This window comes from Pseudomonas sp. USHLN015 (assembly GCF_037153275.1).
Lineage (GTDB): Bacteria > Pseudomonadota > Gammaproteobacteria > Pseudomonadales > Pseudomonadaceae > Metapseudomonas > Metapseudomonas tohonis.
Map to the genome: position 1 here is coordinate 168009 of NZ_JBBCKP010000004.1, position 111834 is coordinate 279842.

Annotated in this window: 111 protein-coding genes and 2 pseudogenes (2 of these 113 running past the window's edge); 87 read left to right on the forward strand and 26 right to left on the reverse strand. The window is 64.7% G+C overall.

The window, feature by feature from the left end:
- The 3 genes from eutC to eat all read right to left on the reverse strand — a co-directional run.
- Window positions 1-133, reverse strand: partial view of an ethanolamine ammonia-lyase subunit EutC gene (gene eutC / locus WFQ67_RS09700; RefSeq protein WP_213628977.1) — the start only. Its footprint begins 623 nt before the window's first position; 133 of the gene's 756 nt are visible here — the first part of the coding sequence; its start codon is at window positions 131-133; the stop codon falls past the left edge of the window.
- Entirely contained in the window at window positions 133-1524 is a 1392-nt protein-coding gene (locus tag WFQ67_RS09705) for an ethanolamine ammonia-lyase subunit EutB (RefSeq protein WP_213628978.1), read from the reverse strand. Before WFQ67_RS09705 ends, eutC begins: the two co-directional genes overlap by 1 nt.
- 81 nt (window positions 1525-1605) lie before the next feature.
- Window positions 1606-2976 carry an ethanolamine permease gene (gene eat / locus WFQ67_RS09710; RefSeq protein WP_173173915.1) on the reverse strand — a complete coding sequence of 457 codons (1371 nt, stop codon included), beginning with the start codon at window positions 2974-2976 and terminating at the stop codon, window positions 1606-1608.
- 487 nt (window positions 2977-3463) lie between these two features.
- Here eat and WFQ67_RS09715 point away from each other — a divergent pair, with 487 nt between their 5' ends.
- The 7 genes from WFQ67_RS09715 (at window position 3464) to glsB (ending at window position 12585) form a co-directional block, all read left to right on the forward strand.
- Window positions 3464-3553, forward strand: a complete 90-nt coding sequence (locus WFQ67_RS09715) for a K(+)-transporting ATPase subunit F (protein ID WP_021220384.1) — start codon at window positions 3464-3466, stop codon at window positions 3551-3553.
- A gap of 8 nt (window positions 3554-3561) precedes the next feature.
- Entirely contained in the window at window positions 3562-5259 is a 1698-nt protein-coding gene (gene kdpA, locus WFQ67_RS09720) for a potassium-transporting ATPase subunit KdpA (RefSeq protein WP_337056693.1), read from the forward strand.
- A gap of 11 nt (window positions 5260-5270) precedes the next feature.
- Window positions 5271-7328 carry a potassium-transporting ATPase subunit KdpB gene (gene kdpB, locus WFQ67_RS09725; protein ID WP_337056694.1) on the forward strand — a complete coding sequence of 686 codons (2058 nt, stop codon included), beginning with the start codon at window positions 5271-5273 and terminating at the stop codon, window positions 7326-7328.
- A gap of 49 nt (window positions 7329-7377) precedes the next feature.
- A complete protein-coding gene (gene kdpC, locus WFQ67_RS09730; RefSeq protein ID WP_213628982.1) occupies window positions 7378-7929 on the forward strand; it encodes a potassium-transporting ATPase subunit KdpC in 552 nt (183 codons plus the stop codon).
- Window positions 7926-10592, forward strand: a complete 2667-nt coding sequence (locus tag WFQ67_RS09735) for a sensor histidine kinase (RefSeq protein ID WP_213628983.1) — start codon at window positions 7926-7928, stop codon at window positions 10590-10592. The genes kdpC and WFQ67_RS09735 overlap by 4 nt, the downstream gene beginning before the upstream one ends.
- Before the next feature lie 123 nt (window positions 10593-10715).
- Entirely contained in the window at window positions 10716-11408 is a 693-nt protein-coding gene (locus tag WFQ67_RS09740; protein ID WP_213628984.1) for a response regulator, read from the forward strand.
- A gap of 268 nt (window positions 11409-11676) precedes the next feature.
- A complete protein-coding gene (glsB, locus tag WFQ67_RS09745) occupies window positions 11677-12585 on the forward strand; it encodes a glutaminase B (protein WP_213628985.1) in 909 nt (302 codons plus the stop codon).
- A 1-nt stretch (window position 12586) separates the two neighbouring features.
- Here the strand turns inward: glsB and WFQ67_RS09750 are convergent, their stop codons facing one another.
- A complete protein-coding gene (locus WFQ67_RS09750) occupies window positions 12587-13609 on the reverse strand; it encodes a patatin-like phospholipase family protein (protein ID WP_337056695.1) in 1023 nt (340 codons plus the stop codon).
- Window positions 13610-13810: 201 nt separating this feature from the next.
- On the opposite strand from WFQ67_RS09750, the gene WFQ67_RS09755 reads away from it, so the two are divergent.
- From WFQ67_RS09755 to WFQ67_RS09795, 10 genes and pseudogenes are all read left to right on the forward strand, one after another.
- A complete protein-coding gene (locus WFQ67_RS09755; protein ID WP_111261393.1) occupies window positions 13811-14089 on the forward strand; it encodes a hypothetical protein in 279 nt (92 codons plus the stop codon).
- Window positions 14090-14311: 222 nt separating this feature from the next.
- Window positions 14312-15745 (forward strand): MFS transporter, encoded by a 1434-nt coding sequence (locus WFQ67_RS09760; protein WP_337056696.1) that lies wholly within the window; start codon window positions 14312-14314, stop codon window positions 15743-15745.
- Between the two features lie 115 nt (window positions 15746-15860).
- Window positions 15861-16469, forward strand: coding sequence for a flavin reductase family protein (locus tag WFQ67_RS09765; RefSeq protein ID WP_173173931.1), 609 nt, complete (start codon window positions 15861-15863; stop codon window positions 16467-16469).
- A gap of 1090 nt (window positions 16470-17559) precedes the next feature.
- Window positions 17560-17790: pseudogene (locus WFQ67_RS30360) on the forward strand (HAMP domain-containing protein); the annotation flags it as partial.
- A gap of 345 nt (window positions 17791-18135) precedes the next feature.
- Window positions 18136-18645, forward strand: a pseudogene (locus WFQ67_RS30365) (methyl-accepting chemotaxis protein); the annotation flags it as partial.
- Window positions 18646-18862: 217 nt separating this feature from the next.
- The gene (locus tag WFQ67_RS09775) at window positions 18863-19780 is read left to right on the forward strand and encodes an AAA family ATPase (protein WP_337056699.1); all 918 of its coding nucleotides are present in this window, start codon (window positions 18863-18865) and stop codon (window positions 19778-19780) included.
- Window positions 19780-20739, forward strand: a complete 960-nt coding sequence (locus WFQ67_RS09780) for a DUF58 domain-containing protein (protein WP_442969582.1) — start codon at window positions 19780-19782, stop codon at window positions 20737-20739. Before WFQ67_RS09775 ends, WFQ67_RS09780 begins: the two co-directional genes overlap by 1 nt.
- Window positions 20736-22730: a transglutaminase TgpA family protein gene (locus tag WFQ67_RS09785; RefSeq protein ID WP_337056700.1), complete on the forward strand. Its 1995-nt coding sequence runs from the start codon at window positions 20736-20738 to the stop codon at window positions 22728-22730. The genes WFQ67_RS09780 and WFQ67_RS09785 overlap by 4 nt, the downstream gene beginning before the upstream one ends.
- Window positions 22731-22765: 35 nt before the next feature.
- The gene (locus WFQ67_RS09790; protein WP_337056701.1) at window positions 22766-23527 is read left to right on the forward strand and encodes a CHAD domain-containing protein; all 762 of its coding nucleotides are present in this window, start codon (window positions 22766-22768) and stop codon (window positions 23525-23527) included.
- A gap of 336 nt (window positions 23528-23863) precedes the next feature.
- The gene (locus WFQ67_RS09795; protein ID WP_213628992.1) at window positions 23864-24661 is read left to right on the forward strand and encodes an acyl-CoA thioesterase; all 798 of its coding nucleotides are present in this window, start codon (window positions 23864-23866) and stop codon (window positions 24659-24661) included.
- A 4-nt stretch (window positions 24662-24665) separates the two neighbouring features.
- Here the strand turns inward: WFQ67_RS09795 and WFQ67_RS09800 are convergent, their stop codons facing one another.
- The 5 genes from WFQ67_RS09800 to WFQ67_RS09820 form a co-directional block, all read right to left on the reverse strand.
- The gene (locus WFQ67_RS09800; RefSeq protein WP_337056702.1) at window positions 24666-26240 is read right to left on the reverse strand and encodes a GGDEF domain-containing protein; all 1575 of its coding nucleotides are present in this window, start codon (window positions 26238-26240) and stop codon (window positions 24666-24668) included.
- A gap of 5 nt (window positions 26241-26245) precedes the next feature.
- The gene (locus WFQ67_RS09805; protein ID WP_337056703.1) at window positions 26246-26746 is read right to left on the reverse strand and encodes an oxidoreductase; all 501 of its coding nucleotides are present in this window, start codon (window positions 26744-26746) and stop codon (window positions 26246-26248) included.
- 99 nt (window positions 26747-26845) lie between these two features.
- Window positions 26846-27202, reverse strand: coding sequence for an Mpo1-like protein (locus WFQ67_RS09810; protein WP_213628995.1), 357 nt, complete (start codon window positions 27200-27202; stop codon window positions 26846-26848).
- A gap of 90 nt (window positions 27203-27292) precedes the next feature.
- The gene (locus WFQ67_RS09815) at window positions 27293-28774 is read right to left on the reverse strand and encodes a methyl-accepting chemotaxis protein (protein ID WP_213628996.1); all 1482 of its coding nucleotides are present in this window, start codon (window positions 28772-28774) and stop codon (window positions 27293-27295) included.
- Between the two features lie 104 nt (window positions 28775-28878).
- The gene (locus WFQ67_RS09820; RefSeq protein WP_337056704.1) at window positions 28879-29685 is read right to left on the reverse strand and encodes a TatD family hydrolase; all 807 of its coding nucleotides are present in this window, start codon (window positions 29683-29685) and stop codon (window positions 28879-28881) included.
- Between the two features lie 230 nt (window positions 29686-29915).
- Here WFQ67_RS09820 and WFQ67_RS09825 point away from each other — a divergent pair, with 230 nt between their 5' ends.
- Both WFQ67_RS09825 and WFQ67_RS09830 read left to right on the forward strand, forming a co-directional pair.
- Window positions 29916-31337, forward strand: a complete 1422-nt coding sequence (locus tag WFQ67_RS09825) for a transglycosylase SLT domain-containing protein (protein WP_213628998.1) — start codon at window positions 29916-29918, stop codon at window positions 31335-31337.
- A gap of 110 nt (window positions 31338-31447) precedes the next feature.
- Complete coding sequence (locus tag WFQ67_RS09830; protein ID WP_173173957.1) at window positions 31448-31882, forward strand: DoxX family protein; 435 nt, start codon at window positions 31448-31450, stop codon at window positions 31880-31882.
- A gap of 47 nt (window positions 31883-31929) precedes the next feature.
- Here WFQ67_RS09830 and WFQ67_RS09835 read toward each other — a convergent pair whose 3' ends face one another.
- The 3 genes from WFQ67_RS09835 to thpR form a co-directional block, all read right to left on the reverse strand.
- A complete protein-coding gene (locus WFQ67_RS09835; protein WP_337056705.1) occupies window positions 31930-32961 on the reverse strand; it encodes a lipase secretion chaperone in 1032 nt (343 codons plus the stop codon).
- Window positions 32962-33009: 48 nt separating this feature from the next.
- Complete coding sequence (locus tag WFQ67_RS09840; RefSeq protein ID WP_173173961.1) at window positions 33010-33942, reverse strand: triacylglycerol lipase; 933 nt, start codon at window positions 33940-33942, stop codon at window positions 33010-33012.
- A gap of 197 nt (window positions 33943-34139) precedes the next feature.
- Complete coding sequence (gene thpR, locus WFQ67_RS09845; RefSeq protein WP_213629001.1) at window positions 34140-34685, reverse strand: RNA 2',3'-cyclic phosphodiesterase; 546 nt, start codon at window positions 34683-34685, stop codon at window positions 34140-34142.
- 203 nt (window positions 34686-34888) lie between these two features.
- Between thpR and WFQ67_RS09850 the strand changes: the two genes are divergently transcribed.
- Window positions 34889-35197, forward strand: coding sequence for a class I SAM-dependent methyltransferase (locus WFQ67_RS09850; RefSeq protein ID WP_111261412.1), 309 nt, complete (start codon window positions 34889-34891; stop codon window positions 35195-35197).
- 6 nt (window positions 35198-35203) lie between these two features.
- On the opposite strand, the gene greB is transcribed toward WFQ67_RS09850, so the two are convergent.
- The 3 genes from greB to WFQ67_RS09865 form a co-directional block, all read right to left on the reverse strand.
- Window positions 35204-35701 (reverse strand): transcription elongation factor GreB, encoded by a 498-nt coding sequence (gene greB, locus WFQ67_RS09855; RefSeq protein ID WP_337056707.1) that lies wholly within the window; start codon window positions 35699-35701, stop codon window positions 35204-35206.
- A gap of 84 nt (window positions 35702-35785) precedes the next feature.
- A complete protein-coding gene (locus tag WFQ67_RS09860; protein WP_337056886.1) occupies window positions 35786-38290 on the reverse strand; it encodes an ABC transporter permease in 2505 nt (834 codons plus the stop codon).
- Window positions 38287-38970, reverse strand: coding sequence for an ABC transporter ATP-binding protein (locus WFQ67_RS09865; RefSeq protein WP_213629002.1), 684 nt, complete (start codon window positions 38968-38970; stop codon window positions 38287-38289). The genes WFQ67_RS09860 and WFQ67_RS09865 overlap by 4 nt, the downstream gene beginning before the upstream one ends.
- A 10-nt stretch (window positions 38971-38980) precedes the next feature.
- Here WFQ67_RS09865 and WFQ67_RS09870 point away from each other — a divergent pair, with 10 nt between their 5' ends.
- From WFQ67_RS09870 to WFQ67_RS09880, 3 genes are all read left to right on the forward strand, one after another.
- Window positions 38981-39586, forward strand: coding sequence for an arylesterase (locus WFQ67_RS09870; RefSeq protein ID WP_337056708.1), 606 nt, complete (start codon window positions 38981-38983; stop codon window positions 39584-39586).
- 68 nt (window positions 39587-39654) lie between these two features.
- Window positions 39655-39936 (forward strand): hypothetical protein, encoded by a 282-nt coding sequence (locus tag WFQ67_RS09875; protein ID WP_173173968.1) that lies wholly within the window; start codon window positions 39655-39657, stop codon window positions 39934-39936.
- Between the two features lie 74 nt (window positions 39937-40010).
- Window positions 40011-40979 carry a L,D-transpeptidase family protein gene (locus WFQ67_RS09880; RefSeq protein ID WP_337056709.1) on the forward strand — a complete coding sequence of 323 codons (969 nt, stop codon included), beginning with the start codon at window positions 40011-40013 and terminating at the stop codon, window positions 40977-40979.
- Window positions 40980-41118: 139 nt separating this feature from the next.
- Here WFQ67_RS09880 and oprI read toward each other — a convergent pair whose 3' ends face one another.
- On the reverse strand, window positions 41119-41370 hold the full coding sequence (gene oprI / locus WFQ67_RS09885) for an outer membrane lipoprotei OprI (RefSeq protein ID WP_003448337.1): 252 nt from the start codon (window positions 41368-41370) through the stop codon (window positions 41119-41121).
- 464 nt (window positions 41371-41834) lie between these two features.
- Here oprI and WFQ67_RS09890 point away from each other — a divergent pair, with 464 nt between their 5' ends.
- Together WFQ67_RS09890 and WFQ67_RS09895 are read left to right on the forward strand one after the other, a co-directional pair.
- The gene (locus tag WFQ67_RS09890) at window positions 41835-43106 is read left to right on the forward strand and encodes a hypothetical protein (RefSeq protein WP_173174054.1); all 1272 of its coding nucleotides are present in this window, start codon (window positions 41835-41837) and stop codon (window positions 43104-43106) included.
- A gap of 19 nt (window positions 43107-43125) precedes the next feature.
- The gene (locus WFQ67_RS09895) at window positions 43126-43404 is read left to right on the forward strand and encodes a GNAT family N-acetyltransferase (protein WP_337056711.1); all 279 of its coding nucleotides are present in this window, start codon (window positions 43126-43128) and stop codon (window positions 43402-43404) included.
- 58 nt (window positions 43405-43462) lie between these two features.
- Here the strand turns inward: WFQ67_RS09895 and WFQ67_RS09900 are convergent, their stop codons facing one another.
- Window positions 43463-44539, reverse strand: coding sequence for a 3-deoxy-7-phosphoheptulonate synthase (locus WFQ67_RS09900; protein ID WP_111261420.1), 1077 nt, complete (start codon window positions 44537-44539; stop codon window positions 43463-43465).
- Between the two features lie 161 nt (window positions 44540-44700).
- On the reverse strand, window positions 44701-45120 hold the full coding sequence (locus WFQ67_RS09905) for a PilZ domain-containing protein (protein ID WP_111261421.1): 420 nt from the start codon (window positions 45118-45120) through the stop codon (window positions 44701-44703).
- Between the two features lie 5 nt (window positions 45121-45125).
- Here WFQ67_RS09905 and WFQ67_RS09910 point away from each other — a divergent pair, with 5 nt between their 5' ends.
- From WFQ67_RS09910 to cysB, 5 genes are all read left to right on the forward strand, one after another.
- Window positions 45126-45506, forward strand: a complete 381-nt coding sequence (locus WFQ67_RS09910) for a thioredoxin (protein WP_111261422.1) — start codon at window positions 45126-45128, stop codon at window positions 45504-45506.
- A complete protein-coding gene (locus tag WFQ67_RS09915) occupies window positions 45506-46462 on the forward strand; it encodes a putative 2-dehydropantoate 2-reductase (RefSeq protein WP_337056714.1) in 957 nt (318 codons plus the stop codon). The genes WFQ67_RS09910 and WFQ67_RS09915 overlap by 1 nt, the downstream gene beginning before the upstream one ends.
- Before the next feature lie 10 nt (window positions 46463-46472).
- Window positions 46473-47384 carry a 5'-nucleotidase gene (locus tag WFQ67_RS09920; RefSeq protein ID WP_337056715.1) on the forward strand — a complete coding sequence of 304 codons (912 nt, stop codon included), beginning with the start codon at window positions 46473-46475 and terminating at the stop codon, window positions 47382-47384.
- Between the two features lie 39 nt (window positions 47385-47423).
- Window positions 47424-47924: a universal stress protein gene (locus WFQ67_RS09925; RefSeq protein WP_173173978.1), complete on the forward strand. Its 501-nt coding sequence runs from the start codon at window positions 47424-47426 to the stop codon at window positions 47922-47924.
- A 122-nt stretch (window positions 47925-48046) separates the two neighbouring features.
- A complete protein-coding gene (gene cysB / locus WFQ67_RS09930; RefSeq protein ID WP_173173980.1) occupies window positions 48047-49021 on the forward strand; it encodes an HTH-type transcriptional regulator CysB in 975 nt (324 codons plus the stop codon).
- 43 nt (window positions 49022-49064) lie between these two features.
- On the opposite strand, the gene WFQ67_RS09935 is transcribed toward cysB, so the two are convergent.
- On the reverse strand, window positions 49065-49340 hold the full coding sequence (locus WFQ67_RS09935; RefSeq protein ID WP_213629009.1) for a hypothetical protein: 276 nt from the start codon (window positions 49338-49340) through the stop codon (window positions 49065-49067).
- Window positions 49341-49344: 4 nt separating this feature from the next.
- The gene (locus WFQ67_RS09940) at window positions 49345-50079 is read right to left on the reverse strand and encodes a phosphoadenylyl-sulfate reductase (protein WP_173173984.1); all 735 of its coding nucleotides are present in this window, start codon (window positions 50077-50079) and stop codon (window positions 49345-49347) included.
- A 189-nt stretch (window positions 50080-50268) separates the two neighbouring features.
- Here WFQ67_RS09940 and thrH point away from each other — a divergent pair, with 189 nt between their 5' ends.
- Entirely contained in the window at window positions 50269-50886 is a 618-nt protein-coding gene (thrH, locus tag WFQ67_RS09945) for a bifunctional phosphoserine phosphatase/homoserine phosphotransferase ThrH (protein ID WP_111261429.1), read from the forward strand.
- 75 nt (window positions 50887-50961) lie between these two features.
- Here thrH and pabB read toward each other — a convergent pair whose 3' ends face one another.
- Window positions 50962-52308, reverse strand: coding sequence for an aminodeoxychorismate synthase component I (pabB, locus tag WFQ67_RS09950; protein WP_337056717.1), 1347 nt, complete (start codon window positions 52306-52308; stop codon window positions 50962-50964).
- A gap of 163 nt (window positions 52309-52471) precedes the next feature.
- Between pabB and WFQ67_RS09955 the strand changes: the two genes are divergently transcribed.
- From WFQ67_RS09955 to WFQ67_RS09985, 7 genes are all read left to right on the forward strand, one after another.
- Window positions 52472-55186 carry a LuxR C-terminal-related transcriptional regulator gene (locus tag WFQ67_RS09955; RefSeq protein WP_244863004.1) on the forward strand — a complete coding sequence of 905 codons (2715 nt, stop codon included), beginning with the start codon at window positions 52472-52474 and terminating at the stop codon, window positions 55184-55186.
- On the forward strand, window positions 55183-57891 hold the full coding sequence (locus tag WFQ67_RS09960) for a helix-turn-helix transcriptional regulator (RefSeq protein WP_213629012.1): 2709 nt from the start codon (window positions 55183-55185) through the stop codon (window positions 57889-57891). Before WFQ67_RS09955 ends, WFQ67_RS09960 begins: the two co-directional genes overlap by 4 nt.
- A 240-nt stretch (window positions 57892-58131) precedes the next feature.
- Window positions 58132-58578 (forward strand): DUF6160 family protein, encoded by a 447-nt coding sequence (locus WFQ67_RS09965; RefSeq protein ID WP_173173994.1) that lies wholly within the window; start codon window positions 58132-58134, stop codon window positions 58576-58578.
- Between the two features lie 86 nt (window positions 58579-58664).
- On the forward strand, window positions 58665-59426 hold the full coding sequence (locus WFQ67_RS09970; RefSeq protein WP_111261434.1) for a C39 family peptidase: 762 nt from the start codon (window positions 58665-58667) through the stop codon (window positions 59424-59426).
- 42 nt (window positions 59427-59468) lie between these two features.
- On the forward strand, window positions 59469-60473 hold the full coding sequence (locus WFQ67_RS09975; RefSeq protein WP_173173996.1) for a transporter: 1005 nt from the start codon (window positions 59469-59471) through the stop codon (window positions 60471-60473).
- A 16-nt stretch (window positions 60474-60489) separates the two neighbouring features.
- The gene (locus WFQ67_RS09980) at window positions 60490-62082 is read left to right on the forward strand and encodes an outer membrane protein transport protein (RefSeq protein WP_213629013.1); all 1593 of its coding nucleotides are present in this window, start codon (window positions 60490-60492) and stop codon (window positions 62080-62082) included.
- Complete coding sequence (locus WFQ67_RS09985; protein ID WP_213629014.1) at window positions 62082-63248, forward strand: MalM family protein; 1167 nt, start codon at window positions 62082-62084, stop codon at window positions 63246-63248. Before WFQ67_RS09980 ends, WFQ67_RS09985 begins: the two co-directional genes overlap by 1 nt.
- A gap of 248 nt (window positions 63249-63496) precedes the next feature.
- Here WFQ67_RS09985 and WFQ67_RS09990 read toward each other — a convergent pair whose 3' ends face one another.
- The 3 genes from WFQ67_RS09990 to rloA are packed head-to-tail and all read right to left on the reverse strand — an operon-like array spanning window position 63497 to window position 66555.
- The gene (locus tag WFQ67_RS09990) at window positions 63497-64483 is read right to left on the reverse strand and encodes an alpha-L-glutamate ligase-like protein (protein ID WP_043243282.1); all 987 of its coding nucleotides are present in this window, start codon (window positions 64481-64483) and stop codon (window positions 63497-63499) included.
- A 3-nt stretch (window positions 64484-64486) separates the two neighbouring features.
- Complete coding sequence (gene rloB / locus WFQ67_RS09995; protein ID WP_111261437.1) at window positions 64487-66013, reverse strand: osmotic stress tolerance membrane protein RloB; 1527 nt, start codon at window positions 66011-66013, stop codon at window positions 64487-64489.
- A 5-nt stretch (window positions 66014-66018) separates the two neighbouring features.
- Window positions 66019-66555, reverse strand: a complete 537-nt coding sequence (rloA, locus tag WFQ67_RS10000; RefSeq protein WP_337056718.1) for a retropepsin-like aspartic peptidase RloA — start codon at window positions 66553-66555, stop codon at window positions 66019-66021.
- 296 nt (window positions 66556-66851) lie between these two features.
- Between rloA and WFQ67_RS10005 the strand changes: the two genes are divergently transcribed.
- From WFQ67_RS10005 to prpF, 5 genes are all read left to right on the forward strand, one after another.
- Window positions 66852-67574 (forward strand): GntR family transcriptional regulator, encoded by a 723-nt coding sequence (locus WFQ67_RS10005; protein ID WP_213629016.1) that lies wholly within the window; start codon window positions 66852-66854, stop codon window positions 67572-67574.
- Window positions 67571-68458: a methylisocitrate lyase gene (gene prpB / locus WFQ67_RS10010; protein ID WP_337056719.1), complete on the forward strand. Its 888-nt coding sequence runs from the start codon at window positions 67571-67573 to the stop codon at window positions 68456-68458. The genes WFQ67_RS10005 and prpB overlap by 4 nt, the downstream gene beginning before the upstream one ends.
- A gap of 129 nt (window positions 68459-68587) precedes the next feature.
- Complete coding sequence (prpC, locus tag WFQ67_RS10015; RefSeq protein ID WP_074968784.1) at window positions 68588-69748, forward strand: bifunctional 2-methylcitrate synthase/citrate synthase; 1161 nt, start codon at window positions 68588-68590, stop codon at window positions 69746-69748.
- Window positions 69749-69762: 14 nt separating this feature from the next.
- Window positions 69763-72372, forward strand: a complete 2610-nt coding sequence (gene acnD, locus WFQ67_RS10020) for a Fe/S-dependent 2-methylisocitrate dehydratase AcnD (RefSeq protein ID WP_337056887.1) — start codon at window positions 69763-69765, stop codon at window positions 72370-72372.
- Between the two features lie 97 nt (window positions 72373-72469).
- Window positions 72470-73648 (forward strand): 2-methylaconitate cis-trans isomerase PrpF, encoded by a 1179-nt coding sequence (gene prpF, locus WFQ67_RS10025; protein WP_337056721.1) that lies wholly within the window; start codon window positions 72470-72472, stop codon window positions 73646-73648.
- 105 nt (window positions 73649-73753) lie between these two features.
- On the opposite strand, the gene ppsR is transcribed toward prpF, so the two are convergent.
- Window positions 73754-74572 carry a posphoenolpyruvate synthetase regulatory kinase/phosphorylase PpsR gene (gene ppsR, locus WFQ67_RS10030; RefSeq protein ID WP_111261444.1) on the reverse strand — a complete coding sequence of 273 codons (819 nt, stop codon included), beginning with the start codon at window positions 74570-74572 and terminating at the stop codon, window positions 73754-73756.
- Window positions 74573-75858: 1286 nt separating this feature from the next.
- Between ppsR and WFQ67_RS10035 the strand changes: the two genes are divergently transcribed.
- The 6 genes from WFQ67_RS10035 (at window position 75859) to WFQ67_RS10060 (ending at window position 79275) form a co-directional block, all read left to right on the forward strand.
- Window positions 75859-76110 carry a hypothetical protein gene (locus tag WFQ67_RS10035; protein ID WP_337056723.1) on the forward strand — a complete coding sequence of 84 codons (252 nt, stop codon included), beginning with the start codon at window positions 75859-75861 and terminating at the stop codon, window positions 76108-76110.
- Between the two features lie 429 nt (window positions 76111-76539).
- The gene (locus tag WFQ67_RS10040) at window positions 76540-76728 is read left to right on the forward strand and encodes a hypothetical protein (RefSeq protein WP_337056724.1); all 189 of its coding nucleotides are present in this window, start codon (window positions 76540-76542) and stop codon (window positions 76726-76728) included.
- Between the two features lie 274 nt (window positions 76729-77002).
- A complete protein-coding gene (locus tag WFQ67_RS10045; protein ID WP_337056725.1) occupies window positions 77003-77128 on the forward strand; it encodes a hypothetical protein in 126 nt (41 codons plus the stop codon).
- Window positions 77129-77530: 402 nt separating this feature from the next.
- Complete coding sequence (locus WFQ67_RS10050; RefSeq protein WP_337056726.1) at window positions 77531-77797, forward strand: hypothetical protein; 267 nt, start codon at window positions 77531-77533, stop codon at window positions 77795-77797.
- 260 nt (window positions 77798-78057) lie between these two features.
- The gene (locus tag WFQ67_RS10055; RefSeq protein WP_337056727.1) at window positions 78058-78522 is read left to right on the forward strand and encodes a hypothetical protein; all 465 of its coding nucleotides are present in this window, start codon (window positions 78058-78060) and stop codon (window positions 78520-78522) included.
- A 9-nt stretch (window positions 78523-78531) separates the two neighbouring features.
- On the forward strand, window positions 78532-79275 hold the full coding sequence (locus tag WFQ67_RS10060) for a hypothetical protein (protein ID WP_337056728.1): 744 nt from the start codon (window positions 78532-78534) through the stop codon (window positions 79273-79275).
- Between the two features lie 5 nt (window positions 79276-79280).
- On the opposite strand, the gene WFQ67_RS10065 is transcribed toward WFQ67_RS10060, so the two are convergent.
- Window positions 79281-79439, reverse strand: coding sequence for a hypothetical protein (locus tag WFQ67_RS10065; protein ID WP_337056729.1), 159 nt, complete (start codon window positions 79437-79439; stop codon window positions 79281-79283).
- A gap of 47 nt (window positions 79440-79486) precedes the next feature.
- Between WFQ67_RS10065 and WFQ67_RS10070 the strand changes: the two genes are divergently transcribed.
- The 38 genes from WFQ67_RS10070 to WFQ67_RS10255 all read left to right on the forward strand — a co-directional run.
- The gene (locus WFQ67_RS10070; RefSeq protein ID WP_337056730.1) at window positions 79487-79726 is read left to right on the forward strand and encodes a hypothetical protein; all 240 of its coding nucleotides are present in this window, start codon (window positions 79487-79489) and stop codon (window positions 79724-79726) included.
- A 106-nt stretch (window positions 79727-79832) separates the two neighbouring features.
- On the forward strand, window positions 79833-82505 hold the full coding sequence (locus tag WFQ67_RS10075; RefSeq protein ID WP_337056731.1) for a DNA-directed RNA polymerase: 2673 nt from the start codon (window positions 79833-79835) through the stop codon (window positions 82503-82505).
- Between the two features lie 12 nt (window positions 82506-82517).
- Window positions 82518-82697: a hypothetical protein gene (locus WFQ67_RS10080; RefSeq protein ID WP_337056732.1), complete on the forward strand. Its 180-nt coding sequence runs from the start codon at window positions 82518-82520 to the stop codon at window positions 82695-82697.
- A gap of 9 nt (window positions 82698-82706) precedes the next feature.
- Window positions 82707-82835, forward strand: a complete 129-nt coding sequence (locus WFQ67_RS10085) for a hypothetical protein (protein ID WP_337056733.1) — start codon at window positions 82707-82709, stop codon at window positions 82833-82835.
- Entirely contained in the window at window positions 82832-83176 is a 345-nt protein-coding gene (locus tag WFQ67_RS10090; protein WP_337056734.1) for a hypothetical protein, read from the forward strand. The genes WFQ67_RS10085 and WFQ67_RS10090 overlap by 4 nt, the downstream gene beginning before the upstream one ends.
- Window positions 83176-84177 carry an ATP-dependent DNA ligase gene (locus WFQ67_RS10095; protein WP_337056735.1) on the forward strand — a complete coding sequence of 334 codons (1002 nt, stop codon included), beginning with the start codon at window positions 83176-83178 and terminating at the stop codon, window positions 84175-84177. The genes WFQ67_RS10090 and WFQ67_RS10095 overlap by 1 nt, the downstream gene beginning before the upstream one ends.
- 620 nt (window positions 84178-84797) lie before the next feature.
- Window positions 84798-85067, forward strand: coding sequence for a hypothetical protein (locus WFQ67_RS10100; RefSeq protein WP_337056736.1), 270 nt, complete (start codon window positions 84798-84800; stop codon window positions 85065-85067).
- Window positions 85060-85263: a hypothetical protein gene (locus WFQ67_RS10105; protein WP_337056738.1), complete on the forward strand. Its 204-nt coding sequence runs from the start codon at window positions 85060-85062 to the stop codon at window positions 85261-85263. The genes WFQ67_RS10100 and WFQ67_RS10105 overlap by 8 nt, the downstream gene beginning before the upstream one ends.
- The gene (locus WFQ67_RS10110; protein ID WP_337056739.1) at window positions 85256-85909 is read left to right on the forward strand and encodes a hypothetical protein; all 654 of its coding nucleotides are present in this window, start codon (window positions 85256-85258) and stop codon (window positions 85907-85909) included. Before WFQ67_RS10105 ends, WFQ67_RS10110 begins: the two co-directional genes overlap by 8 nt.
- Entirely contained in the window at window positions 85906-86073 is a 168-nt protein-coding gene (locus WFQ67_RS10115; RefSeq protein WP_337056740.1) for a host cell RNA polymerase inhibitor, read from the forward strand. Before WFQ67_RS10110 ends, WFQ67_RS10115 begins: the two co-directional genes overlap by 4 nt.
- Window positions 86070-86222 (forward strand): hypothetical protein, encoded by a 153-nt coding sequence (locus WFQ67_RS10120; RefSeq protein ID WP_337056741.1) that lies wholly within the window; start codon window positions 86070-86072, stop codon window positions 86220-86222. Before WFQ67_RS10115 ends, WFQ67_RS10120 begins: the two co-directional genes overlap by 4 nt.
- Window positions 86222-86356 (forward strand): hypothetical protein, encoded by a 135-nt coding sequence (locus WFQ67_RS10125; protein ID WP_337056743.1) that lies wholly within the window; start codon window positions 86222-86224, stop codon window positions 86354-86356. Before WFQ67_RS10120 ends, WFQ67_RS10125 begins: the two co-directional genes overlap by 1 nt.
- On the forward strand, window positions 86356-86733 hold the full coding sequence (locus tag WFQ67_RS10130) for a hypothetical protein (protein WP_337056744.1): 378 nt from the start codon (window positions 86356-86358) through the stop codon (window positions 86731-86733). The genes WFQ67_RS10125 and WFQ67_RS10130 overlap by 1 nt, the downstream gene beginning before the upstream one ends.
- A gap of 125 nt (window positions 86734-86858) precedes the next feature.
- On the forward strand, window positions 86859-87548 hold the full coding sequence (locus WFQ67_RS10135; RefSeq protein ID WP_337056746.1) for a single-stranded DNA-binding protein: 690 nt from the start codon (window positions 86859-86861) through the stop codon (window positions 87546-87548).
- The gene (locus WFQ67_RS10140) at window positions 87548-88015 is read left to right on the forward strand and encodes an endodeoxyribonuclease (protein WP_337056747.1); all 468 of its coding nucleotides are present in this window, start codon (window positions 87548-87550) and stop codon (window positions 88013-88015) included. Before WFQ67_RS10135 ends, WFQ67_RS10140 begins: the two co-directional genes overlap by 1 nt.
- On the forward strand, window positions 88015-88437 hold the full coding sequence (locus tag WFQ67_RS10145) for a peptidoglycan recognition protein family protein (RefSeq protein WP_337056748.1): 423 nt from the start codon (window positions 88015-88017) through the stop codon (window positions 88435-88437). Before WFQ67_RS10140 ends, WFQ67_RS10145 begins: the two co-directional genes overlap by 1 nt.
- Before the next feature lie 77 nt (window positions 88438-88514).
- Complete coding sequence (locus tag WFQ67_RS10150) at window positions 88515-89072, forward strand: hypothetical protein (protein ID WP_337056749.1); 558 nt, start codon at window positions 88515-88517, stop codon at window positions 89070-89072.
- Window positions 89059-90732: a DnaB-like helicase C-terminal domain-containing protein gene (locus tag WFQ67_RS10155; RefSeq protein ID WP_337056750.1), complete on the forward strand. Its 1674-nt coding sequence runs from the start codon at window positions 89059-89061 to the stop codon at window positions 90730-90732. Before WFQ67_RS10150 ends, WFQ67_RS10155 begins: the two co-directional genes overlap by 14 nt.
- Window positions 90733-90751: 19 nt before the next feature.
- The gene (locus WFQ67_RS10160; RefSeq protein ID WP_337056751.1) at window positions 90752-90949 is read left to right on the forward strand and encodes a hypothetical protein; all 198 of its coding nucleotides are present in this window, start codon (window positions 90752-90754) and stop codon (window positions 90947-90949) included.
- Window positions 90950-91010: 61 nt separating this feature from the next.
- Complete coding sequence (locus WFQ67_RS10165; RefSeq protein WP_337056752.1) at window positions 91011-93095, forward strand: DNA polymerase; 2085 nt, start codon at window positions 91011-91013, stop codon at window positions 93093-93095.
- Window positions 93096-93104: 9 nt separating this feature from the next.
- Complete coding sequence (locus WFQ67_RS10170; protein WP_337056753.1) at window positions 93105-93401, forward strand: hypothetical protein; 297 nt, start codon at window positions 93105-93107, stop codon at window positions 93399-93401.
- Window positions 93394-93603, forward strand: coding sequence for a hypothetical protein (locus tag WFQ67_RS10175; protein ID WP_337056755.1), 210 nt, complete (start codon window positions 93394-93396; stop codon window positions 93601-93603). The genes WFQ67_RS10170 and WFQ67_RS10175 overlap by 8 nt, the downstream gene beginning before the upstream one ends.
- Window positions 93600-93884 (forward strand): hypothetical protein, encoded by a 285-nt coding sequence (locus WFQ67_RS10180; protein ID WP_337056756.1) that lies wholly within the window; start codon window positions 93600-93602, stop codon window positions 93882-93884. The genes WFQ67_RS10175 and WFQ67_RS10180 overlap by 4 nt, the downstream gene beginning before the upstream one ends.
- Window positions 93868-94800 carry a hypothetical protein gene (locus WFQ67_RS10185; protein ID WP_337056757.1) on the forward strand — a complete coding sequence of 311 codons (933 nt, stop codon included), beginning with the start codon at window positions 93868-93870 and terminating at the stop codon, window positions 94798-94800. Before WFQ67_RS10180 ends, WFQ67_RS10185 begins: the two co-directional genes overlap by 17 nt.
- Window positions 94801-94894: 94 nt before the next feature.
- Window positions 94895-95152 (forward strand): phage protein, encoded by a 258-nt coding sequence (locus WFQ67_RS10190; protein ID WP_337056758.1) that lies wholly within the window; start codon window positions 94895-94897, stop codon window positions 95150-95152.
- 9 nt (window positions 95153-95161) lie between these two features.
- Window positions 95162-95455, forward strand: coding sequence for a putative phage head protein (locus WFQ67_RS10195; RefSeq protein WP_337056759.1), 294 nt, complete (start codon window positions 95162-95164; stop codon window positions 95453-95455).
- Between the two features lie 21 nt (window positions 95456-95476).
- Entirely contained in the window at window positions 95477-95740 is a 264-nt protein-coding gene (locus tag WFQ67_RS10200) for a hypothetical protein (protein WP_337056760.1), read from the forward strand.
- An 11-nt stretch (window positions 95741-95751) separates the two neighbouring features.
- A complete protein-coding gene (locus tag WFQ67_RS10205) occupies window positions 95752-97356 on the forward strand; it encodes a portal protein (RefSeq protein ID WP_337056761.1) in 1605 nt (534 codons plus the stop codon).
- A gap of 94 nt (window positions 97357-97450) precedes the next feature.
- Window positions 97451-98305 (forward strand): capsid assembly protein, encoded by an 855-nt coding sequence (locus WFQ67_RS10210; protein WP_337056762.1) that lies wholly within the window; start codon window positions 97451-97453, stop codon window positions 98303-98305.
- 101 nt (window positions 98306-98406) lie between these two features.
- Entirely contained in the window at window positions 98407-99432 is a 1026-nt protein-coding gene (locus WFQ67_RS10215) for a hypothetical protein (RefSeq protein WP_337056763.1), read from the forward strand.
- A 74-nt stretch (window positions 99433-99506) separates the two neighbouring features.
- The gene (locus WFQ67_RS10220; protein ID WP_337056764.1) at window positions 99507-100100 is read left to right on the forward strand and encodes a hypothetical protein; all 594 of its coding nucleotides are present in this window, start codon (window positions 99507-99509) and stop codon (window positions 100098-100100) included.
- 8 nt (window positions 100101-100108) lie between these two features.
- Window positions 100109-102475, forward strand: a complete 2367-nt coding sequence (locus WFQ67_RS10225; RefSeq protein ID WP_337056765.1) for a phage nozzle protein — start codon at window positions 100109-100111, stop codon at window positions 102473-102475.
- A gap of 51 nt (window positions 102476-102526) precedes the next feature.
- Window positions 102527-102973: a phage protein Gp13 family protein gene (locus WFQ67_RS10230; RefSeq protein ID WP_337056766.1), complete on the forward strand. Its 447-nt coding sequence runs from the start codon at window positions 102527-102529 to the stop codon at window positions 102971-102973.
- A gap of 9 nt (window positions 102974-102982) precedes the next feature.
- The gene (locus WFQ67_RS10235) at window positions 102983-103534 is read left to right on the forward strand and encodes a virion core protein, T7 gp14 family (RefSeq protein WP_337056768.1); all 552 of its coding nucleotides are present in this window, start codon (window positions 102983-102985) and stop codon (window positions 103532-103534) included.
- Entirely contained in the window at window positions 103531-105798 is a 2268-nt protein-coding gene (locus WFQ67_RS10240) for a hypothetical protein (protein WP_337056769.1), read from the forward strand. The genes WFQ67_RS10235 and WFQ67_RS10240 overlap by 4 nt, the downstream gene beginning before the upstream one ends.
- A 15-nt stretch (window positions 105799-105813) precedes the next feature.
- The gene (locus WFQ67_RS10245; protein ID WP_337056770.1) at window positions 105814-109899 is read left to right on the forward strand and encodes a transglycosylase SLT domain-containing protein; all 4086 of its coding nucleotides are present in this window, start codon (window positions 105814-105816) and stop codon (window positions 109897-109899) included.
- A 36-nt stretch (window positions 109900-109935) separates the two neighbouring features.
- Window positions 109936-110316, forward strand: coding sequence for a hypothetical protein (locus WFQ67_RS10250; RefSeq protein WP_337056771.1), 381 nt, complete (start codon window positions 109936-109938; stop codon window positions 110314-110316).
- 96 nt (window positions 110317-110412) lie between these two features.
- Window positions 110413-111834, forward strand: partial view of a phage tail fiber domain-containing protein gene (locus tag WFQ67_RS10255; RefSeq protein ID WP_337056773.1) — the 5' portion only. Its footprint extends 132 nt past the window's final position; the window shows 1422 of its 1554 coding nt (coding positions 1-1422); the start codon lies at window positions 110413-110415; the stop codon falls past the right edge of the window.

The window sequence follows — 111834 nt, forward strand, 5'->3', positions numbered from 1 at the left end:
GGGCCTGGGCGTGGGCCAGGCCGAAGCGCAGCACCTCGGCGGTGGGCAGGCTGGAGCCGACGCGACCGAGCGCGATGCGTGCGGAGGTGTGGGCGCGGAGTTCGTCCCAGGGGTTGTGTTGCACCAGTTTCATCAGGCGGCTCCCAATCGTGGCAGGTCCTTGAGCAGGGCGTGGCCCTTGCCGATGTCGCGCAGGCGCCCGGAGGGCTCGGTGATGGCCATGCGCAGCAGCCACTCCTCGTACTCCGGCGCGCGCTTCAGGCCCAGCACGGAACGCAGGTAGAGGGCGTCGTGGAAGGAGGTGCTCTGGTAGTTGAGCATGATGTCGTCGGCACCGGGGATGCCCATGATGAAGGTGATGCCCGCTGCCCCCAGCAGGGTCAGCAGGGTGTCCATGTCGTCCTGGTCGGCTTCGGCGTGGTTGGTGTAGCAGACGTCGCAGCCCATCGGTACGCCGAGGAGCTTGGCGCAGAAGTGGTCCTCCAGCCCGGCGCGGATGATCTGCTTGCCGTCGTAGAGGTATTCCGGGCCGATGAAGCCGACCACGGTGTTGGTCAGCAGCGGGCGGAACTCCCGGGCCACGGCATAGGCGCGCACTTCGCAGGTCTGCTGGTCGACGCCGTGGTGGCCGCCGGCGGAGAGCGCGCTGCCCTGGCCGGTCTCGAAGTACATGACGTTGTCGCCCAGGCTGCCGCGCCCCAGCGAAAGCGCCGCTTCGTGGGCTTCCCTGAGGATGGCCAGGGACACGCCGAAGCTCGAATTGGTCTTCTCGGTGCCGGCGATGGACTGGAACACCAGGTCGATGGGCGCGCCGGCCTCGATGGCCTGGATCTGCGTGGTGACGTGGGTGAGCACGCAGCTCTGCATGGGAATGGCGAAGTGCTCGCGCACCTCGTCCATCATCTGCCACAGGCGCATCAGCGTCGGCAGCGAATCACTGGCCGGGTTGATGCCCACCACCGCATCCCCCGAGCCGTAGAGCAGGCCGTCGAGCATGCTCGCGGCGATGCCGCGCACGTCGTCCGTGGGGTGGTTGGGTTGCAGGCGCACTGAGAGGTGGCCCGGCAGGCCGATGGTGTTGCGGAAGCGGGTGACCACGCGGCATTTCTTCGCCACCAGGATCAGGTCCTGGTTGCGCATCAGCTTGCTCACCGCAGCGGCCATCTCCGGGGTGATGCCCCAGCGCACGGCCTCCAGGGTGGCGGAGTCGGTGCTGTCGAGCAGCAGCCAGTCGCGCAGGTCGCCCACGGTCAGGTGGCTGATGGGGGCGAAGGCGGCGCGGTCGTGGCGGTCGATGATCAGCCGGGTGACCTCGTCCTCCTCGTAGGGGATCAGCGCCTCGTCGAGGAAGCGCTTGAGCGGCACCTCGGCCAGGGCCAGCTTGGCGGCCATGCGTTCTTCATAGGTGGCGGCGGCGACCCCCGCCAGGTAGTCGCCCGAGCGGGCGGGGCTGGCCTTGGCCAGCAGGGTCTTGAGATCGGCGAAGCGGTAGACCTGGGCGCCGACTGTGGTCTGGTAAGGCATCACGGCCTCCGGCGGTTGCAACGGGGCAGAAAAGACGAGGCCCGGCGGACCGGGCCTCGCGGGTTCAGCATAGAGGCTTTGTCAGGCGGCATCACCTGTCAGCAGCGCATCGGCCGGCGCGTTGGCGCGGTGGTGGGCGGTGAACTGGAACCAGACGAAACCGACCGCCATGAAGCCGAGGAAGATCAGGCCGATGGTGGTGTTGAACCAGGCCATGGCCACCAGGCAGACCACTGCCAGCACCAGGGCGATGGCCGGGACGACGGGGTAGCCGGGCGCGCGGAAGGTACGCTCCAGGTTCGGCTCGCTTTTGCGCAGCTTGAACAGGCTGAGCATGCTCATGATGTACATCACGATGGCGCCGAACACGCTCATGGTGATCATCGCGGCGGTCAGGCTCATGCCCTGCAGGTTGATCAGGCCGTCGCTGTAGATCGCCGCGATGCCCACCAGGCCACCGGCGATGATGGCGCGGTGTGGGGTCTGGAAGCGCGACAGTTTGGCCAGGCCACGGGGCAGGTAGCCGGCGCGGGCGAGGGCGAAGAACTGGCGGGAGTAGCCGAGGATGATGCCGTGGAAGCTCGCCACCAGGCCGAACAGGCCGATCCACACCAGCATGTGCAGCCAGCCGGAGTTCTCGCCGACCACGGCCTTCATGGCCTGGGGCAGCGGGTCGTTGATGTTCGACAGCTGGGTCCAGTCGCCCACGCCGCCGGCGAAGATCATCACGCCCATGGCCAGGCTCACCAGGGTGAGGATGCCGGCGATATAGGCCTTGGGAATGGTGCGTTTCGGGTCCTTGGCTTCCTCGGCGGCCATGGCCGCGCCCTCGATGGCGAGGAAGAACCAGATGGCGAAGGGAATGGCGGCGAAGATGCCGGAGATGGCCGCGCCACCGAATTCATTGCTGCCGGCCCAGCCATTGAGCACGAAATTGCTGAAGCTGAAGCCCGGTGCCACCACGCCCATGAACACCAGCAGCTCGGCCACCGCGAGCACGGTGACCACCAGCTCGAAGGTGGCGGCGATGCTGACGCCGAGGATGTTCAGGGTCATGAACACGAAATACGCCCCCACCGCCGCGTGCTTGGGATCGAGCCCCGGGAACTGCACGTTGAGGTAGGCGCCGATGGCCATGGCGATGGCCGGCGGGGCGAAGACGAACTCGATCAGGGTGGCGAGGCCGGCCACCAGCCCGCCTTTCTCGCCGAAGGCGCGACGGCTGTAGGCGAAGGGGCCGCCGGCGTGGGGGATGGCGGTGGTCAGCTCGGTGAAGCTGAAGATGAAGCAGGTGTACATGGCCGCGACGATCAGCGCGGTCACCAGGAACCCGAGGGTGCCCGCCACGCCCCAGCCGTAGCTCCAGCCGAAGTATTCGCCGGAAATCACCAGGCCGACGGCGATGCCCCAGAGGTGCAGGGTGCCGAGGGTCGGCTTGAGTTGCAGGGTCATAAAGCCTCCATGGATGGAATGAACGCAGACGAGGCTGTGTTTGCAGTGCCCATGCCAGGTCCCCGAATGGCGTCGCAAAGACCCGTGAAACGTCGTTTGCGGGATGCTTCGCCACCTGATCGCCGCCGTTCGTGACTCGCAATGGTGCGCAGGAGGGATGTAACCAATCGTTTCGGTGCACTGGTCTAGGCCAGTGTGACGGTTGTGTGAACGGCAGATGGCGGACCCGACCCTGTCGGGGCGAATTCATTCGCCCGCTCTTTGTGGGAGCGAATTCATTCGCGATGCTGTTCCTGCCCGTCCGTAGGATGGGTAGAGCTCTGCGAAACCCATCAACGCAGCCATGACAGGTCCCCGGCAAGCCCAGGAAAAGCACGTTCTTTACGCTTTCTTTATGCCCCGCCCCGGGTCCCCGTCTCGTCCCTTTACGGCCCTGATGCCGAGAATTCCTCCAAAGCGGCGCAGTCCGCATATCGGAGCGACAGTCATGAGCATTCTCGACGGGTTGTCCCTGGCGATGGCCACGGGGCTTTTCATCTACTTGCTGGTTGCGCTGCTGCGCGCCGAACGCAGCTAGGGGGCGTCATGCAAGTACAGGACTACGGGCTGATTCTGGCCTTCTTCGTGCTGGTGCTGGTGCCAGCGCCCTTCCTCGGCCGTTTCATCCATCGCGCGATGGAGGGTGAGCGCACCTTCCTCACGCCGCTCTTCGCCCCCGTCGAGCGCCTCTGCTACCGCATCGCCGGGGTCGACCCGCACAGCGAGCAGGACTGGAAGACCTACACCCTCGCGCTGCTGCTGTTCAACGCCGCCGGCCTGGCGCTGCTGTTCGCCATCCTCATGCTGCAGGGCATGCTGCCGCTCAATCCGCAGAAGCTGCCGGGCCTGGAGTGGACCCTGGCGTTCAACACTGCCGTGAGCTTCGTCAGCAACACCAACTGGCAGGCCTACAGCGGCGAGGCGAGCCTGAGCTATTTCAGCCAGATGGTCGGCCTGGGCGTGCAGAACTTCGTCAGCGCCGCCGTCGGCCTTTGCGTGCTGGTGGCCCTGGCGCGCGGCATCAGCCGTCGCAGCAGCGACAAGCTCGGCAACTTCTGGGTCGACCTGACCCGCGGCACGCTCTACGCGCTGCTGCCGCTGTGCCTGCTGCTGGCGCTGTTCCTGGTCTGGCAGGGCGTGCCGCAGACCTTGCTCGACTATGTCAGCGTCCACACCCTGGCCGGCACCGACCAGGTGGTCCCGCTCGGCCCGGCGGCCAGCCAGATCGCCATCAAGCAGCTCGGCACCAACGGTGGCGGCTTCTTCGGCGTCAACTCCGCGCACCCGTTCGAGAACCCCAGCGCGTGGAGCAACCTGCTGGAAGTGGCGTCGATCATCCTGATCCCCGCCGCCCTGGTGTTCACCTTCGGCCACTACGTCAAGGACCTGCGCCAGAGCCGCGCGCTGCTGGCGACCATGCTGATCCTCTTCGTCATCGGCCTGGGCGTGACCCTGTACAGCGAGTACCAGCCCAATCCGGCCCTGGCCGCGCTGCCCATCGAGCAGTCCGGTTCCCTGGAGGGCAAGGAGAGCCGCCTCGGCATCACCGCCTCGGCACTCTGGGCGGTGACCACCACGGCCGCGTCCAACGGCTCGGTGAACTCGATGCACGACAGCTTCAGCGCCATCGGCGGGATGATCCCGATGTTCAACATGATGCTTGGCGAGGTGATCTTCGGCGGCGTCGGCGCGGGCCTCTACGGCATGCTGCTGTTCGTGCTGATCGCGGTGTTCCTCGCCGGCCTCATGATCGGCCGCACTCCTGAATACCTCGGCAAGAAGCTGGAGGCCCGCGAGGTGCGCCTGCTGGTGGCGACCCTGCTGGTGATGCCGGTGGGCGTGCTGGTGTTCTGCGCCCTGGCGGTGAGCCTGCCGGGCCCGGCGGCCTCCATCACCAACCCCGGCGCCCACGGTTTCAGCCAGGCGCTGTATGCCTACACCTCGGGCACCGCCAACAACGGCTCGGCCTTCGCCGGCTTCGGCGCCAACACGCCGTTCCACAACATCATGATCGGCCTGGCCATGCTCCTCGGTCGCTTCGGCTACATCCTCCCGGTACTGGCCATCGCCGGCAGCCTGGCGGCCAAGCAGCGCGCGCCGGTGGGTGGCAACAGCTTCCCCACCCACGGCCCGCTGTTCGTCACCCTGCTGACCCTGACCATCCTCCTGGTCGGTGGCCTGACCTTCCTCCCGGCATTGGCCCTGGGGCCGATTGCCGAACACCTCGCGCTGATCGGCCTTTAAGGGAGACCCGCATGAACGCCCCTATCCAGGCGCCGAAGAATGGCGCCAAGCAGCAACAACCCCGTACCGCCATCGCCGCGCTGTGGAAGCCGGCGCTGGTGCAGGCCTTCGCCAAGCTCGACCCGCGCCAGCTCAAGCGCTCGCCGGTGATGCTGGTGGTGGAGCTGACCGCCGTGGTGACCACGGTGCTGTGCTTGATCCCCAACCCGGCGGTGTCCACCGGCCTCGCCGTGCAGATCGCCCTGTGGCTGTGGTTCACCGTGCTCTTCGCCAACTTCGCCGAGGCCCTCGCCGAAGGCCGTGGCAAGGCCCGCGCCGACAGCCTCAAGGCCGGCAGCCAGGGCCTCAGCGCCCGCCGTCGCACTGCCTCCGGGCAGTTCGAGACGGTGGCCGCCAGCAGCCTGCGCCGCGGTGACCTGGTACGCGTCGAGGCCGGCGAGCTGATTCCCGGCGACGGCGAGGTGGTCGAAGGCATCGCTGCCGTCAACGAGGCCGCCATCACCGGCGAATCCGCACCCGTGATCCGCGAGTCCGGCGGCGACCGCTCGGCGGTCACCGGCAATACCCGCGTGGTCTCCGACTGGCTGCTGGTGAAGATCACCGCCAACCCGGGCGAGTCGACCCTGGACCGGATGATCGCCCTGGTGGAGGGTGCCAAGCGCCAGAAGACCCCCAACGAGGTGGCGCTGGACGTCCTGCTGATCGGCCTGACGCTGATCTTCCTGCTGGTGGTCGCCACCCTGCAGCCCTTCGCCCGCTTCGCCGGTGGCGACCTGCCGCTGGTGTACCTGGTGGCGCTGCTGGTGACCCTGATCCCCACCACCATCGGCGGTCTGCTCTCGGCCATCGGCATCGCCGGCATGGACCGCCTGGTGCGCCTCAACGTCATCGCCAAGTCCGGCCGCGCCGTGGAGGCGGCGGGCGACGTGCACGTGCTGCTGCTGGACAAGACCGGCACCATCACCTTTGGCAACCGCCGTTGCAGCGCACTGGTCAAGGCCCCGGGCGTGAGCGGCAAGGAGCTGTCCGACGCCGCGCTGCTGGCATCGCTGGCCGACGACACGCCGGAGGGCAAGTCCATCGTCGACTACCTGCGTGCCCTCAGCGCCATGGTCGAGCCGGCCCGCGATGAGGTCACCGCCATCGCCTTCAGTGCCGAGACACGCCTCTCCGGGGTGGACTGGAACGGCCACAGCTACCGCAAGGGTGCGGTGGACGCGGTGCTGGCCTGGGTCGGCATGAGCCGCGCCGAGATGCCCGAGCAGCTGTCCCGCGAGGTCGACAAGATCGCCCAGAGCGGCGGCACCCCGCTGCTGGTGGCCGCCGATGGCAGGCTGCTGGGTGGCATCCACCTCAAGGACGTGGTCAAGCCCGGCATCCGCGAGCGCTTCGCCGAGCTGCGGCAGATGGGCATCCGCACCGTGATGGTCACCGGCGACAACCCGCTGACCGCTGCCGCCATCGCCGCCGAGGCGGGGGTGGACGACGTGATCGCCGAGGCCACGCCGGAGAAGAAGCTGGCGCGCATCCGCCAGGAGCAGGGCGAGGGCAAGATGGTCGCCATGTGCGGCGACGGCGCCAACGATGCGCCGGCGCTGGCCCAGGCCGACGTCGGCCTGGCGATGAACGACGGCACCCAGGCCGCCCGCGAGGCCGCCAACCTGGTGGACCTGGACTCCGACCCGACCAAGCTGCTGGACGTGGTGCAGGTGGGCAAGGAGCTGCTGGTGACCCGGGGTGCGCTGACCACCTTCTCGGTGGCCAACGACGTGGCCAAGTACTTCGCCATCCTCCCGGCCCTGTTCGCCGGCATCTACCCGCAGCTGGGCGTGCTCAACCTGATGCAGCTGCACAGCCCGCAGAGCGCCATCCTCTCGGCCATCGTGTTCAACGCGCTGATCATCATCGCGCTGATCCCCCTGGCCCTGCGCGGGGTGCGCGTGCAAGCCGCCGACGCCGCCAGCCTGCTGCGTCGCAACCTGCTGATCTACGGCCTGGGCGGGCTGGTGGCGCCCTTCATCGGCATCAAGCTGATCGACATCCTGCTCACCGCCCTGCACCTGGTCTGATGCCTTTCCCCCTCTCCACGGAGAGGGGACTTAATCCGAGGAACTGAATATGCTTACGCAACTCCGTCCCGCCCTGAGCCTGCTGGCCCTGATGACCCTGATAACCGGCGTCGCCTACCCGCTGTCCGTCACCGCCGTCGCGCAACTGGCCTTCCCGGCGCAGGCCAACGGCAGCCTGGTGCGCGACGCCAAGGGCGATGCACGCGGCAGCCTGCTGCTGGCGCAGCAGGTGGAGGGGGCCCAGTGGTTCCAGCCCCGCCCCTCGGCCGGTGGCTATGCCACGGTCGCCAGCGGTGCCAGCAACCTGGCCCCTAGCAACCCGGCGCTGGTCGAGCGCATCGCCAAGGACGCTACCGAGCTGGGCGCGCTGGGGCAGGGCCCGGTGCCCATGGCCCTGGTCACCACCTCCGGCAGCGGCCTCGACCCACACCTGCCGCTGGCCGCCGCGCGCTACCAGATCCCGCGGATCGCCGAGGCGCGGGGCATTCCCGCCGCGACCCTGGAGCGCCTGGTGGAACAGCAGGCCGAGCGCCCGCTGATCGGGCCGGCGGTGGTCAACGTATTCGCCCTCAACCTGCGACTGAACGAGATGCCTGAATGAGTGATGCCGGCCGTGCCGATGCGTTGTTGGCCGACCTGCCGCGCGAAGGGCGCGGCCGGCTGAAGGTCTTCCTCGGTGCCGCGCCGGGCGTGGGCAAGACCTTCGCCATGCTGCAGGCGGCCCAGGCGCAGTTGCGCCAGGGCGTCGACCTGCGTGTCGGCGTGGTCGAGACCCACGGCCGCGCCGAGACCGAGGCGATGCTCGCCGGGCTGCCCCAGCAGCCGCTGCGGCGCCTCGAATACCGGGGCGTGCCGCTGACCGAGATGGACCTGGACGGCATCCTCGCCGCGCCGCCGAAGCTGGTGCTGGTGGACGAACTGGCCCACAGCAACGCCCCCGGCAGCCGCCACGCCAAGCGCTGGCAGGACGTGCAGGAACTGCTCGCGGCCGGCATCGACGTCTACACCACGGTCAACGTCCAGCACCTGGAAGCGCTCAACGACCAGGTGCTCGACATCACCGGCGTGCAGGTGCGCGAGACCCTGCCGGACTGGGTGCTGCAGGAGTCCGACGAGATCCTCCTCATCGACCTGCCGCCGCGTGAGCTGCTGGAGCGCCTGCGCGAGGGCAAGGTCTACGTGCCCGAGCAGGCCCGCGCGGCCATCGACGCCTTCTTCTCCCAGACCAACCTCACTGCCCTGCGCGAACTGGCCATGCAGACCGCCGCCGCGCGGGTCGATGCCGATCTCAACCGCCGCTATCGCCTGCAGGGCCAGGAGGCGCCGACGGTGCGTGGCCGCCTGCTGGTGGGCGTGGACGGCAGCGAGCAGGCCGAGCGCCTGGTGCGCCACGCCTGCCGCGTGGCCGAGCGCCGCCACCTGCCCTGGAGCCTGGTGCACGTGGACACCGGCGGCACGCAAAGCGAAGAGGCCCGCACGCGCCTGCAGGCGGCCCAGCAACTGGCCGAACGCCTGGGGGGCGAAGTGGTGACCCTGCGCGCCGAAGGCGTGGCCAGCACCCTGATCGAACACGCCAACGAGCGCCGTGCCAGCCTCCTGCTGGTGGGCCGCAGCCGGCAGCGCCTGCGCCGTCGCTGGCTCGGGCGTGGGGTGGCGGAGCGCCTGCTGCGCCAGGCCGAGGGACTGGAGATCAGCGTGCTGGACACCGACGCCGACGCGCGCCCCGCCAGTGCCCGGTCGCGCCACCCGGTGCCCCTGGGCGACTACGGCCTGGCCCTCGGCGCCGCGCTGGCCGCCAGCGCCCTGGCCTGGGGCGCCTACCAGGTGCTGGCGCTGCCGAACATCTCCCTGGTGTTCCTCGCCGCCGTGCTGCTGGTGGCGGTGCGCAGCAGCCTGGGTCCGGCGCTGCTCTGCGCCGGTGTGTCGTTCCTGGCCTACGACTTCCTGTTCATCCCACCGACCTTCTCCCTGACCATCGCCCGCCAGGAAGACGTGCTGACCCTGCTGTTCTTCCTGCTGATGGCCGGGCTCACCGGCAACCTGGCCTCGCGCCAGCGCCGCCAGCTGCAGGCCCTGCGCGCCACCCAGACGGAAACCACCGCGCTGCTCGACCTCTCCCGCAAGCTCACCGCCGCCACCGACCGCCAGGCCGTGCTCAGCGTCGCGGCCCAGCAGTTCATCCCCTGGACCGACGTCGAGGTGTGCCTGCTGGCGCGCAGCCGTGATGGCGTGTGGAAGGTCGAGGCCGGCGTGCAGCGCCTGCTGGCGGACCAGGAGCGCGCGGCGGCGGAGTGGTCCTGGCAGCACGACCAGGTGGCCGGGCTCGGCACCGGCACCCTGCCCAGCGGCCGCTGGTGGTGGTTGCCGCTGTCCGGCGAGGAGGGGCCGCTGGCGTTGCTCGGGGTCAGCCCGCGTGACGGTGCGCCGCTGCCCGCCGAGCGCCGCCGATTGCTGTCGGCGCTCGGCCAGCCCCTGGCCCAGGCGCTGGCGCGCGCGCAGTTGGCCGAAGACCTGGAGGCCGCACGCCTGCATGGCGAGACCGAACAGCTGCGCAGCGCGCTGCTGGCCTCCGTTTCCCACGACCTGCGCACGCCGCTGACCGCCATGCGCGGCTCCATCGACAGCCTGCTGGCGCTCGGCGAGGCGATCCCCCTGGAGGACCGCCGCGAGCTGCTGGAAGGCACCCGCGATGAGGCCGAGCGCCTCGACCGCTACATCCAGAACCTGCTGGACATGACCCGCCTCGGCCACGGCGGCCTCAAGCTGGCCCGCGACTGGGTGGCGCCGGTGGACATCGTCGCCAGCGCCCTGCAGCGCCTGCGCCCGGTGCTGGCGCCGCTGAAGGTGGAGACCGTGCTGCCCGCCGAGCTGCCGCTGCTCTACGTGCACGCCGCATTGATCGAGCAGGCGCTGGTCAACGTGCTGGAGAACGCCGCGCGCTTCTCGCCGAGCCAGGGCCGCCTGCGCGTGGCGGTGACGGCCGACTCCGAGGAGCTGCGCTTCGCCGTCAGCGACCAGGGGCCCGGCATCCCGGCCGCCGAGCGGGAGAAGATCTTCGACATGTTCTACACCGCTGCCCGTGGCGACCGGGGCGGGCAGGGCACCGGGCTGGGCCTGGCCATCTGCCAGGGCATGGTCGGCGCCCACGGTGGCCGCGTGACGGTGGGCGAGGGGCTGGACGGCAAGGGCACCACGCTCACCCTGCACCTGCCGCTGCATCCGCAGCCGGTGCTGGAGGAGGAGGCGGGTGATGGCCCGCTGTAGGAGCGGATTCATTCGCCATGCGGGCCGCAGGACCGCCGCGTGCGACCCGGTGCGGCGTTGCCGCCCTGGGCGAATGAATTCGCCCCAACACGATTCGGTAGCCAACGGATTTCGAAGGACAAGATGACGACCAACCAACCAACCCTCCTGGTGATCGACGACGAGGCGCAGATCCGCAAGTTCCTGCGCATCAGCCTCACCGCCCAGGGCTACAAGGTGCTGGAAGCCGCCAACGGCACCGAAGGCCTGGCCCAGGCGGCCCTGGCGCGGCCGGACCTGGTGGTGCTCGACCTGGGCTTGCCGGACATGGACGGCAAGACGGTACTGGCGGAGCTGCGCGAGTGGTCGGCGGTGCCGGTGCTGGTGCTTTCCGTGCGCGCCAGCGAAGGCGAGAAGGTGCTGGCCCTGGACGGCGGCGCCAACGACTACGTGACCAAGCCCTTCAGCGTGCAGGAGTTCCTCGCCCGCGTACGGGTGCTGCTGCGCCAGGCCGGTGGTGGCGAGCAGCAGGAGGCGGTGGTCGAAAGCGGCCCGCTGAGTGTCGACTTCGCCTACCGCCGGGTGACCCTCGATGGCGCCGAGGTGGCGCTGACCCGCAAGGAATACGCTGTGCTCGCCCAGCTGGCGCGGCACCTGGGGCGGGTGGTGACCCAGCAGCAGTTGCTCAAGGACATCTGGGGCCCGACCCATGTCGAGGACACCCACTACCTGCGGGTGGTGGTCGGCCACCTGCGGCTGAAGCTCGGCGACGACCCGACCGAGCCGCGCTTCATCGTCACCGAGGCCGGGGTCGGCTACCGCCTGCGCGAGGGCTAGCCGTACGACTTCCTCGTAGGTCGGCGAGTGCGCTGTAGGGGCGACTTCAGTCGCCAAGCGGCGCGGCGCGCCGCCTCTTCCGTGGGAGCGAATTCATTCGCGATTGGTCGGCACTGCGGTGTCGCTCTGCGCTGGCGCCCACCCGGCGAATTGTCGTCCCGTGCCCGCTTTTTGCGCGTGGTACTTCCCCCGCTGTGTTGCGCGACCCGAATCCGTCGTCTAGCGCTTAATCCAGGCGCCTGGCGCCATTCGTTGCCGGAAGGAAGACATGCAACAACTGCTCGACGAGATCCTCGATGAAGTCCGCCCGCTGATCGGGCAGGGCAAGGTGGCCAGCTACATCCCGGCATTGGCCGGGGTGACGGCGAACCAGCTGGGCATTGCGGTGTACAGCAATGAGGGCCAGCTCTATTGCGCCGGTGACGGGCGCACGCCGTTTTCCATCCAGAGTATTTCCAAGGTCTTCAGCCTGGTGCAGGCGATCCAGCATTCGGGCGAGGATATCTGGCAGCGCCTGGGCCACGAGCCGTCGGGACAGCCGTTCAATTCCCTGGTGCAGCTGGAGTTCGAGCGCGGCGTGCCGCGCAACCCCTTCATCAACGCCGGGGCCTTGGTGATCTGCGACATCAACCAGTCGCGTTTCGCCGCACCGGCGCTGTCGATGCGTGATTTCGTGCGGCGCCTGAGCGCCAACCGCGACGTGGTGGCGGACGAGGTGGTGGCGCGCTCGGAGTACCAGCACCGCGCGCGCAATGCGGCGGCGGCCTACCTGATGCAGTCGTTCGGCAACTTCCACAACGATGTCGAGGCCGTGCTGCGCAGTTACTTCCACCACTGCGCGTTGCGCATGAGCTGCGCGGACCTGGCCCTGGCCTTCAGCTTCCTGGCCAACGAGGGGGTGAGCCCGCACAGCGGCGAGGCGGTGCTGAGCGGTCGGCAGACCAAGCAGGTCAACGCGCTGATGGCCACCAGCGGCCTGTACGACGAGGCCGGCAACTTCGCCTACCGGGTCGGGCTGCCCGGCAAGAGCGGGGTGGGGGGCGGCATAGTCGCGGTGGTGCCGGGGCGCTTCACCGTCTGCGTGTGGTCGCCGGAGCTCAATGCGTCCGGCAACTCGGTGGCGGGCATGGCGGCGCTGGAGAAGCTCTCCGAGCGCATCGACTGGTCGATCTTCTGACTCAGTCCTGTTCGTACTTCTCCAGGGTGTCGCGGGCGATCTGGCGGCCCAGCTGGATCAGCTCCGGCGCCTTGTAGAACTCGAAGAAGCGGCACACGCGCTTGGGCACGTTGATCAGGACGTCCGGCGGGTAGCCGGCGATCTTGTACTGCGCCAGCGACGTCTGCATCACCTCGAAGCTCTGGTTCACCAGGTCCAGCAGCGAGGCCGGGCCGACGCTGGCGACCACCTGCGAGCCGCTGGCCGAGCTCGGCGCGCCTTCCTTCTGCGGGGCCGCGGCCGGCTGCTGGGCGCCGGGTGCAGCAGCGTCCTCGACCCAGGGATTGGCGATGGGCGCGGTGGCGCCTTCGAGCAGCAGTTCCTCGTCGACGCCGCGCTTGCGGAAGGGCAGGCGCTCGCCGAGGGAGCTCATCATCTGGTCGATGCGGCCCTTGAAGGCCGGCGGTCGTTCGATCACCGGCAGCTGGTACTGCTTCTGGTTGGTGGAGTTGAGGTTGACGGCGATGATCAGGTCGCAGTGGCTGGAGACCACCGGCACGATGGGCAGCGGGTTGAGCAGGCCGCCGTCCACCAGCATGCGCGAGCCCTGCATCACCGGGGTGAACAGGCTGGGGATGGCCGCCGAGGCGCGCATGGCCTGGTGCAGGCAGCCTTCCTGGAACCAGATTTCCTGCTGGTTGGTGAGGTCGGTGGCGACGGCGGTGTAGGGGATGGCCAGGTCTTCGATATCGATGTCGCCGACGATCTCGCGGATGCGCCCGAACACCTTCTCGCCCCGGATGGCGCCCAGGCGGAAGCTGACGTCGAGCAGGCGCAGCACATCGAGGTAGTCCAGGCTCTCGGTCCACTCGCGGTATTCGTCCAGCTTGCCGGCGGCATAGATGCCCCCGACCACCGCGCCCATGGAGCAGCCGGCGATGCAGGCGATCTCGTAGCCCCGCGCCTCGATTTCCTGGATCACGCCGATATGGGCATAACCCCGGGCCCCGCCGGAGCCGAGGACCAGTGCGACACGCTTGCTCATGACTTCACCTTTTCCTACACAAGGGGCAGACGATACCTGTGGGGAAGGGCGAGGCCAAGTGAATGGGCGTCTCCTTGTGGCGGGAATGCTACGGTCCCTTGAAAAGCTGGCCTGGAGGGCGCTGGGCGGAATTTTTCCTGTTCCGTACCGTCTCAACCACCATTAGACTCATGGCCATTTCACATCCCGAGGAGAACCCCCATGAAAGCCTGGATCAGCCTGCCCTTGATCGTGCTGGTGCTCGCCGGTTGCGCTGGCAAGACGGCCTACCGCGACAGCTGCGGGTCCCAGCTCGACGCGGCCTGGAGAGAACTCGACCTGGCCAAGGCCGAAGGCTTCGCCGGCACCGTCAGCTACTCCAAGGCGCTGGGCCTGCTCACCGCGGCCAAGACCGAGCAGCAGTTCGAACGCTTCGAGGGCTGCACCGCCAAGGCCGACAAGGCGCGTTTCTACATCCGCGAGTCCCGCGCCGGGCGCTGAGGCGCCGGAGTGGCAAGGGCCGGGGCATGCCCCGGCTTTTTTGTGGGCGCGTACTGGCCTGAGGACGCGGGGACGCAGTGGAACGTGCCTCGCCTCAGTGCCCGCCGGCATCGCGCATAGCCCTTTCCTATCCGTATTATCAAAGAAATATCTTGTTTAATCTGCCGTCTCGCTCCTAATATCCAAGTAATTACTTGTGTAAATGACCTGGAGAGACGCCTGATGGACACCACTGCCTCCCTCGATTCCCAGCCCACCGCCAGTTGGGGCGAACTGCTCAGCGGGCGCAACGGCCTGATGGCGGTGGCGCTCACCGGCGGTGTCGCCCTGCACGCGATCAACGTGCACATCGTCACCACGGTGCTGCCGTCGGTGGTGCGCGAGATCGGCGGGCTGGATTGGTACGCGTGGAATACCACCCTGTTCGTGGTGGCCTCCATCGTCGGTGCCGCGCTGGCATCGCGCCTGCTCGCCGTCGGCGGGCCGCGTGGCGCGTGCCTGGCGGCGCTGGTGTTGTTCGCCCTGGGCTCGGTGGGGTGCGCGACGGCGCAGACGATGCCCTGGATGCTCGCCGCGCGGGCGGTGCAGGGATTGGGCGGTGGCCTGCTGGCGGCCCTGAGCTATGCGCTGATCCGCGTGGTGTTCGCAGCGCCGCTGTGGCCGCGCGCGGTGGCGCTGGTGTCCGGCATGTGGGGCGTGGCGACGCTCTGTGGCCCGGCCGTGGGGGGCTTGTTCGCCGAGGCCGGGCACTGGCGCTGGGCCTTCTGGTCGCTGCTGCCGGTGGCCCTGTTCCAGGCCCTGCTGGTAATGGCCCAGTTGCGCCCGCGCACCGATGACGCCGAGGCGGACGCGCTGCCGGGCATCCCGGTGCTGCAGATCGGCCTGCTGGCCGCCTCGGTCCTGGCGGTGGCGGCGGGCAGCCTGTCGCCGCAGCTGCCCCTGCAAGCCCTCGGCGTGGCCGTGGGGCTGGCCCTCGGGGCGCTGGCGCTGGGCTGGGATCGTCGCGCGACCGTGCGCCTGCTGCCGTCCGGTGGCGCTTCGCTGGGCAGCGCGCTGGGCGCCGTCTATGCCTGCGTGGCCTTGCTGCTGGCGGGGACCACCACCGAGATCTTCGTGCCCTATTTCCTCCAGGTGCTGCACGGCCAGACGCCGCTGCTGGCGGGCTACTTGACGGCGGCCATGGCCGGTGGCTGGAGCCTGGGGTCGCTGCTGTCGTCCGGACGCCACGGCGCGGGGGCGGTGCGCCTGCTGCGCGGCGGGCCGGTGCTGTGCGTGGTCGGGCTGCTGGCCCTGGCAGTGCTGATTCCGCTGGCGGGGGAGCTGGCTTATGCGCTGCGTACCCTGCTGGTGGGCGTTGCACTGGCGGCGGTGGGCGCGGGCGTGGGCATCGGCTGGCCGCACCTGCTGACCCGGGTGCTGGAGCTGGCGCCGCGTGGCGAGGAGAGTGCGGCATCCACCGCGATCACCACGGTGCAGCTCTACGGCATGGCCATCGGCGCGGCGCTCGCCGGCCTGGTGGCCAACGCCTCCGGGCTCAGCGTGCCGGGGGGCGTGGCCGGCGCCCAGTCGGCGGCGGCCTGGCTGTTCGCAGGCTTCGCCCTGGCACCGCTGCTGGCCGCAGTGCTGGTCCGGCGCGTGGTCGGGCGGGCGGATTAGCAGGCTGCGTCGTCTCCATGTTTCAGCGGCCTGTTAGACGATCGCCGACTTTCCACGCGGGGGAGGGCGCGGGGCATAATCCACCCATCCCCCTCTCGCTTCCCCGGAGCCCCCGATGCAGCTCGATTTCACCACCCTCAGCCCGCTGGACGCCTATCGCTGGCTGGCGTCCACCGTCACTCCACGCCCCATCGCCTGGGTTTCCAGCCAGGCCGCCGACGGCACCCTGAACCTCGCCCCCTTCAGTTTCTTCCAGGTGATCAGCGACGCGCCGCCGACGCTGATGGTGAACGTCAACAACCGCGCCGACGGCAGCCTCAAGGACACCCTGCGCAACGTGCAGGAAACCGGTGAGCTGGTGATCCAGCTGGTGTCCCATGCGCTCGCCGATGCGATGAACGCCAGCTCCGCGCAGCTGCCGAGCGAGGTCAGCGAGTTCGAGGCCTGTGGCATCGCCAGCGAGCCTTCCGTGCGCGTGGCCCCGCCCCGGGTCAAGGGCGCGCCGGTGGCCTTCGAGTGCCGGCTGGTGGAGGTGCAGCCCTACCCGCGCGAGAACCCCAACTGCCACCTGATCTTCGCCGAGGTGCTGCTGGCCCATATCGACGATGCGGTGCTCAACGAGCAGGGACGCGCCGACCCGCACCGGCTGGACCTGGTGGGCCGCCTGGGCGGCAGCGCCTATGTGCGTACCCGGGACACCTTCAACCTGGTGCGCCCGAGCTGAACGGGCACCGTCTTCGGGCGCTGGGGTGATGATTCTGGCGCCGATTCCCTGGCGTTCGCTCTGAAAGCGACCTCGACTTAGCTAAAACCTCCAATCGGCCGCCCCCTGGCAGGGTTATGGCTTGTCGCCAGCATGGTCTCGCTCCTAAGTTCACGCTGTTGTCCCGGCAGCCTGTGAGGCGAGGCCGGCCATCCGGCGAGGAGGAGTCCCCATGGCATCGGTTCTGCAACGTGGTATCGCCAGCCTCGGTACGGCGAAGAAGCTGACCCTGGGGTTCGGCGTGGTGCTGCTGCTCACGGCGGTCGTGGCCGCCACGGGCTTCTCCGCGCTGCGCAGCGTGGCCGACGGCGCCGCCCTGCTGGAGCGCACCAACGCGCTGGGGGGCGAGGTGCTGCGCATCCGCCTGATCGAGAAGGACTACGCGCTTACCGGCGATGCCAAGCAGGCCGAGGCGCTGCGCCAGGCGACCCAGGCGTTGCAGGAGCACGGCCAGGCATTGGGAGCCGACCTCGGTGGCGCCAGCCAGCAGACGCTTGGGCAGGTGGAGCAGGCGGTGACCACCTACCGCGCGGCCTTCGACCGCTATGTGGAGCTCACCGACAACATGCGCCTGTCCCTGGAGGCGGCCAACTGGCTGGTGGTCAGTGCCTCCAACAGCCTCGACGTGCTGCAGTCGGGCCTCAACGAGGACGGTGTCGACCTGCTGAAGAGTTCCCAGGGCGCGGAAGGCGCCGAGATGGTCGCCCAGGGCGGCGAGATCAGCCGTGTCTACCAGTCCCTGCTGCTGGCGTTGAACCAGGCCCGCGTGCGCCTGGAGCAGAGCCGCAGCAGCGGCGATATCGACGAGAGCGCCATCCAGGAGGCGCTGGACGCGCAGAAGCTCGCGGGCGAGCTGCGCGAGAGCATGAAGGACCCGGGCTACGCCGCAGTGCTCACCGAGGTGATCGGCAATATCGATTCGTTCAACGACCGACTCAAGGAATACACCGGCCACCTGCGCCAGCAGAAGGTGGAGTACCAGGCGCTGGTAGGCGCCGCAGAGGTGATAGTCGGCGCCGTCGACCAGGCCTACGGGCAGCAGAAGGAGGCGATGCTCGCCCAGCAGCGCGCGAGCTCCCTGCTGATCCTCTCGGCCAGCGCCCTGGCGCTGCTCATCGGCCTGGCGGCCACGGTGCTGATCGCGCTGCTGATCGTGCGGCCGTTGCAGCGGGTGATCGCGGTGGCGCGGCAGATATCCGCGGGCGATCTCAGCGTCGAGATCGAGGTTGACCGCAGCGACGAGGTGGGCCAGTTGCTGGAGGCCATGCGCGGCATGTCGGCCAACCTGCGCGACATGGTCGGGCGCTTGCAGGGCGGGGTGGCGCAGATTTCCTCCTCGGCCCAGGCGCTGTCCTCGGTCACCGAGCAGACCCGCGTCGGCGTCAACGGCCAGAAGCTGGAGACCGACCAGGTGGCCACCGCCATGAGCCAGATGACCGCCACGGTGCATGAGGTGGCGCGCAACGCCGAAGCGGCCGCCGCCTCGACGCAGAGCGCGGACAGCAAGGTCAGCAGCGGCAGCGAGGTGGTGCGCCAGACCCTGGGGCGGATCAACCAGCTGGCGACGGCCATGCAGGCGGCGACCCAGAGCATCGAGCAACTGAGCCATGAGACCCAGAGCATCGGCTCGGTGCTGGACGTGATCAAGAGCGTGGCCGAGCAGACCAACCTGCTGGCCCTCAACGCCGCCATCGAGGCGGCACGTGCCGGCGAGCAGGGGCGCGGCTTCGCCGTGGTGGCCGACGAGGTGCGCGCACTGGCCAAGCGCACCCAGCAGTCCACCGCCGAGATCGAGCGGCTGGTCGTCACCCTGCGCGATGGCGTGCGGCGCTCCGTCGAGCGCATGCAGGAAAGCGGGACGCTGGTGGAGATGACGGTGCAGGACGCCAACCACACCGAGCTGGCCCTGAGCGGCATCGCCGAGGCGGTGTCGGTGATCCACCAGATGAACCAGCAGATCGCCGCCGCCGCCGAGCAGCAGAGCGCCGTGGCCGAGGAGATCAACCGCAGCGTCACCAGCATCCGTGACATCGCCGACCAGTCCGCGCTGGCCATGGAGGAAACCGCCAGCTCCAGCACCCAGCTCGCTTCCCTGGGCCGGGACCTGCAGGCGATGGCAGGGCATTTCCGTTTGTGACCCCGGGGCTGCCGATGTGGGAGCGGTTTCAACCGCGAATGGCAGGGTGCCTGGCAATCGCGAATAAATTCGCTCCCACAGGACGGCGTACCGGCAGCTCTGGCGCAGCGTTTCGCCGGGGTGGACCTGGCGCACGGTTTCGTCAGCAAAAATTGCAGGGCGCTTTGCCATCCCCGTGCCCACCGGTAGCATCGGCCCATTGTTTCGGGAGCCTGCGATGCGAACCAGACTGGATGCCTGCCTCAACGCCGTGAACCAGGTCGTGCTGGGCAAGGAGCCCCAGGTGCGCCTGGCGCTGACCTGCCTGCTGGCCCGCGGTCACCTGTTGATCGAAGACCTGCCCGGCATGGGCAAGACCACCCTCAGCCATGCCTTGGCACGGGTGCTGGGGCTGAGCTTCCAGCGCATCCAGTTCACCTCCGACCTGTTGCCCGGCGACATCCTCGGCACGTCGGTGTTCGACAAGGACACCGGCCAGTTCGTCTTCCACCCCGGCCCGGTGTTCGCCGAGCTGGTGCTGGCCGACGAGATCAACCGTGCCACCCCCAAGAGCCAGAGTGCGCTGCTCGAAGCCATGGAGGAGGGGCAGGTGACCATCGAGGGGGCGACCCGGCCGCTGCCCGAGCCCTTCTTCGTCATCGCCACGCAGAACCCGGTGAGCCAGGGCGGCACCTTCGCCCTGCCGGAGTCGCAGCTGGACCGCTTCCTCATGCGCCTGTCGCTGGGCTACCCGGCCCGCGCGGCGGAGAAGGCGTTGCTGCTGGGCGAGGCGCGGCGGGAGATCCTGCCGCGCCTGGACCCGGTGCTGGATCACGCCGAACTGGCCCTCATCCAGGCCGAGGTGCCGAAGATCCGCGTCAGCGACGCCCTGGTGGACTATGTGCTGCGCCTGGTGGAGGCGACCCGTTCCCACACCCGGTTCGCCTGGGGCCTGTCGCCACGGGCCAGCCTTGCGTTGCTGGCCGCCGCCCGTGCCTGGGCGCTGCTGGCGGGGCGCGACTACGCGATCCCGGAAGACGTGCAGGCCGTGCTGCCCTCGGTGGTCGGCCACCGCCTGCGTGAACAGGCCGACCCGGCCGGCCACGGTGGCGGCGCCCTGGTGCAGTGGCTGCTGCGCGAAGTCCCGGCGCTCTGATGCTGAAGCAGCGCGTGCGGCCGCGCTGGAACCGCTGGCTGGCGAAGCGGATCCCGCCTGCGGCCGAGGTGCGCCTCAACCAGCGGCGCATCTTCATCATCCCCACGCGCACCGGGCTGGCCTTCGGCATCGCCCTGGTGCTGATGCTGCTGGCGGCGATCAACTACCAGAACAGCCTGGCCTACGGCCTGACCTTCCTGCTGCTCTCGGTGTTCATCCTGACCATCCTCCACACCTTCCGGAACCTCGCCGGCATGACCCTGCGCGCGGCCGGCGCCCCGGCGGTGTTCGTCGGCGAGCGTGCGCGCTTCCGGGTGCGCCTGGAGAGCGAGCGCCAGCCGCACCAGGCCATCGCTCTGGGCTGGCCACCGGCCGAGCTACAGGCGCAGGACGTGCCCGCCGCCGGTTCCTGCGACTGCGAGGTCGACCTGCCGGCCGAGCGCCGAGGCTGGCTGCGGCCCGGGCGCCTGCGGGTGGAAAGCCGTTTCCCCCTCGGCCTGCTGGTGGCCTGGAGCTGGGTGGACCTCGACCAGGCGGCGCTGGTCTATCCGCGCCCGTTGCCCGGCGACCTGCCGATGGGCGCCGGTGGCCGCCGGGATGATGAAGAGGACGGCGTGCGCGTGCTCGGTCGCGGCGCCGACGATTACCAGGGGCTCAAGCCCTACCAGCCCGGCGACTCGCGGCGGCGCCTGCACTGGAAGGCCTATTCCCGGGGCCAGGGCCTGTTCGTCAAGGATTTCGCCGCCCTCGCCGGGGCCGACCTGTGGCTCGACCTGGACGGCCTGGAGGGCGAGCTGGAAAGCCGCCTCTCGCTGCTCTGCCACTGGGTGCTGACCTTCACCGAGCGCGGCCAGCCCTTCGGCCTGCGCCTGGGCGGCGAGGAATTGCGCCCGGCCACCGGTGAACCTCACCGCGACGCCTGCCTGCGTGCGCTGGCCCTCTACGGGGTGGCGCGATGAGCACGGTGCAGCCGATCCCGCGCATCGCCCTGACCTGGTTGCTGGTGGCCCAGGTGCTGGTGATCCTGCCGCACCTTTTCCACCTGCCGCCCTGGATCATCGGCCTGTGGCTGGTCTGCGCCGGCTGGCGGATACAGGTGTTCCGCATGCGCGCCCGCTACCCCAGCGGCCTGGCCAAGATGCTGATGATGCTCGGTGCCGGCGCGGGGGTGCTGCTGTCCCGGGGCAGCCTGATCGGCCTGGATGCCGGCGTGGTGCTGCTGGTGGCGGCCTTCATTCTCAAGCTGGTGGAGATGCGGACGCGGCGCGATGCGCTGGTGCTGGTCTTCCTCGGCTTCTTCACCGTGGTGACGGCGTACCTCTTCGACGACGGTATGCTTGCCGCCCTCTACAGCCTGCTGCCGGTGACCGCGTTGCTGGCCTCGTTGATCGGCCTGCAGCAGAGCGCCTTCGCCGCCCGCCCACTGGCCACCCTGCGCCTGGCGGCGACGCTGCTGGCCCAGGCGCTGCCGCTGATGCTGCTTTTGTTCCTGTTCTTCCCGCGCATGGGGCCGCTGTGGTCCCTGCCGTTGCCCAGCGACAAGGGCGTCACCGGGCTGTCCGACAGCATGGCGCCCGCCGATATCGCCGAGCTCAGCCAGTCCGCCGAGCTGGCCTTCCGCGCCAGCTTCGAGGGCGCGCCGCCGCCGCGCCGCGAGTTGTACTGGCGTGCGCTGACCCTGGAGCGTTTCGACGGCCGTCGCTGGTCGCAATCGGAGGCCAGCCAGTTCAACTCCCCCGCGCAGTGGGAAAAGCGCGGCGAACCGCTGAGCTACAGCGTGGTCATGCAGCCCAGCGAGCGGTCCTGGTTGTTCACCCTGGACGTGGGCGAGACCAGCCTCGAAGGTACCCGGCAGATGATCGACTACCACCTGCAACGGCGGCTCCCGGTGGACCGCTCGCTGTTGTACCGGGTGACCTCCTGGCCCGAGGCGGTGCGTGACCCGCAGCTCGACGAGCGCGTGCGCCGGCGCACCCTGCAGTTGCCGGAACAGGGGGACCCGCGCAGCCGCGCCTGGGCCGCCGAGCTCAAGGCGCGACACCCGGCGACGGAGGACCTGGTGCAGGCGCTGCTGCGGCATTTCAATCGCGAGCCCTTCGTCTACACGCTGAAGCCGCCGCCGGGCGGGGCGAACAGCGTCGACGAATTCCTCTTCGACAGCCGCCGCGGCTTCTGTGCCCACTACGCCGGCGCCATGACCTTCGTGCTGCGTTCCGCCGGCGTGCCCGCGCGGATCGTGGCCGGCTACCAGGGCGGCGAGATCAACCCGGCGGGCAACTACGTGGCGGTGCGCCAGTTCGATGCCCACGCCTGGGTCGAGTACTGGACCCCGGAGAAGGGCTGGAGCAGCGTCGACCCGACCTTCCAGGTCGCGCCCAACCGCATCGAACAGGGGCTGGAGGAGGCAGTGGCAGGGGAGCAGAGCTTCCTCGAGAACTCGCCCTTCTCGCCGCTGCGCTATCGCCAGGTGAGCTGGGTGAACCAGTTGCGCCTGGCCTGGGACCAGCTCAACTACGGTTGGCAGCGCTGGGTCCTGGGCTACCAGGGCGAGGTGCAGATGCAGGTGCTGCAGCGCTGGTTCGGAGCCCTCGACGGTCGTACCTTCGCGCTCTTGCTGGTGGGCGGTGGTGGCGTGCTGCTGGGCCTGGTGGCGCTGTTCATGTTCAAGCCCTGGCGCCGCGAGCGCGACCCGCAGCTGCGCCTGTTCCAGGGATTCGAGCGTGCGCTCGGCCGCCAGGGCGTGCGGCGGGGCAAGGGCGAGGGCCCGCGTGACTATGCCGCGCGCGCGGCGCGGGCGCTGCCGGCACAGGCCGGGCCGATCGAGGAATTCGCGCGCCGTTACGAGGCTCTGCGCTATGCTGGCGAGCCTTTGCCACCGGCAGAGCTCGCGCAGGCGCTGAAGGCCTTGCGCAGGGCGCTGCCCTGGCGCCTTACCCGCGTGGAGCGCTGATCGGACGCGCGCCCGCCTGCCCGGATGACCCTTCCATGCCTGCCATGCTCGACGACCTGATCGCCCAGGTGCTGACCCTCGAAATCAAGCTGCTGTCCTGCCGTGAGCGCCTCGAAGCCGGAACCGATGGCGAGGCCCTGCACGACCTGCGCATCAACACCCGGCGCCTGCGCAGCCTGCTGCGCCCCCTGCGGGACCTTCCGGCCGCCCAGGTGCTGAACGAGGCGGCGCGCGAGGTCGGGGCACTGAGTACGCCGCTGCGTGACCTGGAAGTGCTGATCGTCGAACTGGAAAGCCAGGGGCTCGCCCCTCTGGCCGAGCCGCGCCGCAAGCGGTTGCGCGAAGGCCATGCCGCATTGCTGGCGAACCCGGCCCTGGTGCAGTTGTTCCGCGTGCTGGATGCCTGGCCGCAATTGCTGCGCATCTCCCATCGCGAGGGGTTGTTGGTGAAGCCGCGCAAGACCGTGCGCAAGCACCTGGCGCGGGACTGGAAGCGCCTGGAGCGGGCGCTGGCCGACCCGGATCACGACCGCCATCGCCTGCGCCTGCTGATCAAGCGCGTGCGCTACGGTGGCGATGCCTACCCGCAGTTGGTGGAGGCTTCCGCCAAGGCCCAGCACCTGCTCAAGGGCGCGCAGGCCGCCCTCGGCAAATGGCATGACCGTCTGCAATGGCTGCTCATCGCAGAGCAGGAGCCCGACCTCGCTCCTCGGTTGAAGGCCTGGCGCGTAGCCATGCACGCAGCCGAGGTGCGTTCGGATCGGGTGCTGGACAAGCTGCAGGCGAGCCTGGGCTGATCTTTTTCCCGTGGGTCGGGTGCAGTCCGGCGAACCCCATGCGCCGAACCTTCCTGGCACTGCCTTTCGGCGGGCTCTTCATTGATGGGATTCGCTTCGCTCTTCCCATCCTACGGGCTGTTCTCGCAGGTGACCCCTGCTTGGGTCGAGAGCGGGATCAAGGCGTTTCGCGGGCAGAGCTCGCTCCTACGGGGAGGGAGTCGCGGCCATCAGCGCGCCTGATGCCCTGGCATTTTTCCCCTCCCCGTTGTCGCTACCCGCTTGAAGGTCGGCTTTCTAGCGCCTGGGCAATCCCCTAACATCCCTCCACTTTCGAATTCAGCGGGTGAGTGGACCATGAAGTTTTCCCAATTGATCCAGGCCGTTCGCAGCAATCCCGACGAAGTCGTGGTGCCCAGCGCATGGGCCCAGGGCCGGGCCAGTTTCGGCGGCCTGGTGGCCGCGCTGGCCTATGAGGCGATGAGCACCAAGGTGAGTGAAGGGCGCCCGGTGCGGTCGCTGGCGATCACCTTCGTCGGCCCGCTGGAGGCCGAGGTGCCGGCGAGCTTCGAGGCGGAGGTGCTGCGCGAGGGGCGGGCGGTGAGCCAGATGTTCTGCCGCGCGGTGCAGAACGGCCAGACGGTGGCGGTGGTGCAAGGCAGTTTTGGTGCCTCGCGTGAGTCGGCCATCGATGTACAGGCCGATCCGGCACCGGTGATCAAGCCGGCGGAGGAGTGCCAGGAACTGCCCTTCCTGCGTGGCGTGACCCCCGATTTCACCCGTTTCCTGGCCATGCGCTGGGGCATCGGCAGCATGCCGTTCACCAACAATCCGGCCCGCGAGATGGGCGGCTGGGTGCGTTTCCGGGGCGAGGTCGAGGACGAGCCCGCCGGAATCGCCCACCTGCTGGCACTGGTGGACGCCTGGCCGCCGGCGGTGCTGCCGCACCTGCGCAGCCCGGCACCGGGCAGCTCGCTGACCTGGACCATCGAGTTCGTGCAGCCCCTACCGGCCGTAGGCACCCTGGAGTGGTGCCTGTACCGCGCCGAGATCGACCACGCCCGCGATGGCTACGGTCATGTCTCGGCACGCCTGTGGTCGCCCTCCGGCGAGCTGGTGGCGCTGAGCCGGCAGACGGTCACGGTCTTCGGCTGAGGCGTCAGAGGGACGCGACCTCCACCCGGTTGCGTCCGGCCTGCTTGGCGGCATAGAGCGCCGCATCGGCGCGGCCGAGTAGGGATTCCAGCGTTTCTCCCGAGCGCATCTCGGCGATCCCCAGGCTGAGCGTCAGGCGCAGGACATCACCCCCGACGAGGTCCACGCGCAGGGCCTCGACCCCGGCACGCAGACGCTCGGCAACCAGCGCAGCCTTGCCGTCCCCGGTCTCCGGCAGGATGGCCGCGAACTCCTCGCCACCCAGGCGCCCGAGGACATCGACGCCACGCAGGCAGTCACGCATCACCCGTGCGACGGCGCGCAGGGCTTCGTCGCCGATGGCGTGGCCATGGCCGTCGTTGACCGACTTGAAGTGGTCGATGTCCATCATCAGCACCGAGCACGGATGGCCGAAGCGTTCAGCCTGGCGCAGCATGTCCTCGGCGCGCTGCATGAAGGCGCGGCGGTTGTCTAGGCCGGTGAGGCCGTCGGTGGTGGCCAGGGTCAGCAGCTCGTGCTCCATGCGCTTGCGCAGGCTGATGTCGTAGCTCCAGACCAGATGCGCAGGCTCGCCCTCGAGCTCGACGATTCGACCGAACACCACGCCCCAGTAAGGTGTGGTCTTGCCCAGCAGCGCTTCCCAGTCATCGATCTGGCGGCGCTCTTCCAGTGCGGCGCGAAAGCGATGGGCTTCGGACTCGGCGGCGAACAGCCGGTCCAGGGAGAACTGCGAGCCACGTTGCAGGCCCTGGCGGGCGATCAGTCGCTGGTTGACGAAATGCACACGGCCCGATTCCGCGCCGATCAGGGCGACGTCGCTGGGGCTGGCTTCGAGGATGTGCTTGAGCAGTTCGCGGCCTTCGCTGAGGGCGAGGGTGCGCGCCTCGACGCGGCTTTCCAGGGTATGGGCGAGCTCGCCCAGGCTCTCGCTCAGCCGACGGGCCTCACGGAAGCTGTAGATCAGGTGGGCCACCAGCAGGGCGCCACCCACCAGCAACCCAAGCAAGGCCCAGGCGAGCTTGCTGAAATAGTCGTAAAGACGCTGGCGCTCTTCATCAAGCTCGTTGGCCAGGGAAATGTTGGCGGCCACCATCACCTCGTGCATGGCGCGTTGCAATGGCGGCAGCTCACGGAGGATCTCGGCGCTGGTGGCGCGGGCGGAGGCCTGGTCGTTCCAGTCGACACGTTCCAGCCAGCGCTGGCTGAGTTCGGAGACGCGTTGCAGTGTGCGGGTGGTTTCCGGGCGCGCGGCGGGCAGGAAGTCGAACAGGCGATGGCCTTCGACCGGACGCGACAGGCTGCGCAGCACGCCGAGGCGGACCACCAGTTGCGTGGCGCCGCTGTGGCCCTGTTCGATGTGCTGCGCTTCCTCCAACAGGCGGTCCATGCCGTTGCGGATCTGATAGACCTGCCACAGCTCGCCATGGGAGCCGGGTCGGCCGAGCTGCCGTGCCTCGTTGACCACCAGCCACAGCGAGCCCCCGGCGGTGATCGCCATGACCAGCATGAGAACCAGGAGGACCGCCATCACCAGCCGCTTGCGCGGCAGGGAAATACTGTCGGCAAAACTGTCGGGCATGGTCGCTACTCGATGTAGATATCGCTCAGTTGCCAGATGGCACGGTTGTAGTACTTCTGCACGCGCAGTTCGGCGTGTGTATCGAAGGGGTACATGAGGAAAAGCGGCCCATAGGCTTCCACTGCCATGGGCTGGCCGTCGCGGGAATAGGCGATCACCGGCTGGTAGCGCTCGATGTCGCTGGCGGGGATCACCACCGAGTAGTCGTTGAGTGCCCGCAGGTGCAGCTCGGTGGGATGCCGCGCACCTGGTGCCCGCTCGAGGAGACGGCTCAGGGGCACGCCGTGCCAGTCGGAGACCCGATCGTCACTGGGGCCGCGGGCGCGCAGGGTGACGCCGGGCATGGCCTGGAGGTCGCGCAGGGTGAACACCTGGGGACCGGCACCGGGCAGGTGGAGGCGCAGGGCGGGAATATCCAGGGGGTAGGCGGACTGCTCCCCCCGGGCGAGGGCGCTCAGGGTGACTGCCAGGAAAATGGTGCCAAATATCTGTCGCTTTGACGGCATGCGACGACCCTCATACAGCGTGGTGCCAGCATATCGTCATTCCTTTGGCGAGCTTGAGTATTTTCCGACGAAAGTAATGGCTCTTTGGTGGCAGAGATATCAGTGGCGGTTCCGCCAGTTGCGCCACCAGGCGCCGCTGAAGAGGAAGCGCGGGAAGGTGACGAACTGTTCGGTGAGCAGGCGGCCAACGGCATCCCTGCGATCGGCGAACGGCTCCGGTTCCTCGGCTTCGAGGCGGTGTCCGTGGGATTGCAGGCCGAGGGAGGCGGCCAGTCCGATGAGGCCGAGGGCGATGTTCAGGACGCTCAGGGTGAACAGCCCGTCGAGCAAGACCAGGGTGGCGACGATGAACAGCGGCACGGCCAGCAGGTGCAGCACCAGGTTGGTGGGGTTGCGGTGGTTCCTGGCGTAGGTCTTCCACTGCCAGGCGCGGAGGTTGGGATGACGTTTGCCCATGGTGCGGATTCCTCTGAGGATTGCGGGCAAGTCTAGGCCGGCCCTGGAGGGGCCGGCGAATGGGTTGTGTCTATGGGCGGGATAGCCAGTTCAGAGCTTGAGCTGGCGGATGGCGCGAGAGAGTTCGCTGGCGAGGCTGGCCAGTTCGGCGCTGGTGGAGGCGGAGCCTAGGGTCTGGCTGACGGTGAGTTCGGTGACGTCGCGGATGCCGACCACGGCGCGGGTCATCTCCTCGGCGACCTGGCTCTGCTGTTCCGCTGCCACGGCGATCTGCGTGTTGCTCTGGCGCATCTGCGCCACGGCGCCGGTGATGGCGGCCAGCGCTTCGCCGGCTTCGTGGGCCTGTTGCACGCAGCTGTCGGCCTTGAACGAGCTTTCCTGCATGAACTCCACGGCGTCGCGGGTGCCGGACTGCAGGGCGAGGATCATGCTGGTGATCTCGTCGGTGGAGTCCTGTACGCGCTTGGCCAGGTTGCGCACCTCATCCGCCACCACGGCGAAGCCACGGCCCATCTCGCCGGCGCGGGCGGCCTCGATGGCGGCATTGAGGGCGAGGAGGTTGGTCTGCTCGGCGATGCCATGAATGACGCTGACCACGCTGCTGATCTTCTGGCTGTCCTCGGCCAGCTTCTCGATCATCTCGGCGGTCTGCTGCACGCCGCTGGAGAGCCCGGCGATGGACTCGCCCACGCGGCTGACAACGCTCTGGCCGGCTCCGGCGAGCTGGTCGGCGGTCTGCGACTGGTCGCGGGTGTCGGCGGCGTGCTGGGCGATGTGATGCACGGTGGCGGACATCTCGTTGATGGCGGTGGCGGCCTGGTCGGTCTCGCTCTGCTGGCCGAGCATGCCCTGGCGCACCTCGCCCATGCTCGACGCCAGTCGCGCGGCGCCCTCGTCGAGGCGCTCGGTGACCTGGGCAACGGTGCCCACCACGCGCTGGAAGCCCGCCTGCATGGCGTTGAATGCACTGGCCATCTGGCCCACCTCGTCACGGCTGTCCAGCGGTACGCGGGCGGACAGGTCGCCGCTCTTCTCCACGTGCAGCATCACGTCCTTGAGGGTGTTGAGGTGGCTGAGGAGGAAGCGGATCAGCAACTGCGAGGACGCCAGCAGCGCCATCATCAGCAGGAAAACGGTGACCGCGTAGTTGAACATGCGCGAGGTGAACACCTCGGCGAAGCTCGGCGCATGGGCGAGCACGGCGATGCGCTGGCCGTCGGCGGCGTCCTGCACCTGGGCGCCGACCACCGGATCGCTGCCGAACAGGGCGTCGTGGTCCAGGTCGACCCAACCGGTGGCACGGGTCAGCGCGCTGGTGTCGACCCCCTGTAGCTGCGGGGCGCTGCCGGCCGCGAAGCGCACGATCTCCTTGCTGGCAGGCAGTGCCTGCCCGGCGGGCCAGGCGCGCAGCAGTGCGGCCTGCGCCACGGCCGCATCGCGGGCAGCCTCGACGCGGGCATCGCGCTCGAGGCTGATGGCGTGCAGCACCAGCAGCAGCGTGGTGACGAAGGCGACGGCGTTGACCGCCCAGAACTTGTACTTCAGGGAAAGATCGCGCATCCAGTTACCCATGTTCTGTTCTTTTTTCTCTAAGGCTTGGCAAGGTGCCAGCATTGTTTCGCAGCACTGTGACGTGATCGTTGATCCGTATCAATCGGCCTCTTTACCGGAACAGGTTAGGCGATGTTCGGCAGACCGAAAAACGCGCGTGCGCAGGCGGTGGTGTGCTGGGCCAGGTGCTCGGGCGTTTCGCCCCGGTGGCGGGCGACTTCGTGGAGCACCTCGGGCAGGAACGCCGGCTCGTTGCGACCGCTCTTCGGCTTCGGTCGCAGGCTGCGGGGCAGCAGGTAGGGAGCGTCGCTTTCCAGCATCAGCCGGCCCGAGGGGATTTCACGTACCAGCGGGTGCAGGTGGGTGCCCCGGCGTTCGTCGCAGATCCAGCCGGTGATGCCGATGTGCAGGTCGAGATCGAGGTAGGCGAAGAGGGCGCGCTTCTCGCCGGTGAAGCAGTGCACCACGGCGGCCGGCAGGCGATCGCGGAATTGCCGCAGGATGGCCAGCAGGCGCTCGTCGGCGTCGCGTTCGTGGAGGAATACCGGCAGGCTCAGTTCGACGGCCAGGGCCAGTTGTTCCTCCAGGGCCTTCTCCTGCTGCGGGCGCGGGGAGAAGTCGCGATTGAAGTCCAGGCCGCATTCGCCCACGGCGCGTACTTCCGGTTCGGCCAGCAGTGCCCGCAGGTGGCGGGCGCTGTCGGCATTCCACTGGCTGGCTTCGTGGGGGTGCAGGCCGGCCGTGCTGAACAGGCGGCCGCCTTCGGGGTCGAGCTGGCGAACCAGGGCCAGTGCTTCTTCGGCATCGGCCACGTTGGTGCCGGTGAGTACCAGTTGCGCCACGCCTGCGGCGAAGGCGCGTTCGAGCAGTGCTTCACGCTCTGCCGCAAAGCTTGAATGGGTCAGATTGACGCCAATGTCGATGAGTTGCATGGTGCTACCTCGAACGTGAGCGGAGCAGCATAGCAAAGCTCGATTCATTAAAGAAAATTCAATAAATACAGTTAGTTATGGTTGTTTGTTGAAGTTGTTACAGCGTTTTGGCTGGTGTCGACGGCCGAGCTGTGACACTCTCCGCGCCCCTCGCACCGCCCGGAACTCCGTCCGGGGGCTGCGTTCTCAGACGGTCGGCTCGCTTCCTGCGGCCTGATCCCGGAGATTCGATGACCCGAACGCTGCTGCTTCTGTTGTGCCTGCTCGCCCTGTCGCCGTTCCCGGCTGCAGCGCGCCTGGCCGGCCCGCCGGAAGCCTGGCAGCAGCCGAGCGAGGCGCGTGACCTGGCGCAGATCCGCCGCAGTGGCGTGCTACGGGTGTTGGTCAACCAGAGCCGCAACAGCTCCGGCGAGGTCAAGGGCGAAGCCATCGGCATCGAATACCACCGCATCCGCGCCTTCGAGCAGTACCTCAACCGCAACGCCCGCGACGGCCGCGAGCTGGACGTGAAGATCATCCCCAGGGCCAAGGACCAGCTGCTCGCCGCCCTTCAGCGCGGCGAGGGTGATCTGGTGGCCCCCGGCGAGCTGGTGGACCCGCGCAGCGGCGGCGAAGTCAGCGCCAGCGCGCCCATTCGCCGCCATGTGCCGCTGCTGCTGGTCAGCCGCAGTGGCGATCGCCGCTACCAGCGCCTGGAGCAGCTTTCCGGCCGCAGCATCGCGTTGCCGGCCGGCAGCGCGGCGGCCGAGGCGCTGCGCCGGGTCAACCAGCAACTGGCGCAACGCAAGCTGGCGCCGATCGTCATCGAATGGGTCGATCCGACCCTGGCGGTGGAGGATGTGCTGGAGATGGTCCAGGCCGGCATCTTCCCGCTGACCGCTGTCGAGCAGCCCATCGCCGAGCGTTGGGCCAAGGTCATGCCCAAGCTGCGTATCGAGAAGCACCTGGTGCTGGACAACCAGCGCGACATGACCTGGTTCGTCCGCCGCGACGCGCCGATGCTGCGCGCCAGCATCGATCGCTTCCTGGCCGGCTACAACGCGCCCTCGGACCAGGACGCAACCTTCCAGCGTGTGTACCGCCGCCTGTACAAGGTGCACAGCCCCCTGGCCCGGGCCGATCGGCAGCGCCTGGAGAAGGTGCGCCCGGTGCTGCAGCGCTTCGCCGACCAGCATGCCTTCGACTGGCTGAACCTGGCCGCCGTGGCCTTCAAGGAATCCAGCCTCAACCCGGCCGCCCGTGGCGCCAGCGGTGCCACCGGGCTGATGCAGATCACCCCCGGCGCGGCGCGCACCGTCGGGGTTGGCAACATCCATGCGCTGGAGAACAACGTGCAGGCCTCGGCCAAGTACCTGGCCATGCTGCGCAAGGGCTTCTTCAACAGTTCGCAGCTCAATGAGCGCGAGCGCATGGCCTTCACCCTGGCCGCCTACAACGTGGGACCGCAACGGGTGCAGAGCCTGCGTGCGGAGGCGCGGCGCCGCGGGCTCAATCCCAACCAGTGGTTCTTCCAGGTCGAGCGTATCGCCGCCGAGCAACTGGGCATGGGCGTGGTGAGCTATGTCAGCGCGGTGAACAAGTACTACCTGGCCTATGACCGGGAGCGTTATCTGCTGGAACCGCAGAGGAAAGTCGCAAGCAGGGGCAAATAATCGATTTTATCGATTTCAATGCTGCGTTTTTTGCGGTTTTCATATCGAAAAAATCAACTAAGATTGCTCTCGTCTGAACCAACACCTCCTCACTCGAAAGGAAACGCGACATGAGCAATCCGATCAAACGCCTTCTCTCCACCAACGCCGGCATCGGCATCACCCTGCTGCGCGTGGTGACCGGCCTGACCTTCGCCGCCCACGGCTCGCAGAAACTCTTCGGTCTCTTCGGCGGCTACGGCCTGGAAGGCACCGGCCAGTGGATGGAAAGCATCGGCCTGGCGCCCGGCTACCTGCTGGCCCTGATGGCGGGCAGCGCCGAGTTCTTCGGTGGCCTGGCCCTGGTGATCGGCCTGCTGGTACGTCCCGCCGCCGCGTCGCTGATCGTCGCCATGGTGGTCGCCATCTTCAGCGTGCACTGGGCCAGCGGGTTCTTCATCACCAACGGTGGTTACGAGTACGCGCTGATCCTCGCCCTGATCTCCGGCACCTTGCTGATCGAAGGCGCGGGCCGCTTCTCGCTGGACCGCAGGTTCAGCCAGTAACCACTGCGAACCCGAAGAAGGCCCGCCATGTGCGGGCCTTCTGCGTTTCAGGGCTGCTGCGCGCGCGCTGCGGCCAGTTCGAGCGCGGCGTCCAGGCGTTGGCGCTCGTGCTCGTCGAACTTCTCTTCGGCCAGGCGCTGGATCGCGGCACGGCGATCGCCATCGCTGAGCCCGGGGTTGGACTCGATGCGCGCTTTCTCCGCCTGGAAGGCGCCGATCCGCTGCTTCCAGCCCTGGCGACGCTGGTCCAGGGCCTCCAGGCGCTCGGTGGCTTCAGCACCTACCAACTGCTGGCGCAGGCGGCGGATCTCGGTGGGCGTGGCGCCTTGTGCCTGCAATTGGGCGGTCTGGGTGCGGAGTTCGGCCTGCAGCTGCGGCAGCACACTGTCCTGCAGGGCCTCGGGCAGGCCCTGGCGCAGGCGGTCGACGGCGGCAGCCTTGGCGGCATCGTCGAGGGTGGCGTCATGGGCGATGGCCAGGCGCTCCAGGGTGAAGCGGTTGTAGGTTTCCTCGCCGGCGAAGAACACCTGGTGCACCTCGGTGCTGAACAGGCGGGCGCGCAGGGCGCTCACCGCGGCTTCGCGCTGGCGCATGGCGTCCAGGTCGGCCATCTGTGGCAGGTCCTTCTCCAACTGCACCAGCTGCCGCTTGTAGTCCAGGTACTGTTCCAGCAGCGCCAGGGCCTGGCCTTCGGCCGGCTCCTGCAGCTGGGCGGTGATGTAGCCGCGCAGGCGCTGGATGGAGATGCCGATGGGCTCCTCGCCGATGGCGCTGAGGAAGTAATCGAAGATGCGGCGGATGTCCTCGGTGATCAGCAGGTTACCCGCTGCGTCCAGCTGGAAGTGGCCGTCGACCTGGGTGCCGGCGAAGGAGGCGGGCAGGGCGGGCAGCTGCGCCGGCAGGGCGGGCGCGGCGCTGGGGCCTGGTGTCGGGTCGTCGGCTGCGGAGGCATTAACGAGCGGCTGTCGGGGGCTGTCGGGAGCCTGCAGCGCCGGGCTGTCGGCGGCGGATTGCAGGTAGAGGATCGCGGCCAGGCAGCCGGCGAAGACCAGGGGCAGGGACAGCAGGAATCTCTTCACGGTGGCCTCTTGTCAGGGGGCGGGGCCCGCAGGCCCCGCCGGGGCGGCTTACAGGCCGTCGTTCTTCAGGCGGTTGGCATGCTGGCGGTAGACGGTCACCGGGTCGGTCTCGAACAGGCTGGTGAGGCCGAAGGTCTGGTTGACCTCGTCGAGGTGGTTCATCCGGTAGTTGTCACGCACCACCTTGCCCAGGTGGGAGCTGCAGCGGCCGACCAGACCGTCGGTTGCTTCGCCCTTGAAGGTGAGGGAGGTGGCGCCGAGCAGTGCATCGCTGACGTCGAGCACATTGGTCAGCGGGCTGGTGCCGCTCCAGGAGTAGTAGCGCACGCCGTTGACCTGGTAGGCGCCCTCGCCGCAGGCGCTGGTGGGGATGCCCTGGGGGAACTTGGCGTTGAACCGGGCCGCGCCCTGGCTGTTGAGCGACTCCAGCGAGCCGAGGCCGTTCTGCGGCAGGGTGCTCCTGCTGCCGGAGAGGAAGTTGATCAGCGAGCCGAGGCCGTTGACGATGCCGGCGACGATCGTCTCGCCTGCCGAGCCGGGCGGGATCTGCCGCAGGAAGTCGGCGGTGGCCGAACCCTTGTGCGGGCCGCCGACGCTGGTGGCGGAGGCGACCAGGTCCGGACGCACGCCGGCGACATAGCGGATGGTCGGGCCGCCGTGGCTGTGGCCGATCAGGTTGACCTTGGGTTTGCCGCTGATGGCGACGATTTCCTCGACCTGTTCCAGCAGCTCCTCGCCACGGGCTTCGGAGGTGTTCAACTGGCTCACTTCGGTCACGTAGACCGAGGCGCCGTCACGGCGCAGGGCCGAGGGGATGCCGTACCAGTAGTCGACGCCGAGGATGCTGTCGAAGCCGAGCATGCCGTGGGCGAGGACCACGGGGTACTTGGTCTGCGTGTAGCCGGTGGCGGCAAGGGCTTCGCCGGAGGCGGCGAGACCGACTCCAAGGGCGAGGGCGAGCAGGATCTTGTTGTTGTTCATTGGTTGCTCTCGGTGATGGTGGAACAGGCAGTGGGTGCCTCCCTGCGAAGCCGCCGCGCCCATCCTGGGCGCGTACATCAGCGGATGGGCTGGGGCAGGAACCATGCCAGGGCCGGGATTCGCACGAAATGGCGTCTGCGCCGCAGGTTTCACCGTTGTTTACAGCCGTTCACCGAATGTTCGCGGGCGTTTCCCTGTTACTGAGTGAAACGCTCGTTTGAGTCCCGAGGCAGCAGTGGCCAGTGCGCGAGGGCGCGGTAGTGCGCGCCGGACGCGGTGTTTTCCGAGGCGAAGAGGGTGAACTGGTTCACAGGCCAATCGAAGGTTGGGGCTGCTGTGGCCGGCAGGTGGGTGCAGTGGCGCGCGAGCGTGAGGTGTGGGTGGAAGGGCCTTCGCTCCAGCGCGAAGCCTGCGCCCCGCAATCTGTCCTGGAGGCTGGCGGCGAGGCTCATCAGGGCTTGCGGCGGATGTGCGGGGGCGAGGTGCAACAGGCCGTTCTGCCAGCAACGGAGCTGGTCGAGACGCAGTTCGAAGGCTTCGCCGACGAGGCTCGCGGCGAGGTTTTCGAGTTCGCCGACGCAGCCTCGTGGCTGCTCGCCGAGGAAGGCGAGGGTCAGGTGCAGGTTGTGCCTCGCCACGGCTTTGCCACCGCAGGAGGCGGCTTCGCGCCACAGGGCTATGCTCGTTGCCAGCGGCTCGCTGCAAGGCAGGGCGAAGAACAGGCGCAAGGGAGGTGTGGACATGGTCGCGGAGGCTCCAGGACGACGTCTTGGTCGTATTGACAGTATTGCGGGCGCTTCTCTAGGATGCCGCCCCATGCGCCGATTTAAGACAGCTACTTGCGGGGCGCGGAGGTGGAGTCCATCTCGAAATACCGCTAAAGCGCTGGTTCGGTGTCGCCTCTCACCGCTGCCCAGCGGGATCAACGAGGCGGAGACATGACACCATGACCTGTCCCCAACCGCTCATTCGCCTGGCGCCCATCACTTCGGGCCCGGTATTGCGCAACCCCAGGGTTCTTCTCAGCGGCCCCCACCAGCCGACCATGCTGCGTTATCTCGACGGCTGGCCGAAGCGCTGGGCCGGCCCGCGCAACCTGCTCATCCAGTTCGCCGTCGATGCCGGGTCCTTGCAGCGCTATGCCGCCGACAGCTTCGACATGGCCGTGGTGCAGGCGCCCGCCCGGGAAGACGTTGCGCTGATGGTCCGCGAACTGGTGCGGGTCTCGCGCCAGGGCCTGATCACCCTGCGCTGAGGCGCATCAGGGGTATTCGATCTCCACCACGTACCAGCTCTTCTCGCCGGTCGGCGTGTGCACCAGCACTTCGGCGTCCAGCGTCTTGCCCACCAGGGCGCGGGCCAGCGGCGAGTCGATGCTGATGTGGTTCTGCTTCAGGTCGAGCTCGTCCGGGCCGACGATGCGGTAGCGCGATTGCTCGCCGTCGTCGTCCTCGAGGGTCACCCAGGCGCCGAAGTAGACCTTGTTCGGGTCGGACGGGCGTTCGCTCACCACCTTGAGGCTTTCCAGGCGCTTGGTGAGGAAGCGCACGCGGCTGTCGATCTCCCGCAGCATCTTCTTGCCGTAGGTGTATTCGGCGTTCTCGGAGCGATCGCCCTGGGCGGCGGCCTCGCTCACCGACTGGGTGACCTTGGGTCGCTTCACGTGCCACAGCTCGTGCAGTTCGGCGCGCAGGCGGGCCTCGCCTTCGGGGGTGATCAGTGGGGTACCGGCGGTACGTGGGGGGCGATAGCGACTCATGTTCGGGGCAGCGGCTCTGTGCGCGACGGAAGGGGCCGGAGTCTAGCAAGAGCCCGGCCCGCCTTGTACAGGCGGGCCGGGCGATCAGGCTTCGCGCAGCACCTGCAGCGGGCTGGCGTTGAGCGCGCGGCGGGTGCCGATCACCCCGGCGCCACCCACGAGCAGCGCTCCCAGGGGCGGCAACAGCAGCAACCAGGGATGCGGGTGCCATTGCAGGTCGAAGGCCAGGGTGTAGAGCAGGGCGCTGACCAGCTCGCAGCCCAGGGCGGCGAGCAGGCCGGCAGCGGCGCCGAGCAGGGCGAACTCGGCGCGGCGAGCCCGCTGCAGCAGGCTGCGCTCGGCGCCCAGGGCCCGCAGCAGCGCGCCTTGGCGGATGCGTTCGTCGAGGGTCGATTGCAGGCCGGCGAAGAGCACGGCGAGGCCGGCGGCGAGCACGAACAGCAGGACGAATTCCACCGCCACCGTGACCTGGGCGAGGATGCTGCGCAGCTGCGCGAGGATGGCTTCCACTTCCAGCAGGGTCACCGCCGGGAAGGCACGGGCCAGCTCCACCAGCTCACGGTCATGCTGCGGCGGCAGGTAGAAGCTGGTGAGGTAGGTGGCGGGCAGGTCGGCGAGGGAGCCGGGGGCGAAGATCATGAAGAAGTTTGGCTGGAAGTTGTCCCAGTCGACTTCGCGCAGGCTGGTGATGCGCACGTCACGGCTGATGCCACCGACGCTGAAGCTCAGGCGGTCGCCCAGCTGCAGGCCGAGGTTGCCGGCGAGCTTGGCCTCCACCGAGACGCCGGGCAGGTCGCCGGCCGGCACCTGGTCCCACCATTGCCCGGCCACCAGGCGATTGCCACTGGGCAGGTCGGCGGCCCAGGTGAGGCTGAGGTCGCGCTGCAGGGCACGTTCGCCCTGGGATTCCTTGCTCGCATGCTCCTTCGCCGGCTCGCCGTTGATGGCGGTGAGGCGGCCGGGCACCACGGGGAACAGGGGGGCCGGGTGGGGCGAGAGCTGGGCGAGGCGTTCGGCGAAGGCGTCCTTCTCGCCGGGCAGGACATTGAGCACGAAGTAGTTCGGTGCGTCGGCGGGCAACTGGTCCTGCCAGGTGTCGAGCAGTTCGCCACGCAGCAGCGCGATCAGCGCCATCGCCAGGAGGATCAGGCCGAAGGCCAGCGATTGCCCGGCGGCGGCCAATGGGTGGCGCAGCAGCTGCCCGAGGCCGAGACGCCAGGGCAGGGCGGCACGGGCCAGCAGGCGTCGCAGGCCATTGAGGCCCAGGAGCATCAGGCCGCCAAGGATCAGGGTGGCGAGCAGGCCGCCGCCGAGCAGGGCGAGGGTGAGCTTCAGGTCCAGGCTCAGGCGCCACATGATCAGCCCGAGGGCGAGCAGGGCGGCGCCGTACACCAGCCAGGAGCTGGGTGGCACGGGCAGGAGGTCGCGACGCAGCACTCGCAGCGGCGGCACGCGGCCGAGGGCGGCCAGCGGCGGCAGGGCAAAGCCGGCGAGGGCGACGAGGCCGGTGGCGATGCCGGCGAGTGCGGGCAGTACGCCGCCGGATGGCACTTCCGCCGGCAGCAGTTCGCGTAGCAGGTGGAACAGGCCGAGCTGGGCGAGCCAGCCGATCAGTGCGCCGAGGAAGGCGGCGGCGATGCCGAGCAGGCCCAGCTGCAGGGTATAGAGAAGCAGCGCTTCGCGACGCGACAGGCCCAGGCAGCGCAGCAGGGCGCTGGCGTCGAAGCGGCGTGCAGCGAAGCGGGCCGCCGACAGGGCCACGGCGACACCGGCCAGCAGCACGGCGGCGAGGCTGGCGAGGTTGAGGTAGCGCTCGGCGCGGCTGAGGGCGCCGCCGACCTGGCGGTTGCCGTCGCGCGCATCCTCGATGCGCTGGTTGGCAGCCAGGGTGGGTTCCAGGGTGTCGCGGTAGCTCTTCAGCGCTTCCGCCGGGCCGCTCCACAGTTCCCGGTAGCGCACCCGGCTGCCGGGCTGTACCACGCCGGTGGCGTCGAGGTCGGCGAGGTTCATCAGCAGGCGGGGGGTGAGGCTGTAGAAGTCCCCGGCACGATCGGGCTCGTAGGTGAGCACCCGGGTCAGGCGCAGGGTCTTCTGGCCGACGTCGACCGTGTCGCCAGGACGGATGTCCAGGGCGGTGAACAGGCGCGCCTCGGCCCAGGCTTCGCCAGGTGCGGGGCCGGCACCGGGCTCTTCGGGCGCATAGGGGGCCGGTGCGCTCCTCAATTCGCCGCGCAGCGGGTAGGGCTCGTCCACCGCCTTGACGCTGGCGAGCTGGATGCCGACGTCACCGGCGATCACGCTGGAGAATTCGACGGCACGGGCATGACGCAGGCCCAAGCGCTCGCCGGGTTCGATCTGCTCCGGCAGCGCGGGGGAGGAGCCGCCGAGCAGCAGGTCGGCGCCGAGGAATTCGGTGGCCCGCAGGAGCATGGCGCCGTTCAGCCGGGCACCGAAATAGCCGATGGCGCTGCTGGCGGCCACGGCGACCACCAGGGCGAAGAACAGCACGCGCAGCTCACCCGCGCGGGCATCCCGGAGCAGCTGCCGGGCCGCCATGCCCAGCAGGCGCGTGAGCGGCAGGCGCATCAGGGTTCCACCTGGTCGACCAGGCGCCCGGACTCGAGGCGGATCAGTCGGCGGCAGCGATGGGCGAGGCGCTCGTCGTGGGTGACCAGGACCAGGGTGGTGCCGCGCTCCTGGTTGAGCTGGAACAGCAGGTCGCTGATGCGCTCGCCGGTGTGGCTGTCGAGGTTGCCGGTGGGTTCGTCGGCGAACAGGACGTCGGGTTCGGCGGCGAAGGCGCGGGCGATTGCGACGCGCTGCTGCTCACCCCCAGAGAGCTGGCGCGGGTAGTGCCCCAGGCGCTGGCCGAGGCCGACACGATCGAGCAGGTGGCGGGCGCGGTCGCGGGCATCCGCGCGGCCTTCGAGCTCCAGCGGCAGCATGACGTTCTCCAGGGCATTGAGGCTGTCGAGCAACTGGAATGACTGGAAGACGAAGCCGACATGCTCGGCGCGCACGCGGGCACGCTGGTCCTCGTCGAGGCGGGCGAGGGCGTGGCCCGCCAGGTTGATGTCGCCGGAGCTGGGCAGGTCGAGCCCGGCGAGCAGGCCGAGGAGGGTGGATTTGCCCGACCCGGAGCTGCCGACGATGGCCAGGCTGTCGCCTTGGGCCAGGTCCAGGTCCAGGTCGTGGAGGATGGTCAACTCGCCTTCCGCGCTGGGAACCACTTTGCTAAGGTTCCGCGCATTGAGAATGCTTGCGCTCATGGAGAATCCGATGCGTGCTTGGTTGTTGGGCAGCTGCCTGGCGTTGATGGTGATGGCCCAGGAGGCAGCGGCGGGGACCGTGCTGGTCGTCGGGGATAGTATCAGCGCCGCTTTGGGGCTGGAAACCAGCCAGGGCTGGGTCTCCCTGCTGCAGAAACGCCTGGATGAGGAGGGTTTCAAGCACCGCGTGGTGAACGCGTCCATCAGTGGCGACACCAGTGCCGGCGGTGCTTCCCGGCTGCCCGCGCTGCTCGGCGAACACAAGCCGGAGCTGGTGATAATCGAGCTCGGTGGCAACGATGGCCTGCGTGGCCAACCCCCCGCACAATTGCAACATAATCTTGCCGGTATGGTGGAGCGGTCGCAGCAGGCAGGAGCCAAGGTGCTGCTGCTGGGCATGCGCCTGCCGCCCAATTATGGCAAGCGCTATACCGACGCCTTCGCCCGGGTCTACCAGGACCTGGCGGCCTCCCGGCAGGTGCCGCTGGTGCCGTTCTTCCTCGAAGGGGTGGGGGGCGTCGAGGGGATGATGCAGGCCGATGGCATCCATCCGGCGGCGGGTGCCCAGGGCAAGTTGCTGGATAACGTCTGGCCGAGCCTGAAACCGTTGCTCTGAGCCCTGTCGGGAGGCTTTTCCAGGCCAGGCCTTTCGGCTAATGTTGCGCACCCGTTCTGGAGTCCTTCATGCCGCGCCCCGCCTGGTCCCTGCATGCCTACAAGCTGATCGAGCCCGATGAGCAGCTCGACCTGTTCGCCTGTCGTGAGGTGCGCCTGCACCTGGTCGCGCGCCAGCTCGAACTGGGTGGTCATGCGGACAGGACTCTCTGCGGCGGCCTGCTGCCGGCGAAGCCGCGCTGGTGCGAGCTGGAAAGGCCGCAACTGCAGGACCGGAGGTTGTGCCCGGCCTGCCGTGCCGAGCTGAACGCCCAGCGCGACGGCCAGCGGCCCGAATGGTCCGACGGCTGAGCCCTCCCGGCGCGTTGCGTGCCGGTGTACAATCCCGAGTCTTTTAATCAGCCACTTTTGCCAAGGATTACCGGATGTTGTCGCGCGTTCCCGCCGTCGCCCGTTCCCTGTCTCTGGCCGCGTTCGCGCTGGCCGGTCACGCCGCAGCACTGGAGCTGCCCCTGCCGCCCCCGGGCGAGGATATCGTCGGCCAGGTCCAGGTGATCAAGGCCAAGTACGAAGACACCTTCGCCGACATCGGCGTGGCCAATGACCTGGGCTACCTGGAGATGGTCGCGGCCAACCCGGGCGTCGATCCCTGGCTGCCGGGCACCGGCACCGAGATCCTCCTGCCGACCCGTTTCATCCTGCCGCCGGGCCCGCGCGAGGGCATCGTGATCAACCTGGCCGAGTACCGCATGTACTACTTCCCGAAAGGGGAGAACGTGGTGCACACCTTCCCGCTGGGCATCGGTCGCGAGGGCTGGGGCTCTCCGATCAATACCACCAAGATCACCGCCAAGACGCCCAACCCGGCCTGGTATCCGCCCAAGTCCATCCGTGAAGAGCACGCCGCCGACGGTGACCCGCTGCCCACCGTGGTGCCGCCGGGCCCGGATAACCCGCTGGGGCCGTTCAAGTTCACCCTGGGCCTGCCCGGTTACCTGATCCACGGTTCCAACAAGAAGTTCGGTATCGGCATGCGTGTCAGCCATGGCTGCTTCCGCATGCTCAACAACAACGTGCTGGAGCTGGCGAAGATGGCGCCGGTCGGCACCCCGGTGCGGATCATCAACGAGCCCTACAAGTTCGGCGTGAGCGGCGGCAAGGTCTACATCGAGGCGCACACCCCGCTGAACGACCATGGTGATCCGTCGGTGGTGGACAAGCACACCGCGGTGATCAACGCGCTCCTCAAGCGTGAGGACCTGGTCAACAGCATCCGCCTGGACTGGGAAGTGGTGCGTGAAGTCGTGGCGGCCGAGGATGGCCTGCCGGTGGAGATCGCCGAGCCTTCCGCTGCTGTTGCCAACAGCGAGCCTGCACCTGCCCCGAGCTTCTGATCGCATTTCGCCGAGAGCCCGCCTTCCCTCGGATGGCGGGCTTTTTCATGCCCATGGAAATGTGCCGGGGCGGAGTCGCGGGCATAAAAAAACCGACCCAGTGAACTGGGTCGGTTTCGAGTAAAAGCCTTGTGGGCTATTACTTGCGGCTGGCTTTTTCCAGCATACGCAGAGCGCGCTCGTTAGCCTCGTCAGCGGTTTGCTGGGCTTTCTGAGCGGCGGCCAGAGCTTCGTCAGCCTTGCGGTAGGCTTCATCGGCACGGGCTTGAGCGCGAGCGGCTGCATCTTCAGTTGCAGTCAGACGGGCTTCGGTTTCTTTGGAGACGCTGCTGCAACCGGTGGCCAGAACTGCTGCCAGAGCCAGAGCAGAGAATTTCAGAACGTTGTTCATCGTGTTCCCCTTAAGGTGGACATTTCCATAAAAGCAATTCCCCGAGCTTGGGAAATTAGCCGGCGTACATACTACCCATAACTTGTAGTAAGTAAACTGACACGGTGCAAGGAGGCAGGTTTTTTTTCACCTGATCCTCTATTCCCTCGCGCAAGTCCTGGTGAATCTGTGCAAAAAGCATCCAGTTGGATAGTCCTTGAGCAGGCGAAGTTCAAAGTTTAGCCGCCGGTGGGGAAAGTGCCCTGGCGACCCCGGCCCGGTTGGTCGAGCGGAAGTAGTCGGTAAGTGATTGGAGGAGGTCGCTTTTGCATCTTCGCCCGCTTGCGGGATGTAAAGCCCACAACTTCCCAATCGTTACAGTGAACTGGTTCTTCATATTGTAGGAAATGCCGTGGATGGCCTTCAGGCGCACTGATAAGCTGCGCCGATTTCCTCCCGCATTCCAGGACATCAAGGACGGCGTAATGGCAAGACTACTTAAGTGGGTGGTGCTCGCAGCGCTCGCGCTCGCGTTAATCATCAAACTCTCCCTGTACCTCTCGGTCAGGTCGATCATGAATGATGCGATCCAGCAGCTTTCGCCGATCATGGACATCAGCTACGGCGGGATCACGTCCTCCTTCGACGGCCGTGTCGGCCTCGAGAACCTCAAGATCCGCGTCCCTGCGCTGAGCGACAGCGTGCAGGTCGCCCATGCCGAGCTGAAGTTCAATGGTCTGCGCGAGCTGCTCAGTTTCAAGGAGCGCCTGGACGAGGGCAAATTCCCGAAACAGATGGCCATGCGCCTGAAGGGCGTGATGCTGGAAGTGCACGGCCCCTTCATGCAGCAGCTTTACGATGCGCCGACCGAACGCAGCATCTTCACCGCGATGAGCGAAGTGGCGTGTGGCAAGGTCAGCCACATCGGTACCAACGAACTGCTCGACATGGGCTATCGCACCTTCGAGACGGACGCCGAGTTCTCCTACCTGTTCGAGCCGGGCGCGCAGAAGCTCACGTTCAATCTCACTTCCGATACCCGTGACATGGGCGAGACGCGCGTCAGCATGGCGCTGTCGAACATGTCCGAGAAGCCGGGTGATTTGCGCGTCAACCCGCCGCGCCTGTCGAGCGTCGTCTTCGAACTCAACGACAACCAGTATCAACGCAAGGTGCAGGAGTACTGCGCCGGTAAACTCGGGCAGTCGACGGACGTCTACCTGAAGACGGCGGTGGAGCAACTCGACCGCGTGCTGCGCTCGCAGAAGATCGCCCTCGACCAGCCGCTGCTGGATGCCTATTCGCGCTACCTGAAGGACCCGCAGTCGCTGCGCGTCGAGCTGACACCGACCGAGGGCATGAGTTGGGACGGCCTGCAGTTCTTCGAGCCCAAGGATGTCGTCGGCATGCTGCGCCCAGCGCTGCTGGTCAACCAGCAACCGGTGCAGCCGATCGCCTTCGCCTGGGTCGACCCGGACAAGCGCGCCGAAATGGGCGTGAACGAGAAGGTCTCGGTGGCAGCGGAAAAAGCCGACGATGCCGGTGCCTCGCCGCAGTACGAGTTCGTCAACGTATCCAGCCTGCAGGACTACGCGGGCAAGCGCTTGCAGTTCATCACCTTCGATGGCGCCTATTACCAGGGTGTATTACATAAGGTGGAGAACGGTAAGGCTTTCCTGAGTGTCCAATTTGGCTCCGGCTCCGCCGAAATGTTTCTTCGGCTGGAAAAGATAGATAAGGTACGGGTGTTGTTCTAAAACCCCCTGAGGAGTTGCGATGAGCGAGGCGCTGTCCATCCACCATGACCAGGCAGGTCATCAGTTCGAGACCACCGTGGACGGTCATCGTGCATACCTTGCCTACATGGACCTGGGCAAACAGACATTGGACATCTATCGCACCTTCGTGCCGAACGCGCTGCGTGGCCGGGGCATCGCCGCGGCGCTGACCGAGCGCGCACTGGGTTTCGCCGAAGACCAGGGCTATACGGTGATTCCCTCCTGCTCCTACGTGGAGCGCTACATCGAACGCCGCCAGCGCCACGCCAAAGGCTGAGCTGGAACCGAAACGAAAACGCCGGGCAGATGCCCGGCGTTTTTCGTTGTGCGGTCGATCAGCCGCGCTGGCGCTTGGGCAGTACGTCCTTGAGCTTGGCGTGCATGCTGCGCAGGGTCTTCTCGGTGGTTTCCCAGTCGATGCAGGCGTCGGTGATGGAGACGCCGTACTTGAGCTGGTCCAGGTCCTTGGGAATGGACTGGCTGCCCCAGCCGAGGTGGCTCTCGACCATCAGGCCGACGATGGAGCCGTTGCCTTCGAGGATCTGGTTGGCGACGTTGTCCATTACCAGCGGCTGCAGGGCCGGGTCCTTGTTGGAGTTGGCGTGGCTGCAGTCGACCATGATGTTCGGCTTGATGCCGGCCTTGGTCAGTTCCTGCTCACAAATGGCAACGCTCACCGAGTCGTAGTTGGGCTTGCCGTTGCCGCCGCGCAGCACGACGTGGCCATAGGCGTTGCCCTTGGTGGTGACGATGGAAACGCCGCCTTCCTGGTTGATGCCGAGGAAACGGTGCGGGCTGGACACCGACTGCAGCGCGTTGATCGCCACGGTCAGGCTGCCGTCGGTGCCGTTCTTGAAACCGACTGCCGAGGACAGGCCGGAAGCCATCTCGCGGTGGGTCTGGGATTCGGTGGTGCGGGCGCCGATGGCGGACCAGCTGATCAGGTCCTGCAGGTACTGCGGGGAGATCGGGTCAAGCGCCTCGGTGGCGGTGGGCAGGCCTTTTTCGGCCAGGTCGCGCAGCAGCTGGCGACCGATATGCAGACCGTCCTGGATCTTGAAGGAGTCGTCCAGGTACGGGTCGTTGATCAGGCCTTTCCAGCCGACGGTGGTGCGCGGCTTCTCGAAGTACACGCGCATGACCAGGAACAGGGTATCGGACACTTCGGCAGCCAGGCCCTTGAGGCGATCGGCGTACTCGTGGGCGGCCTTGATGTCGTGGATCGAGCAGGGGCCGACCACCACGAACAGGCGATGATCCTTGCCATCGAGGATGTTGCGTACCACTTCACGGCCGTTGGCCACGGTGCGCAGGGCAGCGTCGGTGAGCGGAATCTCGCGTTTCAGTTGCTCCGGCGTGATCAGGGTCTCGTTGGAGGCAACGTTGAGGTCGTCGATCGGTAAATCAGCCATCGTGCTAGTCATCAGGTCAGTCGTCAGGTCACAGGTGCGGGCCGCCAGCCATCCCGGAGCTGCGGGGCACGGCATTTGAGTGCGCGTCGGGGACGCGGAACCTTAACGCGTTACACGCTGGCTCGACAATGGCACCAAGGGGGCAAATAGGCGGAAAATGCTCAGTTCAGGCTGGCTGCGGAGAACTCGGCGGCGTGACGGGCGATCCATTCCTGCGCGATGCGCTCGATCGGCAGTTCCTCGCCGGCTTCGAGCTCGCGCTGCTTGCGGTAGACCTCGATCTGGCAGACCTGCTCGACCATGCGGGCGCGGAAAAGCGTTTCCTCATCGGTGAAGCAGATGCCCACCAGGTAGTCGTCGGGCTGCTTGCGGCACCAGGCGACGATGCCGGCGTAGCGTGCCTCGTCACCGAGCAGGGGGATGCGCAGCTCGATCGCGGTGCCCTTGCGAAAGCCTCGGATCGAGTTGCAGGCAACGCCGCCGAGACTGATATTGTGCAGCCGCTGTCGCGGCAGGAAGCTGTGCTTGCGCAGTACCAGCTCTACAGGCATATCGCTGGGGTGACGCAGGAATCGACGCATTTTTCATGGACTCCGGGTGCCATTTTTCCGGCATCGCTAAGGGCAGTATAGTGCGCGAACTCGAACTGACTGATTTCGATGCGGACCAGCAACTGCTGGCCCTGCCGGGTATCTCGCTCATCGTATTCACGAGCATAGGTTGTGCCAGTTGCCGCTGGGCGCGGCGCCACTTGTCGCAGATGCCCCTGGGCGTCGACAGATTGTGCTGGATAGACGCCGGCAATAATGGTGGCCTGGTGCAGCGCTACGAGGTATTCCACCTGCCCGCACTCTTCGTGGTGCGGGACGGACAATTTCTTGGCGCCCTGCGCAGCACGCTGCAGGGCGAGGACCTGAATCGCAACCTGGACGACGCCCTGGCCCGCCAGGCAGAGGAGCTTCCCTGATGACCCAACCCTCGCAGCCACGCATCGGCATCATCGGCACCGGTGCCATCGGCGGCTTCTATGGCCTTTTGTTGGCCCGCGCCGGCTTCGACGTGCACTTCCTCCTGCGCAGCGAATACGACGCGGTGCGCGCCAATGGCCTGCAACTCAACAGCGCGGTGCACGGCGCCCTGGCCCTCAAGCCCGTGCAGGCCTATCGCGACGTGGCCGAGATGCCGCCTTGCGACTGGCTGCTGGTGGGCGCCAAGACCACCAGCAACGCCGATCTCGCGCCGCTGATCGCTCGGGCCGCCGCGCCGGGCGCCAAGGTGGTGTTGCTGCAGAACGGGTTGGCGGTCGAGGACGCGCTGCGCCCGCTGCTGCCGGATTCGCTGCACCTGCTGGGTGGGCTCTGCTACATCTGCGTCCATCGCGAGGCGCCGGGGGTGATCGAACACCAGTCCCTGGGCGCGGTGAACCTGGGCTACCACTCCGGCCCGGCGGTCGATGACGCTGCACGCCAGGCACTGGTGGAAGAGGGTGCCGGACTGTTCCGTGCGGCGGGGCTGGACTCCACCGGGATGCCCGACCTGGAGCAGGCGCGCTGGCAGAAGCTGGTGTGGAACGTGCCTTACAACGGCCTCTCGGTGCTCCTTGACGCGGGCACCACCGCGCTGATGCGCAACGCCGACAGCCGCGAGCTGATCCAGGCGATCATGCAGGAGGTGGTGGAAGGTGCACTGGCCTGCGGGCACAGCCTTCCGGAGGGCTTCGCCGGTAAATTGCTGGCGGCCACCGACCGCATGCCCGACTACCTGCCGAGCATGTACCACGACTTCGCCCAGCGCCGCCCGCTGGAGCTCGAAGCCATCTATGCTGCACCCCTGGCAGCGGCCGCTGCGGCGGGCCGGGACCTGCCGTGCATCCGCGCGATGTACCAGGCCCTGCGCTTCATCGACGCGCGCAACCAGGAATAAGGGGGCAGGCATGGCGGGAGGACTGGCGGACAAACTGGTGCTGGCAATTTCCTCGCGGGCGCTGTTCGACCTCAACGAAAGCCACAGGGTCTACGAGTCCGAAGGCATCGAGGCCTACCGCCAGTACCAGATCGACCACGAGGACGAGGTGCTCGACCCGGGCGATGCGTTCCCCCTGGTGCAGAAGCTCCTCGGCCTCAACAGCGCACTGGGCCAGCCGCGCGTCGAGGTGATCCTGGTGTCGCGCAACAGTGCCGATACCGGGCTGCGTGCCTTCAACTCCATCCAGCAGCACGGCCTGGCCATCTCCCGCGCAGCCTTTTCCGGTGGCCGCAGCCCCGGGCCCTATCTCAAGGCTTTCGGTTGCCACCTGTTCCTTTCCACCCACGTGGACGATGTCCGTGCGGCGCTGCAGAGTGGTTTCGCCGCAGCCACCATCCTGTCCGGCGGGCCGCGCCGGGCCGCCAGCAACGAACTGCGCATCGCCTTCGACGGGGATGCGGTGCTGTTCTCGGACGACTCCGAGCGGGTCTACCAGCAGGGCGGGCTCGAGGCCTTCCAGGCCTATGAGCGCCAGGCGGCCTTGACCCCACTGGACGGCGGCCCCTTCAAGCCATTCCTTTCGGCGCTCAACAGCCTGCAGCAGGAGTTCCCCGCCGATTCCTGCCCGATCCGCACGGCGCTGGTCACCGCCCGCTCGGCGCCGGCCCATGAACGGGTCATCCGCACCCTGCGCGAATGGAACATCCGCCTCGACGAGTCCTTCTTCCTCGGCGGGCTGGAGAAATCCTCCATCCTCGATGCCTTCGGCGCCGACGTGTTCTTCGACGACCAGGCGGGACATTGCGAGAAAGCCCGCGAAGTGGTCGCCACCGGCCACGTTCCCCACGGTGTGAGCAACGAACCGCTGATATCTGACTAAGCTGAGACGAGGCCCGCCACCCAGGCAGTAGGAGGCCTCATGATCCGTTCGATTCTCTACGCCACCGACCTCGGTCTCTACGCCCCCTATGTGCTGCAGCACGCCCTTTCGCTCGCCCGGGTCTACCAGGCCGAGCTCTACGTGGTGCACGCCGTCGAGCCGCTCGGGCTGTTCGCCGAGTCCGTCCTGCAGACCTACCTCGACGAAGAGCGCCTTGCGGAGCTGCGGACCAAGGGGCTGGGCACCGTCATGGCCAGCATCGAGCAGCGCGTGCTGGAAGGGTTCCGCGACGAGATGGGGGACGCGCAGAGCGAGCTGGAAATGATCCGCGCGGTGCGTGTGGTGCAGGGGGACCCGCCGCAGGTGATTCTCGAGGAGGCACAGAAACTCGGGGTGGATTTGCTGGTCGTAGGCAGTCACAGCCATGGCGCTGCGCTCGATACGCCCCTGGGGCGGACATCGGCGCGCCTAGTGCAGCTGTCCGACGTGCCCGTGTACCTGGTGCCCATGCTTCAACACCGTGGGCGGGGCGAGCTGTGACGACGATTACGAATGACGTGCAAAACTGAAAAAAACGTCTAGTTTTATCCATCAAACCATTAATATGGTTATAAACGTCGCTGACCATCCTTATGCGTCGTCATTTGCTTTGAGGGATATCTATGAAGCTTCAGCAACTGCGCTACATCTGGGAAGTGGCGCACCACGACCTCAACGTGTCGGCCACCGCGCAAAGTCTGTACACCTCGCAACCGGGTATCAGCAAGCAGATCCGCCTGCTCGAGGATGAATTGGGCGTGGAAGTATTCGCCCGCAGTGGCAAGCACCTGACCCGGGTCACCCCTGCTGGCGAACGCATCATCACCACCGCCGGGGAGATCCTGCGCAAGGTGGAGAGCATCAAGCAGATCGCCCAGGAGTTCTCCAACGAGAAGAAGGGCACGCTGTCCATCGCCACCACGCACACACAGGCGCGCTACGCGCTGCCGCCGGTGATCAGCGGCTTCATCCGCCAGTACCCGGACGTCGCGCTGCACATGCATCAGGGCACGCCGATGCAGATCGCCGAGATGGCCGCCGACGGCACCGTCGATTTCGCCATCGCCACCGAGGCGCTGGAGCTGTTCGGCGACCTGGTGATGATGCCGTGCTACCGCTGGAACCGTTGCGTGATCGTGCCCCAGGGCCACCCGCTGGCCAAGCTGCCGAAACTGACCCTGGAAGCCCTTGCCGAGCACCCCATCGTCACCTACGTATTCGGTTTCACCGGCCGCTCCAAGCTGGACGAAGCCTTCAGCCATCGCGGCCTGACGCCGAAGGTGGTGTTCACCGCCGCCGACGCCGACGTGATCAAGACCTATGTACGCCTGGGCCTGGGCGTGGGTATCGTCGCCAAGATGGCGGTCGATCCCAAGCTGGACAGCGATCTCGTGGTGCTGGACGCCAGCGAGCTGTTCGAGTCCAGCGTGACCAAGATCGGCTTCCGCCGCGGCACCTTCCTGCGCGGCTTCATGTGCGACTTCATCGAGAAGTTCGCCCCGCACCTGACCCGCGACATGCTGGCCAAGGCGGTGCAGTGCCACAACAAGGCCGAGCTGGACGAACTGTTCCACGATGTCGAGCTACCGACCTACTGAGTCGGTCGCGGTAAACGAAAAGCCCGGCATCCGCCGGGCTTTTTCATTGCGCTTCGAGCACCTGGTGCAGGAACTCGTGGAACACGGTGTAGACCTGCTCGCTGCCGTCGTCTTGGCGCACCACGAAGAAGGGCGCGGTGTCGACGCCATAGTGCTGGGCGACCATCCAGCCGGCGCTGGCCGGGTTACGCTCGTCGGCCACAATCACCCGGTCGATGCGTTGCAGATGGCCGCCGCGCTCCAGCAGGCGCTGCACGTCCTTGCACTTGGCGCAGTCCTGGCCGTCGGCCAGGACCTTCTTTACCAGGGTGATCTTCATCGGCTCAGTGCTTCGCGATCAGGTTGCCGGCATGCAGCCCGCATTCCTTCTGGGTGGCCTCTTCCCACCACCAACGGCCTTCGCGTTCGTGCTGGTTGGGCAGCACGGGGCGGGTGCAGGGCTCGCAGCCGATGCTGATGAAGCCCCGCTCGTGCAGCGGGTTGTAGGGGATCTCCAGCATGCGGATGTAGGCCCAGACTTCGTCACTGGGCATCTGCGCCAGCGGGTTGAACTTGTACAGCGGGTTGTCCGGCGTGGAGAAGGCGCCGTCCAGCTCCACCACCGCCACATTGCTGCGGGTGCCAGGGCTCTGGTCGCGGCGCTGGCCGGTGGCCCAGGCGCGCACGGTGGACAGCTTGCGGCGCAGCGGCTCGATCTTGCGGATGCCGCAGCACTCCTCGTGGCCGTCCTTGTAGAAGCTGAACAGGCCCTTCTCGCGGACGAAGGGTTCCAGCCGGGTCGCATCGGGGGAAAGCACCTCGATGGCGATGCCGTAGTGCTCACGCACCTTCTCGATGAAACGGTAGGTTTCCGGGTGCAGGCGACCGGTGTCGAGGCTGAACACCTTCACGTTCCTGTTCAGCTTCCAGGCCATGTCCACCAGCACCACATCCTCGGCGCCGCTGAAGGACAGCCACAGCTCATCGCCGAAGTGTTCGAAGGCGAGCTTGAGGATGTCCTGGGGGGACTTGCTGGCGTAGGCCGCAGCAATCTCGGCGACGTCGAAAGGTTGGCTCATCAGGCGGTTTTCCTAGTTGAAATGGCGCTACGCGCTCTGTGGCGCGGATGGTAGCAAAAGCAGCTTATGCGCCTAAATAACCAGAAGTAAGGTGGACTGCCATGTTCGGATATAAGTGCCGCGTTGCGTGGCTGCGGGTGAAAAGCTAGAGTGCCGCCTCCCCAACAAACCAATACCGAGGAATGTCTCGTGGAAATCGCCTGTCTCGACCTGGAAGGTGTGCTGGTACCGGAAATCTGGATCGCCTTCGCCGAAAAAACTGGAATCGACGCGCTCAAGGCCACCACCCGCGATATTCCCGACTACGACGTGCTGATGAAGCAGCGCCTGCGCATCCTCGACGAGCATGGCCTCAAGCTCTCCGACATCCAGGAAGTGATCGCCACGCTCAAGCCGCTGGAGGGCGCCGTCGAGTTCGTCGATTGGCTGCGCGAGCGTTTCCAGGTGGTGATCCTCTCCGACACCTTCTACGAATTCTCCCAGCCCCTGATGCGCCAGCTCGGTTTCCCGACCCTGCTGTGCCACAAGCTGATCACCGACGAGACCGATCGCGTGGTGGATTACCAACTGCGCCAGAAGGACCCGAAGCGCCAGTCCGTGATCGCCTTCAAGAGCCTCTACTACCGCGTGATCGCCGCCGGCGACTCGTACAACGACACCACCATGCTCTCCGAGGCCCATGCCGGCATCCTCTTCCATGCCCCGGAGAACGTGATCCGCGAGTTCCCGCAGTTCCCGGCCGTGCACACCTACGAAGACCTCAAGCGTGAGTTCCTCAAGGCCTCCAACCGCTCGCTGAGCCTCTGAGCCCAGCCATGAAAAAGCCCGCGAAAGCGGGCTTTTTCGTTTCCGCGCCTGCAGGGCGCCAGGCGAGCGTTCTGCCTACAGCCCCTCCAGCGTCCGCAACAGCACCTGCACCTTGGTGATGGATTCGCGGTACTCCGCTTCCCAGTCCGAGTCGGCAACGATGCCGCCGCCGCCCCAGCAACTGGCCACGCCGTCCTTCACCAGCAGGGTGCGGATGGCGATGGAACTGTCCATTTCCCCGCGGACATCGAGGTAGAGAAGCGAGCCGCAGTAGATGGAGCGACGGGTCGGCTCCAGCTCGTCGATGATCTCCATCGCACGGATCTTCGGTGCGCCGGTGATGGAGCCGCCGGGGAAGCTGCCCACCAGCAGGTCCAGCGCGTCTTTGCCGTCGGCGAGCGTGCCGCTCACGGCGCTGACCAGGTGGTGCACGTTGGGGTAGCTCTCCAGCGCGAACAACTCCGGCACCTTCACGCTGCCGGTGCTGCAGCTGCGGCCCAGGTCGTTGCGCAGCAGGTCGACGATCATCAGGTTCTCCGCCCGGTCCTTCGGGCTCGCCAGCAGTTCCTGAGCCTGCTCGGCGTCTTCCTCCGGCGTGCGTCCCCGCGGGCGGGTGCCCTTGATCGGGCGAGTCTCCACCTGGCCCTTGCTGAGCCTGATGAAGCGCTCCGGCGAGAGGCTGAGGATGGCGCCGCCACCGGCCAGGGCCTGGTAGGCGGAAAAGGGCGTGGAACAGGCCTCGCGCAAGGCGAGGTAGGCGCTCCAGGGGTCGCCCTGGTACGGCGCCTGAAAGCGCTGGGCGAAATTCACCTGGTAGCAATCACCGGCTGCGATGTAGGACTGGATCCGCTCGATCGCGTTTTTGTAAGCCGCCTGAGTCAGATCCGCCTGAAAGGCGCTCTTAAGGCGAAATTCATCGACGTTGTAGGGATTTTCCGAGCAGCTGAACAGGTCTACCAGGCGTTGGCGCTCGCTCTGCGCGAGGCTCGGATGGAATACCAGCTGGCTGGTGCGCTGCTGGTGGTCACTGACGAGGGCCCACGCATAGAGGCCGAGCTGGGCGTCGGGCAACTGGCGGTCATCCTGTGCCCGGGCGGGCAGCGCTTCCAGGCGACGGCCGAAGTCATAGGAAAAATACCCCATCAATCCGCCCGTGAATGGCAGTTCTACGGCATCGGGTGTTTCGGCGAATCCCAACTGCTGCAAGGCCTCGCGAAGGCGGTGGATAAAGTCGTTGGCCGATTCGTCGGGTCCCGGCGCCAGTTCTGCCAATGGCCAGGCGCTGAATAGGTCATAGCGTCCACGACTGGCAATGGGCCTGCCGGCGTCGAGCAGCACCGCTCCGGGTGCATGGCGGACGAGGGCGAAGCGCTGTCCCGGGTGTTCGTGGTAGGGCAGGGGGTGTACGAGGCTATTGGGCATGATGGACGCAAAGAGGGCGCGAGTGAGGATTCTAGACCGCCTAAATTGTCGATCCTAGAGCCGTTTCTTAAGTTTACGCAGGAAATGCATTCTGATAATTATGGATAAATCCCGCGGGGTCATATCCCCGTCCCACAACGATAAAGATACAGGGATACAGGCCGTGGATGCAGTTCTCGACCCCGCAGCCGGCAGCCTACTGCGCTCAAAACTGATGACGCCCCAGGCGTCTGCCGACTATTTGCCACGACCGCAGGTGCAGGCGGTGTTGGCGGCACATCCCCATGCCCGGCTTCTGCTGTTCTCGGCACCCGCCGGCTTTGGCAAGACCACCGCCCTTGCGCTCCTTGCCGAACAGCGCCGCGCGGCGGGCTCCGCCGTTGCCTGGTTCTCCCTGGGCAAGGAAGACGACAATCCCTCGCGTTTCTTCCAGCAGTTGATCAAGACCCTGGGTGCTGCCGCGCCCGGCCTCGGCACGCACGCTTCGGGTTTCCTGCAGAACACCATGCAGGTGCCGGTCGCGGCGGTGCTGGAGAGCCTGCTGGTGGAGTTGACCAGCCTGGAAGGCCCCCTGCTGCTGGTGCTGGATGACGTGCACCTGCTCAGCGACGCGGAAATCTTCAGCGCCCTCGGTCGCCTGGTGAAGATGGCCCCGGCCCATTTCACCCTCGCCATCGGCAGCCGCTCCCTGCCGCCGATGAACCTCGCGACCCTGCGTGCCAAGGGCTGGTTGCTGGAGATCGGCCTGGACGAGCTGCGCCTGACCGAGGAAGAAACCCGCCACTACCTGGATCGCAGCGGCCTCGAGCTGGACGAGGCGACCCTGGCCGCGTTGCACAGCCAGACCGAGGGCTGGCTGATCGGCGTGCACCTCGCCAGCCTCTGGCTGCGCCACCAGCCTCAGGCTTCCGACCAGGTCCTGGCGATGGGCGGCGACCAGGCAGCAGTGGGCGACTACCTGCTGACCACCGTCTTCGAGCAGTTGCCGGCGGACCTGCAGGACGCCCTGCTGGCCCTGGGCATCGCCAGCCAGTTGAGCGGTGACCTGGCCAACGCACTCACCGGGCGCAACGATGGCCAGGCGCTGCTGGAGCGGCTGGAGACCATGCAACTTTTCCTCCTGCCACTGGATCGCGAACGCCAGTGGTACCGTTTTCATCACCTGTTCGCCGATTTCCTCCGCGCGCGTCTGCAGGCCCAGGATCCGGAGCGTTTCCGCCAGCTGCACTTCAACGCCAGCCTGTGGTTCACCAACCACCACATGCAGAACCTCGCCATCGAGCATGCCTGCCTGGCCGAAGATCCGGAGATGCTCGCAGCGCTGGTGGATGGCTGCGGCCTGGAGCTGATCAACCGTGGGCAGCTGAACCAGATCTACCGCTGGCGCCAGTTCGTGCCCGACGACATCGCCGAGCGCTACCCGACGCTGATCCTCGCCGACGTCTGGAACCGCGCCACCGAGCTGGCCCTGCCCGAGGCCAACCATATGCTCGACGAGCTCTTGGCGCGCTGGGGCGGCGTCGGTGTCCAGGCGCCGTTGAGCGACAAGTACCTGGCGGCGCTCGCGGTGAAGGCCGCGATCGCCCTGCAGAAGGATGACCTCGATTTGTGCGTCAACCTGGCGCGCAAGGTGGAGGGCCTGCTCGGCCAGCACGAGGCCTTCCTCGAAGTGGCCATGCTGGTCATCGGTGCCCTGGCGCTGGTGATCCTCGCCCAGCCGGAACAGGCGCGCCGCCTGCTGGCGCTGGCGCAGCAGCGCAACCACTTCCTCGAGGGCCGCTACCTCGACATGCAACTGGGCAATGTGGAGATCCTCCTGTCCCTGGAGCAGGGCCAGGTCAAGCAGGCCCAGTTGCTCCACGAGCAGATGCGCGCCCAGCTGATGCCCTTGTTCGGCGAGAAATCACGGGCGCTGGCCCTGCCGGTGATCATCGAGTCGCTGATCGCCTACCAGCAGGGGCGCCTGGATGGCCTGGAAGAGCGCCTGCGCTGGGCGCTCAATCATGTCGACGTGATCAAGCCCATCGATATCTACGCCCAAGGCATGCTGTTCCTCGCGCGCATCCAGCGCATGCAGGACAAGCCCAAGGAAGCCCTCGCCAGCCTGGTGCTGATGCAGAACCTGGCCGCGCGCAACCAGTCCTGGCGCTTCTACGTCCAGGCGGTGGCCGACGAGGTGACGCTGATCCTCCAGGAGCCGGCCACCGACCGCATCAAGCGTGCCGAGCTGCGCCTGAAGGCGGTGGACTGGGCCAAGCTCGCCGCCGACTACGCCAAGCGGGGCTTCAACCCGGTGCTCTGGACCCAGGGCCTGATCCGCGTGCGCCTGCAGCAGGCGCGCGGGCACTACAGCGAGGCGCTGCACGAGATCAACCAGTTGCGTGCCCAGCTGCAACCCGGCTGGCATGGCCTGCAGCGCCTGCGCCTGGACCTGCTGGCGGCCCTCAGCTACCAGCGCCTGGGTTACCAGGAGCGTGCCCAGAGCCTGCTGGTGCAGTGCCTGCTCAGCGCCGAGCGCGAGGATGTGCGCAGCCTCTTCGTCGAGGAGGGCGACGCCATCCGCCTGCTGCTGCAGCAACTGGAAGCCGCCGAGCGCCAGCCGGCGTTGCAGGGCTTCATTCGCAGCCTGCTGGCCATCTGGCCGGGTCAGGACATACGCAAGTCACAGGACGTGCTGGAGGAAGGGCTGACCGATCGCGAGCGCGAGGTGGTCCTGCTGGCTGCCAAGGGGCTTTCCAACGAGGAAATCGGCCAGCAGCTCTCGCTGGCCCTGGGGACCGTCAAATGGCACCTGCACAACATCTACGAGAAGCTCAAGGTGCGCAATCGCACCCAGGCGATACGCCGTGCCCGGGAACTGGGGTTGCTGGAGTCATGAGCACCCCCTCCACCGATGCGCTGCCGTTCCCGATACTGCGCACCAAGCTGTTCCCGCCGGATTCCGGTGGCCGCCCGCGCCTGGCGCGGCAAGCCCTGATCGACCGCCTGTTCGAGGCGCGCGGCCAGCGCGTGCTGGTGCTCAGCGCGCCCGCCGGCTTCGGCAAGAGCACGGTGCTCAGCCTGTTCCGCGAAGCCCTGCAACGCGCCGGGGCGCGGGTCGCCTGGCTGTCCTGCGATGATTCCGACAGCGAGCCCCAGCGCCTGCTGCAGTACCTGGTGGCCGCGGTCGAGGCGGTCACCCCAGGCTTCGGCAGCAACACCGCCGGGCTCCTGCGTGGCGAGGTGAACTGGCCGGTGGAGGCGATCATCGATGCCTTCGTCAGCGACCTGCAGCGTCTCGACGGCGAGCTCTACGTGATGCTCGACGACTTCCATCGCATCCGCCACGCCAGCCTGGAGCAGGGCGCCCGTCACCTGGTGGAGCGCCTGCCGAGCAACGTCCACCTGATCAGCGCGACCCGCTTCACCCCGCGCAGCCTGTTCGTCGAGGGCGACGCCTTCATGCTCCAGGCCGAGGACCTGCGCCTGTCCCTGGAGGAGGCCGAGGCCTATTTCCGCGAAGTGCGCGAGCTGGAACTGAGCCGCAGCGAGCTCAAGCAACTGCACGCGCGCACCGAGGGCTGGATCACCGCGCTGCACCTGGCCAGCCTGGCGCTGGCACGGCACCCGGATCGCGCGGCCTTCCTCGCCAGCCTCTCGGGGACCGAGCGCAACATCGCCGACTACCTGGCCGAGGACGTGGTCAACAGCCTGCCCCTGGCCTTGCAGCAGTTCCTCGATCAGACCTCGGTGCTGGACGAGTTCTGCGCCGACCTGTGCAACGCCCTGACCGGCCGCCGCGATGGCCTGGACATGCTGATGCGCCTGCAGCGCGAGCAGCTGTTCGTCATCCCGCTGGACGAGCAGGGCGAATGGTTCCGCTATCACCACCTGTTCGCCGAGTTCCTCCAGGGCCGCCTGCAGCGCCACACCGACAGCGCCACGCTGTTGCACGCCGCGGCCCGCTGGTGCGAGAGCCACGACCTGCCGGACCGTGCCATCAAGTACGCCCTGCGTGGCCGCGACTACGGCTTTGCCGCCGAGCTGCTGGAGCGCCAGGGCGCGCGGCTGATCGCCGGCAACCGCGTCTACGGCATCCTCTCCATGCTCAAGGAAGTGCCCGCCGAGGTGATCCGCGAGCACCCCGTGTTCCAGATCTTCTACGCCTGGCAACTGGCCTTCGAGCAGAAGTTCGCCGAGTCCGAGGCGCTGATCGAAGAGGTCAGCACCCGCCTGTTGCAGGGGCGCGGCAAGGTCATCCACTTCGGCCTCGGCGAACTGCTGGCGGCCTCCCAGGTACTCAAGGCGCTGGTGCTGCTGTACCAGGACAAGCTGGAGAGCTGCCTCAAGGTCGCCCGCCAGTGGCTGGCCATGGTGCCGGACAACCAGCCGGTGTTCCGCGCCAGCCTGTCGTGCGTGCAGGCGGCGGCCTATGCGTTGCTCGGCGAGTTCGGCGATGCGGCGAAATCCATCGCCACCGCGCGCGATTGCCTGCGCATCGTCGACAGTGAATACCTGCACGTGATGACCAGCCTGATCGAGGCGCTGATCTGCAAGGAGAGCGGTGAACTGGAGCGCGGGCGCTCCATCGCCGAGATCGCCCGGGGCCGGGTCGAGCGGGTGTTCGGCCGTCGCAGCCGCGTCGGCGGACCGCTGGTGCTGGCCTACGCCGACCTGCTCTACGAACAGGACCGCCATGCCGCAGTGCTCGCCGAGCTGCCCCTGGCCACCACCTGGCGTGACGTGGCGACGCCGGTCGAACTGATCAGTCGGGGCCAGCTGGTGATGGCCCGCGCGCGTTTCTTCGCCGGTGAATCCGAGCAGGCCCTCAATCAGCTGGACGACTGGCTGGCCGGGCTCCAGGGCCCCGGTTACGAGCGTGTCTTCGCTCATGGCATGGGCTGCAAGGTGCAGTTCCTGCTGTGGCTGCGCCGGCCCAACGAGGCCGAGCGCGTGTGCCTGCAACTGGAGCGCCACCTGGCGGCGCTGCCGCTGGCGCGCTACGCCGATGCGCATACGGCGCTGGCGCTGTCCGTCGCCCGCCTGGCTTTGGCCGAGCGGCGCCCGGAGAAGGCACAGAGCGCGCTGGAGACCTGCCTCGCCCGCCAGGGGGCCGAGCACCAGCGCGACCGGCGCCTGCGCCTGTCCCTGTTACTTTCCGTGGCCTACTGGCGCAAAGGTAACAGCGACAAGGCCTTCGCCCTGTTCCTGCCCACCCTCGAGGAAGCCTGGAACCGCGGCTACCGGCGCCTGTTCCAGGACGACGCCCTCTGGCTGCTGCCGCTCTGGGAGGCCTGGCGCGCCGCCGAACCCAAGAAGGCCGGGGCCTGGCAGGGCATCGCCGAGACCTTGCGCGAGCAATGCCGGCGCCTGGCGGTGGACCCGGAGACCTTCGACGAGAACCAGGATGTGAGCCACCGCGAGCGGGAAATCCTGCGCTTCGTCGCGGCAGGCCTGTCCAATCGGGACATCGCCCAGGCGGTGCACCTGTCGGAAGCGACCATCAAATGGCACCTGCACAACCTGTTCGCCAAGCTGGGCGTGCGCAGCCGTACCCAGGCGGTGCTCAAGGGCAAGAGCCTGGGCCTGCTCAGCGAGGCCTGATGCCATTAAATAACTAGCGACTTGCCATCCTCCATCCCTTGGATGGGCTGGCAGCGAGGCGGGGCCTCAGTAACGTAAGAACCAGGTCGAGGAGCCTTGCGCTTCACGAGTCCAGGGCGGCGCGCATAGGGAAGCAGCGTTCGTGCTGGAGGTCGGCGAAAGCCGGCCCAACTGTCGCTGACAGGAGGTAGGCGGCAGGCCCCCGGGGCAACCCACCTGTGAACCTTGGAGATAACAACAATGAAAAGCTTCAAACAACTGGCTCTCGCCGCTGCTGTGCTCGCTGCACCCTTCATGGCCCAGGCCGACCTTAAAGCCATGGACGACTCCGCTCTTTCCAGCGTTACCGGTCAGGATGGCATCAGCATCTCCGGTAACTTCAACGGCACCATCGGCAGCGTGGTCTACAACGACAAGGAAGGCAGCACCACCGGTAGCCTGCGCCTTGAAACCATCGCCTTCTCCGGCTTCAACATCTCCGACAGCGCGCCGATCCTGGTCGACGTGATCGACGGCGGCTCTGGCGCCGGCGCCAGCGACAAGCTGCAGATCACCCTGCCGACCATCACCGGCGAGCTGAGCGTGGGCGCCATCCGCATGGGCGACGCCTCCGCCGCCAGCATCGGTTCCCTGGCCGTCAGCGATCTGAACCTGGCCGGTACCACCATCAAGGTATGGGGCCACTGACAGGTCGCTCCACTCCGTGATGTGGAAGGTCCCGTCGGCTTCGGCCGGCGGGCCTTTCTTTCGTCAGCCCTGCATTCGGAACGGCAATGATCGAGATCCTGGTCGGCAGTCTGCTGGGGTTGTTCGGGTTCACCCAGGCCGTGGATACCAAGCCACAGCCCAAGGGCTCCGTGAACATCACCCAGGCCATGGTGCCCAACGGTCCCTACCGGGAGACCGTCAATCCGGAGCCCATGAGCCAGTTGCAGTTCCGCAACGTCATCCGCCAGGCCTACGACTACAGCTGCGGTTCCGCCGCGTTGACCGGCTTGCTGGACTATTACCTGGGTCGCAACCTCGAGGAGCGCCAGGTGATGGAAGGGCTGTTGCGTTATGGCGAGGCCGACAAGATCGTCGAGCGACGCGGTTTCTCGCTGTTGGACATGAAGCGCTTCGTGGCCGCGCTGGGCTACAAGAGCGGGGGCTTCCGGGCCGAGTTCGAGGACCTCGACCAACTGGAGCATCCTGCGCTGGTGCCCATTCACTACGGTGGCTTCAAGCACTTCGTGGTGGTGCGCGATGTGTACAACGATCACGTGTTCATCGCTGATCCCGCCCTGGGAAACATCAGCTTCACCCGCACCCGGTTCGAGGAGGTGTGGGATGGGAACGTGCTGTTCGTGATCTACCCGACTGGAAACGAGCCACCCAACGCCATGGCCCTGACCGAGCGTGACCTGCGCCTGGTGGACGATCGCACCGTCAGCCTGCTGGCGTTCCAGCAGTTCCCGCAGATCACCAAGTTCACCGAGAACCAGATCGACCAACTGGGCTCGGGAGGCGACATCCAGTACATAAGACGCAAATAGAAAACCCGCATAAGTAAGAATAAAACCAGGGGTAAAAGTGCCATGGGAGTGAGGGGATACGCATGGCTGGCCGTGCTGGCGCTGGGCGCCTGCGGGCCGCTGTGGGCCGAGGAGAGCTCGGTGGACGATGCGCGTGAGGCGCTGACCAAGAAGGAAGGGGATGCCGACAGCGCCAAGGCGCTGGAGCAGGTGTTCCAGGCATCGGAGAAGAGCTACACCCTGCTGAAGAAAGGCGAGCGCACGCTCACCTACGGCTTCGACTATTCGCTGGTGCGCGATGTGCAGATCGAGCAGGTGCGCACGGGCAGCAACGTCTACAGCGTGATCCCTCGCAGCGAAGCCCAGCACACCTTCACCAACTCCTTCACCTTCGACTACGGCATCTGGGACAACCTGACCTTCAGCGTGCGCCTGCCCTTCGTGGCCAAGTACGACACCGAGCGCGACGTCAACGTCTACAGCCTCGGCGATATCTCCGGCAGCCTGCGCTGGCAGCCCTGGTCCGCCACCCGTGGGCGCCCGGTCACCACCCTGTTCGCCACACTCGGCCTGCCCACCGGCGAGAGCCCCTTCGACATCAACAACGAGACGGACCTCTCCACCGGCAACGGCTACTACAGCCTGGGCGTGGGGGCCAATACCTCCTACGTGATCGACCCGGTCGTGCTGTTCGGTTCGGTCGGCTACACCTACAACATGCCGGTGCACGACATCCACCAGAACCGCGGCGGCCGCCTGCTGGAGGACGTGGACCCGGGCAACACCCTGTCCCTGAGCATGGGCTTCGCCTATGCGCTGTCCTACGACGTGTCCCTGGCCACCTCCTACCAGATGGCCTACACCACCAAGCCGACCTACACCTTCGGCGACACCGAGTTCGAAGGCACCGAGCAGACCAGCGCGATCATGAACTTCTCGCTCGGCCTGCGGACCTCTCCCGATTACATCGTCAACGTCAACGCCGGTTTCGGCATGACCGAGGACTCCCCGGACGTGATGCTGGGGTTCTCCGTACCCCTGGACATAAAAGGCCTGAAGGCCCAGTAACCGGCGAGGCGACGACATGACGATGCGAATTTCGCCGCTGGCCCTGGCGCTGGCGGGGTTGGGGGCCGGTTGGGCGGGCGGCGTGCAGGCGCAACTGGCCAACGACCTGACCATTGGCAACCCCAAGGCGATGGCCATGGCCAACGCCGTGACCGCCGACTCCACCGGGATCGACGCGGTGCACTACAACCCGGCGGCGCTGACCAAGCTCAAGGGCCGCCAGACCACGGTGAAGATGATCGCCGGGGTGATGGATATCCGCGCCGAGTTCGATGCGCCGGACGGCTACAACGTCATGGGGTTCACCGACGATCCCGTGGCCAACTCCAGCAGCCGTACCCTCACGCCTGCCATGTACCTGCCGGGCATGGGCGGCATGACCGACATGCCGCTGCTGGTGGCGCCCCTGGCGGGCCTGTCGATCAACCCGCCGGGCTCCAAATTCACCTTCGCCACCAACGTCTACGCGCCCATGGCCCTGGGCTATTCGCGGGACTCGGACAGCGACCCCGGGCGCTACCAGGGGCGCGAGGTGGCGATCCAGCGCATCACCTACTTCTCGCCGTCGGTGGGCTACCAGGTGAACGACGAGCTGTCGGTGGGCCTGTCGGTCGGGTTCTCGCACCAGGCCCTGGCGCTGAACGAGGACTTCCGCAACCCGAGCATGCTCACCGGGCTGGTGGGGCTGCTCAACAAGGTGCTCTGCGAGCCGGGGTTGGAAGAAATCCTCGGTCCGCTCATCAACGTCTGCGGCGGCCGTATCGGCCCCTACGACACCCTGGCCAATATCGACCTGGACCTGCAGCAATCGCTGTCGCCCACCTGGAACATCGGCGTGCTCTGGGAGCCCACCGACTGGTTCGCCTGGGGCGCCACCTACCAGAGCGAGGCGCGCATGCACCTCCAGGGCAAGTACCGGGTCGACTACTCCAAGGACTGGCAGGGCTTCTGGACCGGCTTCCAGGGCGCGATCTTCGGGCAGATCCTCAGCCCGCTCTTCCCCTACGGCAACGTCGACGAGGAAGTGGGCAACGCCAGCATGACCATGACCTACCCGGACAACTTCTCCACCGGGATCAAGATCAGGCCCTTCGATCGCTGGCAGTTCAATGCCGACCTGAAGTGGAGCGGCTACAGCGACTGGAACGAGTTCGAGATCGAGTTCGACCGCGAGCTGGACGTGCTGCGCATCGCCAAGAACTTCAGCGGCGGCAATGCCACCGCCACCACCCTGACCCTGGACCGCGGCTACCGCGATACCTGGAGCTGGGCGGTGGGGGCGCAGTACGACGTGACCGACCGCCTGGCCCTGCGCGCCGGCTACGAATGGCGCCCTTCGGCCATCCCCGGCAACAAGGCCGACGTGCTGGCGCCCATCGGCGACGCCCAGCTCTACGGCCTCGGGCTGGGTTACCGCTGGGACAAGGACACCAACATCGATATCGGCTTCAACTACTTCGTCACCTCGCAGACCACGAAGGCCAATACCAGCTGCAACCTCAACTGCACCGGCATCGACAACCTGGTCTACAACCCCTATGCCGGCCAGGATGTGACGACCTCGGTGAAGGCCTACATCCTGGCCATGACCTACACGACGACATTCTGATGAAGACCCTTGCCGCGCTTTGCCTCATCACCGCCCTGGCGGCCCACACCCAGGCCCAGGCCGCCAGCGGGCGCTACCTGACCTGGATCGACGACAACGGCCGGGTGCACAACAGCTTCGTCGGCGAGCGCTACGGCGAGCAGCAGCGCCAGGCGGCCCAGCGCATCAGCCGCAGCGACCTGGCCCGCCTGCAGGAGCAGAGTGCGGCGGGCGGGACGGGCGGCAACGCCGGTGGCGAGCAGAAGCGCCGCTACTTCACCTGGGTGGATGCCAGCGGCAACCTGCAGAACAGCTTCTACGCGGCGGGCCAGGTGCCGGCCGGGGAGCGCGATTACCTGCTGCCCAGCGGCAAGCGCTCGACCGAGTACATCGACGCCGATGTCCTGGAAGGGCGCGGCTACTCGCGGCCCGAGAACGGTGCGGCCTACTTCACCTGGGTGGACGAGCAGGGCCGCACCCACAACTCCAGGGTCCCGGCCAAGGGCGGTGAGCCGCAGGCGGAGGAGGGGATTGGCCAGCCCGTGGCCTACACCGAGAGCCGCCAGGTCGAATTCGAGCGCAAGGCCGCCATCCTGCCTTCGCTGGACGGCCAGCCCAGCGAGGCGATGAAGGCCCTGCTGGAAGGCAGCGAGGAGCGCAGCCAGTCGCTGTACCAGGGACTGGTGGACCAGTGCTGCGGGCAACTGCCGGAGGGGGATTTCACCGAGTTGTCCGCCGAGGAGCCGCGCTACGAGGAGCTCAACCGTTTCTCCCCCAGCTTCGCCTTCCCCATGGGGCGCAGCTACTACGCGGCGCTCAAGCTGCCGCGCTCCGGACGTGCCTACGGCCTGCGCATCCGCAGCTTCGCCAACCGCCAGGTGGTCTACCCTTCGATCCTCTTCCTCGACGAGGCCAAGCGCCCGACGCGCCTGGTGAGCGACGCCGTCTACCAACTGCATGGCGAGACCTGGTACCGCTACGCCTACATCGAGGGCACCGTGCAGGTCCGCGCCAACCAGGGCGAGCGCTACGCGCTGCTGCTGACCACCGACGAGGATCGCGCCCTCAATACCCTCGACAACAAGCCCTTCAAGCGCCCGATGCAGGACCTGACGGTCAGCGAAGCCGGCATGCAGGTGCATGAGCACGTGGACGAAGGGGCGTTCGAGTTGGCGATCGTGAGGTAGGGGGGCTGAGGGGCTTGGCGCAGGTCGGGTGGAGCCCGGCGATCCCGCGCATCGGGCCTGGTACGCCTCGGCGTGCGATGGCCTCTGTGTCCTGGAGCACCTGCAGCGATGGGTTTCGCTCCGCTCGCGGAACGCCGCCCGACCCATCCTACGGATTGCCCATTCCACGAATTGCGCTCCTCCACCCCGAATCCCAGGTACGAAAAAGCCCGGCACATGGCCGGGCTTTTTCGTGAGGGCAGGGTGGATCAGAGTTCGGCGGGGTGCACGTGGCCGAACAGCTCCTGGGAGAAGCGCACGCGTTCCTCCGGGGTTTCCACGATGCCTTTTTCCTGCAGCTCGGCGATGCGGGCTTCCACCGCGTGGGCGCGATGGGTCAGCCCGCAGTCGTTGGCGATCTGGATGTTCAGGCCGGGGCGGGCGTTGAGCTCGAGGATCAGCGGGCCCTTTTCCTGGTCCAGCACCATGTCGACACCGATGTAGCCCAGGCCGCACAGCTCGTAGCAGCCGGCCGCCAGCTTCATGAAGCCGTCCCAGTTGGGCAGTTGCACGCCGTCCACCGCGTTGGTGGTGTCCGGGTGCTTGGCGATCTTGTTGTTCAGCCAGGTGCCGCGCAGGGTGACGCCGGTGGCCAGGTCCACACCCACGCCGATGGCGCCCTGGTGCAGGTTGGCCTTGCCGTTGGACTGGCGGGTGGGCAGGCGCAGCATCGCCATCACGGGGTAGCCCATGAGCACGATGATGCGGATGTCCGGCACGCCTTCGTAGCTGATGCTCTTGAAGATCTGGTCCGGGGTCACGCGGTACTCGATCAGCGCACGGTCGCGGTGCCCGCCGAGGGAGTAGAGGCCGGTGAGGATCGAGGATATCTGATGCTCGATCTCCTCGTGGCTGATGATCTTCCCGGAGACCGTCTTGTAACGGCCCTCGAAACGGTCGGCGATCACCAGGATGCCGTCGCCGCCGGCGCCCTGGGCGGGCTTGATCACGAAATCGTTACGCTCGCCGATGATCTCATCGAGCTTGTCGATCTCCTTCTCGGTGGAAATGATCCCGTACATTTCCGGCACGTGGATGCCCGCCTCGATGGCGCGCATCTTGGTGATGATCTTGTCGTCGACGATCGGGTACAGGTGCCGTTTGTTGTACTTCAGCACGTAGTCCGCGTTGCGTCGGTTGATGCCCATGATCCCTTTGGCTTCAAGGGCTTTCCACGTCTTGATCAGGCCGAACATGGCTCAGTCCTTCAGGAAGGCTTTGAAGCGGAACAGCTCGGTCAGGCGGTAGCCGCGGTAGCGACCCATCGCCAGCATGAAGCCCACCATGATCAGCAGCACGGCAGGGAAGGTGAAGATGAAGTAGGTCAGCTCCGGCACGGTCATTAACAGGTGCGCCAGGGTCGCGGCGAACAGCGTGCCGATGGCGACCTTGAAGGCATGGCCACCACCGCGCTCTTCCCAGGTGATGGACAGGCGTTCGATGGTCATGGTGAGGATCACCATCGGGAACAGCGCCACGGAGAGGCCGCGCTCCAGGCCCAGCTTGTGGCTGAGCAGGCTGATCACCGCGATGAGGATCACCACGAACGTCAGCACCACCGACAGCCTGGGCAACATCTGCAACTTCAGGTGTTCGAGGTAGGACCGCAGCGACAGGCCCAGCGCCGTGATGATGGTGAACAGGGCGATGCCGAAGCCCAGTTGCGTCTCGCGGAAGGCCAGGGCGATCAGCACCGGGGTGAAGGTGCCCAGGGTCTGCAGGCCGCCGAGGTTGCGCAGGATGAGGATCACCAGCACGCCGATCGGGATCATGATCATGATCTGGTAGGTCTGCTGGGTCTGCAGCGGCAGGCCGTAGAGCGAGTACTCGAGGAAGTCGGCGTCGGTGTTCTCGTCGGTCAGCTTGGCCAGGCGGATGGCGTTCATCTCGCTGTTGTTCAGGCTGAAGGTCACCTGGGCCTTCTTGCCGCCGTCGACGGTGATCAGGTTGTCGTCACCGGTCCACCACACCAGGCGGTCGGCCGGCAGGCCCTGCTCGCCGGTCTCGGGGTTGAAGTACAGCCAGTTCTCACCGTTGAAGCTGCGCAGCCAGAGCTCGGGGCTCTGCGGCTGGTCGGCGGCCAGGCGGATGGTGTGCACGCGCTCCATCGGTACGTGGGCGATGGACAGCAGCAGTTCGATGGCCTTGGCCTTGTTCTGCGTGCTCTGGTCGCCGGCGAGCAGCAACTTGACGTTGTCGTCGTTCAGGTTGTTGGTGCGCTTGATGGTTTCGCTGATGAAGGTCTCGACGTCGGCCGAGTGCTGGCGGATGGGTGCCAGCAGGGCTTCGGCGGCGATCTTCTCGGCCCCTTCGACCGGGATGCTGTCACGGAAGATCGGCCCCTTGTCCTTGGGCTTCTCGCCGCTGTAGCGCTTGGTCAGCACCAGGCGGTAGTAGAGCGTCTGGTTGCCGCTGGCGCGGCGGGCGGACCAGGTCACCTTGCGGTTGCCGTCCACGCGATTGATGCTCACGCCGTAGTTGTTGGAGATGAAGCTCTCGTTGAGGCTGACGTAGTCCCGGTTCAGCGGCGGCACGAACATCTGCACCTTGATCGGGTCACGCGGGCTGGCCTGGAATTCGACCTTGGCGTCGATGTTCCAGAGGTCGTCGGTCTCATCCTCGGTGATCGGGATGCCCTGAATGAAGATCTGGTAGGCCGTTATCAGAATGCCCAGGCTCACCAGCAGGGTGATCAGGACTTTCAGATGCAGGGTAAGAGAGCGCATGTGAGTTACTCGGCAGAGTTTGCGTCAGTGGCACAGCCGGGTTGGCCGGCAGCGTATTTAAGGCTCGGGTCGACCAGTGCATCGAAGCGCTTGAGCGCCTCGGAACCGATCAGAAGCGGGTATTGGAAAGCGCTACGGTCGGTGAGGTTCACTTCGATCGTACGCAGGGCGCTGCCCATGCAGACGTCGAGTTCGATCACCGGCCGTGCCGTGTAGGTCTTGTCTTCGTCCGGGTCGTAGTCGCCGGCACGGCGCTTGATCTTGCTGATGCGCGCCAGGGGCCGCTCGATGGGATGCGCGTGGGCATCGTCGATGGCCAGGTAGAAACGCACCCAGGTCTCGCCATCGCGCTTGAAGCGCTTGATGTCGCGGGCACTCAGGGAGGCTGTCTTGGCACCGGTGTCGAGTTTGGCGGCGACCACCAGGTCGAGACCGAAGAGGCGGGCGTATTCATTCAGACCATAGACGGTCTTGTCGGCGGCGAGGCTGAGGCCTGGCAGTGCTAGCAGGCATATGAGCAATGCGAAGGGCTTGAGAGTCATGGGTCCTTGGAGAGCGTTCGAGGTCCTGATGCCCGATGCCTGGCCTGATGGCCTCGGCGCCTGGCGTACGAGTCTAGCAGCTAGCTGGTGGCGCCCCGCCAGGCGCTTGAGCGGCGCATTCTAACACGCAGGTTTTCCGGGGCGACAGACGCTTATGGCGCTTTGTTAAGGCTGTGACCTGTTCAAATGAATTTTTTGCGATCTACGATGATTGTCGACAATAGATGTGTTCCAGTTTGACTGGGTGGCGATGCGGCGTTATTTTTGCGGGGTAATTTTTCAATGTGTCGACAATCATGTTTGATGCCGCTGAAGAACCCGTTACCCAGGCCGAAGACTCGGAAACCCTGTCCGAGCACGTCTTCCGGCGTATCCAGGCGGCCATCGTCAAGGGCGAGATCGCGCCCGGCAGCAAGATTTCCGAGCCCGAACTGGCGCGTGCCTACGGCATCAGCCGCGGTCCGCTGCGCGAGGCGATGCATCGGCTGGAGGGGCAGAAGCTGCTGGTGCGCGTGCCTCATGTCGGTGCCCGGGTGGTGTCGCTCAGCCACGCCGAGCTGATCGAGCTCTATGAAATCCGTGAATCCCTCGAAGGCATGGCCTGCCGCCTCGCGGCCGAGCGCATGACCCAGGCGGAGATCGACGAGCTGCGCGCGGTGCTGGAGACCCACGAGCGCGACGAGGCCTTCCAGGCCGGGCGTGGCTACTACCAGCAGGAAGGCGACTTCGACTTCCACTACCGGATCATCCAGGGCAGCGGCAACCAGACCCTGACCCGCATGCTCTGCGGCGAGCTGTACCAGCTCGTGCGCATGTACCGCCTGCAGTTCTCCAGCGTGCCCAATCGCCCGCGCCAGGCCTTTGCCGAGCACCACCGCATTCTCGATGCCATCGCCGACCGTGACGGTGAACTGGCCGAGCTGTTGATGCGCCGTCACATCGGCGCTTCCAAACGCAATATCGAGCGCCACTACCAGGGCGCCGTCGCCAACCCCTCCCAGACCCGAGGTGATTCATGACCCAGCTCTCCGCCGGCCAGCGTTTCCGCCAGGCCCTTGCCGAAGAAAGCCCGCTGCAGGTGATCGGTGCGATCAACGCCAACCATGCGCTGCTGGCCAAGCGTGCCGGCTACAAGGCCATCTATCTTTCCGGTGGCGGCGTGGCGGCGGGTTCGCTGGGCCTGCCGGACCTGGGCATCAACACCCTGGACGACGTGCTCACCGACGTGCGCCGCATCACCGATGTATGCGACCTGCCGCTTCTGGTGGACATCGACACCGGCTTCGGCCCCAGTGCCTTCAACATCGAGCGCACAGTGAAGAACCTGATCAAGGCCGGCGCCGCTGCTGCCCACATCGAGGACCAGGTCGGCGCCAAGCGTTGCGGCCACCGCCCGGGCAAGGAGATCGTCTCCTGCGAGGAGATGGTCGACCGCGTCAAGGCGGCAGCCGATGCCAAGACTGACCCTGGCTTCTTCCTCATCGCCCGCACCGACGCCATCCAGGCCGAGGGCGTGGACGCCGCCATCGAGCGCTGCCTGCGCTACGTGGAAGCCGGCGCCGACGGCATCTTCGCCGAGGCCGCCTACGACCTGCCGACCTACCAGCGTTTCGTCGAGGCCCTGAAGGTGCCGGTGCTGGCCAACATCACCGAGTTCGGCGCCACCCCGCTGTTCACCCGTGACGAGCTGGCCTCGGTTGGCGTGGCCATCCAGCTCTACCCGCTGTCGGCCTTCCGCGCGGCGAACAAGGCGGCGGAAGTCGTCTACACCTCGATTCGCCAGAACGGCCACCAGAAGGATGTGATCGAGCTGATGCAGACCCGTGCGGAGCTCTACGACCGCATCGGCTACCACGCCTTCGAGCAGAAGCTCGACGCGCTGTTCGCCGCCGGCAAGAAGTAACCAGGGTAGGGTGGGCCGGGCGGCGATCCGCTTCAGCCCACCACATCAGCGTCGCGGGTAGGGCTTCATCGGATCACCTTCCGGCCCGCCATACAGCGCAACAGAACAAAAAGACTCGAGGAGATACCGATGAGCACCACCGAAACCACCACTCCGGGCTTCAAGCCGAAGAAATCCGTGGCCCTTTCCGGCACCGCCGCCGGCAACACCGCCCTGTGCACCGTTGGCCGTACCGGCAACGACCTGCACTACCGGGGCTACGACGTGCTGGATTTCGCCAATCGCTGCGAATTCGAAGAGATCGCCCACCTGCTGGTCCATGGCAAGCTGCCCAATGTCGCCGAGCTGGCCGGCTACAAGGCCAAGCTGAAGGCCCTGCGCGGCCTGCCCGCTGGCGTCAAGGCCGCGCTCGAGCAGCTGCCGCCTTCCGCCCACCCGATGGATGTGATGCGCACCGCCGTCTCCGTGCTGGGCTGCCTGTCGCCGGAGAAGGACGACCACAACCACCCCGGCGCCCGCGACATCGCCGACAAGCTGATGGCTTCCCTGGGTTCCGCGCTGCTGTACTGGTACCACTACAGCCACAACGGCAAGCGCATCGAGGTGGAGACCGACGACGACTCCATCGGCGGCCACTTCCTGCACCTGCTGCATGGCGAGAAGCCCCGCGAATCCTGGGTGCGCGCCATGCACACCTCGCTGAACCTGTACGCCGAGCACGAGTTCAACGCCTCCACCTTCACCTCGCGGGTGATCGCCGGCACCGGCTCGGACATGTACTCCTGCATCGCCGGCGCCATCGGCGCGCTACGCGGGCCCAAGCATGGCGGCGCCAACGAGGTGGCCTTCGAAGTGCAGAAGCGCTACGACAGCCCGGATGAGGCCGAGGCCGACATCCGCGCCCGTGTCGAGAAGAAGGAAGTGATCATCGGCTTCGGCCACCCGGTCTACACCGTCTCCGACCCGCGCAACAAGGTGATCAAGGAAGTGGCCCGCGAGCTCTCCGTGGAGCAGGGCAACACCAAGATGTTCGACATCGCCGAGCGACTGGAAAGCACCATGTGGGAAATCAAGAAGATGTTCCCCAACCTCGATTGGTTCAGCGCCGTCAGCTACCACATGATGGGCGTGCCCACCGCCATGTTCACCCCGCTGTTCGTGATCGCCCGCACCTCGGGCTGGTCCAGCCACGTCATCGAACAGCGCATCGACGGCAAGATCATCCGCCCGAGCGCCAACTACACAGGCCCCGAAGACCTGAAGTTCGTGCCGCTCAAGGACCGTAAATAACAATGACCACGACCGTGAACAGCCAATACCGCAAGCGCTTGCCCGGCACCGCGCTGGATTACTTCGACGCCCGCGAGGCGGTCGAGGCGATCCAGGCCGGCGCCTGGGACAAGCTCCCCTACACCTCCCGCGTGCTGGCCGAGCAGCTGGTGCGCCGTTGCGAGCCCGCCGACCTGACCGCATCGCTGGAGCAGCTGGTTTATCGCAAGCGCGACCTGGATTTCCCCTGGTACCCGGCGCGCGTGGTCTGCCACGACATCCTCGGGCAGACCGCGCTGGTGGACCTGGCCGGCCTGCGTGATGCCATCGCCGAGCAGGGCGGGGACCCGTCCAAGGTCAACCCGGTGGTGCCGACCCAGTTGATCGTCGACCACTCCCTGGCCGTCGAGGCCCCGGGCTTCGACCCGGACGCCTTCGAAAAGAACCGCGCCATCGAGGACCGCCGCAACGAGGACCGCTTCCACTTCATCGACTGGACGAAAACCGCGTTCAAGAACGTCGATGTGATCCCCGCCGGGAACGGGATCATGCACCAGATCAACCTGGAGAAAATGAGTCCGGTGATCCAGGCGCGGGGCGGCATCGCCTTCCCCGACACCTGCGTCGGCACCGACTCGCACACGCCGCACGTGGACGCCCTGGGCGTGATCGCCATCGGCGTCGGCGGCCTGGAAGCCGAAACCGTGATGCTCGGCCACCCGTCGATGATGCGCCTGCCCGACATCGTCGGTGTCGAGCTGACCGGCCAGCGCCAGCCCGGCATCACCGCCACCGACATCGTCCTGGCGATCACCGAGTTCCTGCGCAAGGAGCGCGTGGTGGGCGCCTACGTCGAGTTCTTCGGCGAGGGGGCGGACAGCCTGTCCATCGGCGACCGCGCGACCATCTCCAACATGTGCCCGGAATACGGCGCCACCGCCTCGATGTTCTACATCGACGAGCAGACCATCGACTACCTCAAGCTCACCGGCCGCGAGCCCGAGCAGGTGGCGCTGGTGGAGAACTACGCCAAGACCCTGGGGCTGTGGAGCAGCGCGCTGAAGACCGCCGAGTACGAGCGCGTGCTGAGCTTCGACCTGGGCAGCGTGGTGCGCAACATGGCCGGCCCGTCCAATCCGCACCGCCGCCTGCCCACTTCGGCGCTGGCCGAGCGCGGCATCGCCGACGAGGCCAAGCTGCAGGCTGGTCGTGACGAAGAGGCGAAGGGCCTGATGCCCGATGGCGCGGTGATCATCGCTGCCATCACCAGCTGCACCAATACCTCCAACCCGCGCAACGTGATCGCCGCCGGCCTGGTGGCGAAGAAGGCCAATGCCCTCGGCCTGGTGCGCAAGCCCTGGGTGAAGACCTCCTTCGCCCCGGGCTCCAAGGTCGCCAAGCTGTATCTGGAGGAAGCCGGCCTGCTGCCGGAGCTGGAGAAGCTCGGCTTCGGCATCGTCGCCTACGCCTGCACCACCTGTAACGGCATGTCCGGCGCGCTGGACCCGGTGATCCAGAAGGAGATCATCGACCGTGACCTGTACGCCACCGCCGTGCTCTCGGGCAACCGCAACTTCGACGGGCGCATCCACCCCTACGCCAAGCAGGCCTTCCTCGCCTCGCCGCCGCTGGTGGTGGCCTATGCCATCGCCGGCACCGTGCGCTTCGACATCGAGCAGGACCCGCTGGGCACCGATGCCCAGGGCAACCCGGTCACGCTGAAGGACTTGTGGCCGAGCGACGAGGAGATCGACGCCATCGTCGCGGCCTCGGTGAAGCCCGAGCAGTTCAAGCAGATCTACATCCCGATGTTCGACCTGGGCAGCGTGCAGGAGGCGGAAAGCCCGCTGTACGACTGGCGCCCGATGTCCACCTACATCCGCCGTCCCCCGTACTGGGAAGGCGCGTTGGCCGGCGAGCGCACGCTCAAGGGCATGCGGCCGCTGGCGATCCTGCCGGACAACATCACCACCGACCACCTGTCGCCGTCCAACGCCATCCTGGCGGACTCGGCCGCCGGCGAGTACCTGGCGAAAATGGGCCTGCCGGAGGAGGACTTCAACTCCTACGCCACCCACCGTGGCGACCACCTGACGGCCCAGCGCGCCACCTTCGCCAACCCGCAGCTGGTCAACGAGATGGCCGTGGTCGATGGGCAGGTGAAGAAGGGTTCGCTGGCCCGTGTGGAGCCGGAAGGCCAGGTGATGCGCATGTGGGAAGCCATCGAAACCTACATGAACCGCAAGCAGAACCTGATCATCGTCGCCGGTGCCGACTACGGGCAGGGCTCGTCCCGCGACTGGGCGGCCAAGGGCGTGCGCCTGGCGGGTGTGGAAGTGATCGTGGCCGAAGGCTTCGAGCGCATCCACCGCACCAACCTGGTGGGCATGGGCGTGCTGCCGGTGGAGTTCAAGCCGGGCACCACGCGCCTGACCCTGGGCCTGGACGGCACCGAGACCTACGACGTCGAAGGCGACATTTCGCCGCGCTGCGACCTGACCCTGGTGGTCAATCGCCGCAACGGCGAGGTGGTGCGGGTACCGGTGACCTGCCGCCTGGACACCGCCGCCGACGTCAGCGTGTACAAGGCCGGTGGCGTGCTGCAGCGCTTCGCCAGGGACTTCCTCAAGGGCGAGGTCGCCTGACTGCGCAGGGTGGAGGGCGCTTTTCCCTCCACCCTGCGGCTCATTGATTGAAGGCTTAGCCCGGATGACATCCGGGCCATTTCTCAGGACTGCACTCATGGCTCATCTGCCGCAAGTGAAAATCCCCGCCACCTACATCCGTGGCGGCACCAGCAAGGGTGTGTTCTTCCGCCTGCAGGACCTGCCCGAGGCCTGCCAGGTGCCGGGCGAGGCCCGTGACCGGCTGTTGATGCGGGTGATCGGCAGCCCCGATCCCTACGCCGCGCACATCGACGGCATGGGCGGGGCGACCTCCAGCACCAGCAAGTGCGTGATCCTGTCGAAGAGCAGCCAGCCGGGGCACGATGTCGACTACCTCTACGGGCAGGTCTCCATCGACAAGGCCTTCGTCGACTGGAGCGGCAACTGCGGCAATTTGTCCACCGCGGCGGGCGCCTTCGCCATTCATGCCGGGCTGGTGGACCCGTCACGCATTCCGGCCAACGGCACCTGCGTGGTGCGCATCTGGCAGGCCAACATCCAGCAAACCATCATCGCCCACGTGCCGGTCACCGATGGCCAGGTGCAGGAAACCGGCGATTTCGAGCTGGACGGGGTGACCTTCCCGGCGGCGGAGATCGTGCTGGAATTCCTCGATCCGTCGGATGACGGGGAGGAGAGCGGTTCCATGTTCCCCACCGGCAACCTGGTGGATGAGCTGGACGTGCCGGGCGTCGGCTCCTTCAAGGCGACCCTGATCACCGCCGGCATTCCCACGGTGTTCGTCAACGCCGAGGACATCGGCTACACCGGCACCGAGCTGCGCGAGGCCATCAACGGCGATCCCGAGGCGCTGGCGCGCTTCGAGAAGATCCGCGTCGCCGGCGCACTGCGCATGGGGCTGATCACGTCCCCCGAAGAGGCGCTGACCCGCCAGCACACGCCGAAGGTGGCGTTCGTCGCGCCGCCCAGGGACTACCAGGCCTCCAGCGGCAAGACGGTGAAGGCCGACGAGATCGACCTGCTGGTACGAGCGCTGTCCATGGGCAAGCTGCACCACGCGATGATGGGCACGGCGGCGGTCGCCATCGGCACCGCCGCGGCCATCCCCGGCACCCTGGTGAACCTGGCGGCCGGCGGTGGAGAGCGCACGGCGGTGCGTTTCGGACACCCCTCGGGCACCCTGCGCGTGGGCGCTGAAGCCCGGCAAGTGGACGGCCAGTGGCAGGTGACCAAGGCAATCATGAGCCGCAGCGCGCGGATATTGATGGAAGGATGGGTGAGGGTTCCGGCGTAGCCGGAAGCCTCAAGCTTCAAATCGCAAGCGGCAAGAAAAAGCCCGGGCATCTCGCGAGACCCGGGCCATGATCGTCTTGCAGCTTGCAGCTTGCAGCTTGCAGCTTTATTTGAGCCTCCGCTCGACACCTTTCTCCACGAGAATCTTCGCCGAGATCTCCTCGACCGAGAAATGCGTGGAGTTGATGAAGTTGATGTTCTCGCGACGGAACAGGTTCTCCACCTCGCGGACTTCGAACTCGCACTGGGCGAAGCTGGCGTAGCGGCTGTTGGGCTTGCGCTCGTTGCGGATCGCGGTGAGGCGGTCGGGGTCGATGGTCAGGCCGAACAGCTTGCTCTTGTACTTCTTCAGGGCGGCCGGCAGTTGCAGGCGCTCCATGTCTTCTTCGGTCAGCGGATAATTTGCGGCACGAATTCCGTATTGCATTGCCATATACAGGCAGGTCGGCGTCTTTCCGCAGCGGGAAACGCCAACGAGGATGAGGTCGGCCTTGTCGTAGTAATGCGTGCGGGCACCGTCGTCGTTGTCGAGGGCGAAGTTCACGGCCTCGATGCGTTCCATGTAGTTGGCGCTGTGGGCGATCGAATGCGACTTGCCCACCGAGTAGGAAGAGTGCGACGTGAGTTCCTGTTCCAGCGGGGAGAGGAAGGTCGAGAAGATGTCGATCATGAACCCGTTGGACGTGGCGAGAATGTCACGGATTTCCTGGTTCACGATGGTGTCGAAGATGATGGGCCGGGCCCCGTCCGCCTCGGCAGCTATATTGATTTGCTGTACCATGGCGCGCGCTTTTTCGACGCTGTCTATATAAGGCCGCGTGAGCTTCGCGAAGGTAATGGTCTCGAACTGCGCCAACAGGCTCTGCCCGAGGGTTTCAGCGGTGATGCCGGTACCGTCGGAGATGAAAAAAGCGGTTCGTTTCATGCGCCAAAGGCCTTAAGTCGGGATCGATTCTTGGCTATCATAGGCCCGTTTTTGCTGGCCCATTGCCGGCCCGCATTGTGACTCATTTTTCCGGCCTCGCGCCAGAACACGGCGGAACCGCTCCGCACGAGCTTTTCCAACAGATAGTGGAGAGATCACCTTGTACTATCCAGTTGCTGGCGCAAGCCCAGTATACAAGGTCTCTCCCTTCAACTGCATTCCCCGATCTAACACTTTCCTAACAGGGTTCTAACACCCCGCGCCCGGCATTTAAGAGTTCGTTACCACTTCACTCTTAAATGCCCAGGAAGGCAACTCTCAGCCCTTAGAGGCACCAATTAGTGAACCTAAGGTAGTCAGGCATTCATGGTCCTGAAGATCGCCTGTGGGCGACTGTAGGGCCTTTAAGAATCTGAGAGAAAAATCTGAGAGCCCATCTCATTGGGGATCACCTCGGGATTCCCCCCGGTGCCCCTATGCCACCCTGGGCGCCTATAAGGACCCCATGCGCTACCCGCGCCCTAAGGACCCCAAGGGAGACCCATGCAACCTGTTGATTCCTAAGGGTTTCTAACAGTTGTGACACTGGGTAGACCCATGGGGACTATGGGCCTGTGGGTGCCTATGGGGCCACTGGTGGGGCTTGAGGGTTCGCCTAAGGCGTCCATGGCTGTCCCTATCTGTAAGCGCACCTCAAGCCCTCTCAAGGCCACCTAAGGCCATCCCTACCCATTCCCACCTAAGGCCAGACCACAGCCCTACCTAAGGCCGACTTAGTGACTTAGGGTTAATTTAGGGTTTTATCGATTTAGGGTGTTGACTTAAACCCTAAGTTCGATATTATGGCGCCACTCCAGACGGACAGGGTGAAGCCCAAGACGACTGGAAGCGCTCTTTAACACTACGGGAAACACCAAAGGCTGAACGCCTTGAGTTAGCTGGGTCTGCACTGGGCCTTGGTCTCTACGCCTCGCACAGCGGGCACATTAGGGACTGACATACAGGCAGACCGACGAACCGAAGATAAGACCGGCAGGCACTTAGGGTTAACTTAGGGTTTAACACTTGACAGACTTAGGGTTTTCCGTAAGATGAGCGGCAAGTCAGGCAGTGATGCCTTGGACCGAAAGGCCCTAAACGCTCTTTAACAATTCGGATAGTGACAACGTAATGCACACCTACAGCGATGATTCATTAGGTGATGCGCCTCAGGGCCTGAACAGAGGTCATGGGTAGGGACTTAGGGCGCATCCCAATGTAATGCAACGCAATGGAAGGTAACGACGATGGACAAGCTAATCGCAATCCTGAAGCGCCAGGAGGACTACGCCCGGCGCAGCCTGAAGTACGTAACTGTGGACTACAGAATGCCCACGGTTGCCATGCTCGGGCAGAACGACAGCGAGGTGTTTCTGCAAGGGGACGATGCGCAGGCGTTCGTTGAGCAGGTGGAAGTTATGTATGAACAAACGCAGACCCTCTCGAAGGATCAGTGCGAGTTCATCGTGGCTTACGACTATCTCGACATCCTGTACTGAGGGCCGGCAATGAGGTCACTTGAGGAGCTTTACCACAGGGCTCTAATTGCCGGGGATACAGCTGAGGCTGCGCGCCTACTTAGGCTGATTGAGCGTCTTGACGAACAGCGCGCGGCTTATGGACGCGCTATGCGTGGGGAGCCGGTTGAATGAGGAGGCAGCCAGACATCACTTGGCGCGAAGTACGCTGGGCACGGGAACACGATTGGTTCGTCAGCTCGCACGCCCTAAATGGGACCAATGGGCTCTACAGGATCGTTGGGCGCGATGAGACGAGCACGATGGGCATCCGCTACTTCGAGTCCTTTCAGGAGCTTCGGGCCTGGGCTGGGTACTGAGTGATTCAAGTCGAGCGCCTTCAGGGCAGGGCGCTCCGCTGGATTCACCGAAACACCAACGCAACGTAATGCAACGCTAAGGAGTAACACCATGAACCTCGCGAAGAACCTGCTCGTGGCCAGGAGGCGTCAGCACGCCCTGAGTTTGACCAATGAGCGTCAGCTTGAAATGGGCCTGACGTTCCACCAGCGGGCTCAGATTACCGTGTGGGACAGGAGGACGGACCTCGGGGAAACCCTCTGGGGAAGCCTGCAAGGCGTCGAAAGGAGGCATGCGTAATGGCTCGGGTCTTTGGTTCTCAGCTCCCTGAAGCTACTCAGAAGGCCGCAAAGGCAATGTATGTCCATCGGTTCACCGGGGAGCATTGCCCGGGGTGGGCCAGGAGGCCTATGCCCAATGGCGAAGCGTACCCGCTCCAGTTTGCAGACGACGCGGAGTGGTTGGCCAATACGGAATTCGAAGTGACCACTTCAGGGCGCTTGGACAAGCGATATTCCTACTGTCACAGCCACCCAACATGGCCCAACAACCCAGAGCTAAGGAGGGCATCGTAATGTACAAGATCGACATAGGACGCGGAGCCCTACGGTTCACCAAGTATTTCCTCAGCTACAACGAGGCGCTCAGTTATGTTCGAGGCCTCGGCTGGTCCAAGCGCCGCATCAAGCCTGTCCATTAAGTGACACAAGTCGAGACCCTGCGTAGCTCTGCGGGGTCTCCGCTGGTGGCTCTATTAGGGCGTCCTACCACGCTCGTCGAACATCAGGCTCTTCATCAGGTGAAGGGCTGTGAGGTCGCCACCTACTGTCCTGCGCCATGCCTCGTGCGTGGTCAGGTAGAGGCCGTCAATCTCCTTGAATAGGCGCCTGTAGCGCTCCACCTCAAGCACGAGGTGACGCACGGGCCCTGTGGGATTCGCTTTCCATAGCTGCCGGAGTTCTTGGTTGGTAAGGGGGCGAAAGGGCGGAAGCTTGAAGTTGTCCATGGCGGCATTCTACTGGATGGATAAACAGTAGTATGGATGCCCGATGCACCTAACGCAACGCAATGAAACGCAACGTCAATGTGAGGTTATAACGTCATGCAAGCTATTCAAACCAAGTTCTATGGGGCAACCAACACCAGAGGGACGCGCATGAAAGCCACCGCAGGTGCGGGGACGCTGACGCTCAGCTACGACTACGGGCTCAGTCTTGAGGAGAACCACAAAGGCGCGGCAAAGGCCCTGTGCGCAAAGCTTGGATGGGTCTCACTTCCCGGCGGGAATGGCTATACGGATTTCGTCAGCGGCTGCCTACCGGACGGTTCCTACGCTCACGTCTTCCTGCCGCGTAATGAGCAGAAGTAAACACCAGTAAACTCGTGTTTGTCGTATGATTCACGGGATGTGAAACAAGTCGAGCCCTTAGGCCTCTCTGAGGGCTCCGCTGGTTTCACCAAATGCAAAGCAATGAAACGTAATGGAACGCAACGCAATGACATTCCTACTCAGGAGGCGTAGTCCTTACGCCCCAAGAAGAAACACCTGACGTGCCCGAGTGAGCCCTTCACTTGGGCTTCCTCGTGGCCATCGGAAAGATGAATCTCATGCACATGGGAGTATGTAGCGTGGCCACTTTGCCGTTTGATCCTGAATTAAACATCGGAGAACTCCTCGGGAAGATGGAGGATATTCCGGTGGACGCTTCGGTCCCGTATGCAGAGGACTTTAAGCGCCTGGTGAAAACTGGTGAAGCCTGGGGCCCACAAGCCTCGGAAGAATCAAAGTTGGCCACACGCCTATATTACGCAGGCTGGACGAATCAACAAATCGACGATGTTGGTTTGAAGTCGAAGAACGTCCAGAACTTCCGCCGTAAACACGGACACCTAATGGGTAGCCAAGGCCGCCCACCTAAGCCTTACCGCACTGTCCTCGGGCATGTCGGTTTGGAGCCTAAATCCAATGCGGACTTCGTGAAGGAACTTGAGGAAACAAAGCGCGCCCTTGAAATGACTATCGAGAAGGCGCAAGCCGAACTCAAAGTCATCAACGAGGCCCTTGAAGTTTTCAACAAGCAGCCAACATCATGAGGTTCGTTAATGCATGTATTGACCAATGCAGGCGTAGCTATTGCGTCTGTGGACAAGTACCACCCTGAACTCGCAGCACACATCCAGACCCTCAAGGCGATGGGTGAGGCATCTGAGGAGCGCAATGGCCTGACCTGGGCCGACCTCGTAGATGGGCCCGATGCATGGATGTCCAGCCTGGACGCACTCGTTACGGAGTACAGCGGGCGGGGCAAGCGGATGGGACTGATGCACCGGCAAATCTCTGGTGTCTACTCGATCCCCTTCCTACATCCTGGGTACTGCGAAAAGCTGCTCAACGAGATCGCCGCGATGTCCTTCGAGGTGAACCCGGACGAGGCCGCCGAGGTGCAAATCCCTGAGATCACCCTGAGCGACAACTGCCCGGCACTTCACAGCTGCCTTCATGGGCTCTTCAACAACGTGGTCAACCCGCTGACCCGTGTGCTCTACCAGTTGGAGCAGACCAAGATGACCAGCATCCAGTTCGCCCAGTACCGGCCCGACAACACGGCGCATGGAAACTGGCACCACGACCGCGATTCGGACATCACGCTGGTGGTCGCTTTGAGTGACTTCCACGAAGGGGGCGGGACGATGGTGAAGCCGCAGGGTCTGGGCGAGCCGTTTGTGGTCCCTCAGCTACCGCAGGGTCACGCAATGCTCTTCCAGGGCAGCCGGACGCTGCACAAGGGGCTTCCTGTTACTGAAGGGGCTCGCAACCTGCTGGTCTTCTGGAGCGAGCTGAAATGAGGAGATCACTCTTCCTCGTCGCCACCCTGAAGCTCTTCGTCTTGAAGCTTTGCAGCTGCATCGAAGGCCTCAACAAGAGCGGCGCTAAGCGGCGGAACCTGCTCGCCTTCTTGGATAGCGAAGCGGGCCAGACCAGAGGGTTCTTCAGTCTCGCGATGAGCCATGGGGCCTCCAATCAATCGAATGTAATGAAACGTAAGGGGATCATACAGTGACCACTAACGCAACTTCTATTAAATCCATCAAGTTCCACTGCCAGGTCCCCAAGATCAGCGCCGGACAACTCCTGGGCACTGACATCAAATCGACCTTCATCCAGGGCAGCGTAGAGCAGCCGCTGTCCTACCTCATCGACTCTGGTCCGAGCGGATTGCTCTTGGTATTCCAAGGCCCTGCCACCTACGTCTACAAGCTCAGTGATATCCTCGGTCGCATCGAAATAGCTGGGTAGCAGCAAAAACCCTCACTTAAAGGACCAAGGGGTTTCCTGAGAGAAACCTCCCTGGATCACAAGTAGTTCTTCTTTAAGTATTTAAGGACATTAGGATTATTTTCTGATGCGATCACTGCTGCCTGAAAAACATGATTTCAGTGACATAAGGGAGTCTCCCGAGGCTTTCACCACGCTCTCCAGGCTGTTCGGTGAAGACCTTGCGGTACAGCAACTTGCCCTCGAACACGAGGCATACGAACTGGGCGAAGCCCGCTTCCTCAAGGGTCTGGAAAGGTCCATCGAGCAAGGCGACTTCGCAGATAGTCAACCCGCACAGCCACTACTCACCGCCCTGGTCCCCAGGTTCATCAACCGATACAACGAATGGCTTGAACACCAGAACACCAAGGTGCGCCGCAAGCATGTGGCCATTGAGGAGTTCCGCAAGCTGAAGCCTGAAGTCGCCGCTGTGGCGACCATCAAGCGAATCCTCAGCCTCCTTGCCGTCGCTGGCACTGGGGTCTCTGTGCAACGGGTCGCAATCGGCCTGGGCCAGACCATCGAAGACGAGATGCGCTTCGGGCGTATCCGAGAGGAGGAGGTCGAGCACTACAAGCGCTTCGTGAAGCCCGCCCTGGATAAGCGCAACGGCCAGCTCTACAAGAAGGAGTACCTGAAGGCCGTTGAGCAGAAGATGCTCGAAGCCGGTGAGCTGAAGTCCGACTGGGTCTCCTGGGAACGGGACGAAGCCGAACCGGAGAACGACAGGCGCTTCCAAGTGGGCATCAAGCTCATGGAAATCCTGATCGAGTCCACTGAGCTGATCGTGGTCCGCAGGGACAACGCCGGCAACGTGAAGAAGGACCAAGAGACCGTCGAGCTGCACCCTGAGTGGGTCCAGAAGCTCGGTGAGCGGGCCTTCAGCCTCGCAGGGATCGCCCCTGTTTATCAGCCCTGTGTCGTCCCTCCCAAGCGGTGGACGGGCGTCAAGGGCGGTGGCTACTGGGCCAGAGGCCGGAAGCCGCTGAACTTCATCAGGGTCCGCAACAAGCGCGCCCTGGAGCGTTACCGCGATGTCTACATGCCGGAGGTCTACGAGGCCGTGAACCTCGCCCAGGACACCGCATGGAGCGTGAACACCAAGGTCCTTGAGGTCGTCAATGCGCTGGCTGAATGGCGCAACGTCCCAATCGAGGACTTCCCATCCCTGGACAAGGAAGAGCTGCCACAGCGGCACGATGGGATGGACGAGGACGACTTGATCCTCAAGCAATGGAAGAAGGAAGCCTCCAAGGTCTACCGCAGGGAGCGGGCCAGGACCTCCAGGCGTCTGCGCTTCGAGTTCATCGTTGAGCAGGCCAACAAGTTCAAGGAGTACGAGGCCATCTGGTTCCCGTACAACATGGACTGGCGAGGCCGGGTCTACGCGATCCCAGCGTTCAACCCGCAGGGCAACGACATGACCAAGGGCCTCCTCCAGGCCGCCAAGGGTGAGCCGATTGGAGCCCAAGGCCGGAAATGGCTGGCGATCCACGGTGCCAACACCGCAGGGGTCGATAAGGTCTCCTTCGCCGACCGCCTTCAGTGGGTCGAAGACAACACCGCGATGATCCTTGAGGTCGCTGCTGATCCGCTGGGCTGCACCTGGTGGATGCAACAGGACTCGCCCTTCTGCTTCCTCGCGTTCTGCTTCGAGTGGGCCGGTGTCCAGCAGTACGGGGACGCCTGGGTGTCAGCTCTACCAGTGGCCTTCGACGGAAGCTGCTCGGGCATTCAACACTTCAGCGCCATGCTCCGCGATGAGCGGGGCGGGAAAGCGGTCAACTTGGTCCCAAGTGAGACCGTGCAGGACATCTACAAGCTGGTGGCGGACGAGGTGAACAAGCGCCTACTGGCTGACCTGCAGAACGGCACTGGGAACGGGAAGGACTTCAGGACCAACGACAAGACCGGCGAGATCACTGAGTTCATCGTCCTGGGCACCAAGGCCATGGCGGAGGGCTGGACGAAGTACGGCGTGACCCGAAAGGTCACCAAGCGCTCCGTCATGACGCTGCCATACGGCTCCAAGGAGTACGGCTTCAGCGACCAACTGCTGGAGGACATCATCCGGCCCGCAGTCGACAAAGGGGAGGGGACGATGTTCACCGACCCAGGCCAATACGCCCGGTATCTCGCGAAGCACATTTGGGAATCCGTGAGCGTGGTCGTCGTGGCTGCCGTGGACGCCATGAACTGGCTCCAAGCCTCGGCAAAGCTGATGGCCACCCCGGTGAAGGACAAGAAGACCAAGGAGATCATCAAGCCCTGTCTCCCGGTGAGCTGGACGACACCCGATGGCTTCCCGGTCTGGCAGGAATACTTCAAGCCCGTGAAGAGGCGCATCGACCTGATGTTCCTCGGCTCTCACAGGATGGAGGCCACCGTGGTTGTCCGGGACTCGAAGGAGCTGGACGCCAGGAAGCAAGAAGCCGGTGTGTCTCCCAACTTCGTCCACTCCCAGGACGGAAGCCACCTCAGGAAAACCGTCGTGACCGCTGCGAGTCGCTACGGGATCGACTTCTTCGCCCTCATCCATGACTCCTTCGGGACCATCCCAGCGCGCGCCGAGCAGATGTTCAGGGCCGTCAGGGAAACCATGGTCGAGACCTACGAAAACAACGATGTCCTCGCCGAATTCCGCAACGAATTCATGGACCAGCTCCACGAGACCCAACTGGAAAAGATGCCGGCCCTGCCCAAGGCGGGAACGCTGGATATCCGCTTGATCCTTCAATCCGACTTCGCATTTGCATAAGGAACCGCACTGATGACTTTCACCCTGATTCTCTTCCTGTACGCCGGCATCTGGGCCGATGGCGACTCCATGGCAGTGACCAGCGTACCGAACTTCAAGACCCTGGAAGCCTGCGAAGCGGCTGGCAAGCAGAGCGGAGCCCTGGTCAAGGGCACCAAGAAAGAAAACGCCTTCATTTGCGTTCAACAGTAAGGACACACCATGACCATCGAAAAGATGCACAGAAGGACCACCGAACGCCTCGCCTTCGCGGAGCACCAGACCCTGAAAGCGCGCAAAGGGAAGCTCCACAAGACCCGCCGTGGGCAACGTGAGGAGTTCGCCGTATGAAGGGCCACAAAGCTGACATTCTCATCGTGGACGACGTAGAGGTGCCGAAGCCCTCCGTCGAGACCCAGTCCGAACAAGGCCAGATCAGCGTCCGCGTCGAGTGGTCCCGCCGAGACAAGGTGACCATCCAGTTCGACACCATCCTGACCATCATGGGCGTCCAAACCCGTACAACCGAACTCATGGATCGCCGGGCCATCAAGGCGTTCAAGGGAGCCTTCGGGAACATCGAGCAGCGGTGCCGCCTACTCGCTGACCAGAAGACCCAGGCAGTTTCCACCGCCCTCCGCAACTCCCTCGCCATGCTCATTCAGTCCCGCCACGTCAAGGAGACCAACTGATGGCCGTACAAGAAGTGATCCTGAAGACCAATCCCGCTGGCCCGGTGGACTACTCCGAGAAGGCCATCAAGAAGGCCCTGGATGCCTCCTACCTGATCGCTGATACCAAGGTCGATGGCGTGCAGTTGAATCTCGTGGCTCCCTCCAGCGGCTTCATTCAGTTCCTCAGCCGCGCAGGTAAATACCTACCAGCAATCCAGAGTTCCGCCGTGGCCATGCACCTCGGGGATGGGTTCGCGAAGCTCCGCGTGGACGACACCTGCATCTACCCGAACGGCTTCATGCTCCAAGCAGAGATCGTCACCCCCGGCCAGCCCGCTGAGGTCACCGCAGGCAATCTTCGCCGTAAGTCGGTCCCGCTGGACCTGAGCAGCATCGAGGTTCACGTCTTTGGCGTGGTGCCCCTGGATGTCGTCGAGTCCGGTAAGGATCACGATGTCACCCACGCGATCATGAAGTACCACGTCGAGGCCATGACGGCGTTGCTCCAGAAGCACGTCCCCCAGATTGCTTGGAAGGTCGTCGAGTCCGTGGATGTGTTCACCTACGAAGAACTCCAGCGGGTCTACGGGGTTCGCCGGGAGGAGGGCCAGGAAGGTCTGGTCCTCAAGGACCCGCTCGCCATCTGGAAGCGCGGCAAGAAGGTCGGTCAATGGAAGATGAAGCCCGAAGACACCATCGACGGCATCGTGCAGGGGCTCATCTGGGGCACCCCTGGCCTCGGCAACGAAGGCAAGGTGATCGGCTTCGAGGTGCTGCTGGAAGACGGCCATGTGGTGAACGCCTGTGGCCTCACCCAGGCCCAGAAAGACGAGTTCACTGACGCTGTGGCTGAATGGGAACAGCTCGACAAGAAGACAGGAGGGCTCCACGTAACACCGAAGCCGTACATCGACTGGGCCGTTGAGGTGTCCTTCATGGAGCGCTTCAAGGACGGCTCCCTGCGGCACCCGAGCTTCAGCCGCTGGCGTGGCATCAGCGATCCACTGGTCAAGGAGTAGCCCATGCGAATGCGGAAAGTGAAGCCCCTGATTCCTCCAGTCATTGAGGTCAGGGCAAGCGGCTTCATTCTGGAGAACCTAAAGCTGCGCAAGGAACACTTTGATGAGATTGCGGCGTGCTGCCGGAGTCGCAGGGAGCTTCAAGCCACCTGTGCCAGCGCTGCTGAGGTAGTTCCCACCGCCATGAAGGCCGAGGAAGTACTTGATGGACTGAGGCTGTCCGCCTGGATGACCTGCATTACTGTGGTCCTCGTCGTGGCTCTCACGACCTGGGCCTGTTTAGCGTAGGGATTCAACCAACCCGCGCCCTGATGGTAACCTTCGGGTCTCACCAGCAGGAGCGCGCCATGGAAGTCACCACGGGAGGATTCATCTTGATCGGCATCGTTACGTTGATCGTAGTGGTTTGCCTCTACGACTCCGACTGGAAACGGAAGCTCATGAAGCCCCGATAGTCACTATCCGCAGCTCCACCCAAAGGGTCGGCTCTTAACAGGGTCGGCCCTTTTGTTTGTCCATTTACTTAGCGCGCAAAAAGTTAGCTCGTCGGTTTTCTCCAGCAAAAACCCTCACTGGTAGCGACACACATCCGCCAACCAGTTCGAAAGGAGAACCGACACATGGATAGTCCCGCCGTTTACCTGCACCACAACAGGGGCGTCAAAGCCCTCAAGTTCACCCTCCGCTTCGACCGAGCCATCAACTTCGTCAGCACCAAGGCCTTCAACGGCGTGGCAGTTGATAACGTCGATGGCCGCACCTTCCTGATCACCAAAGGCCTCTGCCAGACCGTAGAGCGCCTGGGCCGCATCAAGCTCGTTCCTTATACCGGCCGCTTCCCGCGCCTCGCTCTCATCTGGCGCCGTGTGCTGGAGGTGGTCCGTGGCTGATCACAACGATGTTCGTGGTGTGGCCCTGGAGAAGGGCGCCAGTGTTGTCTTCTGCCTCGCTGGTAGCTGCAAGCGCATGCGTGTCGGCACCGTAACTCGGGTCCTCCCGAAGACGGTTGAGATCGGCTACCAGCTCGACCCCCGTCGTGGCACCGAGTACGTCTTCCGCAGCCCGGAGGATGTGGCCCGTGTCTAAGCCGATCCTCGCCCTCAACAGCATCCGTGGGAAGTCCGGCAAGGACACCCTCATCGAGCACATCGAAGCCAACGGCCTGAAGGTCCACCGCGTGGCCTTTGCGGACACCTTGAAGCGTGCCTGTGCCGAGGCCCTGGCAGGCGCTCACCGCTACCTTGCCGAATCCCTGGAGCGCGAAATGCACTCCGCACAAAAGGACCGAGAAGGTAGTGGGCTGTCCATCAATGCAATTCCCCTCAGCGGCTACAAGAACTGGCTGGTGGGGCACACGAAGCATCAATGCGATGAGCCCCGTTCGCTCCGCTGGCACCTTCAGCAGTACGGCACGGGCTACGTCCGGGGTCACCTGAAGAAGCCGGGCCACTGGCTGGACCAGGGGTGCCTCGAAGTCCTCAACGGCCAATCTGACCCCTCGGTGGATGTCGTTGTGGTCACCGATATGCGCCTGCCCAACGAGTACGAGCGGATGTCCCTGGCTGGGGCTCACCTGATCCGCATCGTCCGCAACTGGCACGTCCCCGAAGTGGACACCGTGCCCTACCACGAATCCGACATCGCCCTCCTGGCCCACGCCTTCGACGCCCTTGTGGTGAACGAATGGGGCCGCCCGGAAGACATGTTCAAGCAAATCGAGAGGTTCCTATGAGCAAGGAAGCACTGCGCCTCTACAAGGCGACCGTAAAGATCAACTTCCAGTCCGAGGAGGTCCCCGTGTGGGCCGAAGACCTCGACGCGGCCCTGGAGCAGGCAGAAGCCGAGTACGGCGAGGTGGATCGCATCCGCCCAGCGTTCACCCCGGTGGCCGTATGAAGTGCGGCCTCCTGTTCAACTGGCGCAGCCTCTGGTTCGGCGCCCACTACTCGACCTTCAACAAGCGCGTCTGCATCAACCTGATCCCCTGCGTGACCTTCTGGGTCTGCGGCAAGGGCGGCAACGTGCCTCACAAGGAGTACCGCTGATGACGCAAGACGAAAAGGACCTGCTCTGGCTGCAATGCCTGGAAAACGCAGGCGTAGACAACTGGTCCGGCATTGATCACGCCCGCGATGAATACCGCAAGGCCCTGAAAGAGCTGGGCGAGGAGGAAGACTGATGCGCCGCGCCCAAGGTAAACCCCGTGCCAAGCCTGATGGATACCTGCACCTCCAGAACTTCGCTGTGACCAAGGCATCCGGCCTGGCCGGCGCCCTGTTCAACCACCTGATGGAACCCCGCCAGAAGGTCATCGTTGAGGCCGCTTTGCTGGAACTCGCCCAGAAGCAGGACCTGACTACCCACCCGCGCCCCGTGGCGGTCTTCACCGAAGCCCATGACTGCTATCGGTTCGACAAGGAGTTCCTTGCTACCGCTTTCAAGCCGGTCGTTTACGGCACCTACCGCCTCATCCGGCGCAACGCCTCGGAGCAGATGTCCATCGCGATCAACCGCGAGTACCTGCAAACCGAGAAAGCCAAGGTGCGCTGGCCGTGAGCTGGGGGCCCATGGTTCTTGGGCTCTGCGTTGTCCTCGTGATCTTCATGGTCTGGCTGGACGAGCCCAAAAACCCTCACTGATAGCGACACCCGCAACACCAAAACTCACACAAGGAGAATTCGATGAGTTCCAAACCCAAGAAGGAAATTCTGTTCACCTCGGTCGGCACCGTGGAGCCCTACGCGTACCTCACCAAGCCCGACTTCGGGCGTGACAGCTTCGCCTCCGAGCGCGGCAAGTACAAACTGTCCCTGACCCTGCCGGCCAAGGCAGCCCAGGCGCTGGTCAAGAAGATCACCGACATCCACGAAGCCGACTACGAGGCCCGCGTGGCTGAGTTCGAAGAGAAGCGCGCGGAGCTGCTGAAGAAGCTGCCCCGTGGCAAGAAGCTGCTGGAACCCTATGCCGGCGAGCTGCCTTTCTTCGAGAACGATGACGGCACTGTGACCTTCAAGTTCGTCTCCTGGGCGAGCTACGAGAAGGAAGGCGAGACCATCCCGCTTCCGCTGAAGATCGTGGACGCCAAAGGCAAGGCCATCACCAAGGCCCCGAACATCTCGGGCGGCTCCGAGGGCAAGGCCCGCTTCTCCATCTTCCCGTATGGCTGGAACGCCTCCGTAGGCTGCTCCGTCAAGCTCCAGCTGGAAGGCTTCATGCTCACCAAGCTCGTCGAGTTCGGCGGTGATGGCGATGAATGGGGCGGCCAGGAAGAAGAAGACGGCTACGTGGCCGGCGACTCCAAAGGCAGCGACCGCGAAGACGACTCGTGGGACGGCGAGCCGGACGCTGACGCCGATGACGGCGACTTCTAATGCCCGCTGTTCGCAGCCGAGCGTATGCCCGTAAGAAGGCAGCAGGCACCGCTGTAACCGCCTACCGCTCCGGCCTTGAGGAAAAGATTGCTGCCCAGTTGGAGGCTGAAGGTCTCCCTGTGGTCTTCGAGCAGTTCAAGCTGAAGTACGTGGTCCCGGCCCGTGAGGCCACCTACACGCCGGACTTTGTCCTGCGCAATGGGATCATCGTGGAGTCCAAAGGCATCTTCGATGTCGAGGACCGAAAGAAGCACCTCCTGATCCGTGAGCAATACCCGCAACTGGAAATCCGGTTCGTCTTCTCGTCCTCCCGGTCGAAGCTCTACAAGGGCTCCAAGACCACCTATGCGGAGTGGTGCGAGAAGAACGGCTTCGAGTTCGCTGACAAGCTGATCCCGGCCGCATGGCTCCGTGAGAAGTCCCGTCCGATCCCTGAAGGCATCCTCATTGCCAAGGGCGGTGATTGATGGGCGTCCAGTTCAAACCACGAGTTACCACGAAGTTCCTCGTTGTCCACTGCGCGGCCACCAAGCCGACCATGGATATCGGCCTTCGTGAAATCCGGCAGTGGCACCGTGAGCGGGGCTGGCTGGACATCGGCTACCACTACGTCATCCGTCGAGATGGCACCGTTGAGGTAGGCCGACCGCAGAACGTCATCGGCGCACACGTCGAGGGCCACAACAGTGAGTCCCTGGGCATCTGCATGGCCGGTGGTATCGACGCATCGGGGAAACCCGAGAACAACTTCACCGCTGCCCAGTTCGAGTCCCTTCGGGCTCTGCTGGACAAGCTCAAGGCTGACTACCCGTCCGCCCGGATCGTAGGTCACCGAGACCTCGACCCCAAGAAAGCCTGCCCGTCCTTCGACGTGGCTTCCTGGCTCTAACCGACCCTGAAGGCGCACCTGTCACCCATTCCTTGGGAGGCGGCTCTGCGCCTTCAGCTTTTCAAGGGAGTGACCAAATGATCAACCGTGCGAGCCTCCAACAAGCCTTCGACCTTCTGGACTACCTGAAGGGCCGTGGCGTTGAGGCCATCATTGCGGGCGGCTGTGCCCGTGACATCTTCTTCGGTGTGAAGCCTAAGGACATCGACATCATCGTGGTGGATTCGTCGATGGAAACCGTAGGACTCCTTCTGGCAGAGGCGAATGTTGCCGCCGTAGGGTTCCACATGTACCGAGGTGAAGAGACCTCCGACCGCATCGTCGGCGGCTACAAGCTTTCCGGTGCTGACATCGACGTTCTGGTCTACCGCTGCCATACCGTCTCCGAGGCCATCGACGCCTTCGACTTCAACCTGAACCAGTTCGCCATCGTAGACAGCCGCAACGGCATCGACGGTGCCTATGTCCGCTTCGTGGGCAAGCACCATTGGGGCCAGCTCGTGGCTGTCCGTGAGGACGCCTCAGCCTCCCGTCGTGGTCGCATGTTCGACAAGTACATCGACCTGATCCCTCGCCGAGCGACTGCGGAGCCGGTCAACGAGGCTCCCGTAGGGGGCGCTGATGGCGTTTTCTGAACGGGACCAGACCGAGAGTGAATTCCTCCAGCACGTACCTTGTGAAAACTGTGGCTCTTCGGATGCGAACTCGCTTTACACCGATGGTCATCAGTTTTGCTTCGCTTGCGACGAGTATGTCCCTGGAGATGGCGGAGAGGGGCGTACTCGCAGCGCTCCTAAGGTTGCTGATGGCTGCCTGGAGTTCCAAAAGAGCGAAGGCAAGTTCGTCGACTTCCCGACCCGTGGACTCCTGAAGGACATCTGCAAGAAATACGGGTACTGGGTCGGCAAGACCAACGGCGTTACCTACCAGATCGCCAACTACTACAGCGAGGACGGAACCCTCGTAGGCCAGAAGCTCCGCGACAAGGACAAGAACTTCAAAGCCAAGGGCGAGATGGGCAAGGATTTGCTCTTCGGGCGCCACTTGTGGAACGGCGGAAAGAAGATCGTCATCACGGAAGGTGAGATCGACTGCCTGACCGTGGCCCAGCTCCAGGGCGGCAAGTACCCGGTGGTCTCCATACCGCAGGGCGCGAAGTCAGCCAAAGCCTGTATCGCTGCGAACTACGAATACCTCGACCAGTTCGACGAGATCATCCTCATGTTCGACATGGATGAGCCCGGGCGAGCTGCTGCGCAGGAAGCCGCCGAGGTATGCCCCGCAGGGAAGGCCAAGATCGCCGTCCTGCCGCTCAAGGATGCCAACGAGTGTCTTCTGGCGAGCCAAGGAAAGGCCGTCATGGATGCCATCTGGAACGCCTCTCCGTTCATCCCGGACGGTGTGGTCTCCGCGAAGAGCCTGAAGGCGCGCGTCAAGGAAAAGAAGGTAGCCCCAACGATCCCGCTCAGCGCCCCTGAGGAACTGCGCGCTATGACGAAGGACGCCAGGGAAGGCGAGCTGCTTTTGGTTACCTCCGGGTCTGGCTCAGGGAAGAGCACCTTCGTCCGCCAGAACACCTACAACTGGTTCCACAAGCAGGGCATCAACGTAGGCGTGGCGATGCTGGAGGAGGCCGTTGAAGAGACGGTCCAGGACCTCGTGGGTCTACACCTCAAGACCCGCTACAGGCAGAACCCGGAGGCCACCACGGAGGAAGCCTTCGACGCTGCCTTCGACGAAATCTTCGAGTCCGACCGGCTGTTCCTCTACGACTCCTTCGCGGAATCCGTGGAAGACCGCCTGATCGCCAAGCTGCATTACATGGTCAAGGCGCAGGGCTGCAAGGTCATCGTCCTCGATCACATCAGCATCGTCGTGTCTGCCATGGATGACAACTCGGACGAGCGCAAGACCATCGACCGCCTCATGACCAAGCTCAAGGCGTTCGCCAAGGCCAACAGCATCCTCATGGTGGTCATCTGCCACCTCAAGAACCCCGAGAAGGGCACCCCTCACGAGGAAGGTCGCGTCATCAAGGTGACCGACCTCCGTGGCTCCGGCTCTCTGCGCCAGCTCTCGGACACCATCATCGCCGCTGAACGGAATCAGCAAGGCGAGAACCCCAACGTCGTCCTATTCCGCGTCCTCAAGTGCCGCTTCACCGGATACACCGGGGTCGCTGGCTACATGCTCTACAGCCCACAGACCGGCTGGCTTGAAGCGATGCCCAGTGGATGGGCTCCCGAAAGCACCGGTTGGGAAGGGCAAGAGGAAGAAGGCGGGGGCGATTTCTGACCAACACAAGGAGTACCCAATGTTTCTGATCAAAGCTTACCGCTGGACCATCCATCGCCTGCACACCGCGATCCTCAAAGCCGCTGAGCTGAAGGAGCGCGAAGCTGACCTCGCCGCGAAAGCTGCCGCTGCCCTCAAGGCCAAGCAGCTCGAACTCCAGGCCGAGGCCGCCTCCCTGGAAGCCGAAGCGGCTCGCATCAAGCCCCTCCTGGGTTAATGCCTCGGGAGCCTTCACGGATTGAGGACTCCCCTGAGATCAACCACAGCAAGGAGCACCCATGCTCGTCTCCGACATCGAGACGGATGGGCTTCTTGAGGATGTCACCAAGTTCCACTGCGGCGTCACCATCGACTTCTTCTCCCGAGAGGTCACCAAGTACCGACCGAATGACTTCATCGCATACATCAAGGCCCTGGAGGCCGAGGCTGCCAAGCCTGATGGTCTGATCGTTTTCCATAACGGCATCAAGTACGACCACCCCGCACTCGACAAACTCAAGCGAGCCCTTACCGGCAAACGCCTGAACATCCCCCGCCAGCGCGTCTTCGACACCCTCGTAGGTTCCCGCCTTGTGTACGCGAACATCCGCGACCGAGATGGGGCCTTGCTGCGCTCCGGGAAGCTACCTGGGAAGCTCTTCGGCTCCCACTCGTTGAAAGCCTGGGGCTACCGCCTGGGTGTCCTGAAGGGCGCCTACGGCGAGCAGGAGAACGCCTGGGCGGTCTTCACCGAGGAGATGCTGGACTACTGCGTGCAGGACGTTCAGGTCACGACTCTGCTGATGGAGAAAATCATCAGCGATCCGCACTACTTCCCGAACGTTGCACCCAACGGCGAAGCCTGGATGGGCATGCACGCGGTCCGCCTTGAGCACCAGTGCGCATGGACCCTTGCCCAGATGGAGCGGAACGGCTTCCCCTTCAACCAGAAGGGCGCCGAGAAGCTGTTTGTGGAGCTGGCAGGACGCCGCTCCGATCTCCTGATGAAGCTCATCCGCACCTTCGGGTCGTGGTATGCGCCCAAGGGAGGCACTGAGTTCTTCAAGCACCCGAAGACCGGAAAGCCGCTGGAGAAGTACCCAAGGGTCAAGTACCCGAAGGTCGGCGGTATCTGGGTCGGGGAGGGCAAGAAGAGGCGCAAGGATAAGCGCCCCACCATGGAAGGTGCGCCCTATACGCCCATCGAGCACATCACGTTCAACCCCGCGTCCCGTCCGCACCTCATCAGGGTCCTCAAGATCGCTGGGTGGGTGCCGGTGGACTTCACCGACAACGGTGCCCCGGTGGTGGACGATGAGGTCCTTGAGCACGTCAAGGTGGCGGACCCCAAGGCTCAGGCTGCAATCGAGCTGGTCCGCGAATACCTGATGATCCAGAAGCGCATCGGCCAACTGGCTGAAGGCGATAACGCATGGATGCGTCTGGTGGGTAAGGACGGCTTCATGCATGGCTCGGTGAACCCGAATGGGGCGGTCACAGGACGTGCCACCCATGCCTACCCGAACATGGGCCAAGTGCCCAGCGGGACGGCGCCTTATGGGCCGGAATGCCGAGACCTCTTCGGGGCCATATACGCCCGACATCTCCCAGGATGGCAGGAAGCCGTCCAAGTGGGCATCGACGCGTCCGGCCTGGAGCTTCGCTGTCTGGGACACTTCGGGGTTCCTTTCGATGGCGGCCAGTACGCTGAGACCGTCCTGAACGGGGACATCCACTGGGTCAACGGCATTGCCGCTGGCATCTGCCCGGATGAGCCCAGGGACAAACACAACGAGTACCACGAGGCCAGGAGGGCCATCGCCAAGACCTTCATCTACGCGTTCCTGTACGGGGCCGGTGATGCCAAGGTCGGCGGGTTCGTGGGAGGCGGTAAGGCTGAAGGTAAGGCACTCAAGAAGTCCTTCCTTGAGAACACCCCGGCGATCTCAGGGCTACGGACAGCCCTGGAGGAATCGCTCATCGAGTCGCAGCGATGGAACGCAGCGCTCAAGAAGTTCGACATCAAGTGGAAGCGGCGCTGGATCAGGGGCCTGGATGGCCGAAAGATTCACGTCCGCTCCCCGCACTCCGCGCTCAACTCCCTGCTCCAGTCTGCCGGCGCCCTCGTCTGCAAAGCCTGGGTGGTCGAGCTGGAGCGCCTGCTCATGGAAGAGCACGGGCTGACCCATGGATGGGACGGCGACTTCTGCTTCATGGCTTGGGTCCACGACGAGGTTCAACTCGCAGCCCGAACCTCGGCAATCGCCGAAATCCTCAAGGACGCTGGCCAGCAGGCCATGCGCAACGTCCAGCAACTCTTCAATTTCCGCTGCCAACTCGACACCGAAGCCAAGACCGGTGGGACGTGGCGCGACTGCCACTAAGGAGGACTCATGTCCAAATCGTTCAATCTCAAGGTGTCCTTCAATCTCCGCGCCACGGTACCCGATGAGGATATCAAGAGCGCGCTGCGTGACCTTGAGGACTACCGAGCCGGCAAGGGGCTGGCGAAGAACCACCAAGCTGAGGCGATGGTTCAGGCTTACGACGCTGGTGGTATCGATGCGCTGCTGGCCACGGCCTTCAAGTTGCAGTTCCGTGAGCTGCGCTCCCTGGTCATGGAGACGGCTGAGGGCTCCGATCTCCACCACTTCTCGCCGTTCCATGTGGAGATCACTCCGCGTGGATGAATACCTCAAGGTCCTCTTCACGATGAAGATGGAACCGAAAACCTTCAAATCGAACTACGCCAGGGACCACGCCCCAGAGATCGCAGAAGCGGCCTCTCGGGGCCACCTGACGTGCCTCAATGGCTGTGGGATCAACTCCGGGGTCTGGATCGTGACCGCCCTCGGGGTTCGTCTCCTCAAGCAACACGGGAGGATCGTGTGAATCTCTGCAAGGACTGCAAACACTTCGCCCAGGAGGGCAACGTAACCAACTGCAACGCCACGGCTATCAGCCTGATCGACGGTGTTGCGCGCTTCTCCATGGACCACTGCTCGAAGGCTCGTAGTCGCAATGGCCGTTGTGGCCTGGATGGCCGGCTGTATGAGCCGGTGGAGCTGATCGAGACCACCGCTGAGCCTGCCCAGGATGGCGCCGTGAAGCCGGGCCGAAAGCCCCGCACCCCGAAAGCCCCGAAGGAGACCGCTGATGTCCAAGCAGAGTAAGCGCATTGCGCTCCTGCTGGATGGCGACTACCTCCTGTTTTCCGCAATGTCCGCCTCCGAGAACGAGGTGGACTGGGGGGACGACATGTGGACCCTGGAGTGCGACCACAACAAGGCTCGGGCCATCCTGCGTTCCACCATCCGTGGAATCCGTGAGCGCCTGAAGGAGTTCAATAACGCCGAGCTGGTCATGGTCTTCTCGACCGCCAACGGCGACGACAACTGGCGCAAGCAGGTCCTCGGCTCCTACAAGGCCAACCGGAAAGGCAAGCGCAAGCCTGTCGGATATCCGGCGCTGCTGAAGGAGCTGCTGAACAACGAGGGCGACTGGGGCTTCTACCGGACGTTCCAGTGGGACGGCCTGGAGGGTGACGACGTGCTCGGCATCCTGGCGACCAACCCTGGGTATCTGGACGTTGACGAAGCGATCCCGGTGTCCTGCGACAAGGACTTCAACACCCTGCCTGGGCGCTTCTACTGGCTGACCAACAACAAGGTGGTCACCAACACGCTCGCTGAGGCCAACCGCTGGCACATGTATCAAGCCATCAAAGGCGACACCACGGACGGCTACGGCGGTATCCCAGGTGTTGGCGAGCAGGTCGATGGGGTTCCTCTGCTGGAGTGGCTGGATAACCCGACCTACTTCTACCAGACCACCAAGACCCTGAAGTCCGGCCCACGGAAGGGCCAAGAGGTCACTCAATGGGTCTCTAAGGCCCTGAACCCGGACGATGGCCTGTCCAAGTGGGACTGCGTGGTCTCCCTGGCAAACCGCCAAGGCATGGCCGAGGAAGATCTTATCGTCCAGGCCCAGGTAGCCCGAATCCTGCGCACCGACGACTTCTGCTGGGAAACCAAGCGACCCATCCCATGGCTGCCGAAAGGCCGCCCCCGCGCTGTTCTGCCCGCGTAACCAAGGCTGATCTCCCAGGACCCTACAAAACCCCTCACTCGTAGGGGAGGGTCCTGTGGGATGAAACCTTCATGACCAACCCAAAGGAGGCGAAATGCTCTCCGTTCTACAGCACCACTTTGATAACCCCGAAGACATCCCAGCGATCCCGGAGTCCTCCTCGCAGTTTCTACAGGCACGCCTCAATCCGGCCTACCTGATGCGAGTGGGTGTCCTGGCCGATCTACGCCGGGATGGCTTCTCCGAACAGGCAATTCTGGGCTTCCTCGAAGGAGTGAACGCCGCAATCGAGGTCATCGAACTGATGGAGGATGCCCAAGCCCAGCGCCTGGAAGACCAACAAGTTTCATAGGGAGGTTCCATGTGTTTTGGCAGCAAGGTGAAGACACCTAAGGTCAACACGAACCCGCCAGCGCCCGAGCCGGTCCTCGAAGAGGAACCCAAGGGCATTGATTTCGGTGGTGAGGACTCCGGTTCCGAGAGTGCATCTGAGGATGACACCAAGACCGGGAAGATCACCAAGATCGAGCGGGAAGGGGAGTCCACGGACGTCCCCAGCGCTTTGTCCACTGCGTCCAGCAGCAAGCGCAAGAAGTCCACCATGAGCAGCGCGGCGGTTCGCAAGAGCCTGACGAAGCGCTCGGGTGCCCAGTAACCCAAAAGCCAGGAGGGCGAAATGGGACTGAAGAAAGCAATCAAGAAGGTCGTGAAGTCCGTAGGCGCTGGAGGCGCACTACTGGGCGGTGGCGACGACAAGAAGAAGGCCGCAGCAGCCGTAGAGACCCCAGCACCGGCCCCCGCCGCACAAGTAGTGGAGGCACCTAAAGAGGACTCGACCGAAGTCGATGAGTCCACCGAGAGCGCCAAGAAGGCGGCTCGGGCCCGAGGTAAGCGCGGCTTGTCCGTGGCTCGGTCGTCCGGTAGCGGTCTGAACATCTAAGGAGGCGCCCCATGGCTGAAGCCAGACAAGGCTTCGGCGCTAATGGTGCGAAAGCGACATACGACAAGCTGGTCAACGACCGTGCTCCGTATGAAACACGAGCGGAGAACTGTGCCAAGTACACGATCCCTGCGTTGTTCCCAAAGGCGTCCGATAACGCCTCCACAGACTACACAACCCCGTGGCAAGCAGTAGGTGCCCGAGGCCTCAACAACCTGGCGTCCAAGCTGATGCTCGCGTTGTTCCCCCTGGCGCCCTGGATGCGCCTCACCATCTCCGAGTTCCAAGCCAAGCAGCTCCTCGCCGACCCCCAAGGCCTCGCCAAGGTGGACGAAGGACTGTCCATGGTCGAGCGGATTCTGATGGCCTTCATGGAATCGAACAGCTTCCGTCCGACGTTCTTCGAGTTGCTGAAGCAGCTTGTGGTCGCCGGTAACGGTCTGCTCTACATCCAAGAGCCTGAGCCCAACAAGCTGAACACACCGAAGCTCTACAAGCTGTCCCAGTACGTTTGCCAGCGAGACCCCTACGGGAACGTCCTTCAGGTCGTCACCGTGGATAAAGTCGCCTTCGCGGCTCTTCCGGAGGACGTGAGGAACAGCCTGGACGGTGAGCACGAGCCGGACGAGGAGATGAGCGTCTACACCCACGTCTACCTCGACGACGAGTCGGGTGACTACCTGAGCTACCAAGAGATTGAAGGCCAGGAAGTTGAGGGTTCGGATGGTCAATACCCGGCCACCGCTTGCCCCTGGATTCCCGTCCGCTACGTGAAGATGGACGGTGAGCACTACGGGCGCTCCCACTGCGAGGAGTACCTGGGTGACCTGCGTTCCCTGGAGAACCTGACGGAGAGCATTGTGAAGTTCGCCATGATCTCCTCGAAGGTGATCGGGATGGTGAACCCCAACGGAATCACCCAGGTCCGCAGGCTCGTTAAGGCCCAGACGGGTGACTTCGTGCCGGGCCGTAAGCAGGACATTGAGTTCCTGCAACTGGAGAAGGCGGCTGATTTCTCGGTAGCCAAGAACGTAGCGGATGCCATTGAGGCCCGCCTGTCGTTCGCCTTCATGCTGAACTCTGCCGTGCAACGCACTGGCGAGAGGGTGACCGCTGAAGAGATTCGCTATGTGGCTGGGGAGCTGGAGGACACCCTCGGGGGCGTCTACTCGATCCTCTCCCAGGAGCTTCAGCTTCCCATCGTTCGAGTCTTGCTGGTTCAGCTCCAGGCGACCTCCATGATCCCAGACCTGCCCCGCGAGGCCATCGAGCCGACCGTAAGCACCGGCATGGAAGCCCTGGGCCGTGGTCAGGACCTCGACAAGATCAACCGCTTCATCTCGGCCATCGCACCTCTGGGCCAGATGCAGGACCCGGACCTCAATACGAGCAACCTCAAGATGCGTATTGCGAACGCTCTGGGCCTGGACACCGCTGGTCTCCTCAAGACCGAGACGGACCGCGCCATGGAGCAGGCGAAGCAGATGGTTGCCGAGGGCGGCTCCGCGATTGCTCAAGGGGTCGGCGCTGGGGTCGGCGCACAAGCCACTTCCAGCCCCGAAGCGATGCAGCAGGCCATGGATACGGCTGGCATCGAGCCCCGGCCTCTGGGCTAACAAAAACCCTCACTGATAGCGACACACGGGACACCCGCAAAGGTGCATTCCTGAGCGCCCGTGTGTCCGTCTATCAACCAACACGGAGTACCTAATGACTGACATTTATGCCCAGTTCGGCGTTAACAACGCAGTGATTTCCTCGGCTGACATCGCTGAGCACGAACAGAACATGCTCGCCCTCAACGTAGACGCCCGTGATGGCGATGACGCCCTGACCATTGAAGAGGTCCAGGGGGAGGTCGAAGAGGAGCTGGAGGAAGAGCCCAGTGAGGCTGGCGATGAAGAGTCCGAAGGTGATCAAGGCGATGACCTGGGCGATGAAGTAGAGCTGCTGCCCGAGGCCACCGATGAGCTGAAGGAAGCCAGCCAGAAGCTGTCCCAGTACGCAGACGGCTTCACCGAGCTTCGTGATCAGGCCATCAAGAACGGCCTCACGGAGGCCATGGCCGCCCAGATCGAGACTGAGTATGAGTCTGAGAACGGTCTGTCGGAATCCTCCTACAAGGCCCTCGAAGCGGCTGGCTACTCTCGGAACTTCGTCGACAGCTACATCCAGGGCCAAGAGTCCATCGCGAACCAGTTCGTCTCCCAGATCGTGGAGTACGCAGGTGGTAAGGATCGCTTCGACAAGATCATGAAGCACATGGAGGCCAGCTCCCCGGAGTCGGTTGAATCCCTGCATGAGGCCATGGAGCGCCAGGACCTCAAAGCGATCCGCACGATCATCAACCTGGGCATCCAGAGCCACACCAAGAAGTTCGGCAAAGCACCGGCCCGCAACGTCGCAAAGGCAGCTCCTGCCGTTCCAGCCAAGCGTTCCGCCCCTTCCGTCCAGGGCTATGAGACTCGCCAAGAAATGGTCGCCGACATGAGCAAAGCGGAGTACCGGCTGGATGCCAACTTCCGCGCGAAGGTCGAGGCACGGGTAGCCGCAAGCACCTTCTGACCGCTCAGCAAAAACCCTCACTTTAAGGACACATCGACGTCTTCGGGTACATCCCGAGGACTCCCTGTGCCCGCAACAAACACATGCACAAGGAGTAGTACATGGCAAACACAAACGGCCAACAGGTCGGTAAGAACCAAGGCAAGGGTGTCAATGACGCCGACAAACTGGCCCTCTTCCTGAAAATCTTCGGTGGCGAGGTGCTGACTGCCTTCGCTCGCCGCTCCGTGACCATGGATAAGCACATGGTCCGCACCATCCAGAACGGCAAGTCCGCCTCCTTCCCGGTCATGGGTCGCACCAAAGGCTACTACCTGAAGCCCGGTGAAAACCTCGACGACAAGCGCGGCGAAATCAAGCACTCCGAAAAGATCATCCAGATCGACGGCTTGCTGACCTCCGACGTTCTGATCTTCGACATCGAAGACGCAATGAACAACTACGACGTTCGCTCCGAGTATTCGGCCCAGCTCGGCGAAGCCCTGGCTCTGGCAGCGGACGGTGCCGTTCTGGCTGAAATGGCTGCTCTGTGCAACCTGCCGGCTGCGAACGACGAGAACATCACCGGCCTGGGCAAGGCTGTGGTCCTGCCGATTGGCGACAAGGCCGCCCTGAACGCCGACTCCGAGGAGATGGGCAAGGCGATCCTGAAGGGTCTCACCAAGGCCCGTGCACGTCTGACCTCGAACTACGTCCCGGCATCTGACCGTCGCTTCTACACCACCCCGGACAACTACTCCGCGATCCTGGCGGCCCTGATGCCGAACTCGGCGAACTACTCGGCCCTGATCGACCCGGAGACCGGCAACATCCGCAACGTCATGGGCTTCGTGGTCATCGAAGTTCCCCACCTGACCGTGGGTGGCGCTGGCGATGACCTTGCCGGCACCAACCAGAAGCACGCCTTCCCGGCCACTGCTACTGCTACCGCGAAAGTTGCACTCGACTCCGTAGTGGGTCTGTTCAACCACCGCTCGGCGGTCGGCACCGTGAAGCTGCGTGACATGGCCCTGGAGCGTGCTCGTCGAGCCGAATTCCAGGCTGACCAGATCATCGGCAAGTACGCGATGGGCCATGGCGGCCTGCGTCCTGAAGCCGCTGGTGCGTTGATCTTCAACGTCGCCTAACCCTCCCGAACCCCTTTGAGTCCGCAATGGCTCTTAGGGGTTTTTTTTATCCAGCCAATCGCAAGGAGGCACCCATGGCGCGCAGCTATGAGGCAAACCTTGAGACTTCGGACGAGCTGGCCGCCGTGAACGACATGCTGTCGGCCATTGGCGAGAGCCCAGTGAACACCCTTGAGGGGGACGCAAACGCTGACGTGGCGAACTGCCGACGAATCCTCAATGGGGTGAATCTCGAAGTCCAGTCCAAGGGATGGACATTCAACATTGAAGAGGACGCAACCCTTAACCCGGATGTGTTCTCGAAGCTCATCAACTGGCTCCCTGACTTCCTCTCAGTGAAGTCCCAGAGCGGAACCAGCATCTACGTGAACCGTGGCGGCTACGTCTACGACCGCACCGCGAAGACCGACCAGTTCACTGACCCGATAACGGTCAACCTGATTCGCCTGAAGGGCTTCGAGGAGATGCCCGTTCAGTTCCGCACCTACATCGTCGCCAAGGCCGCCCAGCGCTTCAACATCCGGTTCTTCGGGGCCGCTGAGATCGAGGCGTCTCTTCAGGTAGAGGTGCAAGAGGCGTGGCAGGCAGTGCAGGAGTTCGAGCTGGACTACGGCGCCTTCAACATGCTGGACGGTGACGCCTGGGTCGCTGGCCGACTGTCGCGATAGGAGGTCTCATGGGTCTCGTATCGCAGTCCGTCAAGAATCTGAAAGGCGGCATCAGCCAGCAGCCGGACATCCTCCGGTTTTCCAACCAAGGCGAGCTTCAAATCAACGGGTGGTCTTCAGAGGCCGAAGGTCTCCAAAAGCGACCGCCGACCACCTTCGTGAAGAACCTCGGGCCGGACTCCAAGTGGCCCGGTAAGCCGTCCATACACCTGATCAACCGGGACAAGGTGGAGCAATACTTCGTGGTCTTCACAGGCACCGGAGTTGAGGTGGTGGACCTCCTGGGGAACTCCTATCTGGTCCGTGGCTACAACGGCTATGCCAACTGCCCCCGCCCCAGGGAAGACCTACGGATGGTCACGGTGGCCGACTACACGTTCATCGTGAACCGCAACAAGAAGGTCACGATGGCGAACACCACCACCCACCCAGGCTACCCGGCGCTTACCTCAAGGGCCGTAGTGAACGTCCGGGGTGGGCAGTACGGGCGAACGTTGTCCATCACGATCAATGACGTTCAGGTTGCCTCCCTGGCGATGCCTGATGGCTCCACCGCCGCCCATGTGACCCAGACGGATGCCCAGTGGATTGCCACCCAGTTGGCCACCCAGATCAACACGACCGCCAAGTGGGCGGCTGAAGCGGGGCAGGGCTGGCTACTGGTCACCGCAAAGACCTCGGAGATGATCTCAACGATCAAGACCGCAGACGGTTATGCGAACCAGTTGATCAACGCATTCATCCATCAGGTCCAGACCTTTGCGAAGCTGCCGTTGCAGTGCAAGGACGGCTATCTGGTGGAGATCACAGGGGAGTCCTCGAAGTCCGGGGACAACTACTGGGTCCGCTATGACGCGAAAGGGGCCGTTTGGAAGGAGACGGTTAAGCCTGGGATCATCACCGGGGTGGACCCGTTGTCCATGCCTCATGCCCTCATCAGGGCCGCAGACGGGCAGTTCGACTTCCGGGCTCTGACCTGGGGCACTCGAAGCGCGGGCGATGACGACACCAACCCGATGCCGAGCTTCGTGGATTTCACGCTCAACGACGTGTTCTTCTTCAGGAACCGCCTGGGCTTCTTGTCCGGTGAGAACGTCGTGATGAGCCGGACCTCGAAATACTTCGACTTCTTCCCGGCCTCGGTTGCGGAGATCAGTGACGATGACCCGATTGACGTGGCGATCAGTCACAACAGGGTGTCAGTCCTGAAGTACGCCGTGCCGTTCAGCGAGCAGCTGCTCCTCTGGAGCGACCAAGCGCAGTTCGTCCTGACCAGTGCTGGCGTAATGTCCACCAAGACGATCCAGTTGGACCTCACCACGGAGTTCGACGTGAGCGACTACGCGCGCCCATTCGGGATTGGCCGTGGGGTCTATTTCGTCAGTCCTCGGGCCTCCTACAGTTCCGTTAAGCGGTACTACGCGGTGCAGGATGTGAGCGACGTTAAGAGCGCTGAGGACATCTCGGCCCACGTCCCGAGCTACGTGCCCAACACTGTGTTCGCCTTGCACGGCTCAGGCACCGAGAACTTCCTGACGGTGCTCAGCGATACCGATCGTAGCTGCGTGTTCATCTACAAGTTCCTCTACATGGACGAGAACGTTGTCCAGCAGTCGTGGAGCCACTGGGAGATGGGGGAGGGCGTCGAGGTCCTCAGCGCCTGCTGCATCGGGTCCTTCATGTGGATGATCCTGCGACGCCCCGGGGGCATCACCCTGGAGCGCGTCGAGTTCACCAAGGACACCGTGGATTTCAGCCACGAGCCCTGGCGGTCCTACATGGACATGAAGGTGCAGGTGAAGCCCACCTCCTTCGATGACAACGAATACCTCACCAAGATCAACCTCCGGGACCTCTATGGGTTCACTCCCGGTGAGGGCGACTTCTGGACCATCTCGGAGGACGGCGTGTTCCGGCTCCACGAGATGCCTGAGGGCGGCTGGGCGACTGACCCACTGCTTCGCCTGGATGGGGACATGACGGGCAAGTTCTTCACCATTGGCCGGGCCTACGAGTTCGCCTATGGGTTCTCCAAGTTCCTCATCAAGCAAACCGCAGACGACGGCTCATCGAGCACCGAGGACATCGGTCGGCTCCAGCTGCGCCGCGCCTGGGTGAACTACGAGGACTCCGGGGCCTTCGAGATCGTCGTGACAAACGGCTCCGTCCGGTACAGCTACAGCATGTCAGGGGGACGCCTGGGCTCCTCAGTGATGCTCGGCTACCCCAACGCCAGCACGGGCCAGTTCAAGTTCCCGGTCACAGGGGACGCTCGGCGCCAGGAGGTCTACCTGTTCTCCAAGGCACCTGTGCCCGTGAACATCATCGGCTGCGGCTGGGAGGGCAACTACCTCCGGCGATCCACAGGCGTTTAACCACAGGAGGCCCTTCGGGGCCTTCTTTCATTCCAACAACAAGGAGGTTCAATGAAGCTCTACAAAGCGAATTACCTGCACCTCTTCCAGGCGGCCCTGGCGCTTGCCCAGAGCGACAGAGACGAGATGGAGCGCGTGGAAGCTGGGCGCGATCCTGTGGAGGTCCTGACGGCATCGTCGAACGACCCCACGGTGATGCACATCTCCGACGACAGCGGAAAGGTCCTGGCAGTAGGGGGCCACCAGCACGGCCTCATCTGGTTCGTACACACTGTCCACGCTGAGGCCCTATCGGCTGCGCGCAAGGCCCAGATGCTCAAGCTTCTGCGGGGCCACCTACAGGCCATCAAAGAGGGCAACACGCTCCTCATCCCCTTCACCAATGTCGTGTCCAGCGAGAACAAGGCGCACATCAAGCTCCTTCGTCACCTGGGCGCCGTCTGGAACCCTGAGCCGTTCATGCACAACGGCCATGAGTTCCGGCAGTTCTACTTCTAAGGGGCCGCCATGTGTGAACCAGTATCTATCGCGATGGCCGTAGTGGCTGTCGCAGGGGCAGCCGCAGGCGCTCACGACAAGGCCAAGGCCGAGGGGCAGGCAGAAGACGCTCGCCGTAAGTCGCAGATCGAAATGATCAAGCAGATGAACATCGGCAATGCGGACCTCGCCCTGGAAGCCAAGGACAAGGCCGAGCAGGCGAACCAGCAGATGACCGAGATCAACCTCAAGTCCCTCAGGAACAAAGGGATGGTCGCGGCAGCAATCGGTGAATCCAACCTCGCGGGCAACTCCATGGACCGCATCGAGCGGGTCACGGACGCTGAGACCTCCAGAGAGAAGATGGCCGTTCTGGACAACTACCAGCGCGACTACGGGACGATCTTTGCGAACCAAGTCGGCAACGTTGAGAACACCAAGTCCCAGCTCAAGTCGAGTGCTCCGGTGTTCCGCACATCCAAGCTGGCCAGTGCGTTGAACGTGGTGTCGGCAGGTATGGGAGGTGCCGCTCAGGGCTACTCCGTGGATCAGCAGATGCAGGCAGGGAAGACCAAACGATGAACAGCATCAAGCAGGCCGTGGACGGCCAGGAACGTACTGGGGTCGAGAAGCTGCGCAACACCGGGCGCTTAGGCTACCGGGCAGCGACCTACGAGGCCCCGCAGCAAGGGGAGGGCATTGGGCAGGCCCTTCTTCAGTTTGGGCGCAACGCTGCGTCCGCCTTCGGCTCCTACAGGGACCATCAGCAGTCTATGGCCGATGAGCGCTCCAACGAGATTATCCGCAAGCTCACCCCGGAGCAGCGCCGACAGGCTGTGGCCAACGGGACACTCCTCTATCAGGACGACCCGGACGCCATGCAGGCCTTGCGGTTCAAGTCGGGCCGCAATGCCGCCTTTGAGGTGGAAACGGAGATCAAGGAGAAGATCGCCCAGGGTGCCTTCAAGACTCAGCAGGAGCTGACGGAGTACCGAAACACACGCTTGGAGGACAAGGCGAACCGCTATGCGGAATCTGTGGGGGTCGACCCCGCTGACGCTGACTACCAACGGGGCTTCAACGCAGACATCACCCAGCGCAACGCCGCGATCTTCGACGAGCACGCCAGGAAACTGAGCGAGCAGGCCCAGGCGATTGCCCAGATGGAGACAACCTCGGACCTTGGTTCGATGTTCTCCGACGAGGGATTCCTGCGATCCAGCTCGGCCCCAGGTGACTTCGCCAACTACTTCACCGCCAGCCTCGCCTCGGGCTCCATACCGACTGAGGGGATGGCTGTGAGCGTCCTTCGGGACTCCTTGGCCCAGAACGCCGCCCAACCAGGGGCCGATGTGTTCTTCAAGAACATCGGGGATCAGGAGGTCACCCTCTACGGCAAGCAGATGAAGGTCCGCGATATCGTCGGCCCCGAGGTCCTTGAGAACTATCAGGTCAAGGCGGGGGAGGCAGCCTTCAAGCGGAACCGCGAGCTGGACCAAGGGTTCACCTTCGGGCTTCAGGACGCTCTCGCCCAAAGCGACCCACATGTGGGGCTCTCGAAGCTCGCTTCCATGCAGGGGCAGCTCTACAAGATTCAGGACACCAACGTCGTGACCAGCCAGACGAAGGCTTTGGATGCGGCACGGGGGCGCCTGCTGGCCCAGATCGGTGAGGACTCGCAAAAGCGGATGAAGGCGATGGACAAACAGATCAAGGCGGACAACAAGGCGCTCCTGTTCGAGACCAAGTATGCCCAGCGGATAGCCGGCGACAACGTGTCTACGGATTGGCGAACCTACGAAACCAATGCTGACACTGGCGACTTCAAGGATGAGGACGCGGCGAACTTTGGGATCAAGAAGATCGCTGAGATCGACCGGATGAGCCTCCCCCAGGACGAGAAGGACCGGCTGAAGCTTGAGTACCTGCGGGCTGACTTCGGGGAAGGCCCCTTCAGGAAGCACTTCCAGACGCTCACCACGGACGCTATGAACCAGTTCCAGGGGCTCATCGTTGCCGAGTCCGCAGAGGTCAGCACCGAGAACACGGCCCGCATTCGGGACTTCCAGCGCATCTACCAGTCCGACCCGGCGACTATCGCATCGCTGTACCCGGAGGCCTCGGCGCTGGCAGAGCGGGTGTCCCTACTGGAGAAGTCCGGCTTCGGCATCGAGACCATGGTGGACGCTGAGCGCCGCAAGAAGGGCCTCAGCAAGGAAGAGCAGATCATTCAGGAACAGAAGTGGAGCGAAGTGCTCAGCTCTTCGGCCTCCAGCGTTCCCTATCTGCCCACACCGCTGCGCAATGCAGCTCGCACCCTCTACGACTCCGAGCTGTTCCGAACCGGCGACGAGGGCACAGCGCTGGCCACGGTCAACGACTGGCTCCGTAAGTCCACCGTGTCCTTTGAGGCCTCCAACGGGGCCGCAGAGGGCAAGACCGTGGGCGCTGTCCAGAAGCGAACCCTCATGGTCGACCCGCAGAACGCCGAGAGCTGGAGCGCAGGGCGAGACATCCTGAACCAATTCATCAGGGACATCGCCAAGGCGCGGCCCTGGATCAACGAGGGGGACATCACGATCCGTGAAACCCCGAACGGGATTGTCCTGAGCGACGCCGTGTCGTCTCTCAACCTCCCACCGATCTCCACGCAGTACCTCCGTCAGGTCTACGTCCTCCAGCAACAAGAGGCCGCAGCCAAAGCCAAGGCGCAACGCCAGAAGGCGGCTGACGAGAAGATCAACAGCTACAAGGCCGAGCGGAAACGCCGGCAAGACTCACCTTTCGGTGGTCTCGATCCGTCCACTGGAACCCTTGAGGGGGCTGCGGGCTTCCGAGACCGCTAACCCTTAGGAGAACACATGAACGGCTACGACAAGATCAAAGCCGAAGGTGGACCGTTTGACTCGCTCATTCAGTCCGCCTCGGCCAACTACGGGGTCCCTTACGACCTCCTGCACAAGCAAATCTTCCTTGAGTCGTCCTTCAACCCCAACGCCGTGAGCCCTACGGGGCCTCGCGGTCTGGCCCAGATGACCGCAGCCACTGGCTTGGCCTATGGCCTGGAGCGGGATGAGGACTTCTTCGACCCAGCCAAGTCCATCGACGCGGCGGCTCGCCACATGCGGGACAACATCCAGTTGGCCGGTGGTGACCAGCTCAAGGCGCTCCTGGCGTACAACCAAGGGGCGGGCCGAAAGGGCGCTCCTCAGCTCGATGCGTATGACCGTGGGGACTTCTCTGGGGTCAGCGAGGAGGGACTGAACTACATGCGCAAGCTGGCGGACGTGACCAACACCGGCAAGCGAGCCGAGCTGGACTCGTTCGTAAAGCCCGCAGGCGGATTTGAGGCACCCGCAGGCATCGAAGCGCAACCCACGGTGACACCGGGCAACTCCCCGGACACCTTCGCCTCCTTCGAGGTGGAGGGCCAGGACATCGCCCCCAAGGCACCGACCTTCGCCCAGGAGCTGTATACGACCACTGGCCGGACCGAGGAGGCCGGTATGTTCGAGGGCACCGGCATGGCCGCGAAGGAAGCCCTTCAGAACTCTGTGCTCGGCATGATGATCCGGTCGGTCAACCAAGAGGGTAATGCGGACTTCACGCAGTCGTTCACGATGCTTCGGGATGTCTTCAACGAGCCCTTGGATGGGGGCCGTCTGAGCGACTGGACCGACGAGGACTACGACAAGCTCCGTACCTCTGGGCTGGACCCGCAGTTCTACGATGTGGTCCTCAGGGGCTACAAGCGGAACTTCGACCAGAACCTTTCGCTCGCCCTGGAGAACCAGAAGCTCGTCCAGGCCCGTGATGGCGCCACCCTCGGTGCGCAGATCATCGGGGGCGCTGCTGGGATGATGGGCGACCCCTGGAGCTTGGTGAACCCGGCAAGAGGAGCAGGGGCTGGTTTGGCCTCTCGCTTGGTCGGCGGGGCTGCCGTGGGTGGCGCCCTGGGTGGCCTGTCGGAGCATTCGGCATCCAAGGCGTCAGGTAAGGAGGAGAACCTGGGGGCCGCCATTGCTGGTGGCGCTGCCTTTGGTGGTCTGCTGAACGGCATCATGGGTGCTCGCCCCGGGCGTAACTCCTGGGACGAAGGCGACACTGCCCTGGATGGGGAGCTTCTGGGCCCCGAGGCACCCCAAGGACCAGTAGGCCCCGGACTGAACAACGAGAAGCCGCTGCTGGAAAGCTGGATCGATGGGGACGGTAGTGAGGTCCCCGCGTTGACCCAGGAGATGAACCGTATCGGTGGGGCAGCAAGCCGCCTCCAGTTGCGTGAGCAGGCCCGCTTGGCGGGTGCTGAGGAGGACCCCGCCCGGATGCCCTTCAGGGAGGGCGAAGAGATAAAGGAGAGCCCTTCGGGTCCTTACCTCGACGTTCCCTTCGACAGCGAGGCCTCTCGTACCCCAGACGGTTCGATCCATAGCGGCGGGTCGCCAATCAACCCCAAGACCGTGGACACGTTCGTAGAGCTGGACCCCCTTGGCACCAAGGCCGTCCGTGGGTTCTCCCTGGGCAGCCTTTCGGAGATCGGCTACAAGCTGGGCTCGTCGGATAACCCTGACATGCGCGCTGTGGCGTATGACCTCTTCAGGTCCCCAACCGGCTACCAGACGGGCTCCAACGGCAAGTTCGGGGCAACCGCCTCGGACATCGCTGAGCGCCTGCGTTCTCAGGACAACGTGGCCCACAACCGCTTTGCTGAGCAGATCGACGAGGTGCTGAAGGACCCCTACTGGCAAGGCCGCCAGGGCTCTGAGGCCGCCAAGCGTGAGGCGATCAGTCGGCGCGTAGTGGAGACCATGGAAGCCGCCAGCCACGGCGAGAAGACCCAGAGCCTGACCCCTGCGGAGATGAAGCTGGTGGAGCAACTGCGGGAGCACATGGCCCAGAAGTGGGACTACATCGAGAATCCTGGGCAGTTCGGCAATCTGACCGCCCGGAGTCTGCTCGAAGAAACCCGCCATACCGGCTCCTACTACCCGATGCGCTATAGCACCGCTGCCAAGCAGGTCCTCCTGCGTCAGTTGGGCGGCCCCGAGGGTCTTCAGGAAGCCATTAAGCGCTCCTGGCTGGCCTCCTATGCGAAGCGTCCTCAAGTCCGCGCCAGGGTGGACAAGATGCTTCAAGAGACCGCAGGCGAGGAGAAGCTGACCCCAGAGGCCCTTCAGGCTGCCGTGGAGAAGTACGCCAACGACAAGGCTTACGGCATCAGCCACACCGAGCGCTTCAACCGCAGCCACATCGTCGAGGAGCACCTTCAGGATGGCGTAGGGGTCGAGAACAACGACTACCTTGAGGCCCGGAACCTGTTCGATTCGGACGTTCGGATCAACCTCCCGGACGGCTCTCTATTCAGCGTGGACGACCTTCGTGAGTTCGACATCATGCGGATCGTCCCGCAGTACGACCGTCGAGTTAACGGGGACGTGGCCCTCATGGGCGGCACCGGGAAGAGCACCAAGCAGCTCAAGTCGATGGCCATCAAGATGCGCCAAGGCGCTGCTCCTGGGGCCGACACTGCGGAAGCTGATGCTCTGATGGATGCCCTGAAGATGTTCACTGGGCGCGCTCGTCGTGACCCTGACGGCATCTGGCAGACCGCCATCCGCAGCCTCAACGACGTGGGCTTCATGACCAAGAACGCCTACATGGGTGCACAGAACATCACCGAGGCCGCCAGCCTGTTCGTTAAAGGCCACCAGCGGATGCTCCTCAAGGGTGTCCCTCTGCTCAAGAAGTGGACCACTGCCGGCGCAAAGCTGGCCCCTGAGGACATCAAGGACATGCACAACATCGTTTTTGGCCGGGAACTGGATGACCTCATTCGGCCTACCCGCCAAGACATCGTTGATCGACTCCGGGAGACCCACAACTACTACGGGTCCCAGGTGGCGGGCTCCGTGAAGTGGGCAACGGGCGAAGCTTCGGTGCGCTCTCCGTTCACTTGGCTGCTCCGGGAGACCGGCAACTACATCATGGACGCTGGCCGCCAGGGGCTTCTTGTGGACCTCATCGACCACACGTTGAACGGCCTGGAGACGAAGCTCTTCACCCCTGAGCGGCTGCGGTCGGCCTCGATCACCCCTGAGCAATTCAAGGGAATTCAGGACCTCATCCGGTCTCACTTCAAGCGCAACAAGAACGGCCAATGGCGTATTAAGGATACTGACAAGCTGGCCGCTGACCCGCGCTCAATGGACCTGTGGCGCCTGGGCGATGCCGTGGCTGACGAGACGATGCTGAGGCCTCACAAGATGTCCCTGGCACCCTCGAAGCAGTATGGCGCGGTCGGGGCGATGGTCCTTCAGTTCAAGATGTTCGTCCTTCGGTCGCTCAATGGGCGGCTGGTACGAGGCTGGATGGAGGCCACCCGCAACAGGCAGGCCCTCGATCAGACCTTCAAGGTCGCTGCGTCCCTGGCGCTGGCCACTGCGTTCTACGCTGCATCCACTCAACTGAAGGCCTTGGGACTGCCTCAGCGAGCCCGAGAGAAGTACCTGCGCGAGGCCTTGAGCCCGAGCATGCTTGCCTATGCGGCGATCTCCCGCAGCTCCCACGTAGGTGCGCCCTTCGGTGTCTCCAACTTCCTGAGTGCGCCCTTCGGTGCGGACCAAGCAGCCATGGTGCGGACCTCGATCCTGCCCCGTGAGCAGCAGCAAGCCCAGGATGGTCGGCCAATCCGCTACAGCCCACTGCGTTCCGACCTCATGACCGGCTTCATGTCCCGCGCTGCGGAGCAGATACCGGCGCTTGGGGTCGCTGCAAACGGCATCCAAGCGGGATACTCAGGGGCCCATCTCCTGGGCGACGAGAGGGGAGACCGGCAGGGCCACATGACGGGGCTCTTCAACGCCCTCAAGAACTTCGTCCCCAATGACCCTGTGAGTCAAAACCTGCTGCAACGGCTGGCACAGGATCAAGGCGTGGACCGGACGAGGTAACATAGCGGCTTTGCCCAACATGGAAGCCGTCCACGAATGAAAGCCCTGGGAATTCTGCTGGTGTCCGTCCTGGCCACCGGCTGCTCCTCCTTCTCCTCCAACATGCAAGTCGGCAATGAGCAGTCCTACCTGAGCCTCAAGGATCAGCGGGAGGCTGTCCGTGCCGTTCGCCAATACGATGCGCTCCCGAGCAACGCTGAGGTGCTGACCGATGTGTCTGCATCTCGGTGTCACCGGAGCTTCGTTGAGGACGCACCTGAGGAGTCGACCCTGCTGAATGACCTGAAGATCGCTGCGTTCGCCCAGGGCGCCGATGGCATCACGGCTGTGCAGATCACGAAGGAGTCGGCCCTGAGCCGGAATTGCTGGTACGTGCTCAACGGCTCCGCCAAGGCATTCGCCTTGCCAACCAAATGACACGCACATCGTTCACTGCCTGGGGCTGGCAGATCAAAAGCCCTCACTTTAAGGGGACCTTCGGGTCCTCTTTCTTTTTCCACACAAGGAGTAAACATGGCAGTTACGACTGTTTACACCTACGACCTCAACGGGAGCAAAAAGGACTTCGACGTACCTTTTGAGTATCTGGCCCGGCGATTCGTACAGGTGACCTTGATCGGTCAGGATCGCAAGACCCTCACCCTCAGTTCCGAATTCCGATTCATCAGCAAGACCAGCATCCAGACCACCAAAGCATGGGGGCCTGCGGATGCCTACGAGCGCATTGAGATTCGCCGTAACACCAGCACCACGGACCGCCTTGTGGACTTCGCTGACGGCTCCATCCTGCGCGCCAATGAGCTGAACATCTCCCAGGTGCAGACCCTCCATGTGGCCGAAGAGGCGCGGAACATGGTCGTGGACACCATTGGTGCCGACAACAACGGCAACCTCGACGCGCGCGGCCGGCGCCTCGTGAATCTCGCGGATGCTTTTGAGGCAGGCGACGCAGTGACGCTGCGCCAGGAGCAGGCATGGGCTGAAAGTGCCTTGAACAGTAGAAACGCAGCGAAGGCTTCTGAGGATGCTGCGCGGGCATCTGAGCTGCTTGCACAATCCTATAAAGATAGCGCCAATGCTTCCCAACTGAGTGCGAAGGAGTATCGAGATGCGGCTGATTTGGCGCGCGCCAGTGCTTCCGTTTCCGCGACATCAGCCGGTACATCAGCCGGCGTTGCAACCACGCAAGCCTCTAAGGCAGAGACTCAGGCAAACGGTTCCCAAGCCGCGCGCGCGGCAAGTGAGGGCGCGCGAGACATCGCCATCCAGAAGGCGGCTGAGGCCGCCGCAAGCGCTGCTGGTGTTGGCCTCCCAGCCGCAAAAGGCCCACGGTGGGTCCTTGCTCTTAACGCTGACGGCAGCGCTCTATCCTATGATCGGCGCTATCCCTCTTCTGTTTCAGACACCGATCCCTCGTCGCTTTTGGTTGCTGGGTCATTTGGCCTTGGCGGAACAGCGGTAAGCCTTGGCGCTGCTGACATAAACACCATCCAGGCGACCGGACATTACTACGTCGGAGGCGCGAGCAACGGTCCAAACGCTGCCTTCACTGGTTACATCACCCACGTAACCATCACGGTTGCTTCTCGGAGCTTTCAGCGCGCCGTTAGAAGAACCGATGGCTTTGAGTGGATTAGATATCAGGATGGGGCCGCATGGTCCAATTGGGAGCCGTGCTACAGCGGACTCTCGGTGCCCGCTCATATCAAGACACTGATGGTCAGCGCTTCAGCAGCCTCCGCTCGCACCGCCTTGGGCGCATCACAAGCTAAACGGAGGGTCCTCGTTGAGGAGGTCCTTTGGACCGGTACGCTGTCGGGTCAGCCGTTCACGGCACCCCTGAGTCGCGCGATCTTAACAGGTGAAAGCATCCGCATAGGACACACCAATTGGCCCTATGTGACCGTAGACATAACAGCCAAAAGGGGGGCTGGA

Bases quoted from the DNA above. Each gene is read 5' to 3' on its own strand.
- WFQ67_RS09705 (WP_213628978.1), bottom strand. From the start codon at position 1,524: ATGCCTTACCAGACCACAGTCGGCGCCCAGGTCTACCGCTTCGCCGAT.
- eat (WP_173173915.1), bottom strand. From the start codon at position 2,976: ATGACCCTGCAACTCAAGCCGACCCTCGGCACCCTGCACCTCTGGGGC.
- WFQ67_RS09715 (WP_021220384.1), top strand. From the start codon at position 3,464: ATGAGCATTCTCGACGGGTTGTCCCTGGCGATGGCCACGGGGCTTTTC.
- kdpA (WP_337056693.1), top strand. From the start codon at position 3,562: ATGCAAGTACAGGACTACGGGCTGATTCTGGCCTTCTTCGTGCTGGTG.
- kdpB (WP_337056694.1), top strand. From the start codon at position 5,271: ATGAACGCCCCTATCCAGGCGCCGAAGAATGGCGCCAAGCAGCAACAA.
- kdpC (WP_213628982.1), top strand. From the start codon at position 7,378: ATGCTTACGCAACTCCGTCCCGCCCTGAGCCTGCTGGCCCTGATGACC.
- WFQ67_RS09735 (WP_213628983.1), top strand. From the start codon at position 7,926: ATGAGTGATGCCGGCCGTGCCGATGCGTTGTTGGCCGACCTGCCGCGC.
- WFQ67_RS09740 (WP_213628984.1), top strand. From the start codon at position 10,716: ATGACGACCAACCAACCAACCCTCCTGGTGATCGACGACGAGGCGCAG.
- glsB (WP_213628985.1), top strand. From the start codon at position 11,677: ATGCAACAACTGCTCGACGAGATCCTCGATGAAGTCCGCCCGCTGATC.
- WFQ67_RS09750 (WP_337056695.1), bottom strand. From the start codon at position 13,609: ATGAGCAAGCGTGTCGCACTGGTCCTCGGCTCCGGCGGGGCCCGGGGT.
- WFQ67_RS09755 (WP_111261393.1), top strand. From the start codon at position 13,811: ATGAAAGCCTGGATCAGCCTGCCCTTGATCGTGCTGGTGCTCGCCGGT.
- WFQ67_RS09760 (WP_337056696.1), top strand. From the start codon at position 14,312: ATGGACACCACTGCCTCCCTCGATTCCCAGCCCACCGCCAGTTGGGGC.
- WFQ67_RS09765 (WP_173173931.1), top strand. From the start codon at position 15,861: ATGCAGCTCGATTTCACCACCCTCAGCCCGCTGGACGCCTATCGCTGG.
- WFQ67_RS09775 (WP_337056699.1), top strand. From the start codon at position 18,863: ATGCGAACCAGACTGGATGCCTGCCTCAACGCCGTGAACCAGGTCGTG.
- WFQ67_RS09780 (WP_442969582.1), top strand. From the start codon at position 19,780: ATGCTGAAGCAGCGCGTGCGGCCGCGCTGGAACCGCTGGCTGGCGAAG.
- WFQ67_RS09785 (WP_337056700.1), top strand. From the start codon at position 20,736: ATGAGCACGGTGCAGCCGATCCCGCGCATCGCCCTGACCTGGTTGCTG.
- WFQ67_RS09790 (WP_337056701.1), top strand. From the start codon at position 22,766: ATGCCTGCCATGCTCGACGACCTGATCGCCCAGGTGCTGACCCTCGAA.
- WFQ67_RS09795 (WP_213628992.1), top strand. From the start codon at position 23,864: ATGAAGTTTTCCCAATTGATCCAGGCCGTTCGCAGCAATCCCGACGAA.
- WFQ67_RS09800 (WP_337056702.1), bottom strand. From the start codon at position 26,240: ATGCCCGACAGTTTTGCCGACAGTATTTCCCTGCCGCGCAAGCGGCTG.
- WFQ67_RS09805 (WP_337056703.1), bottom strand. From the start codon at position 26,746: ATGCCGTCAAAGCGACAGATATTTGGCACCATTTTCCTGGCAGTCACC.
- WFQ67_RS09810 (WP_213628995.1), bottom strand. From the start codon at position 27,202: ATGGGCAAACGTCATCCCAACCTCCGCGCCTGGCAGTGGAAGACCTAC.
- WFQ67_RS09815 (WP_213628996.1), bottom strand. From the start codon at position 28,774: ATGGGTAACTGGATGCGCGATCTTTCCCTGAAGTACAAGTTCTGGGCG.
- WFQ67_RS09820 (WP_337056704.1), bottom strand. From the start codon at position 29,685: ATGCAACTCATCGACATTGGCGTCAATCTGACCCATTCAAGCTTTGCG.
- WFQ67_RS09825 (WP_213628998.1), top strand. From the start codon at position 29,916: ATGACCCGAACGCTGCTGCTTCTGTTGTGCCTGCTCGCCCTGTCGCCG.
- WFQ67_RS09830 (WP_173173957.1), top strand. From the start codon at position 31,448: ATGAGCAATCCGATCAAACGCCTTCTCTCCACCAACGCCGGCATCGGC.
- WFQ67_RS09840 (WP_173173961.1), bottom strand. From the start codon at position 33,942: ATGAACAACAACAAGATCCTGCTCGCCCTCGCCCTTGGAGTCGGTCTC.
- thpR (WP_213629001.1), bottom strand. From the start codon at position 34,685: ATGTCCACACCTCCCTTGCGCCTGTTCTTCGCCCTGCCTTGCAGCGAG.
- WFQ67_RS09850 (WP_111261412.1), top strand. From the start codon at position 34,889: ATGACCTGTCCCCAACCGCTCATTCGCCTGGCGCCCATCACTTCGGGC.
- greB (WP_337056707.1), bottom strand. From the start codon at position 35,701: ATGAGTCGCTATCGCCCCCCACGTACCGCCGGTACCCCACTGATCACC.
- WFQ67_RS09865 (WP_213629002.1), bottom strand. From the start codon at position 38,970: ATGAGCGCAAGCATTCTCAATGCGCGGAACCTTAGCAAAGTGGTTCCC.
- WFQ67_RS09870 (WP_337056708.1), top strand. From the start codon at position 38,981: ATGCGTGCTTGGTTGTTGGGCAGCTGCCTGGCGTTGATGGTGATGGCC.
- WFQ67_RS09875 (WP_173173968.1), top strand. From the start codon at position 39,655: ATGCCGCGCCCCGCCTGGTCCCTGCATGCCTACAAGCTGATCGAGCCC.
- WFQ67_RS09880 (WP_337056709.1), top strand. From the start codon at position 40,011: ATGTTGTCGCGCGTTCCCGCCGTCGCCCGTTCCCTGTCTCTGGCCGCG.
- oprI (WP_003448337.1), bottom strand. From the start codon at position 41,370: ATGAACAACGTTCTGAAATTCTCTGCTCTGGCTCTGGCAGCAGTTCTG.
- WFQ67_RS09890 (WP_173174054.1), top strand. From the start codon at position 41,835: ATGGCAAGACTACTTAAGTGGGTGGTGCTCGCAGCGCTCGCGCTCGCG.
- WFQ67_RS09895 (WP_337056711.1), top strand. From the start codon at position 43,126: ATGAGCGAGGCGCTGTCCATCCACCATGACCAGGCAGGTCATCAGTTC.
- WFQ67_RS09900 (WP_111261420.1), bottom strand. From the start codon at position 44,539: ATGGCTGATTTACCGATCGACGACCTCAACGTTGCCTCCAACGAGACC.
- WFQ67_RS09905 (WP_111261421.1), bottom strand. From the start codon at position 45,120: ATGCGTCGATTCCTGCGTCACCCCAGCGATATGCCTGTAGAGCTGGTA.
- WFQ67_RS09910 (WP_111261422.1), top strand. From the start codon at position 45,126: ATGGACTCCGGGTGCCATTTTTCCGGCATCGCTAAGGGCAGTATAGTG.
- WFQ67_RS09915 (WP_337056714.1), top strand. From the start codon at position 45,506: ATGACCCAACCCTCGCAGCCACGCATCGGCATCATCGGCACCGGTGCC.
- WFQ67_RS09920 (WP_337056715.1), top strand. From the start codon at position 46,473: ATGGCGGGAGGACTGGCGGACAAACTGGTGCTGGCAATTTCCTCGCGG.
- WFQ67_RS09925 (WP_173173978.1), top strand. From the start codon at position 47,424: ATGATCCGTTCGATTCTCTACGCCACCGACCTCGGTCTCTACGCCCCC.
- cysB (WP_173173980.1), top strand. From the start codon at position 48,047: ATGAAGCTTCAGCAACTGCGCTACATCTGGGAAGTGGCGCACCACGAC.
- WFQ67_RS09935 (WP_213629009.1), bottom strand. From the start codon at position 49,340: ATGAAGATCACCCTGGTAAAGAAGGTCCTGGCCGACGGCCAGGACTGC.
- WFQ67_RS09940 (WP_173173984.1), bottom strand. From the start codon at position 50,079: ATGAGCCAACCTTTCGACGTCGCCGAGATTGCTGCGGCCTACGCCAGC.
- pabB (WP_337056717.1), bottom strand. From the start codon at position 52,308: ATGCCCAATAGCCTCGTACACCCCCTGCCCTACCACGAACACCCGGGA.
- WFQ67_RS09960 (WP_213629012.1), top strand. From the start codon at position 55,183: ATGAGCACCCCCTCCACCGATGCGCTGCCGTTCCCGATACTGCGCACC.
- WFQ67_RS09965 (WP_173173994.1), top strand. From the start codon at position 58,132: ATGAAAAGCTTCAAACAACTGGCTCTCGCCGCTGCTGTGCTCGCTGCA.
- WFQ67_RS09970 (WP_111261434.1), top strand. From the start codon at position 58,665: ATGATCGAGATCCTGGTCGGCAGTCTGCTGGGGTTGTTCGGGTTCACC.
- WFQ67_RS09975 (WP_173173996.1), top strand. From the start codon at position 59,469: ATGGGAGTGAGGGGATACGCATGGCTGGCCGTGCTGGCGCTGGGCGCC.
- WFQ67_RS09980 (WP_213629013.1), top strand. From the start codon at position 60,490: ATGACGATGCGAATTTCGCCGCTGGCCCTGGCGCTGGCGGGGTTGGGG.
- WFQ67_RS09985 (WP_213629014.1), top strand. From the start codon at position 62,082: ATGAAGACCCTTGCCGCGCTTTGCCTCATCACCGCCCTGGCGGCCCAC.
- WFQ67_RS09990 (WP_043243282.1), bottom strand. From the start codon at position 64,483: ATGTTCGGCCTGATCAAGACGTGGAAAGCCCTTGAAGCCAAAGGGATC.
- rloB (WP_111261437.1), bottom strand. From the start codon at position 66,013: ATGCGCTCTCTTACCCTGCATCTGAAAGTCCTGATCACCCTGCTGGTG.
- rloA (WP_337056718.1), bottom strand. From the start codon at position 66,555: ATGACTCTCAAGCCCTTCGCATTGCTCATATGCCTGCTAGCACTGCCA.
- WFQ67_RS10005 (WP_213629016.1), top strand. From the start codon at position 66,852: ATGTTTGATGCCGCTGAAGAACCCGTTACCCAGGCCGAAGACTCGGAA.
- prpB (WP_337056719.1), top strand. From the start codon at position 67,571: ATGACCCAGCTCTCCGCCGGCCAGCGTTTCCGCCAGGCCCTTGCCGAA.
- prpC (WP_074968784.1), top strand. From the start codon at position 68,588: ATGAGCACCACCGAAACCACCACTCCGGGCTTCAAGCCGAAGAAATCC.
- prpF (WP_337056721.1), top strand. From the start codon at position 72,470: ATGGCTCATCTGCCGCAAGTGAAAATCCCCGCCACCTACATCCGTGGC.
- ppsR (WP_111261444.1), bottom strand. From the start codon at position 74,572: ATGAAACGAACCGCTTTTTTCATCTCCGACGGTACCGGCATCACCGCT.
- WFQ67_RS10035 (WP_337056723.1), top strand. From the start codon at position 75,859: ATGGACAAGCTAATCGCAATCCTGAAGCGCCAGGAGGACTACGCCCGG.
- WFQ67_RS10040 (WP_337056724.1), top strand. From the start codon at position 76,540: ATGAACCTCGCGAAGAACCTGCTCGTGGCCAGGAGGCGTCAGCACGCC.
- WFQ67_RS10045 (WP_337056725.1), top strand. From the start codon at position 77,003: ATGTACAAGATCGACATAGGACGCGGAGCCCTACGGTTCACCAAGTAT.
- WFQ67_RS10050 (WP_337056726.1), top strand. From the start codon at position 77,531: ATGCAAGCTATTCAAACCAAGTTCTATGGGGCAACCAACACCAGAGGG.
- WFQ67_RS10060 (WP_337056728.1), top strand. From the start codon at position 78,532: ATGCATGTATTGACCAATGCAGGCGTAGCTATTGCGTCTGTGGACAAG.
- WFQ67_RS10065 (WP_337056729.1), bottom strand. From the start codon at position 79,439: ATGGCTCATCGCGAGACTGAAGAACCCTCTGGTCTGGCCCGCTTCGCT.
- WFQ67_RS10075 (WP_337056731.1), top strand. From the start codon at position 79,833: ATGCGATCACTGCTGCCTGAAAAACATGATTTCAGTGACATAAGGGAG.
- WFQ67_RS10080 (WP_337056732.1), top strand. From the start codon at position 82,518: ATGACTTTCACCCTGATTCTCTTCCTGTACGCCGGCATCTGGGCCGAT.
- WFQ67_RS10085 (WP_337056733.1), top strand. From the start codon at position 82,707: ATGACCATCGAAAAGATGCACAGAAGGACCACCGAACGCCTCGCCTTC.
- WFQ67_RS10090 (WP_337056734.1), top strand. From the start codon at position 82,832: ATGAAGGGCCACAAAGCTGACATTCTCATCGTGGACGACGTAGAGGTG.
- WFQ67_RS10095 (WP_337056735.1), top strand. From the start codon at position 83,176: ATGGCCGTACAAGAAGTGATCCTGAAGACCAATCCCGCTGGCCCGGTG.
- WFQ67_RS10100 (WP_337056736.1), top strand. From the start codon at position 84,798: ATGGATAGTCCCGCCGTTTACCTGCACCACAACAGGGGCGTCAAAGCC.
- WFQ67_RS10115 (WP_337056740.1), top strand. From the start codon at position 85,906: ATGAGCAAGGAAGCACTGCGCCTCTACAAGGCGACCGTAAAGATCAAC.
- WFQ67_RS10120 (WP_337056741.1), top strand. From the start codon at position 86,070: ATGAAGTGCGGCCTCCTGTTCAACTGGCGCAGCCTCTGGTTCGGCGCC.
- WFQ67_RS10125 (WP_337056743.1), top strand. From the start codon at position 86,222: ATGACGCAAGACGAAAAGGACCTGCTCTGGCTGCAATGCCTGGAAAAC.
- WFQ67_RS10130 (WP_337056744.1), top strand. From the start codon at position 86,356: ATGCGCCGCGCCCAAGGTAAACCCCGTGCCAAGCCTGATGGATACCTG.
- WFQ67_RS10135 (WP_337056746.1), top strand. From the start codon at position 86,859: ATGAGTTCCAAACCCAAGAAGGAAATTCTGTTCACCTCGGTCGGCACC.
- WFQ67_RS10140 (WP_337056747.1), top strand. From the start codon at position 87,548: ATGCCCGCTGTTCGCAGCCGAGCGTATGCCCGTAAGAAGGCAGCAGGC.
- WFQ67_RS10145 (WP_337056748.1), top strand. From the start codon at position 88,015: ATGGGCGTCCAGTTCAAACCACGAGTTACCACGAAGTTCCTCGTTGTC.
- WFQ67_RS10150 (WP_337056749.1), top strand. From the start codon at position 88,515: ATGATCAACCGTGCGAGCCTCCAACAAGCCTTCGACCTTCTGGACTAC.
- WFQ67_RS10155 (WP_337056750.1), top strand. From the start codon at position 89,059: ATGGCGTTTTCTGAACGGGACCAGACCGAGAGTGAATTCCTCCAGCAC.
- WFQ67_RS10160 (WP_337056751.1), top strand. From the start codon at position 90,752: ATGTTTCTGATCAAAGCTTACCGCTGGACCATCCATCGCCTGCACACC.
- WFQ67_RS10165 (WP_337056752.1), top strand. From the start codon at position 91,011: ATGCTCGTCTCCGACATCGAGACGGATGGGCTTCTTGAGGATGTCACC.
- WFQ67_RS10170 (WP_337056753.1), top strand. From the start codon at position 93,105: ATGTCCAAATCGTTCAATCTCAAGGTGTCCTTCAATCTCCGCGCCACG.
- WFQ67_RS10185 (WP_337056757.1), top strand. From the start codon at position 93,868: ATGTCCAAGCAGAGTAAGCGCATTGCGCTCCTGCTGGATGGCGACTAC.
- WFQ67_RS10190 (WP_337056758.1), top strand. From the start codon at position 94,895: ATGCTCTCCGTTCTACAGCACCACTTTGATAACCCCGAAGACATCCCA.
- WFQ67_RS10195 (WP_337056759.1), top strand. From the start codon at position 95,162: ATGTGTTTTGGCAGCAAGGTGAAGACACCTAAGGTCAACACGAACCCG.
- WFQ67_RS10200 (WP_337056760.1), top strand. From the start codon at position 95,477: ATGGGACTGAAGAAAGCAATCAAGAAGGTCGTGAAGTCCGTAGGCGCT.
- WFQ67_RS10205 (WP_337056761.1), top strand. From the start codon at position 95,752: ATGGCTGAAGCCAGACAAGGCTTCGGCGCTAATGGTGCGAAAGCGACA.
- WFQ67_RS10210 (WP_337056762.1), top strand. From the start codon at position 97,451: ATGACTGACATTTATGCCCAGTTCGGCGTTAACAACGCAGTGATTTCC.
- WFQ67_RS10215 (WP_337056763.1), top strand. From the start codon at position 98,407: ATGGCAAACACAAACGGCCAACAGGTCGGTAAGAACCAAGGCAAGGGT.
- WFQ67_RS10220 (WP_337056764.1), top strand. From the start codon at position 99,507: ATGGCGCGCAGCTATGAGGCAAACCTTGAGACTTCGGACGAGCTGGCC.
- WFQ67_RS10225 (WP_337056765.1), top strand. From the start codon at position 100,109: ATGGGTCTCGTATCGCAGTCCGTCAAGAATCTGAAAGGCGGCATCAGC.
- WFQ67_RS10230 (WP_337056766.1), top strand. From the start codon at position 102,527: ATGAAGCTCTACAAAGCGAATTACCTGCACCTCTTCCAGGCGGCCCTG.
- WFQ67_RS10235 (WP_337056768.1), top strand. From the start codon at position 102,983: ATGTGTGAACCAGTATCTATCGCGATGGCCGTAGTGGCTGTCGCAGGG.
- WFQ67_RS10240 (WP_337056769.1), top strand. From the start codon at position 103,531: ATGAACAGCATCAAGCAGGCCGTGGACGGCCAGGAACGTACTGGGGTC.
- WFQ67_RS10245 (WP_337056770.1), top strand. From the start codon at position 105,814: ATGAACGGCTACGACAAGATCAAAGCCGAAGGTGGACCGTTTGACTCG.
- WFQ67_RS10250 (WP_337056771.1), top strand. From the start codon at position 109,936: ATGAAAGCCCTGGGAATTCTGCTGGTGTCCGTCCTGGCCACCGGCTGC.